The 81,502-nt window shown below is 52.9% G+C and carries 74 protein-coding genes, 2 pseudogenes and 1 riboswitch (1 of these 77 only partly in view); of the genes and pseudogenes, 35 read left to right on the top strand and 41 right to left on the bottom strand.

The features are described 5' to 3' along the window. Positions 1 to 416: 416 nt before the first annotated feature. Positions 417 to 2,126, top strand: a complete 1,710-nt coding sequence (locus H6G13_RS02955; protein ID WP_190481667.1) for a R3H domain-containing nucleic acid-binding protein — start codon at positions 417 to 419, stop codon at positions 2,124 to 2,126. A gap of 208 nt (positions 2,127 to 2,334) precedes the next feature. After that, on the top strand, positions 2,335 to 2,589 hold the full coding sequence (locus tag H6G13_RS02950; RefSeq protein WP_190481666.1) for a hypothetical protein: 255 nt from the start codon (positions 2,335 to 2,337) through the stop codon (positions 2,587 to 2,589). Here H6G13_RS02950 and H6G13_RS02945 read toward each other — a convergent pair. The 3 genes from H6G13_RS02945 to H6G13_RS02935 form a co-directional block, all read right to left on the bottom strand. Then, a complete protein-coding gene (locus H6G13_RS02945; RefSeq protein WP_190481665.1) occupies positions 2,586 to 3,002 on the bottom strand; it encodes a DUF1636 domain-containing protein in 417 nt (138 codons plus the stop codon). The genes H6G13_RS02950 and H6G13_RS02945 overlap by 4 nt on opposite strands. Positions 3,003 to 3,237: 235 nt before the next feature. Beyond that, a riboswitch (cobalamin riboswitch) is annotated at positions 3,238 to 3,368 on the bottom strand. Between the two features lie 187 nt (positions 3,369 to 3,555). Then, positions 3,556 to 4,212: a response regulator transcription factor gene (locus tag H6G13_RS02940; protein ID WP_190481664.1), complete on the bottom strand. Its 657-nt coding sequence runs from the start codon at positions 4,210 to 4,212 to the stop codon at positions 3,556 to 3,558. Beyond that, positions 4,209 to 5,435, bottom strand: a complete 1,227-nt coding sequence (locus tag H6G13_RS02935; RefSeq protein WP_190481663.1) for a sensor histidine kinase — start codon at positions 5,433 to 5,435, stop codon at positions 4,209 to 4,211. Before H6G13_RS02935 ends, H6G13_RS02940 begins: the two co-directional genes overlap by 4 nt. Before the next feature lie 252 nt (positions 5,436 to 5,687). On the opposite strand from H6G13_RS02935, the gene H6G13_RS02930 reads away from it, so the two are divergent. Continuing rightward, positions 5,688 to 6,164 carry a Spy/CpxP family protein refolding chaperone gene (locus H6G13_RS02930; protein ID WP_190481662.1) on the top strand — a complete coding sequence of 159 codons (477 nt, stop codon included), beginning with the start codon at positions 5,688 to 5,690 and terminating at the stop codon, positions 6,162 to 6,164. Positions 6,165 to 6,268: 104 nt separating this feature from the next. Here H6G13_RS02930 and H6G13_RS02925 read toward each other — a convergent pair whose 3' ends face one another. Beyond that, complete coding sequence (locus H6G13_RS02925) at positions 6,269 to 7,054, bottom strand: RNA polymerase sigma factor SigF (RefSeq protein ID WP_190481661.1); 786 nt, start codon at positions 7,052 to 7,054, stop codon at positions 6,269 to 6,271. Between the two features lie 207 nt (positions 7,055 to 7,261). Here H6G13_RS02925 and H6G13_RS28270 point away from each other — a divergent pair, with 207 nt between their 5' ends. Both H6G13_RS28270 and H6G13_RS28265 read left to right on the top strand, forming a co-directional pair. Further along, positions 7,262 to 7,861, top strand: coding sequence for a hypothetical protein (locus H6G13_RS28270; RefSeq protein ID WP_199305694.1), 600 nt, complete (start codon positions 7,262 to 7,264; stop codon positions 7,859 to 7,861). Then, the gene (locus H6G13_RS28265) at positions 7,822 to 8,187 is read left to right on the top strand and encodes a hypothetical protein (RefSeq protein WP_199305693.1); all 366 of its coding nucleotides are present in this window, start codon (positions 7,822 to 7,824) and stop codon (positions 8,185 to 8,187) included. The genes H6G13_RS28270 and H6G13_RS28265 overlap by 40 nt, the downstream gene beginning before the upstream one ends. A gap of 119 nt (positions 8,188 to 8,306) precedes the next feature. Here the strand turns inward: H6G13_RS28265 and H6G13_RS02915 are convergent, their stop codons facing one another. Beyond that, positions 8,307 to 9,584: a S41 family peptidase gene (locus H6G13_RS02915; RefSeq protein WP_190481660.1), complete on the bottom strand. Its 1,278-nt coding sequence runs from the start codon at positions 9,582 to 9,584 to the stop codon at positions 8,307 to 8,309. A gap of 533 nt (positions 9,585 to 10,117) precedes the next feature. Here H6G13_RS02915 and H6G13_RS02910 point away from each other — a divergent pair. The 4 genes from H6G13_RS02910 to H6G13_RS02895 all read left to right on the top strand — a co-directional run bounded on the left by H6G13_RS02910 (position 10,118) and on the right by H6G13_RS02895 (position 12,752). Next, positions 10,118 to 10,402 carry a hypothetical protein gene (locus H6G13_RS02910; protein ID WP_190481659.1) on the top strand — a complete coding sequence of 95 codons (285 nt, stop codon included), beginning with the start codon at positions 10,118 to 10,120 and terminating at the stop codon, positions 10,400 to 10,402. Positions 10,403 to 10,656: 254 nt separating this feature from the next. Beyond that, positions 10,657 to 11,448, top strand: a complete 792-nt coding sequence (locus tag H6G13_RS02905) for an SAM-dependent chlorinase/fluorinase (RefSeq protein WP_190481658.1) — start codon at positions 10,657 to 10,659, stop codon at positions 11,446 to 11,448. A 211-nt stretch (positions 11,449 to 11,659) separates the two neighbouring features. Next, positions 11,660 to 12,163: a pyridoxamine 5'-phosphate oxidase family protein gene (locus H6G13_RS02900; RefSeq protein ID WP_190481657.1), complete on the top strand. Its 504-nt coding sequence runs from the start codon at positions 11,660 to 11,662 to the stop codon at positions 12,161 to 12,163. Beyond that, the gene (locus H6G13_RS02895; protein ID WP_190481656.1) at positions 12,141 to 12,752 is read left to right on the top strand and encodes a CAP domain-containing protein; all 612 of its coding nucleotides are present in this window, start codon (positions 12,141 to 12,143) and stop codon (positions 12,750 to 12,752) included. Before H6G13_RS02900 ends, H6G13_RS02895 begins: the two co-directional genes overlap by 23 nt. 134 nt (positions 12,753 to 12,886) lie before the next feature. Here the strand turns inward: H6G13_RS02895 and H6G13_RS02890 are convergent, their stop codons facing one another. Both H6G13_RS02890 and H6G13_RS02885 read right to left on the bottom strand, forming a co-directional pair. Beyond that, positions 12,887 to 13,957: a chemotaxis protein CheB gene (locus H6G13_RS02890; protein WP_190481655.1), complete on the bottom strand. Its 1,071-nt coding sequence runs from the start codon at positions 13,955 to 13,957 to the stop codon at positions 12,887 to 12,889. Between the two features lie 91 nt (positions 13,958 to 14,048). Next, a complete protein-coding gene (locus tag H6G13_RS02885; protein ID WP_199305692.1) occupies positions 14,049 to 15,410 on the bottom strand; it encodes a PAS domain-containing protein in 1,362 nt (453 codons plus the stop codon). Positions 15,411 to 16,461: 1,051 nt separating this feature from the next. On the opposite strand from H6G13_RS02885, the gene H6G13_RS02880 reads away from it, so the two are divergent. Further along, positions 16,462 to 17,649, top strand: coding sequence for a helix-turn-helix domain-containing protein (locus tag H6G13_RS02880; RefSeq protein ID WP_190481654.1), 1,188 nt, complete (start codon positions 16,462 to 16,464; stop codon positions 17,647 to 17,649). 137 nt (positions 17,650 to 17,786) lie between these two features. Here the strand turns inward: H6G13_RS02880 and hflX are convergent, their stop codons facing one another. From hflX to nuoB, 5 genes and pseudogenes are all read right to left on the bottom strand, one after another. Continuing rightward, complete coding sequence (gene hflX, locus H6G13_RS02875) at positions 17,787 to 19,466, bottom strand: GTPase HflX (protein ID WP_190481653.1); 1,680 nt, start codon at positions 19,464 to 19,466, stop codon at positions 17,787 to 17,789. A 7-nt stretch (positions 19,467 to 19,473) separates the two neighbouring features. Then, entirely contained in the window at positions 19,474 to 19,716 is a 243-nt protein-coding gene (locus tag H6G13_RS02870; RefSeq protein ID WP_190481652.1) for a hypothetical protein, read from the bottom strand. Positions 19,717 to 19,728: 12 nt separating this feature from the next. Next, on the bottom strand, positions 19,729 to 19,986 hold the full coding sequence (locus H6G13_RS29350) for a hypothetical protein (protein ID WP_347277425.1): 258 nt from the start codon (positions 19,984 to 19,986) through the stop codon (positions 19,729 to 19,731). A gap of 1,017 nt (positions 19,987 to 21,003) precedes the next feature. After that, positions 21,004 to 22,665 carry a beta-carotene ketolase CrtO gene (crtO, locus tag H6G13_RS02865; protein ID WP_190481651.1) on the bottom strand — a complete coding sequence of 554 codons (1,662 nt, stop codon included), beginning with the start codon at positions 22,663 to 22,665 and terminating at the stop codon, positions 21,004 to 21,006. A gap of 7 nt (positions 22,666 to 22,672) precedes the next feature. Further along, positions 22,673 to 23,338, bottom strand: a pseudogene (gene nuoB / locus H6G13_RS02860) (NADH-quinone oxidoreductase subunit NuoB); the annotation flags it as partial. A 663-nt stretch (positions 23,339 to 24,001) separates the two neighbouring features. Between nuoB and crtW the strand changes: the two are divergent. The 4 genes from crtW (at position 24,002) to H6G13_RS02840 (ending at position 29,817) form a co-directional block, all read left to right on the top strand. Next, positions 24,002 to 24,856: a beta-carotene ketolase CrtW gene (gene crtW, locus H6G13_RS02855; RefSeq protein WP_242028087.1), complete on the top strand. Its 855-nt coding sequence runs from the start codon at positions 24,002 to 24,004 to the stop codon at positions 24,854 to 24,856. Between the two features lie 23 nt (positions 24,857 to 24,879). Then, positions 24,880 to 26,166, top strand: a complete 1,287-nt coding sequence (locus H6G13_RS02850) for a glycosyltransferase (protein WP_190481649.1) — start codon at positions 24,880 to 24,882, stop codon at positions 26,164 to 26,166. 902 nt (positions 26,167 to 27,068) lie between these two features. Continuing rightward, entirely contained in the window at positions 27,069 to 27,908 is an 840-nt protein-coding gene (locus H6G13_RS02845) for an SGNH/GDSL hydrolase family protein (protein ID WP_190481648.1), read from the top strand. A 118-nt stretch (positions 27,909 to 28,026) separates the two neighbouring features. Continuing rightward, positions 28,027 to 29,817 carry an ABC transporter ATP-binding protein gene (locus H6G13_RS02840; protein WP_190481647.1) on the top strand — a complete coding sequence of 597 codons (1,791 nt, stop codon included), beginning with the start codon at positions 28,027 to 28,029 and terminating at the stop codon, positions 29,815 to 29,817. A gap of 36 nt (positions 29,818 to 29,853) precedes the next feature. Here the strand turns inward: H6G13_RS02840 and H6G13_RS02835 are convergent, their stop codons facing one another. Together H6G13_RS02835 and H6G13_RS02830 are read right to left on the bottom strand one after the other, a co-directional pair. After that, positions 29,854 to 30,420, bottom strand: a complete 567-nt coding sequence (locus H6G13_RS02835) for a hypothetical protein (protein ID WP_190481646.1) — start codon at positions 30,418 to 30,420, stop codon at positions 29,854 to 29,856. 96 nt (positions 30,421 to 30,516) lie between these two features. Beyond that, positions 30,517 to 30,780 (bottom strand): hypothetical protein, encoded by a 264-nt coding sequence (locus H6G13_RS02830; protein ID WP_190481645.1) that lies wholly within the window; start codon positions 30,778 to 30,780, stop codon positions 30,517 to 30,519. A gap of 112 nt (positions 30,781 to 30,892) precedes the next feature. On the opposite strand from H6G13_RS02830, the gene H6G13_RS02825 reads away from it, so the two are divergent. From H6G13_RS02825 to H6G13_RS02810, 4 genes are all read left to right on the top strand, one after another. Further along, positions 30,893 to 31,144 carry a helix-turn-helix transcriptional regulator gene (locus tag H6G13_RS02825; RefSeq protein ID WP_190481644.1) on the top strand — a complete coding sequence of 84 codons (252 nt, stop codon included), beginning with the start codon at positions 30,893 to 30,895 and terminating at the stop codon, positions 31,142 to 31,144. Between the two features lie 60 nt (positions 31,145 to 31,204). After that, positions 31,205 to 31,441 carry a helix-turn-helix transcriptional regulator gene (locus H6G13_RS02820; RefSeq protein WP_190481690.1) on the top strand — a complete coding sequence of 79 codons (237 nt, stop codon included), beginning with the start codon at positions 31,205 to 31,207 and terminating at the stop codon, positions 31,439 to 31,441. 142 nt (positions 31,442 to 31,583) lie between these two features. Then, positions 31,584 to 32,126 (top strand): transposase, encoded by a 543-nt coding sequence (locus H6G13_RS02815; RefSeq protein ID WP_190481643.1) that lies wholly within the window; start codon positions 31,584 to 31,586, stop codon positions 32,124 to 32,126. Positions 32,127 to 32,522: 396 nt separating this feature from the next. After that, positions 32,523 to 33,305 (top strand): PLD nuclease N-terminal domain-containing protein, encoded by a 783-nt coding sequence (locus H6G13_RS02810; RefSeq protein WP_242028086.1) that lies wholly within the window; start codon positions 32,523 to 32,525, stop codon positions 33,303 to 33,305. Between the two features lie 109 nt (positions 33,306 to 33,414). Here the strand turns inward: H6G13_RS02810 and H6G13_RS02805 are convergent, their stop codons facing one another. The 3 genes from H6G13_RS02805 to H6G13_RS02795 all read right to left on the bottom strand — a co-directional run bounded on the left by H6G13_RS02805 (position 33,415) and on the right by H6G13_RS02795 (position 36,349). Next, positions 33,415 to 33,636: a hypothetical protein gene (locus tag H6G13_RS02805; RefSeq protein WP_190481642.1), complete on the bottom strand. Its 222-nt coding sequence runs from the start codon at positions 33,634 to 33,636 to the stop codon at positions 33,415 to 33,417. Between the two features lie 9 nt (positions 33,637 to 33,645). Beyond that, entirely contained in the window at positions 33,646 to 34,836 is a 1,191-nt protein-coding gene (gene dxr / locus H6G13_RS02800) for a 1-deoxy-D-xylulose-5-phosphate reductoisomerase (RefSeq protein WP_190481641.1), read from the bottom strand. A gap of 166 nt (positions 34,837 to 35,002) precedes the next feature. Further along, positions 35,003 to 36,349 carry a nucleoside transporter C-terminal domain-containing protein gene (locus H6G13_RS02795; protein ID WP_190481640.1) on the bottom strand — a complete coding sequence of 449 codons (1,347 nt, stop codon included), beginning with the start codon at positions 36,347 to 36,349 and terminating at the stop codon, positions 35,003 to 35,005. A 164-nt stretch (positions 36,350 to 36,513) separates the two neighbouring features. Between H6G13_RS02795 and H6G13_RS02790 the strand changes: the two genes are divergently transcribed. Together H6G13_RS02790 and rbsK are read left to right on the top strand one after the other, a co-directional pair. Next, positions 36,514 to 36,765, top strand: a complete 252-nt coding sequence (locus H6G13_RS02790; RefSeq protein WP_190481639.1) for a hypothetical protein — start codon at positions 36,514 to 36,516, stop codon at positions 36,763 to 36,765. 101 nt (positions 36,766 to 36,866) lie between these two features. Next, complete coding sequence (rbsK, locus tag H6G13_RS02785) at positions 36,867 to 37,790, top strand: ribokinase (RefSeq protein ID WP_190481638.1); 924 nt, start codon at positions 36,867 to 36,869, stop codon at positions 37,788 to 37,790. A 59-nt stretch (positions 37,791 to 37,849) separates the two neighbouring features. Here the strand turns inward: rbsK and H6G13_RS02780 are convergent, their stop codons facing one another. The 4 genes from H6G13_RS02780 to H6G13_RS02765 form a co-directional block, all read right to left on the bottom strand. Then, complete coding sequence (locus tag H6G13_RS02780) at positions 37,850 to 38,281, bottom strand: pentapeptide repeat-containing protein (RefSeq protein WP_190481637.1); 432 nt, start codon at positions 38,279 to 38,281, stop codon at positions 37,850 to 37,852. A 397-nt stretch (positions 38,282 to 38,678) separates the two neighbouring features. Continuing rightward, a complete protein-coding gene (grxC, locus tag H6G13_RS02775; protein ID WP_190481636.1) occupies positions 38,679 to 39,008 on the bottom strand; it encodes a glutaredoxin 3 in 330 nt (109 codons plus the stop codon). A gap of 73 nt (positions 39,009 to 39,081) precedes the next feature. After that, positions 39,082 to 39,453: a cupin domain-containing protein gene (locus H6G13_RS02770; protein ID WP_190481635.1), complete on the bottom strand. Its 372-nt coding sequence runs from the start codon at positions 39,451 to 39,453 to the stop codon at positions 39,082 to 39,084. Between the two features lie 76 nt (positions 39,454 to 39,529). Then, positions 39,530 to 40,855, bottom strand: a complete 1,326-nt coding sequence (locus H6G13_RS02765; RefSeq protein WP_190481634.1) for a PhoH family protein — start codon at positions 40,853 to 40,855, stop codon at positions 39,530 to 39,532. A 292-nt stretch (positions 40,856 to 41,147) separates the two neighbouring features. Between H6G13_RS02765 and H6G13_RS02760 the strand changes: the two genes are divergently transcribed. Then, positions 41,148 to 41,906 carry an EcsC family protein gene (locus H6G13_RS02760; RefSeq protein ID WP_190481633.1) on the top strand — a complete coding sequence of 253 codons (759 nt, stop codon included), beginning with the start codon at positions 41,148 to 41,150 and terminating at the stop codon, positions 41,904 to 41,906. A gap of 11 nt (positions 41,907 to 41,917) precedes the next feature. Further along, a complete protein-coding gene (locus H6G13_RS02755; protein WP_190481632.1) occupies positions 41,918 to 42,637 on the top strand; it encodes a Fe-S cluster assembly protein HesB in 720 nt (239 codons plus the stop codon). Between the two features lie 11 nt (positions 42,638 to 42,648). Here the strand turns inward: H6G13_RS02755 and H6G13_RS02750 are convergent, their stop codons facing one another. Continuing rightward, positions 42,649 to 43,575 (bottom strand): PleD family two-component system response regulator, encoded by a 927-nt coding sequence (locus tag H6G13_RS02750; RefSeq protein WP_190481631.1) that lies wholly within the window; start codon positions 43,573 to 43,575, stop codon positions 42,649 to 42,651. Next, positions 43,575 to 46,541 (bottom strand): ATP-binding protein, encoded by a 2,967-nt coding sequence (locus H6G13_RS02745; RefSeq protein ID WP_190481630.1) that lies wholly within the window; start codon positions 46,539 to 46,541, stop codon positions 43,575 to 43,577. Before H6G13_RS02745 ends, H6G13_RS02750 begins: the two co-directional genes overlap by 1 nt. A gap of 234 nt (positions 46,542 to 46,775) precedes the next feature. Here H6G13_RS02745 and H6G13_RS02740 point away from each other — a divergent pair, with 234 nt between their 5' ends. Together H6G13_RS02740 and H6G13_RS02735 are read left to right on the top strand one after the other, a co-directional pair. Continuing rightward, positions 46,776 to 47,738 carry a hypothetical protein gene (locus H6G13_RS02740; RefSeq protein ID WP_190481629.1) on the top strand — a complete coding sequence of 321 codons (963 nt, stop codon included), beginning with the start codon at positions 46,776 to 46,778 and terminating at the stop codon, positions 47,736 to 47,738. Positions 47,739 to 47,969: 231 nt separating this feature from the next. Then, the gene (locus H6G13_RS02735) at positions 47,970 to 48,260 is read left to right on the top strand and encodes a hypothetical protein (protein ID WP_190481628.1); all 291 of its coding nucleotides are present in this window, start codon (positions 47,970 to 47,972) and stop codon (positions 48,258 to 48,260) included. On the opposite strand, the gene H6G13_RS02730 is transcribed toward H6G13_RS02735, so the two are convergent. From H6G13_RS02730 to H6G13_RS02720, 3 genes are all read right to left on the bottom strand, one after another. Beyond that, positions 48,244 to 48,834 (bottom strand): pentapeptide repeat-containing protein, encoded by a 591-nt coding sequence (locus H6G13_RS02730; protein ID WP_190481627.1) that lies wholly within the window; start codon positions 48,832 to 48,834, stop codon positions 48,244 to 48,246. The genes H6G13_RS02735 and H6G13_RS02730 overlap by 17 nt on opposite strands. A 460-nt stretch (positions 48,835 to 49,294) precedes the next feature. Continuing rightward, positions 49,295 to 49,456, bottom strand: coding sequence for a hypothetical protein (locus tag H6G13_RS02725; protein ID WP_190481626.1), 162 nt, complete (start codon positions 49,454 to 49,456; stop codon positions 49,295 to 49,297). A gap of 251 nt (positions 49,457 to 49,707) precedes the next feature. Further along, on the bottom strand, positions 49,708 to 50,931 hold the full coding sequence (locus tag H6G13_RS02720; RefSeq protein WP_190481625.1) for an ATP-dependent 6-phosphofructokinase: 1,224 nt from the start codon (positions 50,929 to 50,931) through the stop codon (positions 49,708 to 49,710). 243 nt (positions 50,932 to 51,174) lie between these two features. Between H6G13_RS02720 and purH the strand changes: the two genes are divergently transcribed. From purH to rarD, 3 genes are all read left to right on the top strand, one after another. Then, complete coding sequence (gene purH / locus H6G13_RS02715; RefSeq protein WP_190481624.1) at positions 51,175 to 52,731, top strand: bifunctional phosphoribosylaminoimidazolecarboxamide formyltransferase/IMP cyclohydrolase; 1,557 nt, start codon at positions 51,175 to 51,177, stop codon at positions 52,729 to 52,731. Positions 52,732 to 52,834: 103 nt separating this feature from the next. Beyond that, positions 52,835 to 53,647 (top strand): Nif3-like dinuclear metal center hexameric protein, encoded by an 813-nt coding sequence (locus H6G13_RS02710; RefSeq protein ID WP_190481623.1) that lies wholly within the window; start codon positions 52,835 to 52,837, stop codon positions 53,645 to 53,647. Positions 53,648 to 53,748: 101 nt separating this feature from the next. Next, a complete protein-coding gene (gene rarD / locus H6G13_RS02705; RefSeq protein WP_242028084.1) occupies positions 53,749 to 54,660 on the top strand; it encodes an EamA family transporter RarD in 912 nt (303 codons plus the stop codon). Between the two features lies 1 nt (position 54,661). Here the strand turns inward: rarD and H6G13_RS02700 are convergent, their stop codons facing one another. Continuing rightward, positions 54,662 to 55,597, bottom strand: coding sequence for an NmrA family NAD(P)-binding protein (locus H6G13_RS02700; protein WP_347277424.1), 936 nt, complete (start codon positions 55,595 to 55,597; stop codon positions 54,662 to 54,664). A gap of 181 nt (positions 55,598 to 55,778) precedes the next feature. On the opposite strand from H6G13_RS02700, the gene H6G13_RS02695 reads away from it, so the two are divergent. Next, positions 55,779 to 56,276 carry a DUF4112 domain-containing protein gene (locus tag H6G13_RS02695; RefSeq protein ID WP_190481622.1) on the top strand — a complete coding sequence of 166 codons (498 nt, stop codon included), beginning with the start codon at positions 55,779 to 55,781 and terminating at the stop codon, positions 56,274 to 56,276. Here H6G13_RS02695 and H6G13_RS02690 read toward each other — a convergent pair. The 3 genes from H6G13_RS02690 to H6G13_RS02680 all read right to left on the bottom strand — a co-directional run bounded on the left by H6G13_RS02690 (position 56,241) and on the right by H6G13_RS02680 (position 61,115). After that, positions 56,241 to 57,881: an ATP-binding protein gene (locus H6G13_RS02690; protein WP_190481621.1), complete on the bottom strand. Its 1,641-nt coding sequence runs from the start codon at positions 57,879 to 57,881 to the stop codon at positions 56,241 to 56,243. The two genes, H6G13_RS02695 and H6G13_RS02690, sit on opposite strands and share 36 nt — an antisense overlap. A 141-nt stretch (positions 57,882 to 58,022) precedes the next feature. Continuing rightward, a complete protein-coding gene (locus H6G13_RS02685) occupies positions 58,023 to 59,615 on the bottom strand; it encodes a DEAD/DEAH box helicase family protein (RefSeq protein WP_190481620.1) in 1,593 nt (530 codons plus the stop codon). Between the two features lie 84 nt (positions 59,616 to 59,699). Further along, the gene (locus H6G13_RS02680) at positions 59,700 to 61,115 is read right to left on the bottom strand and encodes an MFS transporter (RefSeq protein WP_190481619.1); all 1,416 of its coding nucleotides are present in this window, start codon (positions 61,113 to 61,115) and stop codon (positions 59,700 to 59,702) included. 93 nt (positions 61,116 to 61,208) lie between these two features. On the opposite strand from H6G13_RS02680, the gene H6G13_RS28540 reads away from it, so the two are divergent. After that, positions 61,209 to 61,739 (top strand): phosphoribosyltransferase, encoded by a 531-nt coding sequence (locus H6G13_RS28540; RefSeq protein WP_242028082.1) that lies wholly within the window; start codon positions 61,209 to 61,211, stop codon positions 61,737 to 61,739. Between the two features lie 127 nt (positions 61,740 to 61,866). On the opposite strand, the pseudogene H6G13_RS02675 reads toward H6G13_RS28540, so the two are convergent. Further along, positions 61,867 to 62,898, bottom strand: a pseudogene (locus H6G13_RS02675) (tetratricopeptide repeat protein); the annotation flags it as partial. 888 nt (positions 62,899 to 63,786) lie between these two features. Here H6G13_RS02675 and H6G13_RS02670 point away from each other — a divergent pair. Further along, positions 63,787 to 65,367 carry an ATP-binding protein gene (locus H6G13_RS02670; protein ID WP_206756505.1) on the top strand — a complete coding sequence of 527 codons (1,581 nt, stop codon included), beginning with the start codon at positions 63,787 to 63,789 and terminating at the stop codon, positions 65,365 to 65,367. 36 nt (positions 65,368 to 65,403) lie between these two features. On the opposite strand, the gene H6G13_RS02665 is transcribed toward H6G13_RS02670, so the two are convergent. Further along, positions 65,404 to 66,333: a polysaccharide deacetylase family protein gene (locus H6G13_RS02665; RefSeq protein WP_190481686.1), complete on the bottom strand. Its 930-nt coding sequence runs from the start codon at positions 66,331 to 66,333 to the stop codon at positions 65,404 to 65,406. 156 nt (positions 66,334 to 66,489) lie between these two features. Here H6G13_RS02665 and H6G13_RS02660 point away from each other — a divergent pair, with 156 nt between their 5' ends. Next, on the top strand, positions 66,490 to 67,395 hold the full coding sequence (locus tag H6G13_RS02660; RefSeq protein WP_190481616.1) for a phosphorylase: 906 nt from the start codon (positions 66,490 to 66,492) through the stop codon (positions 67,393 to 67,395). A gap of 3 nt (positions 67,396 to 67,398) precedes the next feature. On the opposite strand, the gene H6G13_RS02655 is transcribed toward H6G13_RS02660, so the two are convergent. The 5 genes from H6G13_RS02655 to H6G13_RS02635 form a co-directional block, all read right to left on the bottom strand. Beyond that, positions 67,399 to 67,842, bottom strand: a complete 444-nt coding sequence (locus H6G13_RS02655; protein WP_190481615.1) for a heavy metal-binding domain-containing protein — start codon at positions 67,840 to 67,842, stop codon at positions 67,399 to 67,401. A 2-nt stretch (positions 67,843 to 67,844) separates the two neighbouring features. Then, the gene (locus H6G13_RS02650) at positions 67,845 to 68,156 is read right to left on the bottom strand and encodes a YbjQ family protein (RefSeq protein WP_190481685.1); all 312 of its coding nucleotides are present in this window, start codon (positions 68,154 to 68,156) and stop codon (positions 67,845 to 67,847) included. 264 nt (positions 68,157 to 68,420) lie between these two features. After that, positions 68,421 to 68,672 carry a Mo-dependent nitrogenase C-terminal domain-containing protein gene (locus H6G13_RS02645; RefSeq protein WP_347277428.1) on the bottom strand — a complete coding sequence of 84 codons (252 nt, stop codon included), beginning with the start codon at positions 68,670 to 68,672 and terminating at the stop codon, positions 68,421 to 68,423. A 582-nt stretch (positions 68,673 to 69,254) separates the two neighbouring features. After that, the gene (gorA, locus tag H6G13_RS02640) at positions 69,255 to 70,607 is read right to left on the bottom strand and encodes a glutathione-disulfide reductase (protein ID WP_190481613.1); all 1,353 of its coding nucleotides are present in this window, start codon (positions 70,605 to 70,607) and stop codon (positions 69,255 to 69,257) included. A gap of 196 nt (positions 70,608 to 70,803) precedes the next feature. After that, positions 70,804 to 71,355: a peroxiredoxin gene (locus tag H6G13_RS02635; protein WP_190481612.1), complete on the bottom strand. Its 552-nt coding sequence runs from the start codon at positions 71,353 to 71,355 to the stop codon at positions 70,804 to 70,806. Between the two features lie 218 nt (positions 71,356 to 71,573). Here H6G13_RS02635 and H6G13_RS02630 point away from each other — a divergent pair, with 218 nt between their 5' ends. Continuing rightward, positions 71,574 to 71,993 carry a Fur family transcriptional regulator gene (locus H6G13_RS02630; protein WP_347277427.1) on the top strand — a complete coding sequence of 140 codons (420 nt, stop codon included), beginning with the start codon at positions 71,574 to 71,576 and terminating at the stop codon, positions 71,991 to 71,993. A gap of 89 nt (positions 71,994 to 72,082) precedes the next feature. Here the strand turns inward: H6G13_RS02630 and H6G13_RS02625 are convergent, their stop codons facing one another. Together H6G13_RS02625 and H6G13_RS02620 are read right to left on the bottom strand one after the other, a co-directional pair. Then, a complete protein-coding gene (locus H6G13_RS02625; RefSeq protein WP_190481610.1) occupies positions 72,083 to 74,278 on the bottom strand; it encodes an EAL domain-containing protein in 2,196 nt (731 codons plus the stop codon). A gap of 204 nt (positions 74,279 to 74,482) precedes the next feature. Continuing rightward, entirely contained in the window at positions 74,483 to 75,256 is a 774-nt protein-coding gene (locus tag H6G13_RS02620) for a ZIP family metal transporter (protein ID WP_190481609.1), read from the bottom strand. Positions 75,257 to 75,473: 217 nt separating this feature from the next. Here H6G13_RS02620 and H6G13_RS02615 point away from each other — a divergent pair, with 217 nt between their 5' ends. Both H6G13_RS02615 and rimM read left to right on the top strand, forming a co-directional pair. Beyond that, the gene (locus H6G13_RS02615; RefSeq protein ID WP_190481608.1) at positions 75,474 to 76,775 is read left to right on the top strand and encodes a valine--pyruvate transaminase; all 1,302 of its coding nucleotides are present in this window, start codon (positions 75,474 to 75,476) and stop codon (positions 76,773 to 76,775) included. Between the two features lie 10 nt (positions 76,776 to 76,785). Beyond that, positions 76,786 to 77,424: a ribosome maturation factor RimM gene (rimM, locus tag H6G13_RS02610; protein ID WP_190481607.1), complete on the top strand. Its 639-nt coding sequence runs from the start codon at positions 76,786 to 76,788 to the stop codon at positions 77,422 to 77,424. A gap of 21 nt (positions 77,425 to 77,445) precedes the next feature. On the opposite strand, the gene H6G13_RS02605 is transcribed toward rimM, so the two are convergent. Continuing rightward, positions 77,446 to 78,030 carry a DUF3611 family protein gene (locus H6G13_RS02605; protein WP_190481606.1) on the bottom strand — a complete coding sequence of 195 codons (585 nt, stop codon included), beginning with the start codon at positions 78,028 to 78,030 and terminating at the stop codon, positions 77,446 to 77,448. A 114-nt stretch (positions 78,031 to 78,144) separates the two neighbouring features. Between H6G13_RS02605 and H6G13_RS02600 the strand changes: the two genes are divergently transcribed. Further along, positions 78,145 to 79,545 carry a TldD/PmbA family protein gene (locus H6G13_RS02600; RefSeq protein WP_190481605.1) on the top strand — a complete coding sequence of 467 codons (1,401 nt, stop codon included), beginning with the start codon at positions 78,145 to 78,147 and terminating at the stop codon, positions 79,543 to 79,545. A gap of 1 nt (position 79,546) precedes the next feature. On the opposite strand, the gene H6G13_RS02595 is transcribed toward H6G13_RS02600, so the two are convergent. Then, positions 79,547 to 81,502: the 3' portion of an amino acid adenylation domain-containing protein gene (locus H6G13_RS02595; RefSeq protein WP_199305690.1), read on the bottom strand. The gene runs 729 nt beyond the window's last position; only the last 1,956 of its 2,685 coding nucleotides appear in the window; its start codon lies beyond the right edge, outside the window; its stop codon occupies positions 79,547 to 79,549.

The raw sequence follows: 81,502 nt of genomic DNA, 5'->3' as shown, positions 1-81,502 counted from the left end.
AATGGCGCTGTGGACCCACACCGACTCCATCTCGAACTCGGAACGTGAAACGCAGCAGCGGCGAAAATAGTGAGGGGGTTGCCCCTTGTCAAAATAGCTCGATGCCTGGTCTACATTCCAAAAGCCCTCTTCCTTCAATGGATGAGGGCTTTTTGTTTGAGAGTGCAGTTTTTCAGCAGCAGTAAGCTTTTTTCTTGAAAGGTAGCTATCCGCACTTCGAGATTCGGTTCACACTCGGCAATTTATCTAGGGATTGTTACAGTAGATCTATGTAACAACGCTCTCTACACACCGTAATTTCCCACAGAGCGAGAATTGCTGAATTTGGAGAGGGCTTTTTCAAAAAGACTTCTCTGACACACAAAGAGTCTTTCTCTTTCCTTACTATTCATTGCATCATTGCAAAGCTGTTATAAATGACAAGCGATCTCCAGAAGTTGCTGGACATTTTGCCCCAGGATCTTCAGCAAGCTTTAGTTCATCACCCTAAGCGGGACACACTGATTGAAGTTGTTTTGGATTTAGGCCGCTTCCCAGAAGCTCGATTTCCTGGAGGTGCAGAGTATTTGTCTGAAACTGCTGTCACCCATGAGCACCTGCAGGCGTGCATTCAACACGTCAGTCTATTTGGTGGTGATAATCGGGCAGGGATTGAGCAGACTCTGCACCGCATCAGTGCTATTCGAAACCGGACGGGTGACGTTATTGGTTTGACTTGTCGAGTGGGTCGCGCTATTCATGGCACTATTGCTATGATTCGTGATTTGGTCGAAACTGGCCAGTCTCTTCTCTTGTTAGGTCGCCCTGGCGTTGGTAAGACGACTGCACTGAGGGAAATAGCTCGCGTGTTGGCGGATGATCTAAATAAACGCGTCGTGATAATTGATACGTCTAATGAGATCGCTGGCGATGGCGATATTCCCCATCCGGCTATTGGTCGGGCTAGGCGCATGCAGGTTAGTCGCCCGGAACTGCAGCATCAGGTGATGATTGAAGCTGTGGAAAACCACATGCCGGAGGTCGTTGTCATTGATGAGATTGGGGCAGAGTTGGAGGCGCTTGCAGCTCGAACGATTGCTGAGCGTGGAGTACAGCTTGTTGGTACAGCCCATGGGAACCAAATCGAAAACTTGGTTAAGAACCCAACCCTCTCTGATTTAGTGGGCGGTATTCAATCCGTAACTTTGGGTGATGACGAGGCACGGCGTCGTGGTTCCCAAAAGAGTGTTTTGGAGCGTAAAGCGCCACCTACCTTTGATATTGCGGTTGAAATGTTAGAGCGTCAGCGCTGGGTAGTCCATGAGAGCGTTGCAGAGACAGTAGATGCTTTGTTACGGGGACGACAGCCTTATCCCCAGGTCAGAACAGTTACTGAGAGTGGGGAAGTCATAGTCACTCAGGAGGAGCCCAAATCTTCTTCGGGCTCTCTCATCAGCCCTGCAGCTCGGTCTCGGCGACAGTCGGTTGGGCAAGTGCTCCCTTTTCACCACAAGGGCTACCAGCGAGATACTTTGGGAACTTGGGAGCCAACTCAGCAGCTTTCGTTAGCAGATCCGGCTCATAAGGCTGTGTTAGGAACTGGTGAATTGGATACTCAACGTTTGGTTAAGGCGGTTAACGGTCACAGTCTGCATTTGTATCCTTATGGCATTAGCAGACAGCAGCTTGAACATATTGCTACGACCCTAAAATTGCCGGTGGTTTTGGTGCGAGAGCTAGATGAGGCAGACGCGATTTTGACGTTGCCTGCTCACCGTAAAAGCCAATCTAAGCTGGAACGCTTGGCCAAGCAGCGACAAATCCGGATTCAGATTGCCAAAGGGAATACGGTGCTAGAAATTACTCGGGCTTTGCAGCGTTTGTTAGGAATAGATGCGCTAGCCAGCCTAGCGCCAGGTGAACTCAGCTTGTTTTCAGAGGAAGGTAGTGAGCATGAGCTTGAGGCGCTTGAAGAAGCTCGAATTGCGGTTGAGCAAGTGGTTATTCCCAAAGGTCAGCCGGTGGAGCTACTGCCTCGTTCAGCTAAAGTCAGGCGATTACAGCACGAACTGATTGAGCACTATCAACTCAAAGCGACTAGCTTTGGAGAGGAACCCAATCGTCGATTGCGTATTTACCCTGCATAGCCTGGTTTTGCTGACGGCTAAACGCTCTTCTTATATAGGCGGTTGTTTACTTCTATTAACTGAGAACAGGCTTTTGTTACGTTTTCGTCCATCTTGGGTCGGATGGGTTTGCTCGTTCTCAGCCTGACAATATCAATATGTTGGAACACTCAAAGCAACCCCTAGGACAACCTAGGGGTATTTTTTGCTGCAGAGGTGAGGACTCGATTTGACCTGCAGCGATTTTTCGGCTTTGCAAGAAAACCCACAAGGATTTTGGAGAAATTTAGCTGAATTTTGGAAAAAGTACAACGGTTTTGGGAGATCCCTTTCCAGAAGATGGATTGCCCTTTGCGCACAGCAGGCGCTCGCTGTTGGGTTTCAGCTACATGTCGCTAAGCCGATAGAGTCTAATCAGTTAATCGAAGCGATTGTCAGCCTGACCCACCGCTCTCAAAGCGGTGGGATGGGCAGTTTACTCTAGGCCGATTGAACTAGCTGATTAGGCGCTGGCAAAACCGCAAGCTGGGGCGGAATTCGAGCTAGTACAGCGGTTTTTAGTGGTTCGGGGCGGATGCTGTAGGGGAGTAGACCCTCAGGGTTGAGCGCATAGTGGCGAAGGCACTCGATGAGAGCGGGGGCAGCAGTCGCAGGCTGCAGATGGGCAAATAAGTAGGTGTACTTGCCTGCTGCAGAAAATGCAGCCATGCAAGATTTCTCACAGGCAAACATGCATCGAACTGGCTCAATAGAAACTTGATCGGGTAGCTGGGCTGTTGCCGCGAGGCGAGTTAGCTCCTCTAGGAGTTCTTGCCCGCCGCTTTTGCCTTGGGTCTGATCGTTGACGCGAACGGTGGCACATTGAGTGCAGACAAAAAGGGTATGTTCTGGTGTCATAAAACTCAAAGATTAGGACAACGCTAGAGATGCCGAGCGTAGGGTTGCGGCATCTCTCTAAAATTGACTTGGAGCAAAGATTACTTGTCTACTCTAGGCTTCTAGTGGCTGTGTCCGTTGTTAATCGTTTGGAGCTTAGGCGGTAGCGATGGCTTGGGCAAACGGGGAGTGGCTGAGCTGCAGCCAAACTGGCAGCGCAAAATAACTTGAGCACCTTCTGTACCTCGCAGATAGAGCTAACGGTATGCAGGTCGGCGGGCATTCTGACTCAAAGGCCGAAGCCTAATTACAGTTGCGGGACAGCGCCGGACTTGCACCGGACTTTCCCCAATAGGCATCTAGCTGACCGATAGTACCGGTGCCAAATGCCAGTCTCTAGCGGCTGCTCCCCGCTAGAACCGACTTAAGCCTTCCCAGCTTATACCAATTCCAGAAAAAAGTGCTGCAGGTAGGGGGTGGGAGAGTGGATAGGTGGTAGTGGCCATTTAGAGAATTGGTGTTAGCACCTGCGGGAGCTGTCGGGGCAGCCGTTGGCACCCTGTGATTAACCCAGCTATGGGCCTAGCAGTGGCAGAAATGGACTTACAAACATTGCAGCCTGGGTGCGATCGCGCAGTTCTAGCTGGCTCAGAATTCGGGTGATGTGGTTCTTAACTGTGCGCTCTGAGATATAGAGAGTAGCTGCAATTTCCCGGTTGCTGGCTCCAGATGCAATTAGGCAAAGCACTTCCCGTTCCCGAGTTGTGAGGCCTACTAGCTGGGGGGGCAGCTGGACGGGTGTAGCCGGTGGGGCAGGTGCGATCGCTTTTTCCAACAACCCTGGCCCCATTTGGGTATAGCCTTTGTTAATGGCTCGAATAGCCTCAGCCAGGTCATCCGAATGAGTATCTTTCAAAAGGTACCCTCGGGCTCCGGCCCGCATGGCTTGGGCCACATCCTCATTGTCATCAAAGGTAGTGAGCACCAGTACCCGCGTCTCGCTAAACTGTTGGCAGATGGCGCGAGTAGCCGCTACCCCATCCATTCCTGGCATACGCAGATCCATCAGCACCACATTAGGGCGCAGCGCCTCCACTTGGGCGATAGCCTGCATCCCGTCTGCCGCTTCTCCGACTACCTCTAAATCGGGCTTAGCCTCTAGCAGGCTGCGCAGACCCTGGCGAATGATAATTTGGTCGTCTACCAGCAGCAGGCGAATTGGATGGGTCATAGAACAATCCCCGGCAGCGGTAGTCTCACCGTAATCTGGCAGCCCTGGCCGGGCTGGCTGAAGAGCTGAAACTGGCCGCCTAGAGCCAAGGTACGCTCTCGCATGCCTTGCAAGCCAAAGCCTGTGGAGTTGCCCTCAGGGTCAAACCCCCGGCCATTATCATTGATCTGCAGCTGCACAATTTCCCCCTGCTCTAGCAGTTGGATGCTCACTTCGTCGGCCAGGCTGTGCCGGTAAATGTTAGTTAGCGACTCTTGCAAAATGCGGTAAAAAGCTGCTCGAAATTCCGCGGGTAGCGGGCGGGTCAGTGCCAGGGTGTAAGCAGGGGTAATGCCGGTCGTCTGCTGGAACTCTTTGAGGGAGGATGCGATCGCATCTTCCAGAGACTGACCTCGCAATGGGTCGGCTCGCAGCATAGAAACCGAACGCCGCACCTCCTGCAGAGCTCTAGCGCCTAAACGTTGGGCTTCCTGTAGAAAAGCAGCGGTTTTGCCAGCATCGGTTGGTAAAAATAGCTGAGCATTTTCTAGCTGAATACTCTGAGCTGTTAGGGTATGTCCTAACGCATCGTGAATTTCGCGGGCAATGCGATTGCGCTCCTGCAGCGTTGCCTGATCTTCAATTCTGAGCGCGTACTGCCGCAGCTGCACATTGGCCTGCAGCAGCTTTTCCCGGCTCTGACGCTCGGACAGCAGCGTGTTGATCAGCAGCAGGGTAAACAGCAGCGTTAGGCCAAAGGTTACCGCTGTATTGAGCTTGAGGGTAAAAATCGTTTGGGTCAACAGTTCGGGAGGCGGGAGCCGTCTGGGTGGCGGCGGGGCCATCGGCATCGGCTGAAACAGCATCAGCAGAAAAGCCCCAAATACCCCAATGGCCACCGTCAAGCGTCCTGCCTGCTGAAAGATCAGACAGCTACGCATGACAATAATCAGACCTAGTAGCGGGAAAAAGGCCGTTCGCCGGTTCAGCTCAAACGCTAAAAACAGTAGACCAAACTCTACTGCCGTATACAACACCTTGCTTAAAGCATTTTCCCTGGGCAGCTTCAGACCCATCAGCCCAAAACTAGCCAGAATCAGAACTGAGGAGAGCAAGCCCCACTTTCCGGCCGCAGCATGGGGCGTAGGTCGAATCTCACCCAGCAACATAATCCCCAGCAAAATCCATTCCAGGTAAAGCATTAGACGAAAGGAATGGTTGGGAAAGAGCCAGCGACGGTGCATAGGCAGGCAAAAGCGGGAGATCTGGAATGCTGACTGCAGCTTTCTTTAGGGTAGGGCAGAAGCAGTCCTGCTTTCTAGCGTCTAGTGGCCCGCTTTAGCGGCAGGTGGGCAGTACCAAAGTCCTAATTTCTCCAGGGAAGTAGGTACCAGCCGAATAGGGAGTTTGGGCTGATGTGAGGGGCTCTCCTCGGTTTCTAAGATTTGAACATCAAACAACGGTTTGTTCGACGTTTTTTTGCTCAAAGGACTTTTATGAACACTTGGCCCACCTCAATCAAAAACCAGATTTCGCCCAATAGACGGCTGCCCCTGCTAGCGGGTATGTTGGCGCTGGCGCTGGCAGCCACCCTTGCTCCAGCGGGGCTAGCCCAATCAGGTTCACTTCAAGAGTGTGGCGATCGGCAGGGGCAAAATCATTTGAACCTGACTACAGAGCAGCAGGCCCAAATGGACAGTATCCGGCAAGCCGAGCGACAGCAAATGGACACCATCTTGACCACCGAGCAAAGAGAGCGTTTAGAAACGGCTAGAACCAATCGAGAAAACCCTCGCCAAGTCTTTGAATCCCTTGGCCTGACAGAAACTCAAAAAACTCAAATGCAGGCAGTTCGCGAATCTGCTAGAGAGCAGATGAATGCTATCCTCACCCAGGAACAGCGACAGCAGCTAATGCAGCGTTCTCCCCACGGGCCAGAGGGTAGGTCTCCCGCAGGTGAGCAGCCCCAGTAAAGATTAAAAATTGACCAGGAAGACGCGCAGAGCCTGAATTCTGCGTGTCTTCCTGGTCTACTGTTCCCAATTCTTTAGCTGTAGAGTGCCGGAACTGAGTGAGGCTAAGGTTTGCAGGCTTGAATCGGCTGACCCAAAAAAACAGCTAGCTGCTCTATGCCGCTCTTCAATCGACGGCTGACTGTCATGGGGCTAACGCCCAAGCGCTCAGCGGCGACTTTTCGGGGCAGTTCCTGCAAGTACACCATTTCGATGATAGAGCGAGTTTTTTCTTCTAGCTGACTGAGGGCGTGCTGCAGCTGGGCGCGGTCTTCCTCCCAATGGAGCAGCACTTGAGCATGGGTATCGGGCAGCATGTCTCCCAGACTCAGTGGGGATGACTCGTGCTGATGAGTTATGCAGGCATCAAGGCTGAGGGGTGAGCGGTTGTGGTTAGCCACCTGCATTTCCTGCCACTCGGTCTTGGAAATGCCTAATCGGGTAGCAACTTCGGCATCTTTGGGATTGCGGCCTAGCTCATGGCTCAGTTCACTGCAGACCCGCTGAGCTGTCTTTTGTAGCTCCTGCCAGCGTCGAGGAATTTTTACGGCGCTGCTGCGATCGCGCAGGTAATGCAAAATCTCCCCGCGAATGTAGGGCACTGCAAATGAACTAAAAGCACAGCCCTGCTTGGGATTGAACCGTTCGATGGCGCGAATCAGGCCCAGATAGCCAATTTGTTCTAAGTCCTCAAAGGGCTCTCCACACTGATGGCAAAGCCGGTGCACAATCTTACGTACGAGTCCAGTATTGAGCTTGACTAACTGATTTCGCAAGTTTACCGAGGGGGCTTGATGGTAAGAAACCAGCAGATCCATCATTTTGGCAGAGCAGGGAGATTGGCTTTTCATGATTGCACCAAGGGAGCAAGAACATCCATGTGGGCCTATTGTCAGCCAAGAACACAGAGCCACAAACCCGTTGTTCTACGGGACTCTTGGAGGGTAGTCTAGGACGTCTCAGGATAAACACGGAATGTTTTAATTTGCCTGTAGGCTGCAGCACTGTCGCAAGGGATTACCCTTAGTTCAGCTCGTTTCCCCCAGGAGTTATTTCCTATGGCGACTGATTATGTTCTGTTTATCCACGGTGTTAAGAACCGCAACGAGGCAGAGTTTCAAAAAACGGCCCAGGGCTTGCTAAACAGCATTCGCCAGTCTATGAAGGACAATACCCGAGATCTCAAGCCAGTCTTCTTTTTCTGGGGCGATCTCAATGTGCAGCCGCAGCTGACGCTCCAGCGAGGGCTGGAAGCCTCGCCTGCTTGGAAAGGTGTGTGGTTTCAATCTTTAAGAACCACGCAAATTCTGGAATTTGTAGGAGATGCTGCTCTGTACTTGAGCCGTCACGTAGGTTCTCAAGTGGTCCGTCGCTTTCAGGAAACTGCCCTGGGTTCACTGCAGGGGGCAGCTCCAGGTGACCGGCTGCATCTGATTACCCACAGTATGGGTACGGTCATTTTCTTCGACATTTTGTTTGCAAGCCGGTGGGAAGATCCTCGGTTAGATGAGGATGCCAGCACCCGTCAGATTCGGCAAATTGTCAGCCAGATCCGGGATGCTCTCTTTGGGCTCGGTGCCCATCCAGGAGCCGGATTACCGGTTGCTAGCATTCCACGATGGGTTCGCCGATTGCTTTATTTAGCCTGCTATCGGTGACGGGAGAGAGTTCCCACGACCTCTCTCCCAATCTGAAGGAGTTTTTGCGGCGGCTCTTTAATCTCAGGCAGAATAAGGAACTGCTCTGGCACAACTTCATTCACCCGGGTGATCCGATTGCCTATCCTCTGAGTGGGGTGATTCCGCTGTTGCTGCCAGATAGCCAACGCTACGTTCGGGTGCGCGATATGTTGACCCAAAGAGGAAATCTCTGGAATACCCCGTTTCAGCAAACTTTGGTGCCGCTGTTGGGAGGAGGAGACGCCCACGGCAGCTACTGGAAGAGTGAGCTGGTTGCTAAGACCATTGCCGAGGTACTGCGGTAGGTCAATTGTCTCTCAGTAGCGCAGCCTGACAGCTTAACCCAATAGTGCAACCTACAGGGGTCAGTCTGACGGCTTGCAATGAGCTTTAACTGCCAGACTAGACCCCTACTCCAGACCCTTCAGCGGCTGACTTGGGCCGTTGAGGGCTGGTTTTGGTTTCCCCACTGGCTTTGCAGCTGTTCGATGGCCTGGGAATACTGTACGTCTTCGCCGGTGCCCAAACGCTCAGGATGGCTCCACAGTTCTTTTTGTTCATCTTCGGAGGCGTCAACCACGATATCGGGGGCGATGCCCAGATGGTTAATGTCTAAACCTGATGGGGTAAAGTAGCGGGCAATAGTGACGTTGAGACCAGAGCCGTCGCCTAGGGGATTGACAGACTGCACTAGGGCTTTACCGAAAGTTTGGGTGCCGACGACGGTGGCGCGGTGATCGTCCTGCAAAGCCCCGGCCAAAATCTCGCTGGCGCTAGCCGAGTTGCCGTTGACTAGGACTGTCAGTGGTAACTCGGTGAGAGCGGTACCGTCGGCCGCAATCTGGCGGGCGCTGCCGTTTCGATCGACAGTGCGGACAATGTCGCCTTCGCTGATCCACATGCGTGCGATCGCAACAGCCTGATCTAAGCGCCCGCCTGGATTGTTGCGTAAATCCAGTACAAACCCATCTACCTGCTGGCTTTGTAGGCTGGTGATGGCTCGCTGCATCTGCTCGGCAGAGTGGGCGTTAAATTGGGACAGCCGGATATAGCCTACTGAGTGTCCTCCCTCACGCCTTACGGCCGAATGTACTACCGGAACGTCGATCTTGGCTCGCGTTAGGGTCATGACGAAGGGGGCTGTGTCGTTGCGCTGCAGCAGCATTTGCACGGGGGTGCCCGCCTCGCCCCGAATCAAGTCGGCAGCAGCTTCTACCGTCATGCCCTGGGTGGGGGTGCCGTCGATTTGGAGAATGAGATCGCCTGCCTGCACTCCGGCCTCTAGTGCGGGGGAGTTTTCGATGGGCTGTACCACCATTAGAGTCTCAGTATCGCCATCAAGGGCCAACCGCATGCCTACTCCGACCAGCTCTCCTCGTGTTTGGTTTTGAAATGCCTGAAATTCGGTCGGGCTCATGAAACGAGTATAGGGATCATTGAGCTGCTGTAGGGCTTCTCTCAACGCCGCATAGGCTTCTTCCTGGGAGGAATAGTTGGGCGAAAGCAGCGTCTGCCGAACTTGCTCCCAGTCCACCTGATTAAAATCAGGATCAACGTATTCTCGGTTGATAATCTGCCAAGCCTGATCCAGAGTGGCCTTGGGACTGTCTTGAAGCGCGGCGCGAGCAATTGGGGCGAGGGCTGCAATGCTGACAAAGGCCAGAGAGGACGTCAGGAGCAGGGCTTTGCGGCTAGACGGCATAGGAGTCACCTGTAGTGGGGTGATACGGCGATTTTGCTGGGCGAAGAGGCGGGAAACACAAACCGGCATCTATCGTTAGATAGTTTCTATAAAACAGCTTAAGTGGGCCGGATTGCGAGGATGTGTCTTTTCTGACACAAAGCAACACTTGGCAGTAAGGTACCCAACTCTGCCTGTGGGCTAACTTTCAAAATATACGAGGGTACCCTGAGGCGATCTAGGGGTAGGACATCTTGAGCAGTGGCACACTCCTTCTAAAAAGGGTGCGTTAAACATTACGTCTATAGAGGGATGCCTAGACATTTTTTTGGGCTGCTTGTCGCTAGCGGCTGGCTGCTAAAGCAGAGATTCTTTAAATAACCGTTCTTACGCCCCAACGCAGTGTCTGAGTGGGTTGGTGTGTGACTCGTGTGGTTTTCGACCATGATCCACACCGGCTTAAACATCATCTATAACTACTGATATTTACAAAAGATCATACTAAAGATGGATATCTTACTTCAGTAATTTTTCTACGGTTAGAGAGTAATTTTTTGAATGCAGCCAAGACAGGCATGGGCAAAAACTATTACCCCTGGAATATCCAGGCATTGGTGGAGTGGTTGAGGGCAGAGATGGCAAGGGACAAGGCCGTAAAGGGGACTGTAACAGGCCTTGATATTTCACCTGACACCATTGAGGACTGGATGGTCAGCCGCTCTATTGATATAACGCTGGATCAAATTCAGGCGATTGCTCACTACCGCAGATGGAGCATAGAGCAAACAACTCAGTGGTTAGGAATCAAGCCAGCCCACTTCAAAGAGCTGGTCAGCTAGATTTCTGTCGCTGCAGAGCGCATGGGTATAGTTCAGGAATAGCTTTACTTCGCTTGCAGCGGCATAGTACGGAGGCTCGTTAGCCTGCTTCCCCTTGGGTGTAGTAGCAAAGCAGTCTTGAGTTTGAGCCAAAGGTATTTCTGCAAAAATTGAGTGCTCTTTCCTATCGCAGAGGCTTTTGACGTGATAGATTCACGGGGAGCGGCTGATCGCTCCTGGTTTCTAGCGTTGAACCTACTGCTTTTGGGGGCAGCATGTTTATCTCCGTCATTGCAGACTACGGCACAGGAGATCCCGCCTTTTCTGAGGTAACGCAGCGGTTGCTAATGGCGCTTCCCGAAGCCCAAGTGCAGCTGTTGTCAGTACCGCCCTTTAGCACTTTGGCTACGGGGTTTTGGATTGCCCAGTTGGGCCTGAACCCTGGCCCCAGCCAGCGGCTGATTTATCACAACTGCGCCCCTCGCCAGGACGATCCGGAGGCTCGGCGCAATAATGAGGGCGAGGGATTGTCCTACGCGCTGTTGCCTAACGGGGTGAAGGTTGTTGGTGTCAACGCTGGATATACCCTGTCTTTTATCAGGCAGCAGGCTCAGGTGCTGCAGACGGTCAACGTTTCTCGGGGCGGCTCTCAGTTTCGCTCACGCGATGTTTTTCCGCCTGCAGCGGTGGCTATTTTGCAGGAAGACTTTGCTTTGCTAGGAGACCCGTTAACGCCAGAGCAAATTCCAGAGGTGCCTATGGATCGGGTGGCTTGGGTGGATGGCTACGGCAACATTAAAACGACGATTCCGGCCCACACCCTTGATCTAAAGCCTGAAACTAAGGTTGTGATTCGAATTGGGGATATTGTCAGTGATGCGGTCTACTCTGACGGCAGCTTTAAAGTGCCTGAAGGTACGTTGGCCTTCGCTCCTGGCAGTTCTGGCTGGCCTGCGGCTGATGGTGGGGAGCCTCTGCGCTGGATGGAGCTTTTTTTGCGTGGCGGCAGTGCTTGGGAGCGGTTTAATCGGCCTCGGGTGAATCAGCGAGTGGCGCGGATTGCTTAGTAAAAGGACGTGGGGAAATGAAGATCGGCAAGATGAGTTGTCTAAAACCCTCCTATGGAAGGAATTTGCAGATGGGTGTCAACCTGCCGTAGGACGGACGCTTAACTGCTGGAGGCTTCTCTAGGATCGAAATATCGCCTGCGGAATCTCTTCAATTGAATTGAGGTCTCGCAGGCGATAGGCTGCGATCGCAACTCAATGAGGACTTACTATGTCTGCTGCCGTCCACTCCACCGAGGAAATCGAAAAGCTCCGGGACTTGGTGAAGGATATTGACTACTGCATGTTGACGACGGTGGATGAGGGGTGTTTACGCAGTCGTCCGATGTCTATCAATGGCCATATTGAAGCTAACGGCGATTTGTGGTTCTTTACCTATGCCAGCTCCCACAAAGTAATTGAGGTCGATCAGCAGGATCAGGTGAACGTCAGTTTTTCTGACCCCAGTCAGCAGCGCTATGTCTCTATGTCGGGCAAGGCAGAGATAGTCAGGGACCGGAGCAAAATGCAGGACCTCTGGAAGCCGGAACTGAAAGCCTGGTTTCCGCAGGAACTAGATGAGCCTGATATTGCTCTACTTAAGATAAACGTATCGCAGGCCGAGTACTGGGATGCGCCTGCCGGTTGGGTCGCCAAGACAGTTGGCTTTGCCAAAGCACTGGCAACGGGTGAGAAAGCCCAGAGTGGAGAGAATGCCAAGATCAATCTACAGTAAATCTCTTGTCGCTGGGCTGGGCTGCTTTTTGGGGCTGTTGGCAAGCTGTAGCCCCTTGCCGACTCAACCCAGTCCTCCACAGTCTCAACCTGGAGCGGGTGTTCCCCAGCCCAGCCCCTCTCCTCAACCTGGAGCCGGCGCTTCACAACCTAGTCCTTCCCAGCCTACGGTAGCTGCTGCCCAATCTGAGGCGACGGCCCAACTGGAGGCTCAGGTGGCTCAGCAAATCAATGCTATTCGCCAGGAGCAGGGTTTGAGCGCCCTCAGCAATAACCAGAGATTGGCGCAGGTGGCTCGCAACTACAGCCGCCGCATGGCCGAAGAAGGCTTTTTTGCCCACACCAGCCCTCGAGGCGACACGCTAGTAGATCGGGTGCAGTCAGCCGGTATTACCTACTTAGCTATAGGTGAAAATCTCTATACCAGCACTAACATCCCGCAACCTGCGACAGCAGCCGTCGATGGCTGGATGAACAGCCCAGGGCATCGGGAGAACATCTTGCGCTCAGAATATCGAGAAACCGGAATTGGCGTGTGGCAAGTCGGCAATACCTATTATTTTACGCAGCTGTTTTTGCGATCGCGTTAATGCATTGCTAGCCGGAGAGAAAGAGAGGGGGACGTGGGGCCAGGAACAAGAGAAAGAACAGGAAGCTTATCTTCCAATCCTTCTTAACTCCTCACGTCTCCCCCTCTCCGCACCCTCCTGTCCTGTCATGTCTACTAAGCTTCCTCAAGCAGATCGTCTAGATCGCCGGGCTTGTTCGGCTTGCCGTTAGTCTGTTGAGCAATCACCTGGCGTAGTTGCTGGGCGTGGTACGCTGTTTCCTCGGCGCGCTCTAAAAAATGAGCTTCGGAGATCCAACGCTTCTGCTCGTGGGCATGATTGGCCATGCGGCGGGCCAGGGCTGCTCTTTCTTCTAGGGCTCGCACGCCTGACCAAAGGGCCCGCTCTAGGTCATTGGCCTGCTCTGAAAGCATACTGTCGGGGGAGTAGACATGGCCGACATGGCAGCGAAAGCGCAGCAGGTTGCGATCGCGCAGTTCCCAGAGCACCCCGCCACATTCTGGGCAGGTGAACGGAGAGGCCGAGTCGGGCCGCTCTCCCTGTTCTGCCGCACTTTTTTCCTGAGCTACCCGTTCTCGTTCTCTTTCGTTGTTCAATTCGTTTGCCACCCAAACCTCCTCCGGCACGGTCTCATGGATGATTTCGACGAGGTGGGCCGCTAGCTTCGCGATAGGGAGTACGGCATCTGCCTTAACATTGGCAATGGCGCTATTGGGCATGCCAGAAAACAGCGCCTCTTGAGGGTCTTGTACCAGCACCACCCCGCCTCTGGCCTTAATTTGCATGAGCCCAGCTGTGCCGTCGTCCAACATGCCCGACAAAATAACGCCAATAACTCGCTGATGGTAAGTCCGTGCTGCTGAGCGAAACAAAAAGTCAATGGCTGGTCGATAGCCATTCTCACGAGGCCCTTGGTCGAGCACAATGTAACCGCTAGCATCTTGGTCCCCACTGACTGAGGTTCTCCGACGCAGCTCCATATGATAGTTGGGTGGGGCAACGTAAATACGCCCTGGCTCAATCGCCGTTCCATCTTCAGGATGAAGAGCAGGCAAAGTGCCACAGCGATTAAGGATGCTGGGTAAAATGCTGACGCTGTTAGCCGGGAAGTGCATCGCTACAAACAAAGACGCTGCCAGGTCAGGCGGCAGATAGCTAACCAATTCTTTAGACGTTTCTACGCCCCCTGCAGACGCCCCGATAACAACAATATTGCGATGGGGCATAAAAAACTTTTGTTACTGAAAATTTCTGGAAGCAGTATAGACTCTAAGGCTGTAATGAGCATCTGTCGTAAGACCACAGCTACCTAGCAATCTACTTTTGAGCAGAGCTGCAAATTTGGCGAGGAAGCTCAACTCGAAAGGTAGTGCCTTCCCCCAACCGGCTTGATACCGAAATGGTGCCCTCCATTGTCTGCACCAGAGCCCGCACAATTGCCAGCCCCAGTCCCGTGCCGCCGTGCTGCCGGTTGTTAGTCTGGTTGACCTGCCAAAATTCCTGGAAAATTTGGTCCTGCTCCTCGGGCGCAATGCCAATACCAGTGTCGCGTACTAGCAGGGCTACCCGCCCCTCTGGCAGTTCCCAAAGCTCCAGTACAATGCTGCCCTTGTCTGTGAACTTGATGGCGTTAGACACCAGATTGACAATGATCTGCCGCAGTCTCAGGCGGTCGTTTTTGACAGTTAGGGTAAGCGGATGAGTTTTCAGGTCCAGAGCAAGAGATTTCTGTACAGCTAGGGGGCGCAGTTCCTCCACAGTGATCATCACCAGATCAACTAGATCAAAGGTTTCGGGGTGCAGTTCTAGGCCCTTGGCCTTCAGCCGGGAGAAATCAAGCATTTCTTCGATTAGGCTCAGTAAATGCTTACCGTTGCAGTAGATCCGCTCAAGCATATGAGCGACCTCAGCATCAGGATGATTGGAGAGTCGCCGCAGTAGTAGGTGGGCGAAGCCCAGCATGGCGCTGAGAGGCGTGCGAAGCTCGTGGGAAATAGTCGCCAAAAACTGGTTTTTTAGGCGGTCAGCCTCGATCAGCCGCAAGTTTTGGACCCGTGCCTCTCGCAGCTGCATTTCGCCCTGCTTACGGAGGGTGATATCGCGCATGAGCCACCGCAAACCCGTTACCGAACCGATGTTGTTGCGAATCGTTTCGACCGTTAAAGCTGCCTCAAAGGTAGCACCATTGCGTTTGCACAGCGTTAGTTCCCACTCCTGTACTCGATGAATGGTAGGCAGATGATTTAACACCGTACGAAAAGAGGCCCGCTGCTCCTCTGGCAGAAAAATCACCAGTGGCTTGCCGATTAGCAGCGGCTGTTTTAAGTACAGCAGAGACACTGCCGCTGTGTTAGCCTCTTGAATTGCTCCATAGATATCAGTGATCAGGTAGGCATCGGGGGCAAATTCAAAAAGATCTTTATAGCGGCGCTGCTCTGCTTCTAATGCCTCTTGAGTGGAGATCAGCTGCTCGTTTTGGAGGTGCAGCTCTTCTTCAGCCACATGCAGTTCTTCTAGGGCTAGGCGCAGTTCTTCTAAGGAGTCAAGAATCAGCTGGGGCTGCTCCCAGGGCACGTCTTTAGCACTCTGGTAAAGCGTTTCGGTCCGCTGATGCACCGTCTCCATATAGTGGGTGAAGGCACCCCCGTTTTGAGTCTGTAGACGATTTTCCCCAGTCATAAAGCGATTTTCAAACTCCTTTTTTAATTAATTGTAAATTTCTATCTTTGGGGCGATGATCTTAGCAAATAGCCTAGCCCAGCAACCTCAACCTAATGGGGAAATTTAAAGATGGGTTTACTTAAATTTGACCGATCGAACTGTTGAAGTAGAACTTTTTTCCGAATTGAAAAGTATTATGATATATCTCTCCTCGAATAAAAATATCCTAACGGGTGATCTTAAGTCATAGATTTCAGGATGATTAAAAACATAAACCCGAAATCTTCAAGAAGGTATTTTGAAGAGGAAATTTGAAAAAAATCAACATTTTCTTATCTCTTTTGGCAGGTTTCACTTCGGCTGAATAGAGTGGGCAGAAGCGTTAGATAACTCAATTATTTTATAAAAGTATTCCTCAGGTTTTGTCCAAAAGATAAATTAAACTTTCTTCTTATTCAGCCTTGTGACAGGAGCGGGAAACATTAAACAGGTTTTTCTGCTTCTAAAATATCTTCTAAATGGAGTAATTGACTGAAAACCTGTTTAGGGCTTTAGGCCTTACTTCTAGGCAAATTCCGAATATTTGACGGTTTTTCGCAGAATCTATACCCTTGCTCTTGCAGAGACGGCTGCACTATTCAACTAAAATCAGCTATTTTGGCAGTAGGCATCTATCTTGAGAATGAGATAGAAAGTGGGTTGTAAAATTTTCTTCTATTGAAACCATAGGAGAAGTCGAAAAAGCTAAATCAAAGGGTGCTTTTGGGCAGTTAATGGTCGATAGAGATTATCTGTTAATCCAATAGAAACTTGGCTTAGTGAAGAGGGAAATAATGCAGCTCAAAAACCTCTAGCGATATCTTAGTAGTTCTCAGTAAACGCCCCGATGGTGTGTTTATTGACACTTGTAAATGGAGATTGGCTCCAATGAGGGAGGAATGTGAATAAATCTGTCGGTATGATTTAAGTAACCGCTAAATAATGAAAAAATTGTAGGTATCCTGGCTGTCGCTGCTCGATTTTGTCTGCGGCTGGTAGATGCCTCAAATGGAGTCTCCAGTATAGTTTGATGAATATTGATCGCTTTTCTGAGCAAGTTTCTTCTCTGACTCAACGGCTCAATCTCATGTTGAACGGAGATGAGTCTTTTTCCTGTGCTGACCCGGAGGTCACTGCTGCTGCGTTTAAGGAGTTGGGGATTGCTGTGGAAGAGCTGCAGGTTGCGGTGGAGGAGCTACAGCAGCAAAACGATTCTTTAGCCTACGCGGTGGAAACGGCTAATGTTGAGCGGGGGCGGTACGAACACCTATTTCGATTTGCACCTCAGGCTTACCTTGTGACTAACCTCAAAGGTGAAGTTTTGGAGGCTAACCTGATGGCCTCACAGTTGCTGGGAGTACCGCCGGAGTATTTGGCTAAAAAGCCTTTGGTAGTCTATGTTGATGCGGCGGATCGCCCCAAATTCTGGACAGAGCTGATGCGGCGGCAGGAGCGCGACTACTACCAAGAGTGGGAACTGGGCCTAGCTTCTCGCAACGCTAACGTCACGGTGGCGGCTTGCTCAACTGTGGCCATTCGCGATCGCACAGGTCAGCCCGTGGGTTTTCAGTGGGCACTGCGGGATATCACTCACCGCAAGCGCCTGCAGCGGTGGCAATCTAACAAGCAAGAGACGGCCTCTAGCCCAGCAGAACTGTTGCTGAAAGATCGCCCGCTGCAGTCCTTTAGTCGCGGCGAGATCATTCCGCTGCAGCCGCAATCTTTGGGCTATGTCAGTGAGGGCTTGGTCAAGCTCACGACCTTAACCGACCACAATAAAGAGGTGTTGCTGGGGCTGATGGGGCCAGGCACCCCCTTTGGCAGGCTGCTAACGGCGCTACCGCTGCATGAGGTAATGGCGCTTTCTGATGTGCAGGTAGCCTTTATCGACCTAGATGAACTACTGATTGCTCCAGAACTGACTCATCATCTGTTTGTGGGAACGGCTCACCGCCTGCAGCAGACCGAACTGCTGCTAGCTATTTCAGGCGAGCCTAACGCTGAGAAAAGACTGCGCCAGATGCTGGAATTTTTGAAGGTGGAGGTGGGAGAAGCGGTTGATCAGGGCATTCGGCTGAGTATCCGCCTCACTCACGAAGACTTGGCCAGTGCCTGCTGCACTACTCGCGTCACGATTACTCGGTTGCTGGGGAAGCTACAGCAGGAGGGCAGCGTGCTGTTAGATGATAAATCTCATCTTGTCTTGTTAGATAGTTAACTGAGCCAGTAGCCCTGCTGGATGTCTCTTGTGCTCGCGCTGGGATAACGACACACCCTAGCCAAACTGCTCTAAGTGCGTCGGCTTAACTTCGTAGGTGAGCTTCGCAGGGCCTAATCTAGGCTACTTATGTTTTGTCAGGCTACTGCAGTTGGCTGGTCAAGCTGCAGCCGCTGTCGCAAGGTCTCTAGGCCCAAGCGCTGGGTCGCAGAGATGAAGACTGCATCGGGATAGGTTTGCTGAGCAGTGGCTAACTGCTCTGAGTTCACCTGATCAATTTTGTTGAACACTAGTAGAATTGGCCCAGACATTGCTGGCAGAGACTGTAAGACCTCTTCGACAGATTCGATATGGCTCTGCCAGGCGGGGTGTGAGAGGTCTACCACGTGCAGCAGGGCAGTAGCCTGGGTCACCTCTTCTAGGGTGGCGCGAAAGGCATCTATCAGCGCAGGCGGCAGGTGATGGATGAAACCTACGGTATCGGTGAGCAAGATATCGTGGCGTTCCTGAGTTCCTGCCTCTGGGTCGGTTTGGGTTAAGGTGAGCCGTCGGGTGGTCGGGTCGAGGGTGGCAAAGAGCTGATCGGCGGTATAGACTTCGGCCTGGGTCAAGGTATTGAGCAGGGTGGACTTGCCTGCATTGGTGTAGCCAACTAGAGCCACGACTGGAATTTCCTGCTGCTCCCGCTGCTGACGCAGGCGAGCACGGTGGGCCTGGAGCTGGTTGACCTCTTGCTGCAGCTGATCGATCCGCCGTTGAATGGTGCGTCGCTCGGTTTCTAGCTTGGTTTCACCGGGGCCTCGTGTGCCAATGCCGCCGCCTAAGCGCGATAACGACTGTCCTCGGCCCCGTAGCCGAGGCAGCAGGTACTCTAGCTGGGCCAGCTCGACCTGCAGTTTGCCTGCCTGAGACTGAGCCCGCTGGGCAAAGATGTCGAGGATAACGGCAGTGCGATCGACCACCCGCTCACCCAAAGTTTGCTCTAAGTTACGAATTTGGGTAGCTGTTAGGTCACGGTCAAAGACGATCAGGTTGGCTCCTAGCGTTTGGGCTTGAAGCCCCACTTCGCTGACCTTGCCCTGACCGATGACGGTTTGGGGGTGGGGTTGCGATCGCTTCTGCACCACTGTTCCCACTACCTCGCCTCTAGCGCTTTCTACCAGCCGGGTCAGTTCTTCTAGCCCGTCCTGAAACTGATGGGAAGATAGATCGTCTGTCATCAGACCCACCAGCAGCACCCGGTCATGGTCGGCCTGCACATACTGAAACTGATCGCTGCTAAAGCCTGACTCACGCAGTTCGCTCTCCCACTCATGCAGCAGATCGTTGAAGTCTTCTACTGTTAGGTCGTCCAGCGATAACGGGGACGAGACGGCCCAAGGCTGCTCGATATCAGGCACCACGTGAGCTAGGTAAGCAACCTCAATCGGGTCGGCAGCTCCATCGGCAGCTGGAACCAGTACGACCAGTGCATCCAGCCGCTGTCGCAGCATGGCAACTAGAGCAGCCTGGTCAGGGGCGTGGGACTGCACTGCAATACAGCGAATGCCGCTTAATCGCTCGGTGCTACGACGGGGCAGTGCCTCCGGTGATAGCTGGGTTTGCTCAGGTGTCCCCACGGCCACCTCTACTACCTGTCCCCGCCGGTCTAGATAGCAACACAGCGGTCGATGCATAGCCTTACTGAGTTTGCCCAGATTATGGGCTAGCTTCAAAGACACCACTCCATCACTGGTCAGCCGTTCTTGGTAAAGCTGCTGTAGCTGCTTGATCTGGCTATTTTTCAAGCCCTGAACATTGCCGGAAACACTTGCCATAAAAGGTCTAGTCTAAGACACTCTGGATGTCTGCTTCGTAAAGCAAAATTGTGGTCTCTGGTCCAACTCTGCCGATTTCGGGTTCTGGTCCTAGCTCCATTTCAATTTCGTAGGTCCATTTTCCAGAGTCGGGTAGATAGGTTTTGATTCTGCCAGTGCCTCCTACAAAACTGACCTGCTGATTTTGCTTGAATTTGGGATTTGTGCAGTAGCGAGCGAGAAAAGTTGATGAAGACGAAAGTGTTTTCATATTGGCTATCTCCTAACGACCACCTGCTAATGCACCCACTAGAGCCGGGGTTTGATGTGCTTCAGCCGATGGTACTAAAGCCCAGCCAGCCTTAAAAAGCTTCTGATAAGTTGCCCACCCTTTAGAGCCTCTGGGAATGTTGTGGTCGGGTACTGCAAACTGGCGACAGGCCGTGTAAGGACGCCAAGGATCACTCGGCTTTAAACGCAGATGTAGAATTTTGTGAGAGTTTGCGCCCTGCTCATTCAACCAACACATTTGTCCAGTCATAGAAGCAACCTTGTGTCTATTAGGTTTAGTTATTGCTAAGCGTTAAATTAATAGAGCATCTATATGCTTATTAAACAGTTTGAAATTTATAGAGAGTCAGGACGTCTCCAGAAAGAGTGAGAAGCTTTCTCACTCAGACCCCTTAATCAAATGCCTGATATGGCAAGTGGTTAAAGGGCTCTATAGAACTCCTTGTTATCTAACTCTAGTGTGTAAGCAAAGATGTTTTTTCTCTCGTAAGCTGTAGATTTTAATCACTCTTTAGTAGGGGATAACTGTGTTGTTTTTTAGACTTTGTGGAGAAAATTCGAGAGATATATTAATTGAAGAGAGGCCTGAACTTCCCTGCTGATAAACGTTTTCAGCGGATTCTATCACTTAAAAAAGCAGCTAATTTTAGACAAAAAGGCTTAAAAAGTAGCCTTGCTTACAGCTACTTTAAAGTTCATTAAATACTGTAACTATCGCCACATATAAAGGCAGCTAATATAACTAATGTCTACAGTGTTTTTTGAAAACCTAGGATAGGTCCAACTTGTCGAAACCCTAGTCTGGATAAGCTTTTTAAGGCGTTGCCACAAGCTTTATAACAATGGCTATTAATGAATTCTGTATTCTTTGGATAGGTTGACTGCACAGTTTCAGGACTCATACCTTGGCGTAGACCGCTAGAAAATCAGTTTTCCAGCTCATCGCAAACGCTCTCTCAGGAGACTAGCAGAGGGATTGAGTCCACAACTTTGAGTAGACGGCAGCTGAAGCGTAGAGCCTGGAACTGTCCTCAACCTCTACAAAGGTAAGCCTATGTTTGGGGAGTAGATGTTGCTCTCTGCCCAAAGAAAAAGCCCTGCGCTCTTGTAAGGAAGCGCGAGGCTAAGGATGCGTAAAATCGGCGGTCAGCGTCTTTTCTCGGTCCTCTGGTTTTGGCTAGGGCTGATACTGCGATCGCAGGTATTTAGATGCCCAAGCTTAAGATGATCGATCAAAGCATAGCCGTCTCCATCGGGGAGCTTAGGTCTACTTAACCAGGCTCGTAAGCCGCTGTGTTAGCGCTGAGAGCGGATTCTGTTGCTGTAGGAAAACGTGGGCGCAATTGCGTCCTGGTATACCCGAAATCGAGCCGCCAGGGTGAGTGCCCGCTCCAGTGAGCAACAGGTTTTTAATTGGGGTCTCGTAGTTGGCTAGCTCTGGCAACGGGCGAAACGGCATCATCATGTCAAAGGTCATGTCGAAGTGGTAGTAGTTACCCTTCTCCACGCCTAGGCGCTGGCCAATTTCGGCCGGACTTTCAACCCGGCGGGCAATGATCGCCTGCTTCAGGTTCGGAGCATAGCTGGCTAGCTTGTCGATCACGCGGTCAGCCACTTTTTCCTTGGTTTCCTCTGTCCAGCCTGTGCCCTTGAGGCCTGTGCCCTCGGCCCCTTTGATCGCATAGGGGGCAAAGAACTCAATCCATAGCGTATGCAGTCCAGGTGGTGCTAGGGACGGATCGAGGAAAGAGGGAATAACCGCATACATTGAGGGATCACCATCGGGAATGCGGCCAATATTGGGATCGGTGTGAGCCAGCTCAACGTGATCAACCGAGTCGGCAATCAAGACGGCTCCAGTCCAGTACTCGTCGCGGTGTTGGTGGTGCTCAAAGCGGGGCAGCTCTGAAAGGGCACAGTCGATTTTGAGAATGGCATTATTGTGGCTAGTGACACGGCGCTGCATGCGATCGCGCAGTTCTGGGTCGGCCCCATCCACTTCAGCTGGGCTCAACAGCTCCAGAAACACCCGCTTGGCGTCGAGGCTAGAGATCACTGCCTTGCTGGCCCGGTACTCCCGGCCCCCAGCCACCCGTACGCCAACAGCCCGACCATCATCTACCAGGATTTTCTCGACTGGCTGCTCGGTCAACACTTGGCCGCCCAGGTGCGTCACCAACTTCAGTAGAGCCTCTGTCAGCGCCCCGGAGCCGCCCTTGGGTCGAGCCACACCGGGGTTGTGGCGCATAGACATCATCAGCGCGCCAATGGCGCTGGTCTTTTGCGAGGGTGGTACGCTCAGCTCTGAAGACAGCCGGGCCAGGGGTGCCCGCAGAAACTCTGCATCGAAGTATTCTTCCAGCAAGTCTTGGGCGCTGGTAAAGAGCGTCCGAACCAGATCCAGGGTTTTCTTGTCGCCTCCGATTAGAGAAAGCAAGTCCTTGATCTGAGTCAGGTTGTAGTTGAGGGCAATGTCAATAATGGACTTGGGTGGCGCATTGAATACGGGTACGAGCGCAGAGATCATGCGCTGCCAAAAGTCATCATATTGCCGGTACTTCTCCGCATCTCGGGGGCTAAAGCGGGCAATTTCTTGGCAGGTCTGCTCCACAGACTTATGGGCGTAGAAATACTTGCCGTCGGGATGGGGGGAGAAAATCAGTGGGTCACAGTACAGATACTCCAGCCCGTACTTGTGTAGCTCTAGCTCTTGCACCACCGGCCCCAGATGAATAAACACGTGGTCGATCGCACAGGGGTTAAAGAAAAATCCCGGTGCAGCCTCTGGCATCACCTCTAACGTAGTGGCCCCGCCTCCGGGTACAGCATTCTTCTCCAGCAACAGCACCGAGTAACCGGCTTTCAAAAGATAAGCAGCACACACCAGAGCGTTGTGGCCCGCTCCAATCAAAATTACGTCGTAGTTCATTGCTAACCTACCAGCTCTCTGCAGTGGGGCTGGGCTCCATTTCCTTCAGCAGTTCCGGCAGAGGAATTCCTTTCTCTGCCGCTAGAGCTGCTGGGGGCTGCTGCCGGAATGGAGACTGCAAATACTCGCCCGTGTGAATTTGGGGAACCGACCTGAGCTTATGGGGAATAGAATAGAAGCGATGGGTAGGCCCGCTCGGGTCACGCTCCTGAAATGCCTCATTCGACATCTTTTTACGCAGCTTGATAATGGCGTCAATAATGGCTTCGGGTCGGGGCGGACAGCCGGGAATATATACATCAATCGGCAGAATTTTATCTGCCCCGCGAATTGCGGTAGGAGAGTCAGCGCTAAACATACCTCCCGAAATCATGCAGGCCCCCATTGCAATCACGTATTTGGGCTCAGGCATCTGGTCGTAGAGGCGGCGAGTAGCTGCCGACATTTTCATATTCAGAGTGCCCGCCAAAATGATTAGGTCAGCTTGACGGGGGCTAGACCGGGGCAGCAGACCAAACCGATCAAAATCAAATCGGCTGCCGATCAGAGCCGCAAATTCAATAAAGCAACAGGCTGTGCCGTAGAGCATTGGCCACAAGCTAGACAACCGTGCCCAATCATAGAGATCGTCGAGGCTAGTCAGAATAACGTTTTCTGACAGCTGATTTGTTACCTCGGGATAGCTAGCGGGAGCAGAGATACGTTCGCCGCTCCCCAAGTCAAAAGCAGGATGGGAATTTGAATTCATTTCTACCCTTAGACAGAAGATCGGATGAAAAATGAGAGCAAGTCTGACTTAGCCCAGATTCAGAGATAGGCTTAGTGTAGTTAAGCCATCCCAGAAATTGTTTTTATCCTCTAACCCTAACGATTAGAAAAATTGTTCCCTTCTTTCTTTAGAGATACATCTTCATAAACAACTTTTGTAGCTCAAGCTACTCCTCAGGCGCTGTTTTCAGACAGTTTTGAAGCAGAAATAGCTTTGGTTTATTGTTTTCCCCTATCAACAATAAAAAGCTAGCTCAACGTTTTTGCTTGTCGCTATCTCTATCCTTTTACAGAAGTGAGTAGAAAATACTAGCTATTATTCTGAACATCAGGCTATTAAAAGCTCCAATCAAAAAGACGCATATAGCTCGATTAATTCCGAGCATTTTTCAAACACTTACACGCGACATACACACTAACAGCTAAAGGAAACACCCTTAAGCTTTATAAGAGCCAGCATCTCTTCCTTCTCTTCTTTCTGATATAAGCCCTGATATAGAGGCTTTAAATATAGGAGAGAGAGCAGAGATGAATTAACCCTCACCTCCTCTTGAAAGGAAAACCTAAGTTGATTGGACACAATAACCTGCTACCCACCTTTGACATTTCAACTCTTTCGGAAAACAAAGGCAAAGCTGCGACCTACGGCTTGCTCAGCGCTTTAGCTATTCTCTCGATCTGGGCAGTTAGTCTTACAGTTTTACTCTCAATACCCATAGCTGAAGTTCCCTTCTGGCAGCTTGTGCCAGCCATTTTGTGGCAAGCATTTATCTACACGGGACTCTTCATTACGGCCCATGATGCGATGCACGGCTCGGTATTCTCCCGCAACCTTAAAGTGAATCACTTTATTGGTGCATTTGCCGTTTCTGTTTATGCCCTCTTTTCCTATAAAAAGCTGCTGCAGAAACACTGGCAACACCACCGCCATCCTGCTCAAGCGGGCGACCCAGACTTTCATGATGGCCGCCACAAAAACCCAGTCTTTTGGTATCTCCATTTTATGAAGGGCTATACGAGCCTGAAGCAAATTGTTGTTCTAATCTCGGTCTACTATCTAATCCATTGGGCGCTGGGAATTCCTGAAAGGAATATGTTCCTATTCTGGATTCTGCCTTCATTTTTGAGCTCGCTTCAGCTCTTTTTCTTTGGCACTTTTCTGCCGCACCGAGAGCCCAATGGAGGCTACAGTAACCGCCATCGCGCTAAAACTTATCCGCTGCCAACGTGGCTGTCCTTCCTTGCCTGCTACCACTTTGGCTTTCATGAGGAGCACCACGAGCACCCGCACATCCCTTGGTGGTACTTACCTACCGTTTATCGACAGGGTATCTATTTTGGGTCAGACTCTACAGTTCAAAAGCCATCCTCGTTAACCTCATCTCAGACTTCTCAGACTCCTCAGACTCTACCTAGCTGTTAAAGACTTCAGTTCCCGGGTGCTTTATGACTCACTTTGGCATCATTTGCCCGCCCTATTCTGGTCATTTAAATCCTCAGTTCTCTCTGGGGCGGGAGTTGCGATCGCGCGGGCACCGGGTAACCGTTTTGCAGCTACCTGATTTAGCAGACAAGGTACACTCTGCCGAGCTAGATTTTCGGGCGATTGGTCAGTCTCTGTATAAGCCTGGCTCGCTGGCTGAGATGTTTCAGCAGCTGGCCCAACTGAGCGGGCGAGAATCGCTGCAGTATTCGGTTGAATTTTGTCGCCACATGGCCGAGATCATCTGCCAAGATGCTCCCGCTGCCATTAAAAGTGAAGGTATTGAAGCATTAATTACCGACCAACTAGAGCCGGTCGGCGAGACAATTGGTGAATCGCTGAATCTGCCTTTTGTCACGGTGAGCTGTGGCCAAGCAATTCATCGTCGAGCTGATGTACCGCCCTTTTTTACCCTTTGGCCCTACCAAAATAAGGTTTGGGCGCGGCTGCGTAATCAGGCTGCTTACTATGTGCTAGACCGTAGCTGCAAACCTATCTTGCAGGAAATCAACCGCTACCGCCAGCAGCGGCAGATGCCTCCCTATCGCCACATTTATTGCTCAAATGCTCGCTTAGCCTGGATTAGTCAACAGCCTGCCGCCTTTGAGTTTCCTCTAGACCAGCGGCCCAGTCACCTGCACTACGTAGGGCCGTTCCGCCATCCCTGGCCGCAGTCGGTACCCTTTCCGTTTGAGCGACTTACCGGACAGCCGTTGATCTACGCTTCTCTTGGCAGCATTCAAAACACTAAGCAGGATGTGTATCACACCATTGCCCGCGCTTGCGAGGGGCTCGATGCCCAGTTGGTAATTACCCTAGGCCACGGGATCAAGGCTGACGACATGCTGGATTTACCCGGTTCGCCGCTGGTGGTAGACTATGCTCCCCAAGTCGAGGTGATTCAGCGGGCTAGCCTGACTATTACGCATGGCGGACTCAATACGGTTTTAGATTCTTTGAGTGCGGGTGTGCCAATGGTAGCGATGCCGATTACTTTTGAGCAGCCAGGGACGGGGGCCCGCATTCGTTGGACCGGAGTAGGAGAGGTTATTCCAATTGCCGAGGTGCAGGTAGAGAATCTGAAAGCAGCGGTGCAGCGAGTGTTTTCAGACGAATCTTACCGGAAAAATGCTCAGAAGATGCAGCAGGCTATTGCTCAAGCAGGCGGAGTGCGGCGAGCTGCAGATATTGTGGAGCAGGCAGTCCAATCAAGGCGGCCGATTCTATCTCCAGCAATGGTCGAAGTCTAGTCCTTTTTTGAGTAGTTAGCCAGACATAGTCGCTGCGGACGTGTTTGATTGGGGCTACTTATTTAGGAGAACTGGCATAGAGATTGAGTCTAGGCTTAGCCTGAGTATGTTTATAGGAATTAAAAAAATTATAGGAATAAAAAAAATCCCAGTAAAACCGGGATTTTAAGTTTGGCATTGAACGCGATTTCAAGCCATGTGTCGCCCTTCACTAGCTACCTGTAGCAGATGCACTCGGAAAGTAGGGAGTGACCGGATTTTCTTAACAATTGGAAAACCCCTTTAACAGCCCAACTCCAGAAACCTCTGCTTGAGTCAGGAATATCATTATTATTCGTTCGATCTTCCCGTTACTCGTCTGGCTGGGGAAAGAACAAACTGTAACAGCACAATGTTTGCTGCTGCTCAAAATGAATTGTGTGTAAATTCTTTGCTCGTACTGAGGTTCGTTACAGAGGCTTCTCTCTTCCGTGGGACGAGGATACTGCAGCAGCGGCAGAGAATGGTTTTGTGCTCAAAGGAAGGCGTTTTAGCAAGAGCCCGAAAAGGTGTCGAGCTAGTGTCAGACAGGGTCCCTCAGCAAATGCTGGGGGATTTTTTTTAATTGATGGGGGGAGTGACAGGAACTTAACCCACTAGGTGGAGGCTGTAAGCTCCTCAAACAGCGTTTGATCTCAAAGGGTTTGCTTTTTTCCCGTAGGTTGGCGTCAAGCGCAGCGCGACCCAACAGGGGAGAGGGTTGTTGGGTTAAACACAGTGAAACTCAACCCTGTATCTCACAAGACTGGAAAACGCTTTAGAGGGAACCTTAATAGATGCTCAAACGACGAGCTGTGCTCTTAGTTATCGTGGGTTTAGCAGCTATGGCCTGGGCCGTAGTCTCTCAATCACAGCCGAATTTGATGACTCAAATGCCGATCAGTCAAATGCCAACCAATCAAGTGCCAATCAATCAGATATATGTGTTTGGCGATAGTCTTTCGGATGTAGGGGTGTCTTTGCGCTTGTCAAACGGCAACAATCCGCCAGATCCGCCTTATTTTCAAGGCCGATTTTCTAATGGTCGGGTGTGGGTAGAGTATCTGGCGGAAGCTTTGGAAGTTCCGGTAGAACAGGTGAGCAATGCTGCTAGGGGAGGAGCTACAACCGGGCTGGATGCTGGTCGGGCCGCTCCTGGTCTGCTGGCCCAAGTTCAGGCTTTTCTTCAGGCCAATCCGTCGGTCAATGCCGATGCGCTCTATGTGCTGTGGGCTGGGGCTAATGACTACCTTCAGGGAAGAAGCGATACAGCGCTGCCGGTTGAGAATCTAAGGACTGCGATCGCATCTCTGATCCAAGCTGGAGCTCAGCGGTTTTTAGTAGGCAACCTGCCTAACTTGGGCCAACTTCCGGCTACCCGCTTGCGGCCAGAGTCGGCAGCGCTTAGTCAGTTGACCTCGGCCCACAACCAAAATTTAAGCCAGACCTTGGAACAGCTGAGCCAGAGCTCGCCCGAAATTCAGCTGGTGCTGCTGGATATCAATACGCTCTATCAAGAAGCGATCGCAAACTCAACCCAGTACGGCTTCACCAATGTCACGACTGCCTGCCTTTCGACTGCTGGCATCTGCAGCCAGCCTAACCAGTTTCTATTTTGGGACGGCATTCACCCGACGACCGCAGCCCATCGGTTTATGAGCGAAGCGGCTCGGCAAGCAATTGAGGCGGCGGGGATAGCTGCTGTAGAAGACCAAGCAGCTTGAGTGGATTGGCTCAGGTCATGGGTTGCAGAGATTGCGGTTATAGTTTTGGCAAGGCTGCAGAAACTTTAGGCGCAGTCGTCGCCCCTACATCTCATTTCGTTCGTCGAGGAGCACGCTCTTGGTTCAATCTCCCCAGTCTCAGGAAACACCGTCGAGAGAGCCACTGCAGCGGGTTTTGAGCAGCCTGAAAAATTATCCCTGGCTGTCTCTGGGGGCTTTGGGCAGCGCTCTACTGCTGGTAGCAGCCTATGCCGTTACGCCCCAACTCTTTCGCTGGGCAATTGACCAGGGGATCGCTCAGCGGAATCTACAGGTGGTGCTCTATGCGGCGCTGGGTTTGGTGGCAGCAGCCGTTGCTCGGGGGCTGTTTAACTTTGGCCAGAGCTTTTGTGCTGAGGCCCTGTCGCAAAGCGTGGTCTATGACCTGCGCAACAAGATCTTCAGCAAGATTCAAACGCTCAGCTTTAGCTACCATGATCAGTCGCAGACTTCCCAACTCCTAACTCGCGTCACCAGTGACATTGAGCAGATTCGCACCTTTCTCAGCACCAACCTGATTCAGGTTATCAGCGGTGTGGTCACGCTGGTCAGTATTGCGGTGATCTTACTGCTGATGAACTGGGAACTGGCGCTGATTACCCTGACGGTGGTGCCGTTGTCGGCTTGGCTGATGGCGCGGTTTTTGCAGCTAAACAATGCCCTGTTTCGGCAGGTGCAGGAACAGCTCAGTGACCTCAATGCGGTCTTGCAGGAGAACCTGCTGGGGGTGCGGGCAGTTAAGGCGTTTGTGCGGGAGAAGGCAGAGACACGGCGCTACACTCGGCTCAACGATGCTCTTGTCGAGTCGAACCTGAAGACGGTGCGGGCGATTCGCAACACCTTTCCGTTTATCTTTTTGCTGAGCAATCTGGTAACGGTGGTGGTGATTGGCTATGGCGGAGCCTCTGTTATCGACGGACGCTTTTCCATTGGCGAACTGGTGGCGTTTAACTCGTACCTGCTGCTGATTTTGCAGCCGATCTTGCTGATTGGCTTTGCGGCTCCTGCGATCGCACAGGCAGCAGCTTCGGCAGAACGGGTCTATGAGGTGGTCGATGCCGCCATTGAAATTCGCAATCGACCTAACGCAGTTCCCTTTGAGACTTGCGGCGGGCGCATTACCTTCGAGCACGTTTCCTTTCGCTATCCGGGAGCGGCAGTTCCAGCGCTGGTGGGAGTGTCGTTTGAAACCCGGCCCAACGAGCTGATCGCCATTCTGGGCATGACCGGCTCTGGCAAAAGCACAATTACCAACCTGATTCCCCGGTTCTACGATGCGACTGCCGGAGCGGTGCGGATCGATGGCCGCGATGTGCGCGACTTTACTCTAGAGACATTGCGATCGCGCATTGGCATTGTCTTTCAAGAAACCACGTTGTTTTCGGGCACAATTCGCAGCAACATTGCCTACGCTAAACCCGAAGCTGCCCTAGAGGAGGTAATCGAAGTGGCCAAGGCCGCTCAGATCCACGACTTTGTTGTGGACCTGCCGGAGGGCTACGAGACGATTGTGGGCGAGCGAGGGGTAGGCCTGTCAGGCGGGCAAAAGCAGCGAATTGCGATCGCACGTACCCTGCTGACCGACTACAGCATTCTCATCCTTGACGACAGTACCTCGGCGGTAGATGCCCAAACGGCCTCGCAAATTCAGGCAGCGCTAGACGATCTGATGCGCCGCCGCACCTGCACGTCTTTTGTCGTTGCCCAGCGCATCAGTACTGTGCTCAATGCTGACCGGATTTTGCTGATGGAAAAAGGGCGGCTGATGGCCCAGGGCACCCATGAGGAGCTAATGCGTACCAGCCCACTCTATGGGGTGATTTTGGAGTCGCAGGTAAATCGATCTGCGGTGGCTACTTTGGCAGGATAAGCCGTTACCCTTAGCGGAGTTAAGGCGATTCTGGCTTTACCAGCGACGACCGACCCCCACCTGCAGCCGCATAGGCGAGTTACCCCGAGCCGAGTCTGTATTAACGCCCATCTTGGCATCGCCAAAGAGCACTAAGCCCGACGCTACCTCTGTTTCAGCTCCAGCATTGAGCACTAGGCCATTGCGATCGCCAATGGGGGTACTGCCGTTGACCAGCGCCACGCCCGCTCCTGCATAAACATTGGTGCCCTGTCTGACAGACATATCGTAGGAAAGCGTTGGCAGCACTGCGCTCGACTCGCCGTTAACGTAGACCGAGCCTCGCACCGACAGGTTAGAGTCGGGCAGATCCATCCGGCCCTGATACTGCAGCCCAGTGTCTCCCTGAACCGGTTGGCTCCCAGGCTGCAGCACGCTTTGAAGAATGGTTGCTGCCGGGTTACTGCTGTCTACCAGCCCTGCTCCGGCCCTCGGTGCAATGGCGCTATCGAGGGGAACACCGACATAGCTACCATCCATCTGCGCCTGGGCTGGTGCGACATGAAGGGAAGGGGCTACTAGAGCAGCCGCCACAGCCATGACCAGCCAACGAACGTTTTTCAACTCAGGTGTCCTCACTGGAAAAGTTAAGATCATAATTTCCCAACAGACGCGTCACTAGAACTGTAGTTGGGACACTTCCCTAAGTGACTAAACGCCTCACCCCAGCAGAATGTAGCGAGTCAAAATCCGCATCACCTGATTTTCTCGGCCCGTAGGCTGGGGTTTGCTCCATTCGCGAACTTCGGCAAAGCCAACGCGGTACAGCTCGTGGACCACCCGCTCCACCCCATAAGATGTGCCAGTGACTAAAATTTTGACCTCCTCACGCCCAGACTCGGCCTTTGGCACTGCGGTAATGGCATCCTGGATTTCGGAAGCTGAAGTGCTCTGTGCATCGGAAGTTAAGAAGGCTTTGGGCATTGGAGTAGTGTCCTCGGATGTTGCTTAATGGATCACAAAGTACCATGTCCTGGCCCGATGTGATCCATTAAGCAACATTTACGTGCTCATGATCCTCTGACAAAGTTGGGGCATGGGTAGAGCAAGTCAAGCACTCAAGCAGATTTTAGAGACTTACGGCATCACTCAAAATCAACTGGCCGTTACGATGGGTGTTGAGCGCGGTAGCGTATTTCGCTGGTACCACGACAAGCGAGATCCTACGGCTGAAACGGTGGTGGAAATTGTAGAAGCTTTGAAGAGCCTGAATTATCAAGCTGCAGAAGAGTTTGTGCAGCTATATTTAGGGAACGTGCTTAAGGGTGAAAGCCAAGAAGAAGCTTGAGAAGCGAAAGCCAAGTAGACCTCGCAGATTAGACCCCGTAGGTATGCTGTGCATGAAAGCATGGGAAAAGCTGGAAAGGTATTAAAAGCTGTTTTAGAAGAGTATGAGATCAGTCAGGGCAAATTAGCGACTGTAATGGGTATTGGCGCATCAAACGTTTACAGATGGGCTAACGAAATGCGAGACCCTAGTTCTGAGACATTGCTAGAAATCATTAGAGCGCTCTACAAAATAAACTCCAGAGCAGCAGAAGAGTTTAAGCGCTTATATTTAGGCAATCTCAATTTAGAAGAGTGAATCTAAGTAGATCCTGTAGGTTGGGTCAAGCGCGGCGCGACCCAACACCCCCACAGTTAAGCCAAATTCCATAATCTCACTCAACTCTGTTACCATTTCACCCCATTTGTCTACCCTAAACTCGAAATGGCTAGACAACAGTATGGAATACCGTCGTGCCAAAACTCCTGGAGCTACTTACTTTTTCACTGTCGTTACTTATCAGCGACAGCGTATTTTTCACGAAGCCGAAAACGTTCAACTATTAAGGCAGGCATTCCACCACGTTAAGCAACGCCATCCCTTCACAATCGATGCCATTGTTATCCTGCCAGATCATATTCATTGTCTCTGGACATTACCTGAGGGAGTAGCAGACTTTTCCACTCGATGGCGATTAATCAAAGACCACTTTAGCCGTCGCTGTTCTAACCGCTATAAAGAGCACCATACCCTGTCACGTATCAAGAAGGAGGAACAGGCAGTCTGGCAGCGCCGATTTTGGGAGCATCAGATTCGGGATGAGACAGATTTTGCTAATCATGTAGACTATATTCATTACAATCCAGTCAGACATGGATTAGTTATATCTCCCCAATCTTGGCCTTACTCGAGTTTCTCCCGATATGTTGAAGCAGGAAAATATTTAAGTGATTGGGGAACTGAAGTTAAGATAGCTGAGCCTTTAGGGGTAGGGTTGGAATGATTAAAGGGGTGTTGGGTCGCGCTGCGCTTGACCCAGCCTACGCAGGTTTTCTCGGAATTTGCTTAAGGGTTGGGTCGTGCTGTGCTTGACCCAACCTACTAACGCGGCAAGTCTAAAGCGTTGGGATTTTGTAGGATGGATTAGCGAAGCGTAACCCCTGCGGAATAAGGGTTCTGGCGCTTCAGAGTAAAACAATAGTTTAAGCTAGACGCGCTACTACGCGGATTGTCTCGGCATTTGCTTAAGTCCTTGAGAGGGGATCAGTAGACTGCCTTAAATTGTGGTGAAAGATTTAGATCACAGCTTGTATAGGGAATTTTAGATTCATCAGGAATCTCCGAGCCGACGCTTGAAGATTTCCCTTAAGTCAAGCAGCAGGGCAAACCTAGCGGGATCATGGCACTACTCTCGATGGCTTTTAACGTATTGGGCCCTTTCAGCTTGGTGGGGGCCGCTTTCTGGGTTTGGATGCTCTACGACTGCCTGAAGAACAGTCGTCAAGGGAGCCACAACTGGGTCTGGATTCTTCTGTTTCTTAACGTGCTGGGTGCAGCCCTCTATTTTGTTATTTGCTGGATGCCCAACCATCCCAACGTTCTGCCGGTATCTAACTTTACCAATCGCTGGCGACTGCGCGATGCTCTATGGCAGGCCGAAGCTGAGGTTAAGAATATTGGTAAAGCCCATCAATACATTAAGCTGGGCGATATTCACTATCAGATGGGCAATCGAGAAAAAGCTGCGATCGCATACGATCAGGCTCTGGAGAAAGAACCCGAAAACATCAAAGCGCTTTGGGGAGCGGCTTGCATTGCAATGGATTGCAAACAGCTACAGGTCGCTAAGGTTCACTTGCAAACTCTGGTGCGATCGCAACCTGAGTTTGCCTATGGCGATGCCTCAATGGTCTACGGACAAACGCTCTTTCAAATCGGCGATCTCGATGGTGCCAAGGCCCACCTACAGACCCACCTCAAGCAGTGGAGCCACCCTCAAGGACATCTGCTCTTAGCGCAAATTCAACAGCAGCAGGGACAGATAGCCGAAGCCCGTGACACGCTAGAAACCATGATTGTCAAAATCAAAAGCTCTACCCCCTTTCAATACCGCAAGAACCGGCGCTTCGTTAACCAGGGGGAGAAGTTGCTCAAGCGCATGGGTAACAAAGCAGCCGCATAAGGCAAATTCTTTAAAGCCTCCTACAAGTAGCCTGGGTTCTAAGCACAAGGAATTGTGCCCGGTGCCCAGGTTTTCTGATGAATTGTGTTTGTGTAGGAGCTGTGATTTTTTACCGAATAGGTGGTGGTGAGGAAGAAGGGGCACCCCCCGGAATCAGCTGCTGAATTTGTTGCCAAATGGCAGCCGGGCCAATCCCAAAAACGACCCACAGTACCAAGAGCACAAACCCAATAAAGAGCAGCGCTCGTAAGGTGGAGCCGACAACTTTGAATAGCCACCCCACTACTAAGGCAACAACAATCAGCGCGCCCAGAACTAGAATAATTTCCACAGCATTCCCCTACCGCAACGACACAGTGGTTTGATGGAGGGTTTCGTTAGCTCTGAGCACCTCAGCCCTGGCCCACCGATCAACTGTGAGAATGTCGTCTAGCGAGGGGCTGGCGATTAGCTCAGTTTGGTGACGATCGCACACCCGCTCAATCAGCTGAGCAATATCTAGATAGCCCACCCGCTCGTCTAGGAAGAGGGAAACGGCTTGCTCGTTGGCTGCATTGAGCACCGCTGTCATGGTGCCCCCGGCTCTCCCGGCTGCGTAGGCCAGATCCATGCAGGGGTACTTGTCGTGATTGGGTTCACGGAAGGTTAGATCGCCTGCCTTGACCAGATCCAGCGGTTCCCAATCGGTGTAAATGCGCTCTGGCCAAGAAAGGGCATAGAGCAGGGGGAGACGCATGTCGGGCCAGCCCAGCTGAGCCAGCATGGAGGTATCTTGCAGCTCAATCAGCGAGTGAATAATGCTTTGGGGATGGATGACGATATCAATGTGGTCGTAGTCGAGGCCAAAAAGATAGTGGGCTTCGATCACCTCCAGTCCCTTATTCATCAGCGTGGCCGAATCAACCGTGATTTTGCGGCCCATTGACCAGTTGGGGTGCTTGAGGGCGTCGGACACCTTTACCTTGGGTAAATCTTCCACCGGCCAGTCTCGAAACGCCCCGCCCGAGGCCGTCAGCAAAATCCGTCGCAGCCCTCCCTCCGGCACGCCTTGAAGGCACTGAAAAATGGCTGAGTGCTCAGAGTCTGCAGGCAGTAGCTTGACGCCGTGTTTTTCGACTAGGGGCAGCACCACTGGCCCCCCAGCAATTAGGGTCTCTTTGTTGGCTAGCGCGATGTCTCTGCCTGCTTCGATGGCGGCTAAGGTCGGCAATAGCCCAGCACAGCCCACAATTCCGGTGACGACTGCTTCAGCATCGCCATAACGGGCGACTTCCACTATCCCATCATCGCCAGCCAGGATGATCGGTTGGGGATCGAGATCTGCGATCGCATCCCGCAGCTCCCCTATTTTGGCCTCATTGCAGATCGCCACGATCTCAGGCCGAAACTGGCGCACCTGCTGAGCCAGCAGCTCCACATTATTCCCGGCAGCAATACCCACCAGCCGAAATTTGTCGGGGTGCTGCTGCACAATATCCAGCGTCTGGGTGCCAATGGAGCCGGTGGAGCCAAGCAGGGTGATCGCTTTCACGGGAACCTCAGAATTAATTAGGGATCGACACCTAATAGAATCTCACGGCAGCAGACTTTATGGATGGTGGATTTAGGAAAGGCAGAAAGCAGAGGTAGAAGAGAGACCGCAGGTTGAACTTAGTTTGGACGCAGACTAAACCCTTGGCAGAACTCCCTTCTGCCTTCTACCTGCCCAGCACCGCTGTGCCCTCATAGAAGTAGATTCCCGCAATACAGCCTGTCATGAGAGTTGCCAGAGTACCCGCCCAAAGCGCTTTCCAGACGACGCTGGCGATGTCTTTACGACGAGAGGGCACCAGACCAGACAAACCACCGACAAATATGCCGACTGAGGGAATGTGGGCAAAGCCACAGAGCACATAGCTGACAATCACCATTGCTCGGTCGCTAATGACCCCTTCTGCTGATAAATCTGCTAGGCCGATATAGGGCGGAATCGCGGTTTTGAGGAGCCGCTGACCGATCAGCACTGATGAAGCCCACAGCTCGTTCCAGTCTAGAGATACCCCGGTTAAGAAGGTCAGCGGCAAAAACAGGGCCCCGGTAATCACATCGAAGTTGACGAAGGGGATCATCTGCAGCAGCTCTAGCAGGCCCAAAATGGCGATTAGGGCAGCAGCAATGCCGACAGCCATCTTGACCCCGTCTAAAGCCCCCAGAATCAGGGCATCCATAGGGCTTTGCTGGTCAGATTCTTCCATTGTCATTTCGGGCACTCCGCCCAAAGTTTCGGGCTTTTCGGTCTCAGGCACCAGCAGCTTGGACATGACAAAAGCGGCCGGAATGGTCAGCACCGAAGCGGCCATTAGATGCCCAGAAATGGTAGGGAAAACGCCTCGCAAATAGCCTGCGTAGAGCCCCAACACAGTTGAGGCGATAGAGCCAAAACAGGAGGCTAAAACAGCGCAGAGCTCGCTGCGGGTCATTCTTAGGAGAAAGGGCTTGATTGCGATCGCAGATTCGATCCCAACAAAGATATTGGCCGCCCCTGCCAGCGCTTCAGCGCCACTGATATTCATAGCCCAGCGAAAAAACCGGGCAAAGAACTGCACCACTGGCTGAACAACATTGAGGCTGTAAAGCAGCGAAAAAATAGCCGAAAAGAAAATTACCTGAGGCAGTGCCCGAAATGCCAGGATGTAGCCCATCGACAGGTTATCGCCCCCAATCCGGTCACCGGGAACCGGCACAAATGGGGGTGTCAGCGCTCGCGATAACCAGCGTCCGGCCCCGGCAGGGCCCGTAGTTCCCGTCTCGGGCACCAGAATTGGCCCAAACAGAAACCGGGAACCGGCATCGGCAGCATCAATCAGCCCATTTAATAGGCCGCTGAGCCAGACCACGGCATCTCGCGTCACCGGGAAAAGAAAAATAAAAACGCCTAAAACCAGCTGAATACCAATTCCCCAGGTAACAATTTTCCAGGGCACTTGTCGGCGGTTTTCTGACCCCAACCAGGCAATGGCACACAGCCCCGCAAGACCCAGTAGCGAAATCAATCGGAGCAGCATAAGGTACTAGTCCTCCTCAGACCCTCACCCAGTTTGCCTTAAGTCATACCTTGAATGACCTCAAAGATACCCAAGTCAGCGATTAAATTCGGTTTCGCTTAAAACTTCGATACTCCCAGTTGACCTGCCTCATAATGGGATAAACCCCGGTAATCCCCTGCTCTATGGATGCCTTTTCCCCCATTCCGCCCAATTGGACTGAATCTGCAGTTCATACCACTCAGTTCTGTTGTCCTCGCTGCGGCGCGGAAACCAGCAAGGCCCAGTCGGTTTGGATTAACCGTCGCTCCCCGGTCTACACCGAAAACCACCGGCGCAAGTGGCAAGAGTTTTACCACTGTGAGTGCAGCACCGTTTGGTGGGCCTGGAGCAGCGATCGGCCGGTAACGAATTTGGGGCAAGCGGAGGAAGAATAGGAGGCAGGGGCGACGCGGGAAGAAGATTCTGTCGCTGTTGCTTTACCCTCCTGCTCCTCTGCTTCTCTCCTCTTTGCTCCCCTGCCCTTCTGCTCCTTGCTATGACCCTTCACATCTTCGGCAGTCTCAACATGGATCTTGTCTGCCAGACGCCGCGTTTGCCGGTGCCGGGAGAGACGATTTTGGGGACTGAATTTACAACGGTGCCGGGAGGCAAGGGTGCAAATCAGGCGGTGGCGGCGGCGCGGTTAGGGGCAGCGGTGCGGATGGTGGGCCGGGTGGGGAATGATGCTTTTGGTCAGGCCCTAATTCAATCGCTGCAGGTAGAGGGAATTGAGACGGGGGATGTGCAGATAGAGGCGGGGGTAAGTTCTGGGGTGGCTGCGATCGCAGTTGATACCTCAGGCCGCAACCACATTATTGTGATTCCGGGAGCCAATGGCCGGGTTGCTCGTAGTGATGTTGAGCGGTTGTCAGCGAGGTTGGCTCCTGATGATACTTTGCTGCTGCAGTTTGAGGTGCCGCTGCCTGAAGTGATGGCGGCAGCAGCGACAGCGCAGCAGCAGGGCGTCACTGTGATAGTTGATCCGGCCCCGGTTCGCAATGATTTGCCAGAAGCGTTTTATGGCCTGGTCGACTGGCTCACGCCTAATCAGGTGGAAGCTGAACAGTTGGTAGGCTTTCCGGTAGCCGATCAAAAAAGCGCCGCTGCTGCCGCTAAGGTGCTGCGGCAGCGAGGCGCTAGAGCAATTGTGATCAAGCTAGGAGCTGAGGGCGTTTGGGTAGAAGCTGCCGATGCTGCCTTTCCGGTTCCTGCTTTTGAGGTGCCAGTGGTCGATACCGTTGCCGCTGGAGATGCTTTTAATGGGGGGCTGGCTGTTGCTCTTTCAGAGGGAGTGTCATTGCTAGAAGCAGCTCGGTTTGCAACAGCGACAGCGGCTCTGTCAGTCTCGCAAGCTGGGGCTCAGCCTTCTTTGCCGACACGGCAGGCCGTAGAAGCGCTCTTAGCGGCTCACATAGGCTAGTTTCTAAGCGAGCTACTAAGGAATGGCTCCTAAGAGGCAACGGATAGCCAAAGCTGACTCTAGTCTCCACCAACGCTGATAGGTGTGCCCACAATCTGAGCCTGAGTCAGATCTGTTCCTTCAAACGAAGCACCTGTTACGACTGCATGAAAGATGTCGGCTTGAGACAGGTCAGCCTCATCCAAGTTGGCGTTTTCTAGAATTGCGTTGGTCAAGAAAGCGTTGTTTAAGACAGCTCCCTCTAAGTTTGCTCCGGTCAGGTCAGCCCCTTCTAGATTGGTTTCTGTTAGGTTGGCTCCCTCTAAGTTTGCCAGCCTCAAATCGGCTCCAATCAGGTGGGCCTGGCTCAAGTCTGCACCAGACAGGTCACAGGCATAGCAAAGGTTAGTCTCTAACAACTGCTGCACGTGAGCAGGATTTTCTGCCTGCCCTGGGCCGGCCAACAAGAGGGGAAGCGCCAGCGATAGAGTGGATAAAGCAAAAAGTTTCATGGGTTCCCCCTTTAGCATTACAACATCCAGATAGCAGTGATGCTCTTTAACTAGTAACTAGCTCCTGATGGAATCTCGACTGTAGTATGATCTTTAGCCAAGGCAATCGCGAAGACGGGTCTTTAGAAAACTTTTGAGTACTAAGCTATTACTGTTAAGAACTAAGGCGCTTCCTAAGGGGTCTTGACGCGAGTTAGAATCCCTTCTAACTTAGTTTGATCTTGGCACATTCACTGGGCTCTGTCTGTTAGTTATAACCGTACCGCAACCAAACAATACAGGCACCCTGCTAGAGGCGTAAACCTGCTTTCCCTCATTAGATAGATCTTGCAATCAGATGCAGCAAAGGGTGGACAACGCCCACCCTTGTAGCCTGCAAGGCTTACCCACTGTTGTCTCAGCCCTCGACCGCAGGCTCAGGCGTTTGAGCTAAGAGCGGATCTAGCCGTCCAACCCGATCAAGTCCATAGAGGTCGTCACAACCGCCAATGTGATGGTCGTTGATAAAGATCTGCGGTACGGTTTTCCGCCCGCTGGCTCTGGCTGCCATTCGGACTCTAGCTCCACCATTGCCGTCGATTTTGTATTCAATGAAGCGAACGCCCTTCCACCAGAGCAGCAGCTTAGCCCGAATGCAGTAAGGGCAGGTCTGCCAGGTGTAGATCTCAACGTGAGCCTTAACCTGGTCTGAGGAGCGGTCTAAAAAACGGTCAAGCAAAGGAATCATAGCAGTCTGAAAAAGCGTCAGAGGGAAAGGTCTATTTCTTCAGAATACTGTGAACTTTCCCTCTGATAGGGTGCTAACCCTCGGCATCAAAGACTGTTTCGTCTTCTTTGCGCCAGGCTGGATCAACTAAACAAATAAAAACCAGCGGTTCCTGGCCGGTGTTGCGAATAAACTGCCGAGCATCGGGTGGAATATAAATGGCATCTCCCGGCTCGACTGTTTGGGTTTCATCATCAATGTGCATCTCTCCCTGGCCTTGGAGAATGTAATACACCTCTGAGGTTTTTAGGGCGTGAGGGGTAGAGACTTGCCCTACAGGGACAATGGCGTGGGCCAAGCTATAGCGCAGCTGGAGGGACTGCTTGTCAGGATGCAGTAGCTCCCTCAGTTGAGTACCATCGCCTGCAATAAATTCGGGGCAGTCTAGCAGTTTACGAATGAGCATTAGGTACAGAAGTGAGTAGATTTCCTGACGATTATGCCTCTAAACCATCGTTACGCTGTCGCTTCTAAAGCAGCCTTTAGAGTAAGCTGGCTGACCGCTCAGCCAACTCAGAGCGCTCTCCTTTGTAGAGGGTAATGTGTCCGGCAATGGCTTCTCCCTTAAAGCGCTCGACGACATAGGTTAGGCCGTTGCTGGCTGCATCGACGTAGGGGTTGTCGATCTGGTCTGGGTCGCCAGTCAGTACGATTTTGGTGCCCTCGCCTGCCCGCGTGAGAATAGTTTTGACTTCGTGGGGCGTCAGGTTTTGCGCTTCATCTACAATCAAAAACTGCTTGGGGATAGTGCGGCCTCGAATGTAGGTTAAGGGCTCAATTTGCAGTAGACCCTGGTCTTGCATTTCCTCATGGCCGCGTCGCCAGTGCTCGGGCTTGCCTCGGGAGTCTTGGGTGTTGAAGATCAGGTCAAAGTTGTCGTACAGGGGCTGCATCCAGGGGTTGAGCTTTTCCATCAAGTCTCCCGGCAGATATCCCAGATCGCGGCCCATTGGCACAATCGGCCGGGCAATTAGCAGGCGGGAGTAGAGCCGTTCGTCGGCAACTTTTTGTACGGCGGCTGCGATCGCAATCAGCGTTTTTCCTGTTCCCGCCTTGCCCACCAGCGTCACTAGAGAAATCGAGTCTCGCAGCAGCAGCTCAAAGGCAAAGCGCTGCTCCCGGTTGTGCGGGTAAATGCGAGATGCCCCAACATGAGAGAGCTTGCCAAGGGGCACTACCTTGCCGGTTTCACCTTCGACAAAGGCTAGCGCCGTGTGGGCCGGGTTGGCCTCATCTATCAGGGTAATGGCCTGGTTGGGATACAGCGGCACGTCTAGCACCACCGGGTCGCCCTTGAAAAGCTGAGCAATGGTGGCAGCGGGTACCAAAACCTCAGCGGTGCCCGTATAGAGATCGTCGATGTCGATCTTGTCGGTTTCATAGTCTTCGGCCACCAGCCCCACTGCATCTGCCTTAATCCGCAGATTGGTGTCTTTGCTGATGAGCACGACCGGAAAACTAGAGTTGTGCTTTAGCTCCATCGCCACAGCCAAAATGGCGTTGTCACCCTGGTCGCCTTCTAGCTCGGCGGGCAGCTGCAGCAGCGTATCTCGGTGGCAAAGGGCAACCCGCAGCGTGCCACCGTTATCTAGAGGAATGCCTTGGGTGAGCGAACCCCGCTGCCGCAGTTCGTCCAAGCGACGCGAAACGTGGCGGGCATTGCGGCCCGTTGCCTCAGTTTGCTTTTTAAAGCGATCGAGTTCTTCAATAATCGTAATTGGGAGAACTACGTCATTGTCCTCAAACCTCAGCATCGCTGTTGGATCATGAAGCAATACGTTGGTATCAAGAACAAACGCTTTTTTCATACAGCAGGATAACTCCCAGCAGGCTAGAGCGAAGAAACAAACAAAAACCCTTCAGATGCGCTTAGCTCAAAGGGCTCAGGCCAAAACGGGACGTTTTAGAGAGATCTCTAGAGTACGTCAAATCTACTGAAAATCCTGCTCTGGCCTAAAATCCTGCGGCTGTGTCCCGCAGGTCACTGCATTTTTTCTACGGCTAAAGCCGATCTCTATAACCGAAAGTAGACGCCGGTTTTGAGTTCGCCCTCTAGAGTTGAGATAGAGCTTGTTCGTCATTTTCTAGCGAGGCCGCCCTATGACTACTTCACATCAAGACGCCTTCGTCACGGATTTAATTGAAGGAACCCTGGCCTTAGTTTGGGATACGTCCCGCACCTTTTCCAAGGCTGTTAAGGAGGTCTCCAGAACCGTAGAAACGACCGTTGGTCCGGCCATTCACAGTACGGTGGAGCAGGGAACCGATACCATCGGCAGACTAGTAACCCCAATTGCCGAAAACCCGGCTGTGAAATATGCCACCAAAATTCCTGGCATGAGCTGGCTCATGGCGGCTCTAGGCCAGGTAGATGTGGATAATGTGCTGGTAGAAGTTGAGGCCCTCAAGCAGCAGCACCCTAGCGAGAGCCCTGCTGAGCTGGCTCAACGAGTGATGACTGAGTCGGCCTGGAATGCTGCTCAGGTGGGCCTAATTACGAACTTTATTCCGCCTTTGGCCTTTGCTACGGCAGCGCTAGATGCAGGGGCAGTCGCTGCTTTGCAGGCTAAGATGATCTACCGCATTGCCGCTATCTATGGCTTCTCGCCTAAGGAACCGGCCCGGCGGGGTGAGGTATTGGCTATTTGGGGGCTTTCCTCAGGTGGTTCTGGTGTCTTGAAAAGCGGCCTAAACCTGGTGGAGCTACTGCCTGGAATAGGTGCAGCGATTGGCGTTACAGCCGATGCAGCCCTGCTCTACGGTGTGGGATATCTGGCCTGCCAATTCTACGAAAATAAGCGCACTGTCCCGGTCTACGTGGTGCGGGAAGAGGTGCCTAGCAAAATTGAAATCGACTAGCCGCGCGCTCTATGCAGCTTGATTTTGACCTCTCTGGGGCTGCCTTGCAGAGCCGAGTACTCGATATTCACCAGCGACTGTGCGTTGAGTATGGCTGCCCAATCCGCTATTTCAGTAACCTCGATCCCTTGAGTGAGCTGGTTTCGGCGCTGCTGTCTCATCGCACTAAGAATCGAGATTCTCACCGGGCTTTTCTGCAGTTGCGATCGCAGTTTGAGACTTGGGAGGCGGTGCGAGACGGAGATCCGGCGGCGGTTGAAGTTGCGATCGCGCCCTGCACTTGGCCCGAGCAAAAAGCGCCCCGGCTTCAGGCTATCTTGCGGGAGCTGACGCAGCGGCTGGGTGAACCGCTCTCTCTAGACTTTCTAGCAGACCTGCCGGTGTCCAAGGCGCGGGTCTGGCTGGAGGAAATTCCCGGTATTGGTCCCAAGACCAGTGCCGCCGTGCTGTCTTTTAGCACCCTGCGCCGTCCGGCGTTGCCAGTAGATAGCCACCACCATCGAGTGGCCCAGCGACTGGGGTTAATTCCCAAAACGCTAGCGGTTGGCCCAGCTCATGCTGTTTTAGAAGCGCAGCTGCCGCCCCATTGGGATGCGCAACAGGTTTATGACAATCATGAAGTTCTCATGCTGCATGGTCAGCGAGTTTGCCATTATCGCAAGCCAAGTTGCGATCGCTGCTGCCTGCTCGACCTCTGCCCCTCCGGCCAGCAGCGAGAGTCGGCGGGCTAATCGCTACCGACTTATTGAGTGAAGACCACCCAGGTATTGCGACCAGCAGATTTGGCTTGGTAAAGGGCTTTATCTGCCTGATGAAAAATCTCATCAATAGACTGAACCCCTCCCTCACACCCTGAAATACCTGTGCTGACAGTAATGTGCAGGTTCTCGGAGCCAGCGGGAATGGGCAGGCTATTGATCATTTCCCGAATTCGCTCGGCCACCTCCGTTGCCTTTTGAAGTGGTGTCTCCGGCAAAATGATGCTAAATTCTTCACCGCCATAACGCCCGATTAAATCGACCTCTCGAAGGGCTTCTGTGAGAACCGATGCGACAGTTTGAATAACGACGTCTCCAACGGGGTGCCCATAGGTGTCGTTGATCCGCTTAAAGTGATCGATATCGACCATCAGCACAGAAAAAGCCCGCCCATACCGCTGGGCGCGAGAAAGCTCTTGAGTCGCAGCTTCAAACAGATACCGACGGTTGAGCAACCCTGTGAGGCCATCGGTTTTAGCAAGGCGCTCCATTTCAACGAGAGCTGTTCTGAGTTCGCTAAAAGTATGTTTCAGCATCAGGTGTGTCTTAACTCGCGCCAGCAGTTCGGGTTTACTAAAGGGCTTTGTGACATAGTCTGCGGCCCCCTGCTCAAAGGCCTGAAGTAAGTGCTCCGACTCGTGACTAGCGGTGAGAAAAATAATCGGAATTTCTGGATAGGTAGCCTTCAAAGCGCTACAGACTTCTAGGCCATCGACTCCTGGCATCATCAGATCTAGCAGCACGAGATCAGGTTGGGCTGCTTTGAACCGGCTGATCGCCTGTGAGCCGTTGTTGGCAAAGGTAGTTGCATACCCTGTTTCGTCGAGCATACTGCCGACAATTTGAAGGTTCATAGGAGCGTCATCCACAACGAGGATTAAGTAGTCCTCTGGGTTGAAGCGCTTGAGCATTACGGCATATCCTCTTTTTGGCAAAGCTCACAAACTAATCGTCGCACTTCTGGAAATTTCTCAACATCCTGGGATAACTTTTCCCAATTGAACTCTTTCACCGATGTTTGCAAAAGGGCGGCGTAGTCTGTCAGCATTTGGCAGAAATGCTCCTGCCCCCAGGTATCTAATCGGTTAATAAACCGATTAATTTCGCGACTCTTGAGCGTGCGCCGAAGCTCAGACCAAACGGTTTCCTCCTCTTCGTGCAGATGCTCAAGCAACTGTGAGCTATCAACTACATGGCTTAAATGGCTTCTATTGGGTGCGTTGAGCTGTTCGTTGGGCAGTGAGCGCTGCGAATCTATGCTAGAAACCTTTAAGTATTTCTTGAGCTCTATGGCTAGTTGAGGACAGCTTACCGGCTTACGCAAAAAGCCCTGGCACAGCTGTGCTATTTCTGCTTCGTTTTGACTACAGCATAGAGCCGTTAAAACTACGATTGGAATACTTCGGGTTTGGGGATTGGCCTTGAGCTGGGCAGCGACCTCTTGTCCTTCCATCTCAGGCATTTTGAGGTCTAACAAAATTAGATCAGGGTGATGAATTTGAGCGAGATGGATGGCTTCTTGCCCTGCTTCTGCAGTTAGAACGGTATGGTGGGTTCTGGCAAAATACCCCTGAATTAACGCCTGGTTGGAGGCCACGTCGTCTACGACCAGGAGCGTGCTGGGCGCAAACTGACTCAGGTCGTTGTCTTGGTCCACTGAGGGGACAATTGCGGTTAAGACTGATTCAGCTGAGGGCACATCAGGAAATACCAGCGTAAACAGGCAGCCCTGCCCGAGTTCACTCTGTAGAGTAATGGTGCCCCCCAGCATTCGAGTCAAGCGTTGAGTGATGGCCAGTCCTAGGCCAGTACCGCCATACATTCGATTGCTTTGGCCTGCACTTTGGGTGAAGGCTTCAAAAATTCGGCTTTGCTGGTCTCGCGCAATACCAATGCCGCTGTCTTGTACGGTAATTTCTAACCAGTTTTTTTCGCCTTCTGCAGTTGGGTAAGTTTGGGCGCGAGCCGTAATCCGAATCAGGCCCTGCTCTGTAAATTTGAGCGCGTTGCCCACAACGTTGAACAAAATTTGCCGGAGCCGCACCTCATCAATTCGAATTGAGGTGGGTATGCTTTCTTCGAGGGTGACCTGTAGGGTCAGGCGTTTCTCGGCGGCTCTTTGGCTAAAGATTTGCTGAATTTCTTCAATTAGCGATCGCACATTCACTGCTTCGTACTGCAGCTCGAGCTTGCCAGCCTCGATCTTAGACAGATCTAGGATGTCGTCGATTAGATCCATCAGCGCCTTACCGCTAACCGCAATCGCCTGTAGGTAGGACTTGGCTTCAGGTTCGGCAACCATTGACTGCAGCAGGTTGGTAAAGCCCAAAATGGCATTCATTGGCGTGCGAATCTCGTGGCTCATATTGGCCAGAAACTCGCTCTTTGTGCGGTTCGCTGCTTCTGCTGCCGCTGTAGCCTCCAGCAGAGCCAAGTTATTGACGGTCAACTCTTCGCTTCTGAGGGTTTCCTGCTGCAGTAGGGTTGCTTGCGCTAGGGCAATGCCAACTTGAGCCGCCACTGCTTCTAGCAGTTCAATTTCATCGGTTGACCACTCTCGGCTGCGATCGCACTGCTGCAGGACAATCACCCCATTGGTTTCTCCTTGATAGGAGGTGCGTACTGCCAAGGTGGATTGAGCCTGAGCGTGAGGAGAACTAGCCGATCGCGACAAAAGCTGGTCTGAAAGCAGGGAGGAGGCAATGGCTCTATCTTGCGCGGTTAGCAGCTCCAAGTAAGCATTGCCCGATACAGGATTCGTCGTCCCCTGCCTGGAGGGGCACTCGGCAGTTAAATATTCAGCAACGACTAGGGTTTGAGGTATCGGTGCCGAAACGTAAGTATGAATGAGGCAACAACTCACGCCAAAGGCTTGCCCCACCTGCACGGCAGCTGTCTGGAAGATGTCTTCTGCCTTTAGGCTCTGACGGATCTCTTGGGTAATTGTTTTCAGCAGTGCGGCCTGTTCTAGCTGCTTTTGCAGGGCGTTGACTGCTCGCTGTCGCTCTAGTTCGCCGCCGACCCATTGAGCCATCAGCTTGAGAATTTGCTGATCAACCGCTCGAAAGGGTTTGTGAGCCGGTTGATGGCTGCAAAAACACAGAACTCCACACGTTTCACCAGAGACCTTGATCCGCATGCCGATGTAGCTCTCCATGCCTAGACTCGCACCAGGGTGTAAGCCCCAAGCAGATTGGCTAGAGGACTCAATATAGAGGGGTTCTTCTGAGTGGAGGGCTTCTAGGCAGTAGGTTTTTCGAACGTCTAAGATATCTCCCGACATAATTGAATTGTCTGGGGTGTGGGCGTTGACTATCTCATAGCGGTTGCCCTGAACCTGCGCCAGTATCCCGTGATCAAGATTGAAGTGCTGGCACCCCATCACCAAAACCTGTTGAAATCGCTCACTAAAGCTGAGTCGATAGTCAGCTGTAACATCGTAAAGGGCTTGAATTGTGGCTTCGTTCTCGCGCCGATCTGTGTTGGACTGCTTTAGGTCAGACGGGCTGGGGAAGGCTGAGATCTGCGGCAGCAGCGGCACCAGTTCAAGCGCTGCGAACAGGGAAATCAGTGCGGTAATGGCCTTCATACCACCCGAGAGCCAGTAGGTTGGATACCAAAGTGTCCAAATTTCTAAAAGATGGGTCGTGCCGCAGGAAATAATGAACGCGCCAAACAGCAAAAATATTTGTTTAAACGGCAAGTCTCGTCGCTGATAGACAAAGTAAAACAGCGTTAGCGCAATGGAATAGTATGCGATCGCAATCAGTGCGTCTGCCGCAATGTGTAGGCCCACTAGCCCTGTTTGCCAGAGGTCGCAGTGGCCGTAGGGAACAAAGAAGCCACTGCTAAAAATTGTTTTCAGATAACTGACCATAGGGCGGGCTGTACTGAGTAGCAGATGAGATTTGTGAAATTTAGAATTTCCATCTCAGTATTCCCAGGTAAGATTTTTGTCTGTAGCTGTTTATGATCTGCTAGACCCTGCAAAACTTCATCTCTTCAATTTCTTTGCAAAGTTGCCGGAATAGTTCATCAGAGAATGCTAAGAAAACTATAGCTACCCATTTGAGTGCAGCAGGTACACGCTATATATCCACGCTATATATCTATGTATAGAATCGGCATATCGTTAAAGTCCTGGGGAGTTTTGCTGGCAGCAGGATGCCTCTGGGGCAGTGCTCCTGCCAGCACCTGGGCAGCACCTGAACCTGCCATTGAGCCTTCCCCCTCAGAATCAGTTGAAACGCCCGCTGCTGAAGCAAGCTCTCCCGCTGAGGATGTTTCTGCGATTAGAAATACTCCACGAGCGCTGCCAATGGCGGTGACTCCGGTGCCGGTACCGCCTTTCCCAGAGACCGTTCCAGAGGCGATTTCTCCCGATCCGGCTGGGCTAGTGGGGCTCCATCCTACCGAGGAGGCTGATCTAGGCATAGGCCATCTGCGGCCGAAGCAAGTCTCTTCCCTTCAAGACAGCAGCTGGCCCCAAAGCCCCACGGCCAATGCTAGCTGGCTGCGTGATGTGACCTTACCCATTTACGCAGCTCCCGAAGGAGAACCCTGGGGCTGGTTCATCAATGGCTGGCTAGTAACAGATCAGGCCGACCCTCTGGCAGTCGGTAGAGATGCAGCCTTTTCTATGCTGCACACCTACTCTGGCCTTTACACGTTTCCAGTGATGGAGGTCCGTCCAGACGGTTGGTTCCGCTTCCAGTACACCCCTGTGGGTACGGCCTGGGCCCATGTCTCTCATCTCAACTTGGGCTCGGTAGAACTGACGCTGGAAACCTGGGAAGATCGGTTCTTATCAGCGGGTTGGATTGAGTTTCGTAAGCATGGAGCCTCTCATGCGTTGATGCCGCAGCCTGAGAGCGGGCAAAGTCTGCAGGCGCTGATTAGCCCCAACAGCTTGATTGAGCCGCTGGAGTTTGAGGGAGACTGGGCACGGGTACGAGTGACCCAGCCGGTTGATGCCTGCGCGCCTCTACCAGGGGCCGGTACTCAGGAAGGATGGATTCGTTGGCGCACAGGTGAGCAAGATTCGTTGGTATGGTTTCCGCCGGAAGGGTGCTGATATAGCCTGAGTCAAAAAAAGGCTGTTGTTGAACCCCTAAGCTAGAGAAGGATCCTGACGCCATTGCCACCGGCTTTATGGCAATGACAATAACCGCTAAGTAAGCTGCCGAAAACATCATTCCCAAATCAACATTCTTGCGGTAAGGAATGCAAACTGCTGCTGCTGTAGTTAGCTCTAGCCCAGGCGCAGGGCGCTTTGGGCTGAAGTCCCCCCAAGCAAACACGGCATATGTTTTTATCGGTAGATACGCTTCCCCAAGACCGGCAGCAGCGCAACTGTGAAATTAAAAAAGTAGGGCTGCACTACTGGCAGCAGCTATATCAGGCCGGCATTCCTAAGGATGATGCCCGTAAGATTGCGGCTGCGATCGCAAAATTTGACGTTGCCCAAAGACCTCCAGCGCCAGACCAAGCCCAATTAATTGAGTGCTACAGTCCACTCATCTGTCGAGCCCGGCTGTGGCGACGAGATCTACTCCAGTGGCAGGCCCAAGCACAGATTTCTAAACGAGGCTTTTGAAGGGTTCATCTAGCTCAGCCATCACAGGCGGGTTTAATCGGGCTCGGTCCAAAATTGCGCCTTCTAACTGCGCTCCAGTCAGATCCGCCTCAACCAAAATTGCTCTAGTCAGGTCGGCGTAGCGCAGATCTGCCCCACTCAAGTTAGCTCCTGTTAAGTCTGCATAGCTCAAATTTGCCCGCTGCAAATCGGCTCCTGTCAGCACACTGCCTCTCAAGTTAGCAAGGCGCAAGTCACTCTCCCTCAAGCGGGCACTTGATAAGTCAGCCCTCTCCAAGTGAGCCCTAATCAAAACGCTCCGCTCCAGATTCACCCGCTTTAAGTTGGCCTCCGACAGATTCGCTCGCCATAGCTTAGCCCCTGTAAGGTTGCCTCCCTCCAGCACAGCCTGGGGCAAATGAGCACAGGTCAGATCTGCATAACACAGCTGCACATCAGGAAAACATACGCCTGGCATCCAAGCCTCGCGAAAATCCAGGTGGCTAAAATCTCGACAGCCTGCCGAGTACATATCCAAAAGCTGCATCATATCTATCGTGCCTGTGGAAAATCCGTCACCCTCAAAACTGGCCACGACAGATGGGAGAACAAATTCACTAGTCCTCAATCTGTCTGCCCCTCTAGCACCTACAGAGAAATAAACCTAATCTCACCAGTTGCCTATTCAAACCCTCAGCGTGGGCACTGGCACCAGCTCGGTCGTGCTTAGCATCGACACACATCTGCGATTCGATCCCAAGGTTGTTGAGCTTGATCTAACCATCACCAGCTTGGTCGTTAGTCATAAATATTTCTAAGGGGAGATTGTAAACTTATGCAATATGTAAACTAATGTAACAATTTATAATTAATCTTGCAATGTGTCTGAGTGAGCTAAAGTGCCAACCACACGGCTATGTTGCGCATGTTGACGACCGTACAACAGCTACAAAAAAGACCTCCCAAATAAGGAGGCCCTTTGACTTTAGAAAAGACGGCAATAGTCAATGCAGTGTCAGGACAGCCTTAAGCAGACTACCTCCACTACGCGTTTTTTAGTTAGCCGATCGTTTTTGTAGAACGGCCAGCATTTGCTCTCGCACAGCAGCAGCCCAGATATCAAAATCGGGACGGCAGGCAATGGCACTCTGGTCAAGCTGAGTCTGCCCTTGGGGTGCTCTGCCTCTGTAAGTAGACTGCTCAGTCGAACTTGCCATAGATTTATGCCCTCGCTAGAAGAAAACTCCCTTAATCCTTGGTCTAACAAATGCAGAAGAGACTGTCAGTCCTACCAAAGATTACAGATGCCGTTTTTGCATGAGCTTTGCAGAAAAGACGCATACAAACCCTGCTCGGCTAGCCATAGACCTGAGTTGGGTGCAAAAACCACGCTTCTAAAATGGGTTCGTCTAATGTTCGTCTAACGTAGGAACCAGGTTTTCTGAACCCTCAGAATTCTCTCCAACGCTTACGACCTGTGAACCATAGTCTCCCGGATACTATGCGTCTCATGCAGCATCGGCGGCGCAGCTGAATCTAAGTCGCCCACGTAGACACCCAGAGACTGAGCCACCTGCAGCATGGTGTGGTCTCGCTCGACTGGGCTGGGGCAAATTCCCTGCTCGTGGCAGCGGCGAACAACTTGAAGCACCTGATCTAGAGGCTCAGACTGCACCTGGCCTGCCCGCCAAATGACTAAACGGCTAAAGCGGCCTTCGGCGATCAGGTCGACGGCTTTTTTACCAAAGGCGGAGGCCAGCAGCCGATCAAAGGAGGTGGGTATGCCGCTGCGCTGAATATGGCCTAGAACTGAGGCTCGCGTTTCCACTTGATCTAGATCGCAATAGATTTGATCTCCGGTCAGACAAAGGGTACGGCTGCGATCGTGGATCAGTTGCGCCAGGGTATCGCCAATGCACCTGTCTTTCTCGCCGTTCTCGCCACCGACGCCTTCAGCAACGACTACCAGGGCAAATTTACGCCCAGCTCGCCGCATTTCTGCAACCTTTTCACAAATTTGCGTGACTACTGTAGAGGTTAGCTGAGGCACCAGTTCGGGGATCAAGATTACATCAGCGCCTCCAGCAATGCCGGAATAGAGCGCTAGGTGCCCAGCATTGCGGCCCATCACCTGCACCACCATGACGCGGTCGTGGCTAGCGGCAGTAAACGTCAAATCATAGAGGGCATTGGTAACCGTTTCGACTGCAGTGCCAAAACCCACCGACTGCTCGGTAAAAGGCACATCGTTGTCGATGGTTTTGGGAATGCCGATGATGTTCCAGCCGCCCTGTTTAGCTAGTTCATAAATAATGTCGAGACTGCCGTCGCCGCCGATCGCAACCAACGCATCTAGCCCTAACCGCTGATAGCCCTCTAGGATCTTGGCAGCGACCTCTGGCTGTTGGGGATTGCCTTTACTGAGCGATCCCAGAATGCTGCCGCTGAGAAACTGCAGTACGTCTAGCCCCTGCAAGATCCCAGGAATGTTGTAACCATGCTCCTGCAGCCGCAGATCGTCTGGTTTGTAATGCCCCTCGGTAACGCTGATAAAACCATCTGTGCCGTAGGGAATGCCAAACACATCCCAACCCCTGCGATTGGCACACTTCACGACTGCTCGGATGACGGCATTGAGCCCGGGGCAGTCTCCGCCGCTGGTAAGAATGCCAATGCGTTTTCGCGTATTCATGTTGTCTCCGGTATAGGGGCGAGCTGAGGTCTTGGCTCTGCCCCTCAGCATATTACGCCAGGTCAAAACCTTGACTCTGACGGCACAATCGCTAATAAAAAGTCAGAACTGTTGATGCTTCTAGACGGCTTAAAGGTAGCGAAGTCTGATTTTTGGATGGGTTCAAGACCTGGTTCAACTAGCTCTATCAGGGCATTCTTTTTCGCTATAGTGGGGAGTTGCACAAGCGATGGGAACCCCAAAATGGCACGGTTAGCACTGTTGAGTACCTCAGACAAGACTGGGATTGTAGAGCTGGCGAAAACGCTAGTTGCGGAGTTTGAGTTCGATATTATCAGCAGTGGCGGAACAGCTAAAACTCTAATTGAGGCCGGGGTTCCGGTGACAAAGGTATCGGACTACACCGGCTCACCAGAAATTTTAGGAGGCCGGGTCAAGACGCTGCACCCCCGTATTCACGGCGGCATTTTGGCGCGGCAGGACTTGCCTGAAGACCAAAAGGATCTAGCTGATAACAGCATTCGCCCTCTGGATTTGGTGGTTGTGAACCTTTATCCCTTTGAGCAAACGATTGCTAAAGAGGGAGTGACGCTGCCGGAAGCGATTGAGCAAATCGACATTGGCGGCCCAGCGATGCTGCGGGCAGCAGCGAAGAACCACCAGTACCTGACGGTGCTGTGCCGTCCGGCTCAGTATGAGGCGTATTTAGAGGCGATGCGATCGCACCAAGGCACCGTTCCCCTTGCCTTTCGGCAAACCTGCGCCCGCGAAGCCTTTTGGCACACGGCCACTTACGACCAGGCCATTGCCACCTATTTAACCGAGCAGACTGAGTCAGAAGCGGCCGCTGAGGGGTTGCCAGAACGCTGGACCCTGGCCGGGACTCAGCGCCAGTCTCTACGCTACGGTGAGAACCCACACCAGCCTGCGGCCTGGTACCAAACCGGCGCGACGTCCACCGGCTGGGCTGCCGCAGAGCAGCTCCAGGGCAAAGAACTCAGCTACAACAATCTGGTGGATCTAGAGGCGGCTCGCCGCATTATTGCCGAGTTTCCGGCGGATCGGCCAGCGGCGGCAGTGCTCAAACACACTAACCCTTGTGGCGTAGCGATGGGCGATACGTTAGCGGCTGCCTACCGCTCTGCCTTTGATGCCGACGCCACTTCAGCCTTTGGCGGCATTGTCTCTCTGAATCGCCCGATCGATGCTGAAACGGCCCAAATCCTAACCGGAACCTTTCTAGAGTGCATTGTTGCCCCCGGTTGTGACGCTGATGCTCGTGAGATTTTGGCTAAGAAAAGCAACCTGCGGGTGCTGGTGCTGTCCGATCTGCACCAAGGGCCAGCCTTGGCGGTAAATGCGATCGCAGGTGGCTTCCTGCTGCAGACCCCCGACACCTACGCCGACGATCCAGCCCACTGGCAGATTGTCACCGACCAAAAACCGACCGACGAGGAGCTGAGCGAAATGCTCTTTGCTTGGCGAGTGGTGAAGCACGTCAAGTCCAACGCCATTGTCGTTACTCGCAACCACCAGACACTAGGCGTCGGGGCCGGACAGATGAACCGAGTCGGCTCAGTGCAAATTGCCCTAGCCCAAGCTGGTGAAAAAGCCCAAAGCGCAACCCTTGCCAGCGATGGCTTCTTTCCCTTCGACGACTCTGTACGAACCGCTGCCGCCGCCGGAATTCGCCTGATTGTGCAGCCAGGAGGTAGTCGCCGTGACGAAGACTCGATCAAAGCCGCCAATGAGCTGGGCGTTATTATGGCCCTTACAGGGGTTCGGCATTTCTTGCATTAAGACTGAAGGCAGGGGAGCAAAGAGGCAGGATCGCGTTTCCTCCACTCCTTGCTCCCCTACCCATCCACCCCCACTCCTTGTTCCCCCACTCATCCACCTATCTATGAAAATCACCGACCTCATTACCTGGTTCGAATCCTGGGCCGACCCTACCTGGCAGGAAAGCTGGGACAACTGTGGCTGGCAGGTAGAGCCGGGCATCTTAGATGAAGCAGCCGGGGTATTAGTCTGTCTGACGCCGACTCTAGCTGTGATGCAGGAAGCGATCGCACTGCGTCAGCAGGGGGCTCCGGTGAACCTGATTTTTGCCCACCACCCGCTAATTTTTAGCCCGCTCAAGTCGGTGCGAAAGGGCGATCCGGTGGGGGAGATGGTGCGGCTGGGAATGACTCACGGGATTGGGGTTTATACGGCTCACACCAACTTTGATCAGGTGGAGGATGGCACTGCCGATCTGCTGGCTCAACTGCTGGATCTGGAGCAGGCTGAGCCAGTCGTGCCGACTCAGGCGGGGTTAGGTTATGGGCGAGTGGGCAATCTTAATCCCAGATTGAGCCTTAAGGCATTGCTGGAGCGGATTCAAGCTAAGCTCGCGCCGCCTGACCTGATTTACTCCCCAGCGGCTGACCTGAAGCAGACGATCAGTCGAGTTGCGGTGCTGGGCGGTTCAGGCGCGAGCTTTTTAAAGGATGTAGCTAAAACTGGGGCTGAAGTTTATCTAACTTCCGACTGCAAGTTTCATCAGTTCCAGGAAGGGCGCGATCGCAACGTGATCCTAATCGATGCAGGCCACTACGCTACGGAGCGGCCCGCCTGTGCTCGATTGGTCGAGAAGTTCCAGGCGGTTGGGGTTGAGTGGGTTCAGCTCAGTAGCCAAGACGAAGACTTCCGCCGGTTTTTTGCCAGCGCCTCCTGACATACCATCGATAACGCTCATAGATGCCATTAGAAGGAAAGATTGCCCTAACCTCCCCTCCCCTCGTTACGATGAAGGCTCTTTAATCTCAGGGCTTTCCTTTGAAAGAATCCACCACTGAGCTTCCTTCCCCTCCATCGGGCTTGGGAGCAGGGCCGATCTACGCTATTTTGGCCTACGGTTCCTGGGGGCTGCTGCCGATCTACTGGAAGTTTTTTGGTCAGGTGCCCGCTGTGGAAGTGCTCACCCACCGCATGATCTGGTCGGCGGTGTTTTTGTCGGGGCTGCTGCTGATTTTGCGGCGAGGCGCTGAAGTGGGGCAGATTTTGAGATCGCGGCAGACCCTCCTCCGTCTGCTGCTCACAGCCTTGCTGCTCACCTTTAACTGGGGTTTATATATCTACGGCGTCAACAGCGACCGGGTAGTTGAAACTAGCCTGGGCTACTTCATCAACCCTCTAGTCAGCGTGCTGTTGGGCTTTTTGTTTTTGAAGGAGCGGCTGCAGTGGGGGCAGCGGCTGGCGGTGCTGCTGGCGGTCATTGGTGTGGCCAATTTCGTCTGGCAGTTTGGAGCAGTGCCCTGGATTGCTTTGGCTCTGGCTTTTTCCTTTGCCTTCTATGGGCTGCTGCGCAAGATTGTGCCCGTCTCTCCCCTAGTCGGTCTGGCAGTAGAGACGCTGCTGATTACGCCATTTGCGATCGCACTTGTCCTCTACTGGACTACGACCGGGCAAAGTCACCTGGGCGCTTCCTGGCAAATGACGCTGCTGTTTGTCGGGGCCGGAGTGATGACTTCCCTGCCTCTGCTCTGGTTTAACAATGCCGCTAAGCGGCTGCGGCTCTCAACTTTAGGCTTTTTTCAATACCTAGCCCCCTCGATTCAGCTCATGCTGGGGGTATTTCTCTACCGTGAACCCTTTACCTCGACTCACGCGTTCACCTTTGGCCTGATCTGGCTGGCGCTGATTCTCTATTCCACAACCTCACTGGGCCTGTGGGCCAAAAAGAGCTGAGCTATAGATCCTGGTAAGTTAGGGCTGAATTGGCCCAGTCAGTTTCTGCCAAGAAGGTCGAAAACGAAGTCAGCAAGCCCGGAAACTCCTGCTGCCGCAGGTACTCAACATCGGCCTGGTAACCCTGATGTCGGTACCACTGAATTAGGTCAAACAGCGACTTGCGAAAGAGCAGCAAAAAGAGCCAGGGAGGCACTTCGCGGTACTTGACTGGTTTTCCCTGAGCCTTAGCAAATTCTGCCGCTATCTGTTGCGGTGTCAAGACGTCGCCAGCCAGTTCAATAGCGCGTCCTACATACTGATCTCGGTGCTGAATCACATAGGCTGCCACCCGACCTATATCCCGCGTAGTAATTAGGTGCAGTGGCCTGTCCGGCTGAAGGGAAAAAGAAAAGGTGCCCTTGAGGATCGAGGGGCGGGTGTACTTTTTCCAAAACTCTTCCATAAAGAGACAGGCCTGCAGTAGGGTAGTGGGCACTGCCTGGGTAAAGACCTGCTCCACCCGATGCTTCTGCTCAATATGGCCGATGCCGGAGTTGCGATCAGCTCCTCCCGCAGAGTTGTAGACCAAGTGGCGAATACTGGCCCGCTGAGCAGCCCTGGCAATGCGCTCGGCCCGCTCTACCTCTAGGGGATCGGGCTTGGCCGTATCTGGGGCGGTAGCATGGCAGTAAATAGCTGACACGCCCGCAAAGGCTCTATCTAAGGACGCTTCATCATCTAGGTCAGCTTCAACCGGCTCGATTCCCGCCTCTATTAATCGAGCCAAGGCAGGACGCTGCGGATCTACCCTGCGGGTTAGGACACAGAGCCCGTTTAGATTTTGATCCAAAAAGCCTTTGACAACGTTATGGCCAGTGCCGCCTGTGACGCCGATCAGCAGCACTTTACCCACTGGAATCTCCGGATTAAGCAGGGAATCTGAACGAGAGTTCACGGCATCTAGAACGCTACGGGTCGCTTGCAGGCTGGGCGCGATCGCACAACCCGCTAGCTGTCTAGCCCCAGCCTACCGTATCTTGCAGATTGTGCAGATATAGACCGGAGTCATAGGAATAAAAGGATACAACGTTGATTGAAGCGACAATTATAGAACTGCATAGATCTTGGGTTTTCCAATGAACACGCCTCGCCCATCGAGTCTGCCCGCTTCTCCTGCTTCTGCTCGAATTGCTCGGTTGCGTAACTTGAGCTACTGGCTGGACAATGCGATCGCAATTCCCGGCACCCGGTTTCGCTTTGGCCTTGACCCCATTATTGGCCTCTTACCCGGCGGTGGCGACACGGCTGGACTACTGATGTCTAGCTACATTGTGCTAGAAGCCGCCCGGATGGGAGCCTCTAAGGCAATGCTGAGCCAAATGGCCTTCAACATTTTGTTAGAAACTCTAGCGGGTACGATTCCAGTAGCGGGCGACCTGTTCGATGCCACCTGGAAATCTAATGTTCGCAACATGCGGCTGCTAGAAGAACACCTAAAGCTGCCGCCAGTCACTCATGCCCGCAACCGCTGGTTTGCCGTGCTGCTAATTGTCGGCCTGATTCTAGTGTTGATTGGGTGTGTGGCTATTTCCCTGCTGCTACTGCGCTGGGTAATTCAGCAGTTTGGCCAATGAAGTGACCAGTTGCCCCCCTGCCCCTTTGCTGCCTAAACCTTCTGGCATAGTTAGTGGTTGGCAAGGCAGCTCGATGTGAAACTCGGTGCCCTCTCCAGGAGCCGAGTAGCAAACGAGCCTGCCCTGATGAGCTTGCGTAACAATTTGATGACTGATAGATAGCCCTAAACCCGTTCCTTTGCCAAGTGCTTTGGTGGTGAAGAACGACTCAAAGATATGGGCCTGTATATCCGAATCAATACCTGGCCCGTTATCTTTTACCACAATGCTGACCCAATCACCTTCGAGGCGGGTTACATGAAGGGTAATTGTTGGGGGAGCCGTTAGCTTGCCACTGGCATGGGCTTCGTCTAGAGCATCAACCGCATTTGAAATGAGATTCATAAATACCTGGTTGAGCTGCCCAATGTTGCACATTACAGGTGGCAGATCCTCATAGACTTGCCGCAATTCAATCTCAGGTCGATTCGGCTGGGCCTTCAAGCGGTGCCGCAGAATCATCAGAGCACCCTGTATGCCCTCATGCAAATCCGTCAGCTTTTTCTTGTGGCTATCCGTCCGCGAGAAGTTTTTGAGTGACGTGATAATTTCACGAATGCGCTGGGTGCCAACCTTCATCGAAGCCATTAGCTTAGGCAAGTCTTCTGCCAAATGCTCTAGCTCAATTTCGTCGATTGTCTCCTGAATGGTGGCAGGGGGATGAGGATACTCAGCCTGATAAAGACGGACCAAATCTAGCAAATCGTTAGCGTAGCGGATGCCATAGTCGATATTGCCAGAAATGAAGTTGACAGGATTGTTGATCTCATGAGCAATGCCTGCAACCAGTAAGCCCAAAGCCGATATCTTTTCAGACTGTACTAGATGAGTCTGAGTTTGCTTGAGCTGATCCAGAGTGCCCTGAAGCTGGTGTGCCTGAGTTTTGAGTTCGCACTGAGACTGTTTCAAAAACCGTTCAGTCTGCTGACGAACGGCAATCTCTAGTCTGAGCTGGGTGTTAATAGCCTGAAGCTCCGCAGTCCGATCGATTACCCGCTGTTCCAATGCCTGATTTAGCTCAAGTAACTGGTCCTGAGCCTGCTGGCGCTGCTCCATTTCATGATTTAGATCAACCACTTTGAGCCTGAGTTCAAGCTGGCTGATCAGCTGTCGTCCTAGAGCCTGTAAAGCCGAATACTGTTCTGGTGTTAGATGGCGAGGCTGGTAATCAATCACGCACAGCGTACCCAGCGTATAGCCGTCGGGGGTGGTTAACGGAGTCCCTGCATAAAAGCGAATGTTGGGGTCGGAGGCCACTAAAGGATTGTCCGCAAACCGTTCGTCTTGAGCTGCGTCGGGAACTACCAGCACGTCGGGCTGGAGAATGGCATGGGCACAAAAGGCAACATCACGCGGCGTTTCTTCAGCATCAATGCCAACCTTTGACTTAAACCACTGGCGATCGCGATCAACCAGGCTTACTAACGCAATTGGTGTTTGGCAGATGTAAGCGGCAATTGCAGTCAGGTCATCGTAAGCCGTTTCAGCGGAGGTATCTAGGATGTCGTAGCTCAGTAGCTTGGCAATCCGCTGCTCTTCATTCTCCGGAAAAGGTGCTGGGATCATAGAACGGTGGTTGGATCTAGGATTCAGGGCAATGGGTCGCAGTTCACAGGCAGGTCCACTGGGGCCGGAGCATGTCTTTTAGTATTGTTTTTAGTCTGCCCAACCGCCTGATTCCCGCAACACCGGACTGTGTTTGCAAAATCAGATCGCCTGCCGCAGAGCCGAAACCTGTGCAAAGCTACCCATCCCACACTCCTTCTCAAACTCAGCTACGATCCAGTCGCCTTGCTTACCCAGACGTTTAGCGCTTTTTTGCAGGTAGTTCAGATACTCTAGCTGCTGCTGGGGCGTAGGCCGCAGGCCAAAAAGTGAGCCTCTGTACCAGTTATCCTTAGGCCAGCGGCCGCAGTGCTCCCAAAACGACCGCTCTGACCAAGTAGGCGCGTTGCCCCGCAGGTAAGCCCGGCGGCGATGACTGTGGAACAGCTCGATCAGCGTAGGGATGTCGTTAATTTGGTGAGCCTGGTCAGCGGAGTAAATTTCCACCATGTCCTCCAGGTTCAAAGGCCGTTCGCTAATCCATTGGTGGCCGCAGTCGGGGCACTTAACAATAAAAGCATGGACAATGCGACCACACTGAGGGCAGGGCTTCGTAGGCGGCGGGTTACCACTACCAGAACCCTCCTTTTTCATTGGCAGGTGATATTCCTTGATGTCCTCCGGAAAACCTAAGCGTTCTAGGTTGCCCGCCTGATCGAGAATCATGCCGTATTGCTTGCCCGTCTGAGGGGAAATTCGCATGACCCTACCAATCTGCTGAAAATGTAGGGCACTCGATTGGGTGGGCCGCAGTAATAACCCTACTTCTACGCTGGGTTCATCAAAGCCAATGCTGATTACGTTGCAAGAGGTCAACACCAGGATTTTTTCATCCCGCAGGTCGGCATACATGCGCTGCCTCTCCTTAATCGGTGTGCCGCCTTCAACCGTATCTGAAGGAATTCCCGCTTGGCGGAAGGCATTGGCCACGTGGCGAGCGTGCTCAATATCTACACAGAAGGCGATAGTGCGCTTGCTGGAAACGAGGCGCTGCCATTCGCGCACAATTTTGTCGATCAGCTCAGGGCGATCGCAAGCATTCTTTAGTCCGGCCTCGTCGTAGTCGCCCTTCACGGTTTTAACGCCCTTGAGGTTGACAACTCCATCTGGCGGCATGCTGTAGTAGCGCATGGGCGCTAGAAATCCCATCTGCTGAAGGTCGCTTGGGATCGGAGAGGCTACCAGGGTTTCGAGGTGTTCGCCTAGCTGGTCTTGGCCTAGCCGTTCCGGTGTGGCAGTCATCACCAAATGCGTAGCGTGGGGATGAGTTTTATAAAGAACGGCTTTGCCAACTCGGCTGAACAAAGTGGTGTGACCCTCATCGTAAAACACTACATCTGCGGGCCAAGTGCGCCACCACTTGCGCTGGGCCATAGTTTGCACGCTGGCAATCTGGATGGGGGCCGATTGATCTTCCTCCCACCCAGCTTTAATAAAGCCGCAGTGCAGGCCAAAGGCTTTCATCTTCTCGTAGGTTTGCCCCACCAGCACATCCAGGTGTACCAGAAACATCAGCCGTTTTCCAGCAGCTTCGGCGTGGGCGCAGATCTGGCCGCTGATGACGGTCTTACCGGCCCCGGTCCCAGCGATTATGGCGACCCGCTTATGGCCCTCGTTGAGCTTGCGGTACAGGTCGTTGATCAGCTCGATTTGATAGGGGCGCAGTTGGGGGGGGCGGGGCGCAGGTGCGGTCATGGGGGTAGGTACGTACAGATGCTCTGCTCAGGGATCATCATAATACGCCCCTACTAATGGCATGCCGCGCCGAACCGGCCTAATCTATTGGGCACTTTGCTTTCTGCGCTCTGCTAGCTTCAGCAGCATCTCCTCATGAACATGACGAGTAATTGGGTAGAAGCGGATGATGATCATGGACGCGATCAGCATCAGCATTGGCAATGGCCCCATAAAGAGGCGGATGGCGGTCAGGGCAGAGTCTGGCTGCTGAACGGCTTCTGAGACGAAGCCAGAGCCTTCCAGCGCAGCCCCGACTAGAAATAGCCCTAGGGCCAGCCCAAATTTTTGCAACAGGGTCATAAAGGCATAGAAAATGCCTTCTCGCCGCTGACCAGTCTGCAACTCGTCTAGTTCAATTACATCGGGCAGCATTGCCCAGGGCACTACGTAAGCGGTGGCCACGCCAAAACTAGCGGCCATACATAGCAGATACAGAGCCGCCGTTTGTCCGGGCTGTAGGAAAAAGAGGCCCATCTGCACAATTAGCCAGCTACCGATGCCAATATAAAAAGCGCCCTGCTTGCCGACCCGTTTGCTGATCAGGTTGACCACAAACATCATGGGAATGGCGGTTCCCTGAACCAGTAGGGCAGGCAAGAAATAGGAATCTATCCCCATCCAGAAGGTGACGTAGAAGGGGATGATGCTGGCCGTGGCCTGGAGGGCCAGCCAGGAAAACATATAGATGCCCACGATCACCAGGAAGGCCCGGTTGGAAAAGACAATCTTGAGCTGGGCTAGAAAAGGGATCCGGGTTGAAGGATCTTCTATCAAGACCGGGTTTGCTTGGAGCTGCCGCTTAGCGAAGGGATAAGTGCCAAAGATGCACCAAAAGATGGGCAGCACCGATAGCACCGCACACAGCCCCCCCAGCGCCAAATACTGCTGCTGCTCGACAGCAATGAACTGGGTGACAACCAGGCCCAGTGCCAAGGCTCCAATGGCCCCTACCAGCGATGAAGCTAGTCGAAAAGCCGTCAATTCTGTTCGTTCATCATAGTCTTGGGACAGCTCAGCGGTTAGCGTGGTGTAGGGCAGGTTGACTACGGTAAAAAACACCTGGAATAGCACTGAGGTCAACACGTAGTACCAGAACTTGCCGGTTTGACCTAGATCTGGCACCAGCCACATGAGAAAAAAGGTTAGGCCAAAGGGCAGCGCCCCCAAAAACATCCAAGGATAGCGGCGGCCCCAGCGGGTATGAATGCGATCGCTCAGGTAGCCCACCATCGGATCGTTAACGGCGTCCCAAACTTTGCCGATTAACAGCACCGTTCCGGCGATCAGAGGATCGAGCCCAGCAGCACTGGTCAGAAAAATGAGAAAGGAGAAAGCAATCAGGTTAGAGGTCATGCCAGCTCCCATGTCCCCTGCACCAAAAGCTAGTTTGGCCCGAAAACTGAGTTTGCCGGGAGCCGGAGAGGGAGATGTGGGGGGTTGGGGGAAATCCTGAGCCATGCTGTGTCTACTGAGTGTCTCTGTAAGTAGCGTCCTCAGTGTATTATTGCCCCATTCCAGAATCGGCTACATTGCGATTGGTTGCGGCACACTATGTCTGATTACTATGTCACCTGGGACGATTACCATCGAGATATCGAACGGTTAGCTATTCAGATTCACGAGTCGGGCTGGGAGTTCAACCAGATTGTCTGTCTAGCTAAAGGGGGGCTACGCATTGGCGACATCCTTTGCCGCCTGTACGATGTGCCGCTGGCGATTCTCTCTACTGCCTCCTACGGAGGACAAGACAACCGCATGAGAGGGGCTATTACCTTTTCTAAAGACTTGAGTATGACCACGCCAAACCTTGGCAGTCGCGTGTTGCTGGTGGATGATTTGGTAGACTCTGGCCAAAGTTTGAGACGGGCAATTGCCTGGTTACAGCACAAATACGGCTTCTACATCGACGAGCTACGGACGGCTGTGCTTTGGCAAAAGGCTTGCTCCGAGGTCAAACCTGACTATCACGTAGTCTATTTAGACGGTAATCCCTGGATTCACCAGCCCTTTGAGAAGTATGAGTTGATGAGCCTACCGGAGCTAGTTGCTCGCCAGCAGGAGCAAGCAGGAGCGGCGGTTTGAGGGGTGTGAAGGGGAGGGCTTGCGGCAGGAGGGCCTGACGAGGTTGCTCTGGCCCGGATCGCAGCGTCTTTAGCTGAGTAAAGCCCAAATAGCCTAGGGCCATCACGCCAATTGAACCCATTACCCCAATTCCGATTAGGCATAGGGCCTTAACGGTTTTAGAGGCCTGTAGGGCTAGCGGGTAATCTCCTCGCCGATAGGATTCTCCTACCCGGTAAGCATAGACCATGGCCGCAATACCTAGGGGCGGAAAGATGAGCAACGTGGTGAGGCTGGCTAGTCGCCAGTAGGCCGGGGGGCTAGGCTGTCCCTGGTAGAGGGTATAGACCTGCTGCCACTCCGGCAGTGACTGCTCTTCAACTTTGCCGATGATCCGAAACTTGCGAATGCCGGGGACTTGCCAGTCAATCAGGCGGTTGCGAATCAGTTCTGGCAGCGTGAAGTAGTTTACGCCTTTACCCTTGGGTCGCCGAATATCGATGTCGAGCTGGTTACCGCTCTGGCTAACGGCAACGCGTACCTGTTGCACTGTAAGAGCGCTCTGCAGTTTTTGGCCCAAGTCGTCGAGGGGGTTTTGCTGCACTTGCTGGAGACGCAGGCGGGCTTGCTCCAGACGCAGGTCGTTGCACAGAGCCAGTTCCCAATCGGCAATGGCTCTGTCAGTGTCCTGCAGTTCGTAGCAAACATTGCCGCGATGGTAATAAGCTTCTGCCAGATTAGGGTTAATGGTCAACGCTTGGTTTAAATCGGCTAGCGCTTCTGAGTAACGACCTTTTTGAATGAACAGTAGGGCCCGGTTGTAGTAGACCCGCGCATCTCTAGGGCCAACTGCGATGGCTTGGGCCCAGTCTGCTAGGGCACTCTGTTCATCTCCTAACTGGTAACGCAATAGACCCCGGTTGCCGTAGGCTTTGGCTCCTAGCTCTTGATCTTGAGTCGCTTCTGTGAAGTCTGTCAGGGCATTTTGCAGATCGCCTGCCTGCCAACGGGTAATGCCGCGAGTAATGTAGATTTGAGCTGGTCGGGGATGGTGATTGAGGGCTGCGGTAAGGGCTGCGATCGCAGCCTCGTGATCTCCCTTTCTAGAAAAGTCCAGCCCCTGCCGGTAACGATAACGAGCAGCCTGTCTCTGGCTCCACTCCTGTGCCCATTGCCTCATGTTTTACCGTTGAGCCTGTTGTTTTTTCATCCATCATGGCCTGCAGCTCAGTCCGTTGTCAGGGGGCCTTTAGGCTTTGTTACGCCTAACTGCTTGGTAGATAAGCAGGCGAACATGGGTACACTGGGGTTTGTAGACCTTGTCTTTGCCCCGGCAGTCAACACTTGCTACAGGCCAGTCTTGCTACAGAATGGTGAAATCCTGTAAAACTAAAATAAGGGATTGAATTTGGCCCAGGCTTCTCGCTTTCGGGAGATTATTGCAGCCATACGCCCTTTAATCGCAACTTGAAAGCTGAAAAAGTGTTCTGCTCAAATAAGCTTGACCATCTAATTCCCCTTCACGTAGCAAGATCGGTCAGAAACCAAGAGTAAAAGACTCTTTCCTGAATTTCAAAAGCCTTGGTAAAAAATGCTACACTGCCAGCTGTTATAGAAGACTATTCCTTTCGGTAGATAGGCCCAAAGGCGATCAGAGTCTACCGTTACAGAAGACTGTTTCTTTCGGTAGATAAGCTCAAAGGCATTCAGAGTCTACATTTGAGTGAATTCCTACCATTAAGATTCGTCACGGGCATTTACCGGTTTCTATAAACCCCATAGGTCACTAGTAGATCACAAGCTACCCTAGCCCTAAGTCCATCTCCGGGTCATCAGCCACCCCAGCTCAGGAAATCATGCAGAAAAACTGCAGTTTGTGAGCTGACAAAAAGCTATTTCAGGTAATGCTCCAATGGTTTTTCCAATGGAGATCTGCCTGATCTGCTGCTTGCAGTTAGGTAGTTTAAAGCCTGCGTACTCTGGCTGAATTTTCAAGTAGGCGACCAGATTGGGGTTAGCTTTAGGAAAATCGTCACTTCATTCTCATTGGTTTGTTCCCGTGGTTTCTATGTACTCCGGTGTTAGTGCTCACCCCGATCCTTGCTCAAAAAGCTCGGATCTCTCCCCCACCCAAGGACCTTTTCTATCATTGACTGGTGTGGTACAGCCCTCAGAAGAAGACAGACTGAAGCAGTCAGAGGCTAAATTCCGAGAACTGGCCCGGCAAAATGAGCTGCTCTATCGAATTTCTCAGCAGATTCGGCAATCATTACAGCTTGATCAGATTCTCCAAACCACGGTTTGTCAGGTTCGCTGTCTTCTAGAAACTGACCGGGTACTGATTTATCGATTTGGCGAAAATTGGCAGGGGCAAGTAGTCATTGAGGATGTGATTCCCCCCTGGCGAGAAACTTTGGGGCAAATGGGAGCAGACAGCTGCTTCCCTCGAGGATATGCGGAACTGTATGGCCGTGGTTACGTCCGGGCGATTGATGATATTGAGACGGCGGGTTTAGATACCTGCCATATGGACTATCTCAAGAGCTTACAGGTGCGGGCAAACCTGATCGTGCCGGTCCTCGTGAGAGACCAACTGTGGGGCCTGCTGATTGCCCATCATTGCTCCGCACCTCGCCAGTGGCGGGAAAGTGAGACCGAGCTGCTGCAGGCTTTAGCTGAGCAGGTTGGGGTTGCGATTCGGCAGGCTGAACTCTACAAGCAGGCTACTACCAGTGCCCGACTTGCCCAGCAGCAGGCAACTCAGTTAGAGGCAGCGCTACAGAAGCTGAAAAAGACGCAGGCTCAGCTGGTTCAGACCGAAAAGATGTCAAGTCTGGGACAGCTAGTGGCAGGCATTGCCCACGAAATCAACAATCCAGTCAACTTTATTTACGGTAACGTCGGCTATCTCAGAACTTACATCCAGGAGTTGACTCATTTAGTCAACCTCTACAGAACGCATTACCCTGAGCCTGTCCAGCCTATTGCTGACCAGATTGAAGCGGTAGAGCTGGATTTTATGCTGGGCGACCTGCAGGATATTCTGAAGTCCTATAAAGTTGGCTCTGAGCGGATTCGTCAGATTGTGTTGTCTCTACGTACCTTTTCTCGTCTAGACGAATCTGACATGAAAGCGGTTGATATCCATGAGGGCATTGATAGCACCCTGCTGTTGCTGCAGCATCGCCTTAGGGACAATCGGCAATGGCCGCCCGTTCAGCTTCGTAAAGACTATGGCACTTTGCCCCTGATAGAGTGCTATCCAAGTCAGCTTAATCAGGTGTTCCTGAATATTTTGACCAATGCCTTTGATGTACTAGAGCAGCAGGTCAGCCAGCAAGATGGCTCAGGTAAACAGCAGGTGCCTCCTGAAATTACCATTGCCACTGAGGTTAAAGAGTCCTACGCCTTTGTTCGAATTCGAGACAATGGACCGGGTATTCCCCCTGAGATTCGCTCGCGCCTGTTTGATCCGTTTTTCACGACTAAGCCAGCAGGGGAAGGCACTGGATTGGGGCTTTCGATTAGCCATCAGATTATTGTTGAAACTCATGGGGGGCGGCTTCTCTGCCACTCCGCGCCTGGGGAAGGAACAGAGTTTTGTGTGGTAATTCCCCTACGGCAGGCTCAAATGGTGAGAACTGCTTAAGCGGAGATTAGAGAGAACGCCTTACTAAAGTTCCTTCTAAGGCACAGTCCCTTCTGGCAAGGCCAGGGCGTAGCTTGCGATCGCACCTGGCGTCGTCAGCCACACGCGGTTTTCGGCATTGGCGGCATGGGTGACGATGTGGCGCAGCGCCCAGCGCAGGTGCCGCAGCCTAAAGGGCTGGCCGACGATGTAGGCGTGTAGGGCAATGCCGAAAACCAGCGGCTGCTGCACAGACTGCTCGACCATCTCATCAAAGCTGTCCACAATCATGTCGGCAAACTCCGATGCGCTTGCCCGACGGGTGACGATAGCCGGAATATCGTTGATCTCTTGAGGGTAGGGAATCGACAGGATGCGGCCCTTACGTGTTTTGAACCAGATCGGCTGGTCATCGCAGCACCAGTCCAACAGGTAGGTATAGCCTGCCTCCTGGAGCAAGTCAGGCGTCACCCGGCTTTGGGAAATCCAGGGGCCTAGCCAACCCTGGGGCATTACGCCCTCCTGCTGAGTAATCTGCTGGGTAGTTTTTTGAATCAGGGCTGCCTCTTCGGGTTCACTCAGGTCGCCTTGGGCCTCGGAGTTGGTGTAACCGTGGGCCACGATTTCGGTGTTGCGATCGCGAAATGCTTCTACTACTTCCGGGCAGTAGTCATAGATAGCGGAATTAACCAGCAGTGCTACCGGCAACTCTAGCTCGTTAAACAGCTCCAGCAGCCGCCATACGCCTACTCGGTTGCCGTAGTCGCGCCAGGCATAGTTCAAAACATCGGGCTGAGAACCCCCTGGAGTTAGGGCCGCCCCCAATCCTGCTCCGAAGGCAAAATGCTCCAGGTTCAGCGCCACATAGACTGCCAGGCGCTTGCCTCCTGGCCAACTATAGCTGGGTCGCTGGGTAATGGCTGAATAGGTATACCGCCCATGACTCTCTAACGCCACCTGCCGCTCCTCATCCCCCAGGCTACACATGCCCAGACTACACAGACGAAAGCAGACTACCATACAGCCTGGCCCTAACCCTAAAAGCGGCCCCAATCCCACCAGATCCTGCCAACATCGAAGACTAAGGCAGCAAGCTGATTTGATAAAGTGCAAGGTGGACTGCTACTAGAAGAAGCCCCAACTATGCACTCCCCTGTTCTGCTTTTTGAACCAGGAACCCTCTTGGCTAAGGTGCAGCACAGAGCTGAGCAGGCTTTAGCCTGCTCAGCTCTGCAGCCGATCGAAACCGAGTTTGAGTTTCTTCATCAGGGCAATCTTCGCTTCTTGGTCAGAAAGCTGGCCAACCTTGCTCGTAAAGAGCAGGCAAAAGTTGCTCAAGAGACCAAGTCGCAGGCTAAGGGAAAAGAGATCAACCCCTTTCTGCCCTACGACAGCGAACTCTTCGTATCCAATCTCACCTCAACCCACCTTTGCCTGCTCAACAAGTACAACGTGGTAGACAACCATATTCTGATTGTGACTCGGGCCTTCGACGAGCAGGATAGTTGGCTCACAGCCCAAGATTTTGAGGCCCTACAGGCTTGCATGGCCGAGATCGACGGGTTGGCCTTTTACAATGGCGGTAGCCTAGCCGGAGCCAGCCAGCGGCACAAGCATCTTCAGCTGGTGCCGCTGCCAATGACCCCTGACGGCAGTTCGCTGCCCCTAGATGCCCTAATGCAGGCTGTGGACCTCGAAAACACTGTAGAGGCCCTGAGTGACCTGCCCTTTGTCCATGCAGCCATGCGTTTGTCGGTTGATTGGCTGGCTGCGCCTACTGCTGGCAAGTACCTGCTAACCTGCTACCGGCAGCTCATGGCGGCCATTGGGCTAGACCTAGAGGCACCGCTGCCCGATCGGCCCTACAACCTGCTCATCACCCGCTTCTGGATGCTGGCCGTGCCTCGCTGTCAGGAAAGCTACCAGTCTATCCCGGTTAATTCCCTGGGGTTTGCTGGGTCACTGCTGGTCAAGAACGAGGAACAGATGGCGTTGCTTAAAGAAATCGGGCCGCTGACGCTGCTAACCAACGTGGCCTGCCCCAGTTGACCCCTATTTTAGGGCCGTGCCGTAGGCAATTACCTCTACTGAGACCAGGCCATTGCTGCTGCCTTGACTCCCTAAATCGGCGCTCTCTAGCCGAACATTGATGACGCGAGTTGCGCCCCAGGCCAGCGCCTCCTCCTTCATCCGCAGGATAGCCTCGCGCCGCCCCCGCTCTAGCAGGCTCTCGTAGACTGTTAGGCGGCCCCCAAAGAGGCTCAAGATACCTGCTGCAAAGGTCTTGAAGTAGTCGGAGGCAATAACTACGCTGCCAACAACCATTTGGGCCCCAGCAGCATCAGGAAGAGGCTGTAGCCGCCCTGTATTGGTTAGGGCAAGCTGGTGGGTCTGGCTTTCTCGCAGCCGCAGAGAGGCAAAGTGTTTTTTTTCTTGGCTCTTCCCCACGAAGTAGCCAACGCCGATCAAAACGGCGAAGATAATTAGGCTATCCATCCCTACTGCACCTTGACTGCTGTGCCGTAGGCAAAAAGTTCGGCTGCGCCTGCGGTGAGCGAGGAAGTGCTGTAGCGCACGTTAATTACCGCATTAGCTCCCATCTGAACCGCCTGCTGAACCATGCGGTCAGTGGCTTCCTGGCGGGCTTCTTGAAGCAGCTCAGTGTAGCCTTTGAGCTCGCCTCCAACCAGATTCTTTAAACCAGCTGCAATGTCTCGACCCAGATGCTTAGCTCGAACTGTGCTGCCTTGAACTAACCCTAGGTGATCGGTGATGGTGTGCCCAGGAACCCCTTCCAGGGTGGTCAGCATAACTTTTGTGGGTCGAATAAAATCTCGAGCGGTCACTGTAGTTGTTCTCCAAATAGGATGACCGCATCCTAGCCTCTTCCAAAAGGCAGATTCCAACTTGTAATCTTTTGACTTGTATTCCTGGATACTTGTCTGCTCTGTAGCTGAGAAAGCAGAGTCATCCGGTTGAGATTGCCCGGTCAGGATAGCTTGAAAGACTTTGAAGCTGATAACTCAGAAATGAGCTACCGAAATGAAGTTGAAGTGAGTTATCTGAACTAGCCGTTAAATGTAGGCAGAAATGTCTTCGCCGCACTCGTCTGCTAGATAGCAAAGGGCCTTAAACCGGAGTTCAACTAGCTCATCGTACAGCGGGTTCAGCTTGCACAGGGGGGGAATGTGGGCGACCTGGCGACCAAATACAACAATGTCGCGCTCAAACGGACACTGGGCAGGAATTAAACGGGCGATCCGGTGGGCGATGCGAGGGCTGCCGACTTGAACGTGGCTAATCCACTGACGGAAGGGATTGAGCATGTCAAAGCTGGAGGAGGGCTGCGATGACTTAAACGGACAAAAAGCTTGGGAAGTAGAACTGTTCATTACACACAAAATTAACTGCTTAGCAAGTAAACTTCGTAGCCTAGATAGCTTTCCCTTTTCCAAACTAAAGTTCACTCATCAAAAACGGGTGAAGGCTTAGCAAAAAGTGGTGCTGGTTCGCTAAAGCTCTTGTGAAGCGGACTCTGTAGAAGGCCGAAAGGTATCCTATCGGTGGGTCAGGCCCTGAGAAGTTCACCCATAACTATTCTGAGGAGAAAAAAGATTTTTTGCACGACTCTTAGACACTTTCTGCATCGTCCCCTCGGCAGATGATTGGCTTGAGCTAATCGTAAATTGATCCCGAATTGAGCTTCCTCAATCACTGACTGATAAGAGGGCTAAACGATGAGTAATTATACGGAAATTACTCGAGAACCTACGGGTAATTTTTATGAAAAGATTATTAGCAATTGCCTTTAGTCAAAAGAAAAAAGCAGCGACAGAGTTTTCTCTACCGCTGCTTTGTAAAAGGGCTGTTGCCCCCTCTGGCTGGGGGCTAGGGAGGGCTGGGAGCCACTATCGCATGGTGACAAATTCCTCGGCAGAGCTGGGATGAATGGCAACGGTTGCATCGAATTGAGCCTTGGTAGCGCCCATTTTGACTGCGATCGCAATGCCCTGAATAATCTCTGCCGCGTGATCCCCGACCATGTGTGCTCCTAGCACCCGATCGGTGGGTTGGTGCACGACCAGCTTCATCAGGGTCTTGGCCTCCATATTGGGCAGCGTGTAGAACATGGGCCGGAAGCGAGAGCGGTACACCTTGATGGACTCCTCGCCATACTCGGCTTTGGCCTCTTCCTCAGTCATTCCCACTGTGCCAATTTCGGGAATGGTGAAAACTGCGGTGGGTACGTTGTCATAGGCCATCACTGCAGGCTTGTTGCCAAAGTAGGTATCGGCAAAGATGCGGCCTTCCTTAATGGCGACCGGAGTCAGGTTGATACGGTTGGTGCAGTCTCCTACCGCAAAGATGTTGGAGATGTTGGTAGCGCTGTGGTCATCGACTGCGATCGCACCTGCCGTCAACTCCACCCCTGTGTTTTCCAGGCCCAGCTTGTCGGTGTTGGGTCGACGGCCTACAGCCGCTAGGCTAACCGCATCAGCAAAGATGTGCTCCTTGCCGTGCTCGGTGCATACCATCACGTCTACACCGCTATCAACCTTCTTGATGGACATCACCTTGCTGTTGGTCATTAGGTGAATGCCTGCCTGCTCCATTGACGTTTGAACTTCGCCTCGAATTTCGTCGTCAAAGCCTCGCAGGATCTTGTCGGAACGGATGATCTGCGTGACCTCAGAGCCCAAGCGGTGCAAAACCCCGGCAAACTCACAGCCGATGTAGCCGCCGCCTAGAATAACCATTCGTCTGGGCTTGTCCTTGAGCAAAAAGATATCGTCTGAGGTCAGCGTATGCTCAATTCCTGGAATCTCGGGCCGCACTGGCCTACCGCCCACAGCAATGAGAATTTTGTCGGCAGTAACTTTCTCGTCTCCTACCAACAGAGTGTGCTCGTCTACAAAGCTGGCGTAGGACCGAAAAAGCTGCACTTTGCTGTTATCCAGCATGCGCTGATAGATCCCATTCAGCCGAGTCACTTCGGCCTCGACAGCATCGATTAAGTGGGGCCAGTCAAAGGTGCTCTCTATCGGGCTCCAGCCGTAGCCAGGTGCTGCTTCAAACATCTCTGTGAAGTTGGCGGCATAGACCATCAACTTTTTGGGAACACATCCCCGATTAACGCAGGTACCGCCCAGGCGGCCCGCTTCAGCCAACCCGACCTTAGCACCGTACTCGGCAGCACGGCGGGCTGCGGCGATACCCCCTGAACCGGCACCGATGACAAATAGGTCAAAGTCGTAACTCATAGCCTTATCCAATAGCCTCATTTAAAGTCTAGCGAGGAGGCTAGCTGCTAACCTCCTCACTGAAGATTTCGAGTCCTGAGAGTTCTTCTCCTCGAGATCGGGCTAGCCTCCACGGTGAACGTGCCCATCGGCTCCTGCAGCTCAGCTTTAGGCCGAGGTGTTTGCCTGTCCCTTATGTTTACTAGCCTAGACGTCTCTAGACACCGACTGCTGCGGGCTTCCTAGCTTCCTTCAGGTAAGTCAGCATAGTGTCGGCATCGGACACTTCGAAGGGGTCTGTGGGGCAGTTGTCGTCAAAGTCAGCTTCAACGAACATTTTTTCGATTTTGCAGTCGTCCACAACCATGGAATACCGCCAGGAGCGCATGCCAAAGCCTAGGTTGGCCTTGTCTACCAGCATCCCCATTTTGCGGGTAAAGTCAGCATTGCCGTCGGGCAGCAAAAAGACATTCTTCGCCCCTTGCTGCTTGCCCCACTGGAACATGACGAAAGCGTCATTGACCGAAAGACAAATTACGGCATCAACGCCCTGCGCTTTAATTTCTTCATAAAGCTCTTCGTAGCGGGGCAGATGGCTGGAAGAACAGGTAGGAGTAAAAGCGCCGGGTAGGGAGAAGACCACAACCCGCTTGCCGCCAAAGATGTCTTGGGTAGAGAGATCTTGCCAGCGATAGGGATTGGGGCCGCCAACGGACTCGTCTCGAACCCGGGTCTTGAAAACAACGTTGGGTACGTGGGTGATATGCATTTCAAAATCCTCCTAATAGAGTTGGCAAGAAAACTCAAAAACGTCTAACTGACTCTGTCAGCCATATAACTCAGAATAATTCTAACTTAACAATTGTTCAATAAGCATAATTGCTTACTCTTTCTGTTGGTGCCGAGATCGGAACCATTCTTAAGTAATAAAGGTTAGGCTGATAAAGCTAAACTGGATGGACAAGGTTCAGAGAAATCATGTCTATGGTGGGTCTAACCTCAGAGATTATTGTCCAGGCGCTTAAACTCAAGGGGCTGCGGGTTACGCCCCAGCGCTACGCGGTTTATGCCAACCTGCTCAGCCGCTGCGACCACCCCACAGTGGAGCAGCTGGTCGTTGATTTAAACAAAAACTTTCCGGTGTCTTCTCAAGCTACGGTTTACAGCTCCCTCAAGGCGCTGCAGGAGGCTGGATTGATTCGTGAAGTGCTGCTGGAAGAGGGGGTCTCTCGCTACGATGCCAACGTGCAGCCCCATCATCACTTTCGCTGTCGGCAGTGCGGGCACATCGAAGATATTGACTGGGCGGCGTTTCCTCCTCTGGCGCTGAACTGCCTGCGCCCGGGACTGCAGCCCGAACGCTATGAGGTGACTGTTCACGGTCTTTGTGATCCGTGCCAACTGTAGGGGCAACCGTGTCAGCGCCTGAGCTTCTATTGGCGGGATAGAGCGGCTCTAGGGTTAAGCTCGGACTTTAGGGCGCTCCCCAGGTGGCACTATACCTGCACCAAGCGGTTTCGTCCTAAGGCTTTTGCCTGATAGAGCCCCTGATCGGCAGCGGCGATCAAGGTTTCTGGAGAGGTTTGGCTATCTGGAATTAGGGTGGCTAAGCCCAAGCTTAGGGTGACGAAACTCCCGCTGGGGGAACTGGGGTGAGACAGCTGCAGCGCCTGAATGCGGGCCTGAATTTTTTTGGCAATTGCGATCGCACCTACTGCATCAGTATTGGGCAGAACGACGGCAAATTCCTCGCCGCCATAGCGAGCCACCAAATCAGTAGTGCGTTGGACTGTTTGAGAGATGGCTTGGGCAATGTGCCGCAACACATCATCACCCGCTAAGTGCCCGTGGGTGTCGTTGTAGAGTTTGAAGCAGTCTACATCGCACAGGATGAGGGATAGCGCTGTTTGCTCACGGGCGAGCCGCTGCCATTCCAGTTTAAGGGTATTGTCAAAGCAGCGACGATTGGCTACCTGAGTTAATCCATCGGAAGAGGCTAGCCGCTGCAGCTCCTGGTTTGCCTGCTGCAGCTGGTGGTATAGCTCTGACTGCTGAATTGCGATCGCAGCTTGGCCGGCAAGCTGGTTGAGCAGGTTGATCTCTGCCTGCACCCACGGCCGCTCCCCGCGACACTGGTGAGCAATCAGCAGCCCCCATAGGCAATCTTGCTGCAGAATGGGCACGACTAGATTGGCCCGAATTTTCAAACTGGTCAGCAACTCCCTGTGGCAGGGTGATAGCCCTGCGGTTTCGATGTCGCTAATGGCTCTTGAATTACCCTGCTGGTAGTGAGCGGCATGGGTCGATTTGAAGCAGGTGTCCATGACATGGGCTCCGAGAATGGACGGGCAGCCCTCCCTCAACGATTCGACCGCAACCAGCCCGCTCCAGTCTGGCTCAAACCGATAGATGATGACCCGATCGACCTCAAAGAGCTGCCGGACTTCATCGGCTGTGGTCTGCAGAATCTCATCTAACTCCAGCGACTGACGAATCCGATGGGTGACTGCAGCAACGACCCGCTCAGCCTCACTCTGGTGCTGAACGCCAGGCCAGCTGTGCTGGCTCCAGACAGGTTCAGGGGGCAGTGCGATCGCATCAAAGCAGGGGGTCGTAGAGACTGGGATAGCACTGGGTTTGGCGATCAGATAGCCTTGAGCAAACGACGCGCCGTGCTCCTGCAGCCAGTTCAATTCTTCAACACACTCAATGCCTTCAGCTACGGTTTGAATATTGAGCTTTTGGGCAATTTCTAAGATTTTTCCGGTAATTGAAGCCTTGTATGGGTTCTCATGGACATCTCGAATCAGCTCCATATCTAGCTTAATAAAATCAGGCCGCAGCTGATGCAGCAGGTTCAAGCCGGAGTAGCCAGAACCGAGATCGTCAAGCGCTACCCGAAAGCCAGAGTCACGGTAATACTTCAGCACTGCCTTGAGGTGGGCTAGATCCTGAGGATTATCTGACTCTACAACTTCAAAAACAACCTGATCGTGTGAAATACCGGCCTGATCAACCGCCTCCACCGTGCTGCGTAGACAGGCCACGGGGTCATACAGTGCTGTTGGCGTAAAATTAATGAAAATTTGTCCGCTGACGGGATACTGGCTGAACTGACTGATGGCACTGAGTCGGGCGATGCGATCTAGCTGTGGCAGCAAACCTGCCTCTGCAGCTAACTCAAAAATTGGCCCTGGCGGCAGTAGATTACCTTGAGCATCTAACCCGCGCAAGAGAGCTTCGTAGCCAAAGATTTCGGAGGTGTTTTGAATTGAAACAATCGGCTGGAAGTGGCTAGTGAAGCGCTCTGCTGACAGCATATCAATCAGCCCGTCCGCTTGATTGAATGTAATGAAGCGCTGAAGCGGAGCAATATCGCTGAAATCTTGAATCTGAGGTTGAATTGCGCCTCGGATAAATAGAACCTGAGTTTCTTTGAGTTCTCTCGGCGTGAGGTGTTGGGCTAGTTTATGGGAGATTTCTTGGGCTTGCCCAGGTCTACAGCTAACGCTGAGGCCCGGTCGCTCACTCATCAGTTCATAGGGAAGCGCAAACTGCTGCAGATGAGCAGTAACTTTTTTCAGGGTATGTTGAACAGGAAACCAGAAGAAGAGCTTGCCTGCCTCTCCGGACTGACAGCGAGTTACCTTGCGGCATGCACAAGCCTTAGAGACAGGAGAAGGTTTATCCATTGTAGTTACTGGGTTTAGCCGGTTGTTTTAGTGTTCCCACTTACTTGTGGGAAGGAGATTAGCTGCCACGCTAAACCATAAAGATTTTATGAGATCGGCAAGTAAACCAGCGACTTTCTAAATAGGGAACCTTAGGTCTTAGATCCAGGTTTCTTGCAGTATTGTTGCGGCTACTGTTTCAACTTGAAGCGTAAGCCTCGACGGTTAGCCCAGAGCAATGTCTAAAAACATCATCACTACAAAGCCCACCATAACGCCCAGGGTGCCGCGCTGGCCAAAGCTTTTCTGGTCAATGTCGGGAATAATATCGTCCACAATTACGAAGAGCATGGCTCCGGCAGCAAAGGCCATTGCCCACGGCAAAACGGGTTGGGCGACGCTGACAATACTGGCTCCCACCAGTCCGCCCACAGGTTCTACAAGGCCGGTTAGTGTTGCAACACCAAAGGCATAACGGGCGGAGTATTTGAGCTCGCGCAGTGCGATCGCAACCACCAGCCCCTCCGGCATGTTCTGTAGCCCAATGCCCAAAGCCAGTGCGATCGCGCTGGCCTGGTCGCCCCCACCAAAGCCCACACCTACCGCCAACCCCTCTGGGAAGTTGTGCAGGGTAATGGCAATGACAAATAGCCAGATGCGCTTGAAGTTTTGGGCCACTGGACCTTCCTGGCCCTTGAAAATGTGCTCGTGGGGAAAGGTGTTGTGGGCCAGCCAGAGAAAGCCCCCACCCAAAAGTACGCCGACCAGCATGATGCCCGCTGCTCCTGCCGGAGACGCGCCCAACTCAATGGCAGCTTCAGTTCCCGGCACAATCAAAGAAAACGAGCTGGCTGCCAGCATGATGCCGCCGCCCAACCCCAACAATATTCCCTGGGTGCGCTCTGACGGTTGGTAGGGCAGTAAAACAGGGAGCGCCCCGACTCCTGTTCCCAAGCCTGCTAGCAAGCTTGCCCAAAAGCCCAGCATGATTGTATCCATACGGTTATTGCCTTTTTGTGCCGCAGTCTAGCCTTAATTCTCTCTCAAAAAAAATACAGCTTTACCGAGAAAGTCACCTAAAGTGTCCCGGTACTGGCAGCAATCAGGCTGCTATAGTTGATCGAATATTTCTTGTATACAGGCTCCCATTGAATGCTGAGGCATTTTAGGGCGAGCCTCCGTCTAGTGCTGTTTACCTTCGCTCTATCAGTATCCTATGAATCCCGTCCTGACGCAGTTTGGTGATCAGATGTCGCACCTGACCGGGGTGCGCGCCATTATGAAGGACATTATTGAAACGCTACGGGCGGGAGCCGGTCAAGAATTTATTAACCTGAGTGCGGGCAACCCGGTTATTTTGCCCGAGGTGGAACAGCTCTGGCGCGGCTGCACTGAAGATTTGCTGGCCAGCCCGGAGTACGGTGAGGTGGTGTGCCGCTACGGCTCTAGCCAGGGCTATGAACCGCTCATCGCAGCAGTCGTGCAAGATTTTAACCAGCGTTATGGACTGAGCCTGAGCGATCGCAACGTTCTCATCACCCCTGGTAGCCAGTCTCTCTATTTCTTTGCGGCCAATGCCTTTGGCGGCTATACCCAAGCTGGTCAGCTCAAAGATATTGTGCTGCCTCTTAGCCCCGACTATACCGGCTACGGCGGCGTCTCGCTGGTTCCTGAGGCGCTGAAGGCGTATAAGCCTTCTCTAGATATTGACGAAGCTGGGCACCGCTTTAAGTATCGGCCCGATTTTGACCAGTTCGAGGTCAACGAAAACACGGGCTTTGTGCTGTTCTCCCGGCCTTGTAACCCAACCGGCAACGTGATGACTGATGAGGAGATTAGCCGAATTGCCGATCTCGCGGCTGCTCAGAATGTGCCGCTTTTTGTTGATTCGGCCTATGCTGCGCCCTTCCCAGCTCTCAACTTTACTGAAATGACGCCCCTATTTGGCAAAACCGTGGTGCACTGCATGAGCCTGTCTAAGGCTGGGCTGCCCGGTGAGCGAGTGGGCATTGCCATTGGCGATGAATCAATTATTCGGGTGCTGGAGTGCTTTCAGACGAATCTGTGTATCCACTCTTCGCGCTATGGTCAGGCGATTGCGGCCCGTGCGATCGCATCGGGGGCACTAGCCCAGATCTCTGAGCAGGTGATTCGGCCCTACTACCAGCAAAAATTTGACGTGCTAGAAACGACGCTGGCAGAAGCCATGCCCCAGTCAGTGCCCTGGTATTTGCACCGGGGCGAAGGCTCGATCTTTGCCTGGCTCTGGTTTGACGAACTGCCCATGACTGATTGGGAACTGTACCAGCAGCTGAAACAATACGGCGTAATTGTGGTGCCGGGCAGCCCCTTCTTCCCCGGTTTGCGGGAGGACTGGGCCCATGCCAAGCAGTGTATTCGCATCAGCCTGACCGCTAGCAACGAGGAAATTGTCACCGCTCTGCGGCATTTGGCCCGGCTCACCGATGAGATTTACCAGGGCCAGCCCAGCCAGCGCCAGCCGGCCAACGTGGCTTAGGGAAATGCCAATGACTACTGAATCTTCATGGTTAGAAGTAGGCCGCATCGTTGGGGCCCAGGGAATGCGGGGCGAAGTGCGAATTTACCCCAGCAGTGATTTCCCAGAACGGTTTCTCAAGCCAGGGCGACGCTGGATTCGGCGGGCCAATTCGGAGGCGCTTGAGGAAGTAGAGCTAGTGCGGGGACGAGACCTGCCGGGTAAAGGGCTGTTTGTGGTGCAGTTTAAGGAGATTTGCGATCGCACGCAGGCCGAAAACCTGCACAACGCTACTCTGCTGGTGCCCGATACCGAGCGGCCAGAACTGGAGCCTGGGGAATTTATGGTGTCTGACCTGATTGGCCTAAAGGTAATTCTGCATCAGAGCCAGGCCGAGATCGGTACTGTCGTAGAAATGTATGCAGCGGGCAATGACCTGCTAGCGGTAGAGCTATACCCTACCGCAGAGCTCCCAACGGAGGCTCCAGCAGACGACTCCACAGAACTTGCAGCAGACGATTCGCCTAAAAAGCCCACTCGCTCCCCTAAAGGTTCTAAAAAGCCTTTGCCGGTGCTAGTGCCGTTTGTGCATGAAATCGTCCCCGTCGTGAATTTGGAGCAGGGCTATGTGGAGATCGATCCGCCAGCTGGCCTGCTAGAGGGTTACTGAATCGAAGAATAGCCTCCCTACTCAGGCTCGGTTGACCGTTCGCAGTAGCCAGAGAGTCGCTACTAGGGAGACGAAGTGAGCCAGCAGGGTATTGATATTTGCTTGAATAATAAAAATATCAAAGGCTTCGACGTACTGATTGATATTGCCAGGAGTAAAAATAGCTGCGCCGCCCTGGGGCTGCGCTAGGGCTTTACCCAGGAGCGCGCCTACGAGGGCTTGTCCGCCCACTAAGGTCAGCAGCATCCCTGTCAGGCTGATCAGCAGGCCCAGTCGCAGCGCCTGAATCGCTTCTTTTGGGGTAGGCCTGCGCCCCGAATCTTGACTGCGGAGCCGCCGCCCTAGGCGCGTGTAGCGAAATGCCCAAAAAGCACCGGCATAGACCGCTATCAGCCCTAGACCGGCAAACAGCAGCCCTGCACCAGTGCCAGGGTTGGCCCCATTAGCAGACCGAGAAGTGAGGCTGAAGGTAGAAAACAGCAAAACGCTGCTAGAGACTACACTCAGGACCACTTGGCTCCAAAAGCTAATCCAGCCGACCAGCCGGAAGGAGCCGGAAATGCGTCGGACTGCGGGGGGAAGGGAGTACTCAAGTTCACTGCTCATACCTAAAAATTGTAGTTCAAGGTTGCCCTAGAGACTGCTGTGCGGTTTGGGGAGTTTAACGGCACAATGGGAAAAACCCCTCTAACGGGCCACTCCCCAGCAGGTAAAGGATTTATGACTTCTTCCTTTGAGCAGGCTAAAGATAGGCTGGTTGAGCTGATTCAACGCAATTGCGATCGCGCTGACTATCTAGCCATTCGGCTGGAGAAATCAGAAGCTACCGACATCCTGCTGCGGGGTGGCAAAATCGAAACCCTAAGCGAAGGCATTTCCTTGGGCGGGCACGTTCGCGCCTGCTACAAAGGCGGCTGGGGCTTTGCCAGCTTCAACACTTTAGAGAGCCTAGCTAGCCGGGTAGAAGAAGCAATTCTTGCTGCTCATTTAGTCGGCGACGATGAAACCCTGCTGGCTTCCATTGAAGCCGTTCAAGCTAGCCTGGTGTTGCCGCTGACCGGCACCGACCCCCGCCAAATCTCCATTTCTCGCAAAAAAGACCTCTGTAGCCACTACGCTGACATTCTCCAGAGCGTAGACGACCGCATCACGACGACCTCAGTGCGCTATGGCGACGTCACCCAGCAGGTGCTGCTGGCCACCTCGGACGGCACGCTCATTGAGCAATCCTGGTCTGATATGGAAATGCGCTATGCTGCCACCGCCCGCAATGGCGAAACAGTGCAAACCGGGAGAGAAACCACCGGCTCTCGCCGTGCCTACGAAGATTTAGAAAACCTCGATGACCAAGTGCGCGAAGCTGCCCAACGAGCTGTCGAGGCATTAGCTCTGCCTGCCGTTAGGGGTAACAATTACCAGGTCGTAATCGACCCCATCTTGACTGGGCTATTTGTTCACGAAGCCTTTGGTCACCTCTCAGAGGCCGATATGACCTACGAAAATCCTGATCTAATGGAGGTCATGACCCTGGGTCGGCGGTTTGGGCCAGACTTTCTACAGATCTTTGATGGTGCTGCCCCTGAGGGCCACCGGGGCAGCTACTTCTACGACGATGAGGGCACTCCGGCCAGCACTACTCAGCTAATCAAAGACGGCGTGCTGGTGGGGCGGCTGCACTCACGCGAAACGGCTGGCAAGCTCGAAGAAGCACCCACCGGTAATGCCCGCTGCCTGAATTACCACTATTCTCCCCTGGTGCGCATGACCAACACCTGGATCGAGCGGGGCACCACGCCGGTCAAAGATCTCTTCTCTGACATTAAAGAAGGCGTCTACGCCCGTAACTGGCTGGGTGGCATGACCAACGGCGAAATGTTTACCTTCACCGCGGGAGAAGCCTGGATGATCCGCAATGGCGAATTGGCCGAACCCGTTCGCGACGTGACTCTCTCAGGCAACGTATTTCGCACCTTGGGAGACATCGAAGCGATCGGCGATGACTTTTATTGGGATGAGTCGGGCGGCTGCGGCAAAGGCGGGCAAAACGGCCTGCCGGTCGGCTGTGGTGGTCCTAGCCTCCGCATTCGCAATGTGGTTGTGGGTGGCGAAGCCTTGGAATGATTTAGCTTCTAAGCTGCGACGCCTTGAGATACACCTGTAGTTTTGCCGCCAAGGCAGCCAGCGTAGGTTCCTCAAACATTCTGAAGTGGTTGCAGGGAAACGTTTCAATTTCCGGGCTGCCTCCGACTAGCTCGCTCCAGCCTAAATGTGGATCGCTGGGAGTCGGTTTTAGGTGATATTCGCTGGGGAGTTGGGTTGCTTTAAACAGAACGGCTTGCCCTGCGTAGGGTTGAGGCCTATAGTTTTGGGCAACTCGCTCAAAGTACTGCTCGTTGGCTCTCTGAGCCAGGAGTTCAGGAGAGGGATTGGCTTCGTCTAGTTTCCACGCTCTATTCCACAGATAGGCAACTCGCTCCTTGAGGCTGAGTGGTTTTAGATTTTTCAGATGTACAGCTACCTTGGTGTGCAGTGGTATGGGGCCAAACCACGGTTGAGGGGTATTAAAAGCATCGATTAGAACCAGTAGGGCAATTGGCTGTCCCTGGGCTGATAGCTGTTGGGCAATTTCATAGGCCAACAAGCCGCCAAACGAGTAGCCACAGAGGAAGTAAGGTCCGTTCGGCTGAAGAGATCGAATGTCTTGAATATAGTCAGCGGCCATCTCTTCAAGCGGCTGATAGGATGGAGCCTGCCCTCGCATCGTGGGGGTAGGCTGCAGGCCATAAACGGGCTGATCGGCTTCTAAATACTTTGTCAACCCATAGTATTCAAAGATTTGACCCGTGCGAGTGTGCATACAAAAGAGCGGCGGCTTGGCCTGGCCTGGTCGAATGGCAACTAGCGATCGCACCTGAACCGTCTGTTCTCCCTGCTGCAGAAAGTTTGCCAGTTGCCCTACTGTCGGATAGTCAAACAGCAAGGAAACCGGCAGTTCCCGACCCAAAACTCGCTCAATTTTAGTGAATAAAGCTGTGGCTAAAAGCGAGTTACCGCCTAAATCAAAGAAGTTGTCTTGCACTCCGATGGGCTGAACCTGGAGCACCTCTTCCCAAATAGCTATTAGCTGGTGCTCGGTCTGGTTTTGTGGAGCAACCCAAGAGCTGTCTACGGCAGGACGCTCTACCCCAGGCGTGGGCAGGGCGCGGCGGTCAACCTTGCCATTGGGATTTAGCGGCAAGGCTTTTAGCTGAACAAAGGCGGCAGGCACCATGTAGTCGGGCAGCCTTGCCTGCAGCCAAGCGCGAAGATCCCCCACGCTGGAATTGGACTGTTCGGAGACAAAGTAAGCCACTAGACGCTTATCACCCGGCGTATTCTCCCAAGCCGCTACTACGCTTTGCTGCACATCAGGGTGTTGGGTGAGCGTGGCCTCAATCTCCTCTAGCTCAATCCGAAAGCCTCGGACTTTGACCTGGTGATCGATTCGGCCTAAAAACTCGATGTTGCCGTCAGGCAAATAGGAAACTAAATCCCCAGTTTTGTAAAGCCGCTCGCTTGGCTCTGCCCTAAAAGGATTGGTAATAAACTTCTCAGCCGTTAGATCAGGGCGATTGAGGTAACCTCGAGCCAGCCCTGCTCCCCCGATATGCAGTTCACCGGCCTCTCCTGCTGGCAAGGGTTGCAGCTGATCGTCTAGAACGTAGACTTGGGCATTGAGAATAGGCTGACCAATGGGAGCGATTGGGTAGGGGCGGTTGCGATCGCAGGTCCAGTAGGTGGCATCAATAGCTGCTTCCGTAGGCCCATACACGTTGTGCAGCAACGTGTCAGCGCTAAAGCGCTCAAAAAAACGCTCCTGCAAGTCTAAGGTTAGAGCCTCTCCACCGCAAAACACATGCTTTAGAGAACGGCATTGATCCAGTCCCTTTGCCTCTAGAAAAACTCGCAGAAGAGAGGGCACCAGAGCAATCACCGAAACCTGTTGCTGAGCAATCAGTTGAACCAGGTATGCGACATCCTGCTGGCCACCTGGACGCGGCAGCACCAGTTGGGCCCCAAAAGACAGCGGCCAAAAGAT

Origin of the sequence: Pseudanabaena sp. FACHB-2040, assembly GCF_014696715.1 — a bacterium.
GTDB lineage: Bacteria > Cyanobacteriota > Cyanobacteriia > Phormidesmidales > Phormidesmidaceae > JACVSF01.
Note: the sequence above shows the minus strand (reverse complement) of the source record. Positions and strands in the feature narration are given on the sequence as shown.

What these genes read in the sequence shown, in the direction of transcription:
- H6G13_RS02955 (WP_190481667.1), top strand. Translation starts at nt 417, where the DNA reads ATGACAAGCGATCTCCAGAAGTTGCTGGACATTTTGCCCCAGGATCTT.
- H6G13_RS02945 (WP_190481665.1), bottom strand. Translation starts at nt 3,002, where the DNA reads ATGACACCAGAACATACCCTTTTTGTCTGCACTCAATGTGCCACCGTT.
- H6G13_RS02940 (WP_190481664.1), bottom strand. Translation starts at nt 4,212, where the DNA reads ATGACCCATCCAATTCGCCTGCTGCTGGTAGACGACCAAATTATCATT.
- H6G13_RS02935 (WP_190481663.1), bottom strand. Translation starts at nt 5,435, where the DNA reads ATGCACCGTCGCTGGCTCTTTCCCAACCATTCCTTTCGTCTAATGCTT.
- H6G13_RS02930 (WP_190481662.1), top strand. Translation starts at nt 5,688, where the DNA reads ATGAACACTTGGCCCACCTCAATCAAAAACCAGATTTCGCCCAATAGA.
- H6G13_RS02925 (WP_190481661.1), bottom strand. Translation starts at nt 7,054, where the DNA reads ATGAAAAGCCAATCTCCCTGCTCTGCCAAAATGATGGATCTGCTGGTT.
- H6G13_RS28270 (WP_199305694.1), top strand. Translation starts at nt 7,262, where the DNA reads ATGGCGACTGATTATGTTCTGTTTATCCACGGTGTTAAGAACCGCAAC.
- H6G13_RS28265 (WP_199305693.1), top strand. Translation starts at nt 7,822, where the DNA reads ATGGGTTCGCCGATTGCTTTATTTAGCCTGCTATCGGTGACGGGAGAG.
- H6G13_RS02915 (WP_190481660.1), bottom strand. Translation starts at nt 9,584, where the DNA reads ATGCCGTCTAGCCGCAAAGCCCTGCTCCTGACGTCCTCTCTGGCCTTT.
- H6G13_RS02905 (WP_190481658.1), top strand. Translation starts at nt 10,657, where the DNA reads ATGTTTATCTCCGTCATTGCAGACTACGGCACAGGAGATCCCGCCTTT.
- H6G13_RS02900 (WP_190481657.1), top strand. Translation starts at nt 11,660, where the DNA reads ATGTCTGCTGCCGTCCACTCCACCGAGGAAATCGAAAAGCTCCGGGAC.
- H6G13_RS02895 (WP_190481656.1), top strand. Translation starts at nt 12,141, where the DNA reads ATGCCAAGATCAATCTACAGTAAATCTCTTGTCGCTGGGCTGGGCTGC.
- H6G13_RS02890 (WP_190481655.1), bottom strand. Translation starts at nt 13,957, where the DNA reads ATGCCCCATCGCAATATTGTTGTTATCGGGGCGTCTGCAGGGGGCGTA.
- H6G13_RS02885 (WP_199305692.1), bottom strand. Translation starts at nt 15,410, where the DNA reads ATGACTGGGGAAAATCGTCTACAGACTCAAAACGGGGGTGCCTTCACC.
- H6G13_RS02880 (WP_190481654.1), top strand. Translation starts at nt 16,462, where the DNA reads ATGAATATTGATCGCTTTTCTGAGCAAGTTTCTTCTCTGACTCAACGG.
- hflX (WP_190481653.1), bottom strand. Translation starts at nt 19,466, where the DNA reads ATGGCAAGTGTTTCCGGCAATGTTCAGGGCTTGAAAAATAGCCAGATC.
- H6G13_RS02870 (WP_190481652.1), bottom strand. Translation starts at nt 19,716, where the DNA reads ATGAAAACACTTTCGTCTTCATCAACTTTTCTCGCTCGCTACTGCACA.
- H6G13_RS29350 (WP_347277425.1), bottom strand. Translation starts at nt 19,986, where the DNA reads ATGACTGGACAAATGTGTTGGTTGAATGAGCAGGGCGCAAACTCTCAC.
- crtO (WP_190481651.1), bottom strand. Translation starts at nt 22,665, where the DNA reads ATGAACTACGACGTAATTTTGATTGGAGCGGGCCACAACGCTCTGGTG.
- H6G13_RS02850 (WP_190481649.1), top strand. Translation starts at nt 24,880, where the DNA reads ATGACTCACTTTGGCATCATTTGCCCGCCCTATTCTGGTCATTTAAAT.
- H6G13_RS02845 (WP_190481648.1), top strand. Translation starts at nt 27,069, where the DNA reads ATGACTCAAATGCCGATCAGTCAAATGCCAACCAATCAAGTGCCAATC.
- H6G13_RS02830 (WP_190481645.1), bottom strand. Translation starts at nt 30,780, where the DNA reads ATGCCCAAAGCCTTCTTAACTTCCGATGCACAGAGCACTTCAGCTTCC.
- H6G13_RS02825 (WP_190481644.1), top strand. Translation starts at nt 30,893, where the DNA reads ATGGGTAGAGCAAGTCAAGCACTCAAGCAGATTTTAGAGACTTACGGC.
- H6G13_RS02820 (WP_190481690.1), top strand. Translation starts at nt 31,205, where the DNA reads ATGGGAAAAGCTGGAAAGGTATTAAAAGCTGTTTTAGAAGAGTATGAG.
- H6G13_RS02815 (WP_190481643.1), top strand. Translation starts at nt 31,584, where the DNA reads ATGGAATACCGTCGTGCCAAAACTCCTGGAGCTACTTACTTTTTCACT.
- H6G13_RS02810 (WP_242028086.1), top strand. Translation starts at nt 32,523, where the DNA reads ATGGCACTACTCTCGATGGCTTTTAACGTATTGGGCCCTTTCAGCTTG.
- H6G13_RS02795 (WP_190481640.1), bottom strand. Translation starts at nt 36,349, where the DNA reads ATGCTGCTCCGATTGATTTCGCTACTGGGTCTTGCGGGGCTGTGTGCC.
- H6G13_RS02790 (WP_190481639.1), top strand. Translation starts at nt 36,514, where the DNA reads ATGGATGCCTTTTCCCCCATTCCGCCCAATTGGACTGAATCTGCAGTT.
- rbsK (WP_190481638.1), top strand. Translation starts at nt 36,867, where the DNA reads ATGACCCTTCACATCTTCGGCAGTCTCAACATGGATCTTGTCTGCCAG.
- H6G13_RS02780 (WP_190481637.1), bottom strand. Translation starts at nt 38,281, where the DNA reads ATGAAACTTTTTGCTTTATCCACTCTATCGCTGGCGCTTCCCCTCTTG.
- grxC (WP_190481636.1), bottom strand. Translation starts at nt 39,008, where the DNA reads ATGATTCCTTTGCTTGACCGTTTTTTAGACCGCTCCTCAGACCAGGTT.
- H6G13_RS02770 (WP_190481635.1), bottom strand. Translation starts at nt 39,453, where the DNA reads ATGCTCATTCGTAAACTGCTAGACTGCCCCGAATTTATTGCAGGCGAT.
- H6G13_RS02765 (WP_190481634.1), bottom strand. Translation starts at nt 40,855, where the DNA reads ATGAAAAAAGCGTTTGTTCTTGATACCAACGTATTGCTTCATGATCCA.
- H6G13_RS02760 (WP_190481633.1), top strand. Translation starts at nt 41,148, where the DNA reads ATGACTACTTCACATCAAGACGCCTTCGTCACGGATTTAATTGAAGGA.
- H6G13_RS02755 (WP_190481632.1), top strand. Translation starts at nt 41,918, where the DNA reads ATGCAGCTTGATTTTGACCTCTCTGGGGCTGCCTTGCAGAGCCGAGTA.
- H6G13_RS02750 (WP_190481631.1), bottom strand. Translation starts at nt 43,575, where the DNA reads ATGCTCAAGCGCTTCAACCCAGAGGACTACTTAATCCTCGTTGTGGAT.
- H6G13_RS02745 (WP_190481630.1), bottom strand. Translation starts at nt 46,541, where the DNA reads ATGGTCAGTTATCTGAAAACAATTTTTAGCAGTGGCTTCTTTGTTCCC.
- H6G13_RS02740 (WP_190481629.1), top strand. Translation starts at nt 46,776, where the DNA reads ATGTATAGAATCGGCATATCGTTAAAGTCCTGGGGAGTTTTGCTGGCA.
- H6G13_RS02735 (WP_190481628.1), top strand. Translation starts at nt 47,970, where the DNA reads ATGTTTTTATCGGTAGATACGCTTCCCCAAGACCGGCAGCAGCGCAAC.
- H6G13_RS02725 (WP_190481626.1), bottom strand. Translation starts at nt 49,456, where the DNA reads ATGGCAAGTTCGACTGAGCAGTCTACTTACAGAGGCAGAGCACCCCAA.
- H6G13_RS02720 (WP_190481625.1), bottom strand. Translation starts at nt 50,931, where the DNA reads ATGAATACGCGAAAACGCATTGGCATTCTTACCAGCGGCGGAGACTGC.
- purH (WP_190481624.1), top strand. Translation starts at nt 51,175, where the DNA reads ATGGCACGGTTAGCACTGTTGAGTACCTCAGACAAGACTGGGATTGTA.
- H6G13_RS02710 (WP_190481623.1), top strand. Translation starts at nt 52,835, where the DNA reads ATGAAAATCACCGACCTCATTACCTGGTTCGAATCCTGGGCCGACCCT.
- H6G13_RS02695 (WP_190481622.1), top strand. Translation starts at nt 55,779, where the DNA reads ATGAACACGCCTCGCCCATCGAGTCTGCCCGCTTCTCCTGCTTCTGCT.
- H6G13_RS02690 (WP_190481621.1), bottom strand. Translation starts at nt 57,881, where the DNA reads ATGATCCCAGCACCTTTTCCGGAGAATGAAGAGCAGCGGATTGCCAAG.
- H6G13_RS02685 (WP_190481620.1), bottom strand. Translation starts at nt 59,615, where the DNA reads ATGACCGCACCTGCGCCCCGCCCCCCCCAACTGCGCCCCTATCAAATC.
- H6G13_RS02680 (WP_190481619.1), bottom strand. Translation starts at nt 61,115, where the DNA reads ATGGCTCAGGATTTCCCCCAACCCCCCACATCTCCCTCTCCGGCTCCC.
- H6G13_RS28540 (WP_242028082.1), top strand. Translation starts at nt 61,209, where the DNA reads ATGTCTGATTACTATGTCACCTGGGACGATTACCATCGAGATATCGAA.
- H6G13_RS02670 (WP_206756505.1), top strand. Translation starts at nt 63,787, where the DNA reads ATGTACTCCGGTGTTAGTGCTCACCCCGATCCTTGCTCAAAAAGCTCG.
- H6G13_RS02665 (WP_190481686.1), bottom strand. Translation starts at nt 66,333, where the DNA reads ATGTGTAGCCTGGGGGATGAGGAGCGGCAGGTGGCGTTAGAGAGTCAT.
- H6G13_RS02660 (WP_190481616.1), top strand. Translation starts at nt 66,490, where the DNA reads ATGCACTCCCCTGTTCTGCTTTTTGAACCAGGAACCCTCTTGGCTAAG.
- H6G13_RS02655 (WP_190481615.1), bottom strand. Translation starts at nt 67,842, where the DNA reads ATGGATAGCCTAATTATCTTCGCCGTTTTGATCGGCGTTGGCTACTTC.
- H6G13_RS02650 (WP_190481685.1), bottom strand. Translation starts at nt 68,156, where the DNA reads ATGCTGACCACCCTGGAAGGGGTTCCTGGGCACACCATCACCGATCAC.
- H6G13_RS02645 (WP_347277428.1), bottom strand. Translation starts at nt 68,672, where the DNA reads ATGCTCAATCCCTTCCGTCAGTGGATTAGCCACGTTCAAGTCGGCAGC.
- gorA (WP_190481613.1), bottom strand. Translation starts at nt 70,607, where the DNA reads ATGAGTTACGACTTTGACCTATTTGTCATCGGTGCCGGTTCAGGGGGT.
- H6G13_RS02635 (WP_190481612.1), bottom strand. Translation starts at nt 71,355, where the DNA reads ATGCATATCACCCACGTACCCAACGTTGTTTTCAAGACCCGGGTTCGA.
- H6G13_RS02625 (WP_190481610.1), bottom strand. Translation starts at nt 74,278, where the DNA reads ATGGATAAACCTTCTCCTGTCTCTAAGGCTTGTGCATGCCGCAAGGTA.
- H6G13_RS02620 (WP_190481609.1), bottom strand. Translation starts at nt 75,256, where the DNA reads ATGGATACAATCATGCTGGGCTTTTGGGCAAGCTTGCTAGCAGGCTTG.
- H6G13_RS02615 (WP_190481608.1), top strand. Translation starts at nt 75,474, where the DNA reads ATGAATCCCGTCCTGACGCAGTTTGGTGATCAGATGTCGCACCTGACC.
- rimM (WP_190481607.1), top strand. Translation starts at nt 76,786, where the DNA reads ATGACTACTGAATCTTCATGGTTAGAAGTAGGCCGCATCGTTGGGGCC.
- H6G13_RS02605 (WP_190481606.1), bottom strand. Translation starts at nt 78,030, where the DNA reads ATGAGCAGTGAACTTGAGTACTCCCTTCCCCCCGCAGTCCGACGCATT.
- H6G13_RS02600 (WP_190481605.1), top strand. Translation starts at nt 78,145, where the DNA reads ATGACTTCTTCCTTTGAGCAGGCTAAAGATAGGCTGGTTGAGCTGATT.